The following is an 88,161-nucleotide window of genomic DNA, read 5'->3' on the forward strand; positions in this document are numbered from 1 at the left end:
GCGTCAAAGGGAAAGCCCGCATCGGTCTGATGCCGGAAATCGGTGTAATATTGGGTGTCGGGTATCACCGCGACAGTGAACTGCCCCTCCCCGGCATGCGCACAATATTGCGACGCGCCCACAAAGGCTGACAGCAAGAGCAGGACTTTCTTCATCGACATTGCTTCCATCTCCCTGAAGCGCGCCGTGTCGGATGTGACGCGGAACGCGCGCTCCAATTCCTTGATTGTCGTGTCAGCTTGTACGGAGCCCAGCTCCCCCATCCCGCACAAGGCTTTCAGGACGATTTCCAGCCGGATGGAATCATCCGGCTGGAAACCGCGGTAAATCAAATTGCCAAGGCAGTCGATCCGATATGATCGGATCGAAACTGCTTTAGAATTCGTATCTTACGCCACCGCCGAAGGTCCGAGGCGATCCCACCAGGCGTTGCGCCACGTTGCGATCGATCAGATACACTTCGTCCGTAAGATTGCGGATATAGGCGAACACCGACCATCCCTGATCGGACGACACTTCGCCGCGCAGACCGAAGACCGAGTAGGCGCCGACGCGTGACGTGGGCAGGTTGTTCAGACGCTTGAATTCGCTGCTCTTGTAGCGAGCATCGAGGGTCGTCGTGAATTCCAGCCCGCCGCCGATTTGCAGCTTGTGGATAAGGGAGGCGTTCGCACTCTTGTGCGGCGCCGCCGGAAGGTCGTTGCCTAGGTTGAGAGCAACCTGAGCCGGACTTCCGACGAAGTCCGTGATCTTGCTGTCCAGCAACGTGCCGCCAGCTTCGAGGCGCAGATTCTGCTCGTCATTGTTGATCAGATTGAAGCCGACCGAAATGTCCACGCCGTACAGGCGCGACTTGCCCACGTTGATGCGGACATTCGCAGGCGACGGCGGAACCACCGTGAAGCTCTGCAATTCCGAAAGGTCATAGTAGAAGGCATCGACCGAGGCGTAGAACTGGCTGTCGGTCGAAATCTTCAAGCCTGCTTCATAGGCTTTGACCTTTTCAGGCTTGAGCGGCAACGCCTCGACCTGGCTGAAGATGGAAGACCCGTCGAAACCGCCGGCCTTGTAACCCGTGCCGTAGGATGCGTAGACCTTCACTTCCTGGATCGGCTTGTAGGCAAGCGTCACGCGACCCGAAAGATTGTTGTCGCTCGTGCGATTGTTGAAAAAGACAGGGATGCCGGGGAACGCCAGCGCCGCGCGCGACACGCCATAGGGATTGTCGTCAGTCGTCGATCCCCAGAAATGCGCCTTGTCGTCAGTATAGCGAAGGCCGCCGGTCAGGGTGAACTTGTCGTCGATATGCCAGTCGACCTGTCCGAAAGCCGCGCGGCTCTTCCGCGTCTGCTTGTAATCGGTCAGCAATATGGTTCCCGCGACGTCCGTGACGTCCAGGTCAGTGACGAATTTGACCGTATCGTTGACGGCATAGCCGCCGACCACCCAGTCGACAGGCCCGATATCGCCGGAAAGACGCAGTTCAAGCGACTTCTGGCGCACCTTGTCGCGGAAGTTGAAGTCGAAATAGCGCAGCGGACTGCCGGCGGCACCCTCGACATAGCGCTTGCCATATTGATAGCCCACGATCGCGTTCAACTTGACATGATCGGTAAGCGGCTGATCCAGACCGAGCGAGGTGCCCCACATCCGCACGTCGCGAACCGGATAGCGGTTCGAATAGAAGGTGTAGGGATCGTTGTCCGGTTCAAAGAAGCCCTGGTTCGAAATGCCCTGGACGCTGTCGGTCGTCTGGTTTTCGCCCTGGTCGCGGCTGGCGAAGAATTTCAGCCGAAGCTTGCCGTCCGTCGGCATGTTCCACAGGGCCGTGCCGCGGACCGCCATCATGTCGCGATCGCCCCATCCGTTGCGAGCGCCCGGATTGGGGATGGGCGACGTATTCGGGATCGGCTGCAAACCGGCCAGGACGCCAGCGCCCTTGCCGTTCATATAACCGCCGCCCCAGTCGCCGAGAACGGCGATGCGCACGCCGACATCCTGCGTGATCGGACCGCCGACAGCGGCTTCGACGCGACGCCGGTCATAGCTGCCGATCTCCGCCGTCGCATAACCGTTCAGGGCATTGCCCGGATCGCGCGTGATGACGTTGATCACGCCCGCGGTGCTGTTGCGGCCGTAAAGCGTGCCCTGCGGTCCCTTCAGCACTTCGACGCGTTCCACGTCGAAGAAAGGAAGCGAAAGGAAGACGTTGGACGTCTGATAGACGTCGTCGACATGCAGCGCCGCCGAAGAGCTGCCGTTCGGACGATAATCGTCCGTGCCGCCCAGGCCGCGGATGGAGATGATCTTGGACGCCGCGCCGCCGAAGTCGGACGTGATGCTGACGCCGGGCGTCTGTTCGACCACGCCTTCGAAATCGTTGACGCCGCGCTCCTGGATATAGGTGCCGCTGAAGGCCGAGATCGCGGCCGGGACGTCCGACAGGCGGGATGCGCGCTTCTGCGCCGTCACCACGATGTCCACGGTGCTAACGGGAATCTTTGATGATTCCTGATTCTTGCCCGACTGCGCATAGGCCGGAGCCTGTCCCACCACGGCGATCGCCGCCACAGTACCAAGCATCCGCAGCATGCGGAATTTCACCCTCCTCGGCATCTCCATCTCCTAATATCCGTTGTATTATAGGCTTATCTGTTCAGACTCACCGCAACACGCCGCGGAGGGACGGACAAGTCTTCGCCCCTCCCCCTTTTGCCCGCGACGGCTGCGATCATTCTAATAATCCTCCCAAAATTAGGAGTCAACATAGATTCCAAAATAGCTTGCATCCAAAGGCAGCGGTCGTAAGATCATTTGGAACCCGCGACGAGGATCGCGGGGTCTAGGGGAATGAGGATGAGAGACCTGGCAAGTGACAGTGCATCGCGCGCTTATGGAGGCCGCACGGCCCTGTTCGCCATAGCTTTGCTGACAATGGTGAGCTTCTTCAATTACATGGACCGGATGGTCCTGGCCGTGGTGCTGGAACCGATCAAGCGCGAACTGGGGCTTTCCGATGCCCAGTTGGGCCTGCTGTCGGGCGTGGCCTTCGCCGTGGTCTATGCGTCCATGGGCATTCCGCTCGGCCGCCTGGCCGACCGCACGAGTCGCACGCGCCTTCTCGCGGCGTGCCTGGGCGTGTGGAGCGTCATGACCTTCGCGACCGGCCTGGCGCGCAATTTCAGCCAGCTCTTCCTGGCCCGCGTCGGCGTGGGCATTGGCGAGGCGGGATGCGCACCCGCCGCCCACTCGCTGATCGGCGATTATTTCCCCGCCCATCGCCGCGCGCTCGGCATCAGTTTCTTTCAGGCGGGCGGGATCGCAGGGGTCAGCATCGGCCTGATGGTCGCGGGCCTGATCGCCCACGCCTATGGATGGCGCGCCGCGTTGATGGTGGCGGGCCTTGCCAGCCTGCCGCTGCTGGTCCTGCTGCTGATGTTGCCGGAACCGGTGCGCGGCCTGGCGGGACATGGTCAGGACAATAAGGAAAGCCTCTGGGCCACGCTGGGCATACTCCTGCGCCGCCGCGCCTTCCTGCATCTCAATCTTGGCCTGGGCATCAGTTCTTTCGGCATCTATGGAATCGGCCAATGGCAGATGACGTTCCTTGTCCGCTCCATGGGTCTGGATCTTCGCGTCGCCGGTTTCTGGTCAGGACTGGCCCACGGCACGGGCGGCATCATCGGCGTCATCGGCATCGGCGCGCTGACATCTTATCTCATGCGGCGCGATCCCCGGTGGGAACTTTGGATTCCGACAATCGGGTACAGTGCGTCCGCCCCCGTCTTTGCCGCCGCCTTCCTCTGCACCGACTGGCGGCTCTGCATCGCACTGCTGACCGCGGGCGTCGGGCTTTCGCTGTCGACCAGCGGCGTCGCGCTTTCCGCGCTGCAAAGCTTCGCCGAACCCTGGCGCCGGGGCACGGCGGTCGCCATAGCGCTGTTCACCTCCGCGATGATCGGCCTTGGCCTTGGCCCCTACACCATCGGCATGATCAGCGACTTCCTCCGTCCGACGCAGGGCGATGAGAGCCTGCGCTACGCCCTCTTCATCTCCTGCGCCAGCCTCGCCTGGGCGGGCTGGCATTTCATGCTGGCCACCCGCTCCGCCGCGAAGGACCGCATCTGACGCATCAAAATCCTCCCTACGCGAAGCGTGGGGAGGGGGACCGCGCGAAGCGTGGTGGAGGGGAAATTCGGAGGTCGTGCCATTTCCCCTCCACCAGCCTTAGGCCGGTCCCCCTTGGAAAAAGATGAACTTTTCCCCACAACAACGAAAAGGGGCCGCCCGGCGCATCAGCCGGGCGGCCCCTTTCCTTTCCTGCTTCTCGCCGGTGGTCAGGCGGCGACGGGCGCCCGCTTCCGCCGCACGATGGTCTGGGCGCTGGTATATTCCAGCAGCCCTTCGACCCCGCCCTCGACACCGACGCCCGACTGCTTCATCCCGCCGAACGCAGCGGTCGGCGACAGATATTGGGTCTCGTTGACCCACACCGTCCCGCTCGCGATGCGCTGGGCGATCTCCAACGCCTTGTCCTCGTCGCCACCCCACACGGAACCGCCCAGACCATATTCGCTCGCATTCGCCCGCGCGATCACATCGTCATAATCGTCGAACTTGATCAGCGGCAGGACGGGGCCGAACTGCTCCTCCTGCACGATGCGGCTATCCTCCGGCGGATTGTCGATGATGGTGACCGGCACGAAATAGCCCGGCACATCGGCCTTCTCGCCACCGACCAGGAACTTATAGCCCTTGTCCTTGGCGTCCTGGATCAGTTCCAGCACGCGGCGATACTGTCCTTCATTATTGATCGGGCCGATCTGCGTCCCCTGCTCCGACCCGTCGCCGACCTTCACCGTCTTCGCATAAGCGGCAATCGCCTCCTTCAGCGGCTCATAGACATCCTTGTGGACATACATGCGCTTGGTGGCGATGCAGATCTGGCCGTTGTTGCGGAAGGCGGCCCAGAACAGGTCGCTCGCCACCTTCTCCACATCGACGTCGGGCATGACGATCGCGGCGTCGTTGCCGCCCAGTTCCAGCGTAACGCGCTTCAGGGTCGGCGCGGCCGATTCCATGACGCGGCGGCCGGTCGCCGTCGATCCGGTGAAGCTGATCTTGTCGAAGCCGTCATGGCTGGTCATCCACGGGCCGAGCGCATCGCCGCCGGAGATGATGTTGAGCACGCCGGCGGGAAGGATGTCCTTGACCAGTTCGGCGAATTTCAGCGTCGTAAGCGGCGTGAACGGCGAAGGCTTCAGCACCATCGTGTTGCCCGTCAGCAGCGCCGGGGCGACCTTGAACATCGCCAGGCTCAGCGGGAAATTCCACGGCGCGATGGCGCCCACGACGCCCAGCGGCACGCGGCGCGTTTCGCTATAGCGGTCGGCGCTGTCCTCATTGACCGTCACCGGCAGGTCCAGCGACGCCGCGCCCATCAGCCAATAGGCCGCGCCCATCACCTCTCGCTCCGCCTCGGCATGGGGCTTGCCCTGTTCGGACGTCAGCAGCCGCTTGAACCCGTCGATATTGGCCAGCAGCGCCTGCGCCATGGCGTTGAGCGCGGCCTTGCGCTCCGCAATGGGGGTCGCCGCCCAGCCGGGGAAAGCCGCGCGCGCCGCATCGACGGCGCGGTCCAGATCGCCCTGCGTCGCGTCGGGGACGCTGCCTGCGACCTGCTCGGTCGCGGGGTTGAGCACGTCGAACCGGGCGCTCCCGCTGTCGAGCCTGCCGTCGATCAGCATGGCATAGTCGCGGTCGAAATCCATCATTTCTCTCCTTACGGTATCAATACGACCTTGATGCATTCGCCCCGCGCCTGCGCGGCGACGGCTTCGTTGATCTGGGCGAGCGGGAAGGTCCGAATCAGCCTGTCGAAGGGGAAGCGCCCCTCGGCATGATAGGCGATCAGTTCGGGAATGAAACGCCCCGGATCGCTGTCGCCCTCGATGATCCCGATGATGCGGTGGCCCGGAGTCATCAGCCCGGCGATCCGGACGTTGAGCGCCGCGTCCGGCTTGGCCGGAACGCCGACCAGGCCGATGGCGCCATGGCTGCCCAGCGCGGCCAGCCCCGCCTCTATCACCGGCACGACCCCGCTCGTGTCGAAGGCGAAGTCGACGCCCGCCGGAACGATGGCGCGCAACGCTTCGGTCAGGTTGCCCGCCGTGGCGGGATCGATGACATGGGTCGCGCCCAGTTCCTGCGCGATCTCACGCCGCGCCGCCACCGGTTCGACCAGGATGATCGTCGAACAGCCCCGGATCACCGCGCCCATCACCGCCGCCAGCCCGACCGGGCCGCCGCCGAAGATCGCGATGCTGGACCCGGCGGGACAGGCGAGCGAATTCATCACCCCGCCCGCGCCTGTCTGGAAACCGCAACCCAGCGGGCCGAGCAGTTCCAGCGCGACCTTCGACGTGTCGACCTTCACCACATTGCGGGCGCGCGTCACCGTGAGGGCCGAGAAGGAGGATTGGCCGAAGAAATGCGACGTGACGCGCTCGCCATCCTTGGCATAGGCGGTCGAACCGTCCTCCAGCCGCACGCCCGCATAATTTAGCGGCACGAAATTCTGGCAATAGCTGGGCAGATGCTCGTCGCAGCGCGGGCAGGCGCCGCAGCTTGAAAAGCCGATGACGACCTCGTCCCCGATGGCCAGGCCCTCCACGCCCGCGCCCACCGCCTCGATCACGCCTGCGCCTTCATGGCCCAGCACGCCCGGAAGGGTGAAGGGCGCGAACTGATCGCGGAAGATGAGGTCCGTGTGGCACAGGCCGACGCCCGCGATGCGCACCCGCACTTCACCGGCGCGGGGTGCCTCCACCTCGATCGTCTCCATCGCGAAGTCGCCGCCGGGCTGGCGCACGACCGCTGCCGTCGCCGCGGTCATGCGCTTTCTCCCTTGCGCTGCCCGTTCGCGGCTATGAAGGCGCGGATCGCTTCCCTGCTCCGCGCAGCGGCCTGGGTGTTCGGGAACAGGGTCAGGAACGCATGGAACGCCCGTGGCTCCTCATGCCGGGCCACCGGAACGCCCGCCCGCTCAAGCGCGTCGGCATAGCGCGTCGCCTCGTCGGCGAACAGGTCCTGCCCGCCCGTTACGACCAGCGCGGGCGGCAGGCCGTCCAGCCTGCCCGACAGGGGCGCGAACCGGATGTCGGCGCGGTCGCCGGGACTCGGCACGTACAGGTCATAATAGGCCGCTATCTCCTCCCGTTTCATCACGGGCGGCACGAAGGCGTTCATCGATGCGCTGTCCGCATCCCCCGCCACGGACGGATAGATCAATATCTGCCCGTCGATGGCGGGGCCGCCATGATCGCGGGCCAGTTGCGCGACCACTGCGGACAGATTGCCGCCCGCGCTGTCGCCCAGCAGGAAGAGGGGACCGTCCACCTCGATGGAGCGGACCATGTTCCAGGCATCCTCGACCGCCGCCGGGAAGGGATTTTCCGGGGCCAGCCGATAATCGACGGAAAAGACGCGATATCGGGTGCTTTCGGCCAGCGAGCGCGCGAAATGGTCGTAATCGTCGACGCTGCCCACGGTCCAGCCGCCGCCATGAAACAGGACGATAGCGCCCGGAACCGCATCGAACGGCGTGTAGTCGCGCACGGAAACGCCGCCCATCTCCCGATCCTCGACGCCCTGCATTTCCGGCCCGCCCTTGGGCGAAAGCTGCGAAAGCACGGCCCGTATCAGGCCCACGTCGCCGCTCAGGATGCTGGGTCCGGTTCCGGCGGCCATGGCCGCGGCGATGGCATCCATTTCCGGATCGATTGCAGGCCCCGTCATTGGAAGATACCCGTGATCGCCGCCTGGGGCGCGACGCGCAGATGTCGGATCGTTTCGGCTGTCATCATCCTGCTCACTGACATTCTCTCCAATTTCCGCATGGCTCTTCCCATGTCCATGGTCATTGCGACTGTTCCTTCTCGGAAGCGCGCATCAGATATTTCTGGACCTTGCCGGACGGCGTCATCGGCAGCGCCTCCACGAAGCGCACGACCGACGGCGCCTTGAAATGCGCCAACTGGCCCTTGCAATAGGCCGCCACGTCCGGCACCGCCAGGGTGGAGCCGGGCGCCCGCACGATCCAGGCGCACACCGCTTCGCCGAATGTCGCGTCCGCCACGCCGATGACCGCGACATCGCTGATCTCCGGATGGGTATAGAGATATTCCTCGATCTCGCGGGGGCTGATATTCTCCCCGCCGCGAATGATCATGTCCTTCGCGCGGCCGGTGATCCGGACGAATCCTTCCTCGTCGATCGACGCCAGGTCGCCCGAATGCATGAAGCCGTCGGCGTCTATCGCCGCTTCGGTCGCCTTGGGATCGTTCCAGTAACCGCTCATCACCGAATAGCCGCGGGTGCACAATTCGCCTTCGACGCCCCGCGGCACGACATGCCCGGCTTCGTCGACGATCTTGATCTCCAGATGGGGCATGACCCGGCCCACCGTCTCGATCCGCGCCTCCAGCGGGTCGTCGGGCAGGGTCTGCGTGCTGACCGGACTGGTTTCCGTCATGCCATAGGCGATGGTGGTATCGCCCATATGCATGCGGTCGATCACCCGCCGCATGACCTCCACGGGGCAGGTCGCGCCCGCCATGATCCCGCCGCGCAGAGAGCGAAGGTCATAGGCGTCGAAATCCGGCACGGCGAGCATCGCGATGAACATGGTCGGCACGCCGTAGCAGTGGGTGCACCGCTCGCCCTCGATGGCGCGAAGGCTGGCCACCGGGTCGAAACCCGGCGCCGGATAGACCATCGCCACGCCATGGGTGACGCAGGCCAGATTGCCCATCACCATGCCGAAACAATGGTAGAGCGGCACCGGAATGCACAGCCTGTCGCCTGCGCGCAACCCGGCCCGCACGCCGACCGCCGCGCCATTGTTCAATATGTTGCGATGGGACAGGGTGACGCCCTTGGGCCGCCCGGTCGTGCCGCTGGTGAACTGGATGTTGACGGGATCGCGGGGATTGGGGGCCACATCGTCCAATATGGCGGTGTCGGCGGAAAATATATCCTCGAAACGCAGCCAGCCTTCGGGCGCCGGTTCATCCAGCATGACCCGCCATTCCAGAGCAGGAGCATCGATCTGCGCCAGTTCCTCGGCATAGTCGATATCCTTGAACCCCTTGACGCTGATCAGCGCCCGCGCCTGCGACAGCGCCAGCACATGCGCCAGTTCCTGGCGGCGATAGGCGGTGTTGAAGGTGACGAAGATCAGCCCGGCCCGCGCCGTCGCGAATTGCAGCAACGTCCATGCGGCGCAATTGGGCGCCCAGATCGCCACCCGGTCCCCCTCGCGCAATCCCAGATGGAGCAGGCCCGCCGCCAGCCGGTCGACGCGCGCGTCGAACTCGGCGAACGTCCAGCGCGCGCCCTCCGCGCAGGATATCAGCGCGTCCGCTTCCGGCCATTTCGCCGCGGCCTGCCGCAGCGCTTCCCCGATCGTGATTTCCAGCAGGGCGTCGTCGCGGCTGCCGACGACATGAGCGCTCCGCGTGTCGCCCAGGGGATTCCCGATGCTCGTCGCCATCGCTCTCTCCTCGTCATGAATATTATGCGGGGGATATTGATCGAAAAGGCGGCACATTATCTTGACAGATTGCACCTCTATCATGACAATTCACGCCAAGGGAGACGATCGTGGCCGATGCCGACGCCGATGCTGGAGCCCTGCGCCAGTTTATCAGTTTTGCGCGAACCACCGGGTTGAATCTGGATGCGATTCTGGATGCGGAACTGCGCGCCATCGCCGCCGCCGCCCCGCATGCCGAACGCGTGCCCGCCCACGCCATCGTCGACATGCTGCAAATCTGTTCCGCCGTCGCCAGGCGGCCCGATCTGGGCGTGTCCTTCGCGCAATGGGGGAATATTCGCGGCTATGGCCCGCTCAGCCTGTTGTGGGACCATTGCCCGACCATGGCCGACGCGATCCGCGTGAACGCGCGCTACGGCGATCTGGAAAGCCGGGCGCTCGCCTCCTCGCTGGAGGAGGAGGCTGGGGAGGTCGCGATCCGCCATGTCCTGCTCGTCCCGGCGCGCTATGGCGGCTCGCAGTTCATCGAATCGATCCTGCTGCTCTCGACCCGGCTGGGCCGCCAGATATTGGGCGAGAGCTGGTGCCCGCTCCGCGTGGAATTCCAGCATAGCGCGCCCAGCGACTATCGCATCCATCGGCGGCTGTTCCGCTGCCCCCTCGAATTCGGCGCTGAACGTTCCGCCGTGGTCGTCAGCCGCGAAGACATTCATCGCCCGACGCCCCACGGCAACGCCCATCTGCTCGCCTTTCTGGAACAGCATCTCGAAACGGTGCGCCGGTCGATGCCGGTCGATTTCGTGGGTCAGGTCGATCAGCTCATCGCCGCCAACCTCGCCTCCGGAGAGGCGACGATGACCCATATCGCCATGCTGCTGCGCGTCAGCCGCCGCACGCTGCAAAGGGGCCTGGAACAGAATGGCACGAATTTCAGCGAAAGGCTGGAAGCGGCGCGCCGCCGGGTGGTGGAGGATTATTTCCGGACCGAAAGGCGGCCCAACCTGACCTTGCTCGCCTACCGGCTGGGATATAGCGACGCCAGCGCGGCCTCCCGCTTCCTGCGGCAGCATATGAACGCCGGCGTCCGGCAGTTCGTCCGGCATGAAACGGAAAAGGATGCGGAAGGCGTCCCGCATCCATAGCCGCCATGGCGGCTGCGCCCTTCCGCCATGCCGGACAAGTCCCGCATGACGGAAGGGGCTTTCAGCTATCCATCCACCCGACGATAGCCGAAGCCGAATGGCGAGCCATCCTCAGGCGGCGCAGAATCCGCCGTCGACGATGACCTCCGTGCCGGTGACGTAACGCCCGTCGTCCGAAGCCAGATACAGGCAGGCGGCAGCGATGTCCTCGGCCTTTCCGGGCACGCCCATCGGCACGGCGAAGGCCGCCATCGGCCCCACATCCATTGCCTGGGGGCCGACCGGCGCGCGCCGCTCGTCCGCTTCCGTCGCGTGGAAGATCGGCGTGTCGATGATGCCCGGATGCACCGAGTTGACGCGGATATTGTCCCGCGCCGACGCGCATTCCAGCGCCACCGCCTTGCTGAAGAAGCGCACCCCGCCCTTCGCCGCGCAATAGGCGGAAAGCGCCCGCTGCCCGGTGATCCCCGCCATGGAGGAGATGTTGACGATGGCCCCGCCGCCGCTGCGGCGCATCAGGGGGATGGCCGCCCGCGTGCCCAGGAACACGCTGTCCAGGTCGACCTCTATGCAGCGCCGCCACTGGGCGTATGTCAGGTCGGTGACAAGGCCGAACATCGAAATGCCCGCATTGTTGATCAATATGTCCAGCCGTCCCCAGCTTTCTTCGGCATGGCCGACGACTTCGGCCCAGCGCGCTTCGTTCGCGACATCCTGCAACAGGAACTGCGCGTCCCCGCCGATGTCGCGGGCGACGGCCGCGCCTTCGTCCGAAATGTCGGTCAGGATGACCTTCGCGCCTTCCTGCGCGAAGCGGCGCGCCGTGGCTTCGCCCAGGCCGCTCGCGGCCCCGGTGACGATCGCGGTTTTTCCTTCAAGTCGACCCATGTCACACAATCTCCAGTCCGGCGCGGTCGCCAGCCGCGCGCCAAGCCTTCAGCAGCGCCGAAAAGGCAATCGATCCATCGGCATAAGTGTCGATAAGCAGCCCCTGGTCAATATCCCCGTCGCCGCCATAATAGCCCGGCGTGCAGGTCGCCAGGAACCGGCGCACGCGCTGCGACTTCTCCCGGATGGTGCTCACCCATCCGTCGACCGCCTCGCTGGTCGCCTCTATGCGGGTCTTGCCCTCCGCGCGCGCCGCCGCGATCAGCGCGGTGATATGCTCCGCCTGTTCCGCCAGCATGTCGGTGACGTTCGGCTTGAAGCCGTTCTGGCTCAGCCCCAGCATGAAGAAATTGGGGAAACCGTCCGTGAAGAAGCCGTGGAAGGTGCGCATGCCCTTCGCGAAATGCTCGGTCATGGTCTTGCCGCCGCGTCCGCGCACTTCCATCGCGGCGCGCCGGGCATAGCCGGTGCCGGATTCGAACCCGGTGGCGAAGATGATGCAGTCGACCGGATATTCGACGCCGTCGAACACGATGCCGTTTTCCGTGATCCGGTCCAGCCCGCGCCCCTGCGTGTCGACCAGAGTCACGTTCGGCTGGTTGAAGGCCTGCAAATAAGTGTCGTGGAAGGTCGGCCGCTTGCACATCATGCCGTACCAGGGCTTCAATCCCTCGGCGGCTTCCTTGTTGGTGACGATGGCGTCGACGCGGGCGCGGATATTGTTGCCCTTGCGGAAATCGGCCAGCTCGGTGAGCCGGGCCAGCTCCTCAGGGGGCACCGACGTCGGATCTTCCGGCATCCAGGACGACACCATGTCGCGGAACAGGTCGGTCCAGCCGTCCTGCACCAGATCGACCGGGGCGCGCTGCCCGGACACCAGAATGTTGAAATTGTCCATCCGCTCGCGCTGCCAGCCCGGCTTCAGGCTCTTCGCCCATTCCATGTCGGTCGGGCAATTGCCGCGCACATCGACAGTCGAGGGCGTCCGCTGCACCACATAGAGATGCGCCGCGTCGCGGGCCGTGTAGGGAACGCACTGGATGGCGGTCGCGCCGGTGCCGATGATGGCCACCCGCTTGTCGGCCAGGCCTGTCATCCCGCCCCGGCTGTCGCCGCCGGTATAGGCATAGTCCCACCGGCTGGTGTGGAAAGTATGGCCCTTGAACTGGTCGATGCCGGGAATGCCGGGCAGCTTGGGGCGGTTCAGCGGTCCCGACGCCGACAGCACCCAGCGCGCCTTGATCGTGTCGCCCTGGTCGGTCTTTGCCACCCACTGCGCGGACGCATCGTCCCATTCCACGTCCACCACCTGCGTCTGGAACAGGGCGCGGGAATAGAGACCATATTGCTCCCCGATCCGCCGGGCATGCGCGAACAGTTCAGCCGCATGGGCATATTTCTCGGTCGGGATATAGCCGGTTTCTTCCAGCAGCGGCATGTAGATATAGGATTCGATGTCGCACTGCGCGCCGGGATAGCGGTTCCAATACCAGGTGCCGCCGAAGTCGCCCGCCTTCTCGACGATGCGGATGTCGGTGACGCCGATCTTGTGCAGTTCCGCCGCCGCCAGAAGCCCGCCGAAGCCGCCGCCGATCACCAGCGCCTCGACCGTCTCGTCCACGGCGTCGCGGACCAGTGGACCGTCGACATAGGGATCGTCGATATAGCGGCTGAAGTCGCCCTTCACCTCGATATACTGTTTGTTTCCCTTGGGATTGAGGCGCTTCGCGCGCTCCTCCGTATATTTCCGGCGAAGGAAATCGACGTCGATTTCCTCATGGGACATGTCCTGCGGCAAGGTAGCCATTACCCTCTCCTTCCGTTTCTCGTGTCGGTTTGGCTAGCCGACCTGGGATGGACGTTACGGGGGATAAGAGGTGACATCTTGTCAAATCACGCCATTTAAATGACGGATAACGTCAATGTGAGGCCTATCCATCCGGCCTGCATGACGGTCGTCCCGATCCGCTTCCGGCCGGCGGCATGTTCGCCCCGCCCTCCCGGCCCCGCAGCGGCCGATAAACGGCCTCCGCGACTCCATCGGGAAGCATTATTGACTCCATATCGGCAGGATATCGAGAATATTATTCTTTACATTACAGGCGACCTCCATATTCTGGAAGCGTTAATGACTCCCGAATCAAGGCCGCGCCCGTCGTGGCCGGCCGTTCGAACATTTCGACAGCATTTGCGGCGGAGGGCGCCGCCACGCGATCCGACCGTCATTCAAAACAATCCGGAGAGGAAGAGCCATGAGTGCAACCCAGGAACTGACCGCCCAGCAACGCTTTGTCGAAATGGTCGATAAGGGCGAACTGGCGGATTACGACACGATCAAGCCGCTCTTCCTGGAACTGGAGGGGGCGACGAACGAATTCATGTTCGGGCAATGGCGCGGCGGCAATTTCCGCGGCGAAACCATGGTCAGCAACTTCTACGGAAAGCGCTTCAATACGCCCGAACATTGCGAACCGATGCTGCGCACCGACGATGAAGGCAATGTCTATGCCTGGGGCGACTGGGGCGAGGCGCGTCTGCGCGAAGTGAAATATTGGGACAAGGTCCAGTCGACGGTCATCTATGACGACCAGCCGCTGATGGACTATTTCCGCAAGGTCAATGACGATCTGGTGATCGGCCTTGGCGACTGGAAGGGCAAGGCCAGGGGTTTCTTCTGGCTCATCCGGGACAGGCAGGCCGCCTGAACCGACCACCGGCAAATTGAAGAAATGAGGTGAACTACCGCCTCGCGGACGCGCAAAGGCGCGCCGCGGGGAGAGGGAAGACGTGTGTCGAAAGCCGGGCGGCCGGTGAACGCCGTCCAGCCACTATCAGCAAGGGAGATGGATGATATGAACAGGCTTATCGGGTCACTCGGCGCGGGCATGGCCGCGCTGGCCTTCGCGCAGGCAGGCGCCGCCCATGCGGCGGAAATGGCGGACGCGGCGCAATCCGAAACCAGGGGCGACGCAAGGACAGAGGGCGCTGCCGAAGGTTCGGGCGAGATCATCGTCACCGCCCAGAAAAAATCCGAAAGCATCCGGGAAGTGCCCGCCACCATCCTCGTCAAGGACAGCGACCAACTCATCAACGCCGGCATCCGCTCGCCCACCGACCTGGGCAACGCCTTCCCCGGCCTGGTCTTCACCCGGCTGGCGACATCGGCCCAGCCCGCGATCCGCGGCATCACCAGCACGGCGGTCAGCAGCACCGGCGGCATAGAACAGCCGGTCGCCATCTATATCGACGGCATCTACAGCGCGTCCCAATCGAACAATCTGGCCTTCGACCCGACCATGGTGTCGCGCATCGAAGTGCTGAAGGGGCCGCAGGGCACCGTCTTCGGCCGCAACGCGGTCGGCGGCGCGATCCTGGTCTATTCCCGCGATCCCGACCTCAAGGATTTGAAGGTCGACGGATCGGTGACGCTGAGCCGCTTCGGCGGCGGCACGTCCACTGCCGCGACCAATAACGAGCAGCGCCTGTTCGTCAGCGCGCCTCTGGTCAACGACCGGCTGGGCTTCGCCTTTTCGGGCGTGCGCACCTTCAATGAAGGCTATCTCACCAACATCAGCCCCGGCGCCAACGGCAGCCGCTATGGCCGTTCGCTCACCGAAAATCTCGCGGCGAAACTGTTGTGGGAACCGAACGCCTTCATCCGCGTCTCGCTCAGCGGCCGATACAGCCATATCGACATCGACTCCGTCAGCACGATCCAGAACCGCGCGTCGCGCGCGCTGCAAACCGACGGGAACGGCGCGCTCGTCTATCCCGACACGGTCATCGGCGAAAAGCCCTGGCAGGTCGCGTTCGACGTTCCCGGCCCGAACAAGCTCAAATCCTATGCCTTGACGCTGCGCGCCGATTTCGACAGCGACATCGGCAAATTCACCTCCCTGACCGGTTATCAGCGGATCATGCCCTATGGCCGGGGCGATGCGGAAGGTTCCTGGTCGCCGACCTGCCTTGCGCAGCGCCGTTGCCAGGATCTGCGCTGGTATTATCGCCAGCCGCTGTTCCTGTCGCAGGAGTTCAACTACGCTTCCCGCGACTTCGGTCCCTTCTCCTTCATCGCGGGCGTCTACGGCCTGCATATCGTCAATGAAACGGAGGCCAATCTCTGGGGCGACACCTTCCTCGCCCTCTCCCGCGCCAAGACCGACTCCTTCGCTGTCTATGGCGAGGGCACGTTGAAACTGACCGACAGCCTGTCCGTTCTGGCGGGCATCCGCTATTCGTTCGACCGGCAATCATTGCAGGGCACCAATATTCAGAACGAGCCGTTCACCCAGCCCAATGAGAAAAGCTGGAGCGCCGCGACGAGCCGCCTCGGCATCAAATGGGCGGTCACCGACAGCCTGAACTTCTATTCGACCTTCAGCCAGGGCTATAAGAGCGGCCTGCTGTCCTATTCCTCCTTCAACCAGGTCGTGAACGGCGTGGTCGTGCCGCGCACGCCCGGCGCGCCGGTCGATCCGGAACATCTCGACGCCTATGAAGCGGGGTTCAAATATGCCGACCGGGGGCTGGCGCTCAACCTGTCGGGCTTCTATTATCAATATCGCGACCTTCAGGTCCAAAGCTATTCCAACAATCTGATCGTCACATCCAACGCCGCGAAGGCCAGCATCTACGGGCTGGACTTCGACGGATCGGTCAAGATCGCGCCGGAACTCAGGATTTCGGGCGGCGGATCATGGCTGCCCCGCGCCAGATATGACAGCTATGCGGCGGCGCAGACCTTCCCGCTGATCAATGGTCAGCCGGTTTCGACCAATGCCGACGCCAGCGGGAGAAGGCTGATCCGGTCGCCCAAATGGATATTGTCGGCGGGATTGGACTATTCGCCGGAGATTGCGGGCGGGCAGGCCGATTTCAACATCAGCTATAATTATTCCTCATCCTATCATCATGATGTGATGGGCTATATGCAGCAGGATAAATATGGCGTCTGGAATGCGTCGGCCGGCTTCACCCCGCAGGGCAGCAATGTCCGCGCCACCCTGTTCGTCCGCAACCTGACGAATAGCGCCTATGCGGCGGGCGCGGCGGTCAACGACAATGGCCAGGGCGTCGCCTTCGCCCCGCCCCGCGAAGTCGGCGTGACGCTGGGCTTCAAATATTGAGGCAATGGCTATTAGCCGACATTAAATCCTCCCTACGCGCAGCGTGGGGAGGGGGACCATGCGAAGCATGGTGGAGGGGAAATGGCGTGACCTGCGCATCTTCCCCTCCACCAGCCTTCGGCCGGTCCCCCTCCCCATCTGTCGATGGGGAGGAATAGGACAGGTCCGCTCTCCACCCCAATCCCCCGTCAGGCAAATTTTGAATTTGCACACACACCCTAGAGCGCGCCGCATCACCCCGTCTGAGGCGCGCTTTCCTTTTCCAGCGCGCGCCACCACCGGATGCCGCCCGCATCCACCTCGTCCGACACGAGCCCGCGAGTCCGCAGGCAGGCGAGATGCGCCAGACTCTCCCCCGTGGCGAGTCCCAACAACCGGCGATCGATCTGCCGCTTGAACAGCGCCGGAAAGACGTCGATGGCCCGCGACGGCGTCTCCAGAAATTCCAGCAGCCGAACCAGCGCGACCTCATGCCCGTCGATCAGAGCCTGGATGCGCCCATGCAGGCCATGGAACGGCTTGCCATGGGACGGCAGGACCAGCACATCGTCCGGAACCCTCCGCCGCACCGCGTCCAGCGTTTCCAGCCACTCCGTCAGCGGGTCGGCTTCGGGTTGCAGCGGCTGCACGGACACGTTGGACGAGATTTGCGGCAGCACCTGATCGCCCGATATCAGCAGCTTGGCCTCCGGACAGTGAAGCAGGGCATGTTCCGGCGAATGCCCCTTGCCGATGACGACCACCCATTCGCGGTCGCCGATCATGATCCGCTGCCCGTCGTCCAGCGCGTGGAAGCTGGCGGGCAAGGGATAGAGCATCTTGCCGAAATCCCCGAACCGCGCCCGATAATGGTCCAGCGCATCCTCATCCCAGCCCGCCGTCCGGTAAAAGCGTATCGCCTCCTCCGGCGCCTCCTGCCCGGTATAGGACGCCAGGACGCGCAGCGTCAGATATTCCAGCCGCGTCATCCACAGCCGCGCCGGCTGCTTCTGCGCCAGCCACCCGGCCATGCCGCTATGATCGGGATGCAGGTGGGTGACGATGATCCGCCGCACCGGCCGCCCGCCCAGCGTAGAGGCGAACGCCCGACGCCACGCAGCGGACGTTTCCGTCGTCCGCAGTCCGGTATCGACGATGGTCCAGCCGTCGCCGTCCGCCAGCGCCCACAGGTTGATCGCCCCGATGCTGCCGCCCATCGGCATTCTCAGCCAGAATATGCCCTCTGCGACCTCGGTCGCGGTCCCATCTCCTATTTCCGGCTCTTCCAGAGGCGGATAATTCACCAACTCGTTCATCATATCCGGTCTCAAAAGGCTTCGGCCCAGGGCCGCAAATCGACTTCCTGCGTCCAGGCGGACCGATGCTGCCCATGGACCTGAAACGCCGTCTCGGCAATGGCGTCGGGGTCGAGCAGACCGTCCTGTCCCCGTTCCTCCCGCAAATTGGGCATGGCCGCCAGCAGGCGGGCGCCGTCGATGCCGCCGTCGATGATCAGATGCGCGACATGGACGCCCTTGGGCCCGACTTCCCGCGCCAGGCTTTGGGAAAGGGCGCGGACGCCCGCCTTGGCGCTCGCGAAGGCGGCGAACAGCGCCTTGCCGCGCAGCGATCCACTCGCGCCGGTGAAGATGATCGTGCCGCGCCCACGCGGCACCATCCGCCGCGCCGCCTCCCGCCCGGTCAGAAAGGCCCCAAGCGTATGTTCGCGCCAAAGCTGCTCCAGATTGGCGACCTCCAGATCCAGGAAGGAATCGCGCCGGTTGGTTCCGGCATTATGGACGGCCACGTCGATCGGCCCCCATTTCTCCGCCTCGGTAGCGAAGCGGACAGCATCCTCCTCGACGCTGGCGTCGCCGATGATCGCCTGCGCCTGTCCACCGGCCCGGCAAATATCCTCCGCCGCGGCTTCCACCTTTTCCAGCGTCCGGCCCGCCAGCGTCACGCGATAGCCCGCCTTCGCGAAGCGGCGGCCATAAGCCGCGCCAAGACCCGCAATCGCACCGACGCCGACGATCAGCGCGCTTCGTTCCGTATCGGCCATATAGGGTCTCCCGTTTCAGGATGGTGTCGGCGAATTTCCCGCCGCCTTGAAATCGCTTCGGCGTTGCCCGCGCCAGGGGTGCTGCTCCTTGGCACATGATGCAAAGGGCGACGACTGGCAAGTGGCCGCCGTATCATTTCATGGCAAGGCCAAGACGTTCCTTCAGATTATGCCGCGATGCACTCAGAATGGCCAATGCCCGATCCTTGTCCGACATCACCCTGGCCATCGCCATCGTGCCGATCATCTCGGCCATGACGGAAGAAGCCAGACCCTCCGCATCGCGCACGCCGCTGCTTTCCAGGGCGCGGCGGATGCCGTCCCGGAAAGTGTCCAGCCCGACCTCGAACCGTTGGCGCGCAGCCTTTGGGAGGCGGCTGGCTTCGCCCGAAAGCGTCGGCAGGGGGCAAGCCTGCTCCATCCGCAGCATGGCATGTTCGGAAAGATAGAAGTCGATCAGCGCCGCCAGTCCGTCGGCATCCGGCTTTTCGCCCAGATATTGGCGCAATATCGCCCTGCTGTCGTTGAACATCCGATCAACGGCATGGGCGACCAGATCGTCCCTGGACGCAAAATGCGCGTAGAAGCCGCCATGGGTCAGCCCGGCGCGCTTCATCAGATCAGCGACGCTGATCCCCTCATGCCCCTGGACTCGCATCGCCATGGCAGCCTCTTCCAGGATGCGTTTCCTCGTTTCCTCCTTCTGCGCAGCACTGCGTCGCATATCAAATCTCCCGATATCCTCCACCTAAAGCCCTTATGGCCGCAACCGATGCACGGGCGACGCCCGCCCGCGCCTGTTCCAGCCTGCTGGATGCGTCGAGCACCGCCTGATCCGCATCCAGCACATCCAATAACGCCACCGCGCCATTTTCATATGCATGCCGCGCCTGATCGCGTGCAATCGTCAAGGCGGCCACCTGCTGTTCCAGCTTGTCGATCTGGACCCTGCCCTCGCTCAACTGGACAAGGGCGGTTTCCACATCCTCCGTCGCCCGCAGCACCGACGAACGGTAGCGGGCAAGCGCCTCAGCTTCGCGACCCCTTGCCTGCGCGACATCGGCATCGATCCGCCCGAAATCGAACAGGCGCCAGCGTATTCCCGCGCCGCCGCTCGCCTGCACCGAACCGCCAGTGAACAGATTGCTCGTACCCAGACTGATCACGTCGAACAGGCCGGAAAGCGTCAGATGCGGATAATATTCGGCCATGGCGGCCCCGATCCGCGCATTGGCGGCGACGAGACGACGTTCGGCCGCGACGATGTCCGGGCGCCTGCGCAGCAACTCGGCCGGATTGGCGTCTCCCCTCGGCAACAGGGCGCCGGGGGTGGCGGCGGCGATGGACAGTTCCGCCCGGTCGGTTCCCGCCTGCTGGCCCATGAGGATGTCGAGCCGGTTCATCTGCGCCGCGATGCCGGCGCGCAGGGGCGCTATCGACGCTTCCACGCCGCGCTGTTCGCCCAGCACGCGGTTCAGTTCGCGTTCGGCGGCGATCCCCTGCCCTACGCGCTGCCGGATCAGGTCGACGAGCGAACTCTCGATGCCGACCTGCTTTTCCGCCACGGCAAGTTGCGCCTGAAGGCCACGCATGTTGAGATAGGCGTCCACGACCTCCGCCACCACGCTCAGGCGGACCGCTTCCTGATCGGCCAGATTGCCCGCATATTCGGCCCGCGCCGCGCGGCGCTCGCCCGACAGGCCGCCGAACAGGTCGATTTCCCAGCTTGCCTGCGCGCCGACGTCATATTGTTCGTAGTTGCGGGGCATTCCCAGCCTTTGGGCGACCCTGCCGATGGACGAATGGGTCGATTGCCGGTTCGCGGCGGCGGACGCCCCGCCGTCCAGCGTCGGCAACAGCGCCGCTCCCGCCGCTCCGGCGGCCGCTCTCGCCTGCGCGACGCGGGCGGCTGCGACCGCGAGATCGAGATTCTGGGCGAGGGCTCGATCAACGATCCTGTCGAGCAGGGGATCGTTGAATTCGCGCCACCAATCCGTCTTCGCCTGTTGAAGCGAGGGCTGAGCGGAAAATTGCTCCGTCAACCGGACATCGGGTCGATGATAGGCCGGGCCGGTCGCGCAGCCGCCGACGGAGAGGGAAAGCAATAATATGGACAGGGTACGCATGGACATCTCCATCAATGGGCCGCGGCGGCGTCGGGCGAATGCCCGGCCCTGACCGGCTTGCACAGCGGCACGAGCATCAGCGCGCCAAGGAACATCCAGCACATCAGGCGAAAGGCGTCGTTGAAGGCCAGGGTGACGGCATGCTGGCCGATGAGTCGCGCCAGTTGCGCCTTGGCCAGCGTCGTCGCCACCACGGGGTCGGGAAATTGGGTCGAAAAGCGGGTGGCCAGCGCCGTCACCATATCCTGCGCGCCCTGCTGGCGGTGCCCCATCGCCTCCCCGATCCGGGAGGCCGCGATCCGGCTATTGTCCTGCAACCAGGTGTTCACCACGGCGATGCCTATCGCGCCGCCCAGATTGCGCATGACGTTGAACAGCCCCGACGCGGCGGGAAGTTCGGCGGCCGTGAACGGCGTCAGCGCCATGTTCACGCAGGGAACGACGCACAGCATCATGGCCAGCCCGCGCAACGCCTGCGGCAGAGCCAGTTCCCAAAATCCCCATTGCGGCGTGAAATAGGATGTCTGCCAGAGGCTGGCGGCGAACAGCAGCAGGCCCGCGCTGATCATCCAGCGCAGGTCGACGCGCTGGATCAGGGATGCGGCGATGATCGTGCTGACAAGCTGCGCCGCGCCCACCACCACGACGGTCGTGCCGATCTGGAGCGAATCGTATCCGCGAACCCGCGCCAGATAGAGGGGCACCAGATAGATGGACGAATACATGCCGAATCCGGTCACCAGACTGAACAGGCAGGCGAAGGCGAACATCGGCTTTCGCAGCGGCCGCAGCGAGACGAGCGGATTGTCGGACCGGAAGGCGCGTTGCAGGAACAGGATGAACGCCACGAAGCTGAGCCAGGCGACGATGGCGACGGTCGGATCGCCCAGCCAATCCTTCTTCGGCCCCTCCTCCAGCACATATTCCAGCCCGCCCAGAAAGACCGCCATGGCGATGAAATGGCTCCAGTCGATCTTCCGGATCATCGACAGGTTCCCTTTGTCGACGCGCACGATCAGCATGGACAGGATAGCCACGACGATGCCGGGCAGCACGTTGATGAAGAACAGCCAGCGCCAGTCCAGCTTGTCGGTGATCAGCCCGCCCGCCGTCGGGCCCAGCGTGGGGGCGAGCACCGTCACCATGCCCAGAATCGCGGCGCTGACCGACCGCTGCTTGCCGGTGAAGATGGTAAAGCCGACCGCGAACACCAGCGGCACCATCGCGCCGCCCGTGAAACCCTGAAGCGCACGGAAGACGATCATCGATTCGATGTTCCAGGACAGGCCGCACATCAGGCTGAAGAAGGTGAAGGCCCCGCATGAAAAGACGAACAGCCAGCGCGACGACATGGCGCGCGCGAGATAGGCGGAAAGCGGAATCATGACCAGTTCGGCCATCAGATAGGCGGTCTGCACCCAACTGACCTCATCCGGCCCGGCCGCGAGTCCCGCCTGCACATCGCTGAGCGAGGCCGACACGATCTGGATGTCGAACAGGGCCATGAACTGGCCGAAGGCCATCACCAGGCAGATCAGATATTTGCGGGAATTGGGCATGGCGGACGGATCGTGCGACCAATCCTGCGTCAATCCCCCTAGCCTTCGGGACAACCATTGCATGACGGAGAAACTTCCCCTCTGGACATATGATGATCGTCATCTATATGATGATCGTCATCCAATCAAGCGGTTCAGGGAATATGGTGATGCGGGCGGAAGCCGTTGACGACAGCCTGGTCGAGTTGAAGCGGGCCGAACCATCCTCCCCACGGGAGGATGGCGACTCGCATGGCGAAGCGCCCGCCCGGCGGATGCCGCTGCGCTCGCGATCCTCCTTCGCGTTCGGTGTCGCCGTGGTCGCCGCGCTGGGCGGCATTTACTGGATCACGGCCAAGCCCACATCCGAATCGACCGACGACGCCTATGTCGGCGCGGACGCCACGACGGTCGCGCCGAAGGTGCGCGGACTGGTCGAACAGGTGCTGGTGCGCGACAATCAGGCGGTACGGGCCGGTGCGCCCCTGATCCGCATAGATCCGGAGGAATTCGCGGCGAAGACCGCCTCCGCGCAGGCCGATCTGGCCGACGCCGACGCCGATGTGGCGGCCGCGCGGGCCGCGCTGGTCAGCCTGAGCGCCGAGGAACGTCTGGCGAGCGCCAACATCGCGGCGCGGGGCACGGCGATCCGCTCTTCATTGGCGGAGGCCGAGCGCGCCGACGCCGACCGCCGCCGTTATGAGGCTCTGGTCGCGACCGGCGCCGTGGCGCGGCGCGATGCCGATCTCTATCGCACCACCGCCATCGGGGCGACGCAGACCGCCGCCCGGGCGCAGGCCGAACTCGGCGTCGCGCAGCGCGAAGCCGATGTGACCAGCGCACGCCGGGCCTCGCTTCAGGCCGCGCTTTCCAAGGCGATCGCGCAGCGCCAACGGGCTGTCGCCGCTCTCGACCTGGCGCGGCAGGATCTGGGACACGCGGTGATCCACGCCCCGATCGACGGCGTCGTGGGCAACAGGCAGGCGCGGGTCGGCGATTATGTCCAGCCGGGATCGCGGCTGCTGACGCTGGTGCCGATGAACGCGCTCTACGTGACGGCGAATTTCAAGGAGACCCAGACCCGGCACATGCGCGTCGGCCAGCCGGTCGTCGTCCATGTCGATGCGACCGGCGGCAGCATCAAGGGGCATGTCGACAGTCTGGCGCCCGGATCGGGGTCGACCTTCGCGCTGCTGCCGTTCGAACCGGGCACCGGCAATTTCACCAAGATCGTGCAGCGCGTTCCCGTCAGGGTGCGCCTCGATGCCGGACAGGCCGAAGTCGCGGCCCTGCGTCCCGGCCTCTCCGTGACGGCGAAAGTTCATCTAACCGAGTGAAAAGGACAATATCCATGAGTGCCGAAAGTAAAGGATTGGCCGTCGTCACCGGCGCATCGACCGGCATCGGCGCGGTCTATGCCGACCGTCTCGCCAGGCGCGGCTACGACCTGCTGCTGGTGGCGCGCAGCGCTGACCGTTTGTCCGCCGTCGCCGAGCGGCTGCATGCCGACACCGGGCGTTCGGTCAAGACCTTCGTCGCCGATCTGGCCAATGCGGCGGAGGTCAGGAAACTGGCGGAGCTGATCGAAGCCGACAAGGATTTCGCCCTGCTGGTGAACAATGCGGGCATCGCTCTGGCCGGAACGCTGGCGAGCGCCGAAGTGGAGGAAGTGGAACGCATCATCGCGGTCAACATATCGGCCCCGACGGTCCTTGCCCGCGCCGCCACGCGGGCGCTGCAGAAGCGCGGCTCCGGCGCGATCATCAGCATCGCGTCCGTCCTGGCGCTGGCTCCCGACCGCTTCGAAAGCGTCTATAGCGCCACCAAAGCCTATATCCTCAGCCTGGGCATGGGACTGGCGCAGGATCTGCAGGAAACCGACGTGCGGGTGCAGGTCGTCCTGCCCGGCGCCACCCGGACCGAAATCTGGGAACGCTCCGGCCGCGACGTCAACGCCTTCCCGCCGGATTGGGTCATGGAGGTCGACCATCTCGTCGACGCCGCCTTCGTCGGCTTCGACGCTGGCGAGACCGTCACCATCCCGCCCCTCGCCGAAGAGGATGACTGGAACAGCATGCAGGCCGCGCGACAGGCGATGATACCAAAATTGTCACGACGGGAAGTCGCTTCGCGCTATCGCGTTACGGCCTGAGCAGAGGGCGCGGAACTCACTCCCTCCCCCACAGAGTTCCGCCCCTCGTCCCCTCCGCCGGCACAGCGCCGGCGGAGGGGCTATGGCTTCAGCCTCGCGAGGCGCGCCTTTCCGGGTCGACCAGACGTTCCATGATCTGCGCGCCGCGCTGGCGGCTTTCCGGGCTGTCGCCGAATTCGGTATAGGGATAGGGGATATTGCGCCCCCGCTCGACGGCGGGCCGGGCGGCAACTTCGTCATACCAGCGCCGGATATGCGGGAAATCCGCCAGATCCTGCCCCTGCCAGTCATGATATTCGATCCAGGGAAAGAAGGACACGTCGGCGATGCTGTAGTCCTCCCCCGCAAGATAGCGTTCCCTGCCTAGCTGATCGTCCACCACCTGATAGATGCGGGCCGATTCCTGCACGAACCGGTCGATGGAATAACGCTCCGGCGCGGGGGCCAGCACGCGATACCAATGGGCATTACCCAGATAGGGCGCATGGGTCGCCTGAAACGATGCCCATTTCAGCACCTCATAGCGGGCAGGTCCGCTGGCGGGCAGCAATTTCCCGCTCTTCTCGGCTAGATAGATGAGGATGGCCGCCGACTCCCACAAAAGCAGCGGCTCGCCCCCCGTATCGTGATCGAGTATAGCGGGAAGCCGTCCATTGGGATTGAGCGCCAGGAAATCGGCCTTCTTATGCTCAGCGGCATAGACGTTGATCCAATGCCATTTATAGGGAAGCCCCACCTCTTCCAGCATGATGGACACTTTGCGGGGGCTGGGCGCGCCGGACGTGAAAAGTTCGATCATATGGGGTCCCCTGAATCAATTATCCTGGGCGGCCATGGCGCGGCTTGCGCGGGCGCACAGGGCGAAGGCGACGGCCGCCAGCGTACCCGCCATCGCCGCATTCAGGACGACGCCATAGGTCAACGCCGCAGGGCCGAGCCAGAATCGCGAAAATTCAACGACCGTGATCGGCCCGACGGCATATCCGAACAAGGCGGTGGCGAGGATGAAGAGCGAGGTGAGACGGGCGCGGATCGCACGCGGCCCGAAAAATTGCAGCGCCAGCGGCCCCAGCACCGCCACCGACGCCAGACCCACCATAGCCAGGAAGAAAGCCGTCAGGACCAGCGGCAACCCGCCAAGCCCAAGCCCGCCGACCAGCGCGACGGTGGCCAATATGCTGCTGGCCATCAGGCCCACGATGGTGCCGTCGGTGCGCCCGCGCCGCGCGAAATTCTGGGCCAGCCATGGCCAGAACATGGTTGAGAGGATTCCGGCCGTCAGCCCCGCGCCACCGACCAGATAGCCCGCATTCGCGGCGGTTTCCCCGAAATTGCGGACGATCAGCGTCGGCATCCAACTGATCGTGCCCATCGACACCATCGTGATCAGGCCCAGCCCGGCATAGAAGGGCAGATAGAATGTCCAGTGCCGCCGCAAATAGCCCATCATCTCGGCAAAGCCGGTCGCCGCCATGGGCGAACCCGTCCCGGAAGGGGCATGGCGCGGGTCGCGCACGGTCGTCAGGATCAGGACGGAGAGCAGCAATCCCGGAACGCCCAGCAGGATGAAGGTCAATTGCCATGCTGCCATTCCCGTCGTCGCCTCCAGCCTGCCGGACAGGCCAAGGGCAGCGCCGCCGATGATAAACGCCCCCGTGCTCATGATGCTGCCCATCGATCCATAGACCGCCGTGGGCACGGCCCTCTTGTCCCGTGGGAACAGGTCGCCAATCAGCGAAACCGCCGCCGGGGTCAGCACCGCCTCACCCAGCGCGACCCCGGCCCGCATGATTAGCAGGGTCCAGAAATCGGTGGCGAAGGCCGAACCGATGGTCATGCCGCTCCAGGTCGCGACGCCCAGCACCACGATCCTGACGCGGTCGCCGCGATCGATGCGGTCCGCGATCGGCACGCCGCTCAATGCGTAGACCACCGCGAAACCCGCACCCAGCAGCAGAGCGAGTTGCCCGTCGCTGAGCGACAGGGCGGACGCCACCGGCTGCGCCAGCAGCGCGAGCAGCAGCCTGTCGGTGAAGGACAGCGCGTAGAGGATCGTCAGCAGGATGACGATATACCAGGCCTGCCGCATATTCGCGGCGGACGGCTGCGCTTCGGCCGCGCCGGGCGATGTTGTGGCCATATGCATCGTCAATTCTCGTACACGCCGGCTTCCAGCAGGCGCTTGGATTGCAGGTCGGCCCCGCTCCGCTGGGTGAAATAACCGGCGGTCACCGCGCCGTCGACCGGCAGCACCACCCCGTTCACATAGGGCGCCGCATCGCTCAGCAGCATCAGCACCATGGCCGAAATATCCTCAGCCTGGCCGATGCGCCCGGCGGGGGTGCGGTCCACGATGGAATCCAGAAAATATTGGGGCAGCGCCCGCTCCGCCATCGGCGTGCTGATGATGGACGGCGCGATGCAGTTCACGCGGACATTATGCCGCCCCCATTCCAGCGCCAGCCCCTTGACCACGCCATGCACGGCGAATTTGGACACCGAATAGGCCAGCCGCCCCGCATGCGCGCCCATCCCCGCCAGCGAACCGATGCAGACGATGCTGCCTTGCTTGCGATCGATCATGGCGCGGCCGAACAACTGGCACGCCAGGAACGTGCCCAGCACGTTGACGTCCATGATGCGGTGCCATTCCGATATGGGGAAATCCTCCGCCTTGCCGTTGCCCGCCGTTCCGGCGCAGGTGACAAGGCCGTGGACATCCCCCAGCGCGGCGAAGACGGCGTCGGCGGCTTTCGCCATCGCCACTTCGTCGGAAACGTCCGCCGCCACGCCGAAGGCCCTGACGCCCAGCGCCTTCAACTCCCCGACGAATGGCGCGATATCCTCTTCGCGCAGGTCGATGATGCCGACATGAGCGCCCCGCTCCGCCAGGCCCAGCGCCGTCGCCTTGCCGATTCCGGAAGCGCCGCCCGTGACAACCACAGTCTTTCCGCGCAAGCCATAGTCGTCCATCCGCTCTTCCCTCCCTCGTCCGACCCCTTGCCGGAGGTCCGTATGCCATATCGATGCCGTGGATATTCGCCTGTCCGGCAGGATCGATCATGTCCCGGCATCGGGGACAGGATTCGCGGTCCAGCCGTCCGCCCGGTCAGGGCGGGAACGATCCCTGCGTGACTTCCAGCGTCGTCGGCCATGTTATGCTGCGCGGCCGGGGCTGGCGATGCCGCTCCACCGCCACGGCGATATGCGCCAGCGCCATCAGCAGCTTGAACAGCGTTCGATGCGCGTCGGGCATGTCGTCCAGCCCCGTCTGCTCCAGCGCCTGCAGGATGCGGTCGGCCATCGGCATGATCGCGTCGTAAAATGCCTGAATATCCTCGTAGGAACTTTCATAGCGGGTGATGAAGCGCGCCTGGAAATCGTCCCGCGCCCAGTGCGCGACGAACGGCTCCAGCGCCTCGAAGCCGGGGGGAAGGGCCTGCGCCATCATGCGGCGTCCAGCGCGGCGCGCGCGGTAGGCGCCGCGACCCAGCGGGCGATCTGCCGGGCGGCATGCATGATCAGCGCCTCGCTCTCGGAAAGCTGCATGAAGTCCGTGCCCCGCGAGTTGATGCCCTTCTGTGTCCGCTCCACATTGCTCAGATCCTCCAGTACGACGTCCACCGCATGGGCCACGCGATGCTCGATGGCGAACCGTTCACGCGGCGTCAGCGGCTTGCCGACATAGAATCGCGCCTCGTGCCGCGTTTCGGTGGGGCCGACGGGCCAGAATTGATGGATGAAGAAGCCCAGCGGATTGGCGTCGAGATGCGTGTTCGGGAAGATATAGTTCACATCCATCGACCAGCCCCGCGCCTTTGTCGGGTTCACCGCCGGATGCTGGCCAAACGCCGCGATCTTCTCCGCCTGATCGCCGGACCGGTGCCGGGGATCGAAGGCGAGCCTTTCTATGACCTGATCTTCACGCGGGGCATAATCAGGCCGCCCGTACATGGAATTCACCCCATGCGGACCGACGGCCCTGAACAGCAGCGGCCGCCCGAACGGATTGTCGGCGTCGGCGAAACGCGGCTTCAGGCTGACATTATGGATGGCCGGGATATGATAGGCTTCGGCAAAGGCGTCGGCTACGATCTTCCAGTTGCACTTCAGCCGGGTGCGGATGACGATGGGCGCGTCGGCATGGATATAGTCGATCCCGCCCAGATACTCCTTCATCCCGCCAAGAAACTCGTCCAGGCTGATCTCCGGCTCCGGCGACAGGTTCAGGAACAGCCAGCCTTCCCATATTTCCAGATGGATCGGCGACAGGCCGCATTTTGCCGTGTCGAGGCCGGGAAACGCCCCCTGATCGGGCACGCCGCGCAACGCGCCTTCGGCCGTGAAGGTCCAATTATGGTACCGGCAGACGAGCGCGGGCTGGCGGCCCTGCTCTTCCCACACCACCTGATTGCCGCGATGCGGACAGACATTGTGGAAGGCGCGCACGACGCCGTCTTTGCCCCGGATGACGATCACGGACGCTTCGCGCACCTCGAACTGCTTGACCACGAAGCTGCCGGGTTCGGGCACTTCCTCCACTCGCCCGGCGAGCAGCCAGGCGCGGCCGAACACCCTGTCCCGCTCCGCCTCGAACCAGTCGGGGGAGCGATAGGGTTCCAGCGGGGAACGCCAGTCCTCGGTCGGATCGGCGGAATTAGGACCATCAGTCATAGGGGCGACCTCATGCGGCTGCGCGGCGCGGTTCGATATATTCGTCGATGCGCGTCACCTTGCCGCCTTCCACCTTGGCGACGATGCAGGCGGGGCGCGGCTCGATCCGCCTGCCGTCGGCGAAGGTCACATGGATGACATGCTGCTGGACATAGCCGTCCTCGCTGCGCACCCGGCGGATGTCGGTGTAAAGGACTTCCGACGCCGCCTCGAAAAAGCCGCGCAGGAAATCCAGCGTCTCCGCCCGGTCCTGCTCCACCCGGTCATAGCTGTGCCATACGCGGACGTCGTCGGCATAGAGGGTGCGGATGCTTTCCAGATCCCGGTCCATGATCGCCCGGCTCAGCGCGTCTGCTATTTCAAGAACGTCCATGACTTCGGCTTTCTCTCCAAATCGGCCTTCTGGCCCTGTCCTTAGCATGGCATGACGGTTCGTGCGCGTCGGTCCCGTGCGACAGGCACAAGAGCGGTTAAACGGCGCCGATCCCCGCTATGGCCGGGGCGATCAGCGCGCTTTCCTCCTCCCAGCGGGTAATGGCTTCGTCCTGCGCCAGCGCCGCCGCGATGTCGTCGCGCCCCTCCAGCAGGGCCTGCTTGCGGTCCGGATCGATGTCGAACGTCCATGCGACGCCATTGGCCCGCGTCACCGTCTGCGACGGCAGGTCGATGGAGAGGGTCGCGCTCGTCAGTTCCCGGCTGTCGACGATCAGTTGATCGACCTGCGCCCGGTCCAGAATGATCGGCAATATGCCGTTGTTGAAGCAATTATTGTAGAAGATGTCGGCAAAGCTGGGCGCGACGATGACCCTGATGCCGAAGTCCAGCAGCGCCCAAGGCGCATGTTCCCGGCTGGACCCGCAGCCGAAATTCTCCAGCGCGATCAATATGCCCGCGCCGCGCCACCCGTCCCGGTTCAGGATGAAGCCGGGCCGCTCCGCGCCCTCCGCATCATAGCGCATGGAAGAGAAGAGTTTGCTGCCCAACCCCGCCCGGCTGATCGTCTTCAGATATTGCGCGGCGAGTATCTTGTCCGTGTCGATATTGGCTTCGGGCAGGGCGGCCGCGACGGACGTGATGCTGGTGAAGGGCGTCATGGCTCAGAAGGTCCGTATATCGGTGATGCAGCCCGCGATGGCGGCGGCCGCGGCCATGGCGGGCGACATGAGATGCGTCCTGCCGCCCGGTCCCTGCCGCCCCTCGAAATTGCGGTTGGAGGTGGAGGCGCATCGCTCGCCCGGCCGCAGCCGGTCCGGATTCATCCCCAGACACATGGAGCAGCCCGCCTGCCGCCATTCGAAACCCGCATCCCGGAAGACGGCATCCAGTCCTTCAGCCTCCGCCTCAGCCTTCACCATGCCCGAACCGGGCACGACGAGGGCGCGGACCCCGTCGGCCACGCGGCGTCCCCGGACCATGGCGGCGGCGGCGCGCAGATCCTCTATGCGGCTGTTCGTGCAGCTTCCGATGAAGACGACATCGATGGACAGGCCCGCCACGGGCGTTCCCGGTTCCAGTCCCATATAATCCAGCATCCGCCGCATCTGCTGCTGCTTTTCGGGCGCGGACGCGGCTTCGGCGTCGGGAACGCGGCCATCGATGGTCGTGACGGCTTCCGGACTGGTGCCCCATGTCACCATCGGCGCGACCTGCGCGGCGTCGATGACCACTTCCCGGTCATAGTGCGCGCCCAGATCGGATTGCAGGTCCAGCCATATCCGCTTCGCCCGTTCGAAATCCTCGCCGGAGGGAACCAGCGGCCGCCCTTCCAGATAGCGGAAGGTCGTCTCATCAGGCGCGATCAGGCCCGCTCGCGCGCCCGCCTCTATCGACATGTTGCAGACGGTCATGCGGCCCGCCATGTCGAGCGCCTCTATCGCCGCCCCGGCATATTCGATGACATGCCCGGTCGCGCCGCCCGTCCCGATCCTGCCGATGATCGCTAGGATCAAATCCTTTGCGGTCACGCCCGGCGCCAGCGCGCCCTCCACCCGGACCAGCATGTTGCGCGCCGGGCTTTGCCGCAGCGTCTGGGTCGCCAGCACATGCTCCACCTCCGACGTGCCGATGCCGAAGGCCAACGCGCCGAACGCGCCATGCGTGGAAGTGTGGCTGTCCCCGCACACGATGGTCAGGCCCGGCAGCGTTAGTCCCAGATCCGGCCCGATGACATGAACGATGCCCTGCGCCCGGCTTTGCAGGGGGACATAGGGAATGCCGAATTCCGCGACATTCCGCTCCAGCGTCTCGACCTGAATTCGGCTTTCCTGCTCGGCAATGGGCCGGTCCCGATGCTCGGTCGGCACATTATGGTCGGCGACGGCGATCGTCTTTTCCGGACGGCGCACTGCCCGCCCGGCGGCGCGAAGACCCTCGAACGCCTGCGGACTCGTCACCTCATTCACCAGATGGCGGTCGATATAGAGAAGACTGTTGTCGCCGCCCGCAGAGGCTACGGCATGGGCGTCCCATATCTTCTGGAAGATGGTGCGGGGTCCGGCGTTCATTGGCCTGCGCTCTCCCGCGCCAGACACAGAGCCGCGTCGACGGCCTGACGGACCCGCCCCCCCGGCAGGCCGCCGGGCAGCAGAGCCGCCGCACGGGCCGCCTCCAGCAGCAGGTCCAGATCGATTCCGGTGGAAACGCCCATCGCCTCGAAGGTCCAGATCACATCCTCCGTCGCCACATTGCCGGTGGCGCCGGGCGCGAAGGGACAGCCACCCAGCCCCCCGAATGCCGCATCAATCACCGTGACACCCGCATTCCACGCTGCGAGCGCATTGGCGACCCCCAGCCCATAGGTATCATGACCATGATAGGCCCACCGGCCGGAATCGGGAAAACGCGCCTTCGCCTCTCCGAAAAGCGCGGCAACCCGGTCAGGCGTCACCCGCCCGGTGGTGTCGCACGGGCAAATCTCCGCATCGGGCTTGATCGGCACCAGATCGCCCAGCAGCGCAAGCGTCTCCTGCGGGGGCATCGCCCCGTCAAAGGGACAGTCGAAGGCCGTGGCGACGTTCAGCCGCATCTTCGTCCCGGACGGCATGGCGTCCACGATCCGCGCATATTCCTGCACGGACTCTGCGGGCGAGCGTTTCACATTGTTCCGGTTGTGCTTTTCGGATGCCGACAGCACGAAGGCCAAATGGGTCGCGCCCGCTTTCCAGGCCCGCTCGGCATGTTTGAGGTTGGGGACGAGCACCTGCGCGTCTAGTCCCGGCAAAGCCTGCGCCGCCGCCAGCACCTCCGCCGCGTCGGCAAGCTGCGGCACGGCGGCATCGCTGACGAAGGCGGTCGCCTCGATCCGCCGGGTGCCTGCGGCGTGAAGCTGATGGAGAAATTCGATCTTCCGCTGCGTCGGGATCATCTGCGCGATCGGCTGGAAACCGTCCCGCGTGCCCACTTCGACAAGGGTGAACGCGCCGCTCATCCGACGACTCCTTTTTGGCGAAGCAATGAAATGGCCGCCGCATCGAATCCGGCGGCAGACAATATCTCGTCGCTATGCGCCCCTATGTCAGGGCCGGTCCAGCGGATCGCGCCGGGGGATTCCGGGACATGCGGCACGATGCCCGAATGCAGGATCGGCCCCAGGGCGGGGTCCATGACCTCCCGCACCATCCCCCGCTCCAGATATTGCGGATCGTGCGCCGCGTCCGCCGCCGTATAGGCGCGGGAGGAAGGAATGTCTGCGGCCGTCAACTTTGCCTCCAGTTCGGCGGTGGACATGGTCCCACTCCAGCCTGCAATCAAGGCGTCCAGTTCGGCCGCATGAGCGACACGGGCGACATTTCCCGCAAAGCGCGCATCCTGCACCATGTCGGGCCGCCCGATCAGTTCCGCCAGCCGCGCGAACAACGGCTCCGAATTCGCGGCGATCAGCATGAAGCCTCCGTCCGCCGTCGGATAGGCGTTGGACGGCGCTGCGGTCGCGATGCCGCCGCCGGTCGGCTGCTTGACCTTGCCCAGCCGCCCATATTCGGGAAGCATCGCCTCCATCATGCTGAAGACGCTTTCGGTGAGCGCCACGTCCAGCGTGCGCATCGCCCCGTCCCCCTCGGCGCGGTCGCGCTGCCAGAGCGCGGCCATGATCCCGAAGGCGGCGTAGAGACCGGCGATCGAATCGCCGATGCTTACCCCGACGCGAACCGGGGGCAGATCATAGCTGCCGGGCGGATGGTTGGTCAGGTGCCGCAATCCGCCGATCGCCTCCCCGATCACGCCGAATGCGGCGCGGTCCCGATAAGGGCCGGTCTGCCCATAGCCCGATATGCGGGCGATGATCAGCTTCGGATTGGCTTCCTTCAGCACCGCTTCCGACAATCCCATGCGGTCAAGCTGTCCCGGCCGGAAATTCTCCACCAGAACGTCGCACCCGGTGACGAGGCGAAGCACGATGTCCCTTGCCTCTGCCGCCTTCAGGTCCAGTGCCAGGCTGCGCTTGTTGCGGCCGTGGATCGACCACCAGAGCGAGCGGCCGTCGACCTGCTCGCCCCATTGGCGGACGGGGTCGCCCGCCAGCGGCTCGATCTTGACGACATCCGCGCCCAGATCGCCCAGCAAGCGGGTGCAGAAGGGCGCGGCCACGAAATGGCCGATCTCCAACACCCGCAGCCCTTGCAATGTCGCGTTCAAGATGCCTGGCTCCGTCAATCGATCACATCCTTCAAAATTGCCGGATCGGGCCGTACCGCAGGCCGCCGCATGCGTCCGTCCCGGCGTTCAGGGACAAGCGGCGACATGCAAAGAAAAGGCGATTATGCAGTTTGCAAACCCAAGGAAATTACCTGGTTTTGCGGCGCTTCAGGAATCTCTCTATGCCGAACCCAATCAGTGCGCCAAGCAGGGCTTGGGTCGCTATTTGAATGAAGTTTGTATCGTGGCCATTTGAGGTCGCTTGAAGGGTAGCGGCGATGGGGAAGAATACCGCTCCAATGATTGCCCCCTTTGTTATTCTCACTCAGGTTTCTCCACCGGCTTATGCTTCACGACCTTTGCAAGCCTCTCCTTAAAGTGCTGCGGGTCGTCGTCCGCCTCTAGCTCGCGGGCGGCTTCCTTGAACTTGTCGAGTTGCGACTGCTTTGGTTCTTCGCTCATGCCGGCCCTAGTTTGGCGATTTTCCACCTGCATCGTCTCCATGTGCGGCACCTAACAGAATCTTCAATGCCGCAATTTTCGTTTCGAGCGCCATCAGACCATCGTAGTCAAGAAGCCCTTCCAAGTGAACCTTGTTGCCACGAATGTTCATATTGATGGCGTTTAATTCCGGCTCCGCATTAGCGAACACCGCTGGCATAGCCGCAACGCCTAGGGACATCGGCTTTCCGGCTGACGCGGGTTGAGTTTCCATAATCGGCTCCTGTGTCTTATCCACCGCCGATTCTGCGCCTCCGCTAGCGTCCACGCCATGACTTTCGCTAGCGCGCTGTTCCTCCAGAAAGAGTAATGTCTGGAGATATGCCTTTGCCGCAGGTCGGATCGCGGTAGGATTGAATCCGCGACGGTTGAAGTAGGAGATCACTCCTTCTTCTGGCGGAATCATGTCGGGCCAGCGTTCCTGCATCTCTTTGAAGAGGGGTGGTTCGAGACCTGCCGCACGGAGCTCACGCCGTTTCTCATCATCACTGTCTGGATGAAGGATTGCGCGCGCACGATGCGTTACTCGCATTTCTCCTTTCCCTGCCCGCTCAACAAGGCCATATTGTGCAAGCGCAGCTAGCGCCTTGTTCGCCGGTCCACTTAAGCCGGAGTAGCCAATCATCTTCGCTGCAACCTCGCGATCAACCTTGGAGGCGCGATACTGCCCTTCAATCTTCCCCACAGCAGTAATCGCATCAGCAAGAGACATGACCGGATAGGATGGGCTTCGCACCGTATTATCTGGGTTATTCACAGGCGTGTTCTCCACTTCTCTGTCAGTTGCTCTATCACAGCGGCAAGATGCGATCAACATCGTTACTTTCTTGGCTTGACGAGGATGGAGCGAGGCCATTATGACGGACTCGCGGGGCACGAATCCGCAGGGAGGTGTGGTATGAACAGGAGAGTTGCTCTAGCCGCCGTCACGCTCACGGACGCGGCACGGGCAAAATAGAGAAGCCGCCTGACCTTCGCGGGGTCGGCGGCTTCGAGGTGGGCCAAATTTGATTCGGACCAAACTGGCGGTGGTGCTTATAGCATCGCCGCCTTTCTTTTGGAATCCTAGATTTTCGATGCGGCTTTGTGTGCCAGCGTTGATGACCCTTTCCCCGGCTCTGGTGGGTTCCCTTAGGCGCAGTACTGGTCAGGCCTTGCGTAGGTGAGGCGCTTGCCGACGATGCCCTTCAAACCTTCCGCCGCGCGCTGGCGGTCATTCACGCCATTGGCAACTCGGTTATTATAGCGGAACTCAAATTCAGCCAGATAGCGGTGAAGATGCTGTTCGCCGCAATGCTGATAGACGCCCTTCATGCCCCGCTTGAAGATCGAGAAGTAGCCTTCCACGGTGTTGCTGTGAATGGTGCGGTCAGCCAGATCGACATACTGGCCCTTGCCGTGGCTGGTGGTGCCGTGGCCGATAAAGTGCTCCTTCATCGAACGATAGCCGCTGTGCTCGTCGGTCATGATGCGCGTTTCGCGGGCCACGTTATCCAGAACGATCGGCATCAGGGTTTCGGCCTTCACATCGTCAATGACCATCGTGCGGGCCTTGCCGGTTTCACGATCAACCAGCGCCAGAACCTTCATCTTGTGATGGAAGGCGCGCTTCTTCTCAACGCCCTTCAACTTTCCGATGAAAGTCTCGTCCACCTCAACAATGCCGCCGTTACCGCCGAAAGGGGCAAGGTCGCCCGAACGCATTGCTTCGCGGATGCGGTGGGCAAGGAACCACGCGCTCTTATATTGGACTTCCAGAACGCGGCTAAGCTGGTGGGCGCTGATGCCCTTCTTGCTCGACACGATCAGGTGCACGGCCTGGAGCATCTTGTAGAGCGGCATGCGGGCATGCTCAAACACAGTGCCGACCTTGACGGTGAACTGCTTGCGACACTCACCGCACTTCTTGAGGCCGTGGCGGATTGCGCCTTCCGGGTTCTTCACGCTCTTGGAGCCGCGAACGTCCGACAGGTCATAGACGCGACCGCCGACAACACCGCAATGCGGGCAGGTCACGCCGTCCGCCCAGATCACGCTTTCCAGATACTCAAAAGCCTTGGCTTCGTCGTGGAAATGGGGGGCGGACAGAACGGACATGACGGCTTAACTCCTTGCCATCATTCCTACTGTTTCAGTGTGGGTTTGTAAAGTGCATAATCGCCAAAGAAAAAGGCGCTGAAACGGCGAACCATTTCAGCGCCTCCACCGGTTTTGTCCGCCGGGAGTTTAGTAGCGATAGCTCAGGCGAACGCCGTAGGTGCGCGGCATGCCCGCCAGGCGGCGAACCGTGTCGGTAACCTTGTCGACGTTGAACCAGTAATATTTGTTGCCGACATTCTGGACGAAGGCAGTCAGGCGCCACTTGTCGTCGCTGTCGGCGATGCCTGCGCGCAGGTCGACCAGCGCATAGCCGTCGATCTTCAGCAGCGGGTCTTCCCCGAACCCTGCAAAGGTCTTCGTGCGATAGGTGGCGGCCGCACCGGCAAAGCCCTTGAGGTTGTTGTTGACCGGGAATTCATATTCCGCGTCGCTCACCAACTGCCATTTGGGCGTGAAGGGGAATGATTCGCCGCCGAATTCGGCCAGCGCGCCCAATATGGTGTAGTTCTGGAACGAACCACGCACCTTGGAGTCGAGATAGGTTCCGCCGACAGTGATATTGAGACCTTCGACCGGACGGGCGATGACTTGCAGTTCGGCGCCCGTGACCTTCGATTTGGGAATGTTGACGGTCGCCTGCTGCGGCCCGAAGAACGGGCTGCCCGACGCGATGCGGCCGCGCAACTGCTTGTCGAGATAGTCATAGTAGAAGACGGCGCCGTTGACCTGCAGCGCGCGGTCGATGAAGCTGGCCTTGAAGCCAGCTTCATAGGCGGTCACCTGTTCCTGCGTGATCGCCTTCAGGGCGGAGAGCAGCAGCGGCGAACCGGTCGGCGCGCTGCCGCCCTTGAAGCCCCGGCTGATGTTCGCATAGAGCAGCGTGTCGGCCGAGATCTTGTAATCCAGGCCAAAGCGCCAGGAGACATTGTCCTCGTTCAAGGAGGAGGTGAATGCCCCCGGACGGAAATTGGCGTCCACCGTCACGCATTCATTCTGGAAATCAGCCAATGTCAGCGGCGGGAGGTTGAGAGTTGCGCGGCTGCTGTTGAAATAGTTCATGAAGGCCGGGATAGACGATCCAATGGCGCGCACGCAGGCTGTATAGTCGAGGTCGGACTTGGTGTAGCGCGCTCCGGCATGAAGCGTGACATTCGACGTCAGATCGAAGTCGACATTACCGAACACCGCGTAATTCTTGAACTTCTGCGCGGTGCGCACGCCGGTAAGGCCCTGAACGCCGAACGCGCCGAGCGTATAGGCAGATGTCGCCTGGGTGTTGTCGGTCGTTGCTTCCTCGAACGTCTTGTCCCGCGAATAATTGCCGCCCAGGATGAACTTGGCGGAACCGAAGTCGCCGCTCAGGCGCAGTTCCTGGGAGAAGGAACTGGCGCTGCCGCGATTGCTGATGTTCCAGGTGGAATAGGATAGGCCGTCGGAATCGACATTCTGCCGCTGATGATAGTCTGACCATGCGGTCAGCGACGTCAGGGTGAAGGCGTCCGACAATTCATAGTCGAGGCGGCCGACGATCTGATACATGTGGTTATCGCGGCGATAGTCGACGCCCGGATTCCAGTCGGCGGCGCGGGCATTTTCCGGGGAAAGCGGGTAGACCCCCAGCCATGGCACTTTCGACACCTGCGTGGGCGCCAGCAGGCGGATGGCGGTCAATTGCTGCGCCGCCGTTTCGGAACGGTCCTTGAAGCCGTTGACGTTCAGCGTCGCCGTCAGCTTGTCCGTCGGCTTCCAGTCGAGCAGGATGCGGCCATAGCGGACATTCTGGGCGCCATTGGTGTCATGGCGCGTATAGCTTTTCTGCCAGTCGTCGCTGCGCTGTATGCGGCCGGACACGCGAACACCCAGCGTGTCGGTGATCGGACCCGAGAGATAGCCCTGCAGGTCAACGGTGTTGAAACGGCCATAGCTGGCGTCGAAACCGGCATGAAATTCGTCGGTCGGCTTGGCCGCGACATAGTTGACCGCACCGCCCGTGGCGTTCGATCCGAACAGCGTGCCCTGCGGCCCCTTCAGCACTTCCACGCGCTCGACATCGAGCTGCGCGCCGACCGTCATGACGGTGAAGGGCAGCGGCGCTTCGTCAACATAGACGGAAACCGTCGGCCGCGCGCCGATGCTGGGATCGTTGAAGCCGACACCGCGCAGCGAGAAGACAGTGGTGCCGTTGGGCGTGGGCACGAAGGAGAAACCGGGCACGATCTTCGCAAGATCGGCCGGACCGGTGACGCCCTGCCGGATCAACTGGTCGCCACTGGCCGCCGTGATCGACATCGGCACCGAATTGATGGATTCGGCACGCTTGCTGGCCGTGACGACGATATCGCCGAAACTATTGTCCGCGCTCGCCTGCTCCGTGGCGGGCTGCGTTGCAGTCTGCGCCAGGCCCGCGGCCGGAACCGTCAGCGCCGACAACGCGACGCAGGAAAAAAATATACTTTTAGACATGCGGTCCTCCCCGATTATTCCCTTTGATAATCCCATTTCACCATATTGGATTAAGTCGTTCCGTCCCGCCGGACAGTCCCCACCGATTGGGACATGCCGACAACAAAGCCGAAAACTCGCAATCCATTGAACAGATTGGTTTTTGCCTTCCCCCGATTTCAACCGGCGGTCATGCCCCCATCCACCGGCAGCGCGACGCCCGTGACCCGCGAAGACAGCGGCGAACAGAGCCACAAGGCGCCCTCCGCTATTTCCCTGGGGTCCGCCCAGGATCGCACCGGCGTGCGCTGAAGCGGCATGTCCGGATCGTCCAATCGCTCGACGAAGCGCTTCGCCATGGCCGACATGGTAAGGCCGGGGCAAAGCGCGTTCACGCGAATCCCCTCCCGCGCATAGTCGAGCGCCGCGGCCTTGCTCAGGCCGACCACGGCATGCTTGCTCGCCACATAGGCCGCGCCGTTGGATCGGCCGATCAGGCCCTGCGCCGATGCCGTGTTAACGATGGAACCCCCGCCGCCCTGGGCCAGAAACCGTTCGATCTGATATTTCATCGCCCAGAAGACGCCCGTGACGTTGATCGCCATGCAGTCATGCCATCTGTCGTTCGGAATTTCATGCAGCAGCGCCGTTCCCGCCCCTGCCCCGGCATTGTTGAACGCCCAATCCAGGCGGCCGAAATGCCGGACCGCTTCGGCCACCATCAGGCGGCAATCCTCCTCCCGCGCCACGTCGGCCTTTAGGGCATGGGCGGTCCCGCCTTCTGCGCGGATGGCGCTGGCCACCGCTTCCGCCCCGTCCCCGGAAATGTCGCATAGCAGAACCCGCGCCCCATGACTGGCGAAGAGGCGGGCGGCGGCCTCTCCTATCCCCGAAGCGGCGCCGGAGATGATCCCGGCCTTCTGTTCAAGCATGCTTGCCTCCTCCTGATCCGGCCGGTCTTCGTGCCGGCCGCTTTTTATCGATGTCGCGGACTAGCTTTCCTGGGAAATGGCCGTGGCCTCCGCAAGCAGCTTGAGTTCGCGCTTCAATATTTTCCCATAGCTGCTCTTGGGCAGTGTCGGCAGGAAGACATAGCGCTTGGGCCGCTTGAACCGCGCGATCCGCGAGATGCACAGGCTGTCGAGTTCGGCGGTGGTCGCCTCCGCCCCCGGTTTCAACGCGATGAAGGCGACAATGGATTCGCCCCATTCCTCATCTGGTTCGCCGCAGACGGCCACTTCCTCGACCGCTGGATGCGCGATCAGCACCTCCTCCACCTCGCGGGGATAGATGTTGGTGCCGCCCGAAATGATCACCTCCTTCGAACGGTCGCGCAGCGTCAGGCAGCCGGACCGGTCGAAGCTGCCCATGTCCCCGGTGTAAAGCCATCCACCGCGCAGCGCCTTGCGGGTGGCGGGCGTATCGCGCCAATAGCCGGACATGACGATGTCTCCGCGACAGACGATTTCGCCGACCTCGCCCACCGGCAGTTCGTCGCCCCGCTTGTCCACCACCCGCACCTGCATCCCCGACCGGGGCCATCCGACCGAGGCGAGCGTTTCATCGGACGCGCCCTCATAATCCGCCGCGCACAGGCCGGTGATGGTCATCGGGCTTTCGCCCTGGCCGTAAAGCTGGCGGAACACCGGCCCGAAGAAGGCGAGCGAACTCTTGATCTCGCTCAGATACATGGGGCCGCCGCCATAGACGATCGACCGCAGGCCGAGCGAGCTTCCGCCGCGCCTTTCGCCCGCGAGCCGCAGGCGCTGGACCATGGTCGGCGCCAGAAAGGCCCCGCAGGAAAGATGAAAATCGCAAAGGTCCAGAAATTCGTCCGGGTCGAACCCGTCCGACGCCGGAATGATCTGGGCCGCCGCCCTGGCGACATAGGGCAGGATATACAGGCCGCTGCCATGGGACATGGGCGCGGCGTGGATGATGCTGTCCCGCGGCGACAGCGCCTCGAAATCCGCAAGGTGCGCGATGGTCATGGCCAGCAGGTTGCGGTGGCTGAGCATCGCGCCCTTCGATCGCCCGGTCGTCCCGCTGGTGTAGAAGAGCCAGGCAAGGTCATCCGGTTGGGTCGCCGCCGGCCCTGCGAGCGGCGTATGCGCCAGCATCGCCGCATAGGTTTCGCCACCAATCTCCACGACCGGACTGCCTCCCGGCAGCGCGTCGGACAGCGGCCCCGCCAGATCGGCGCCCGCCAGGATCAGCACCGGTTCAGCATCCTCGATGATCATCGCCATTTCACGCGGATGCAGCTTCGCGTTGAGGGGCGTGACCATCATGCCCGCCGCCCAGGCGCCGAACAGGATCGCGATATATTCCGGGCAGTTTTTCGCGGCCACGACGATGCGGTCGCCCTGCACGCCATGGCTGCTGAAGGCCGCCGCCAGGGCCAGCGCATCCGCCCTCAGCCGGGCATGGCTCGCCACCAGGGCATCGCCGCGAAAAATGGCGGGCCGGTCGGGATGGCGCGTGGCCGCGCCGTCGAGGAGGTGGAAGATATTCATGTCTCGACCAGTTTGCGATCCGCCAGCCAGCCATGGATCAGGTTCGTCGCCGTTTCGAGATGGTCGGGCTGACCGGCATAATAATGAGTAGCGCCCTCGATCAGTTCGAAACTCTTGTCAGGCGATCCGGCGGCTTCGAAGATCAGGCGGGCATGGGGTTGGGGCACGGCGTCGTCCGCGCCATTCTCTATGACCAGCAGCGGCGCGCGCAGGGTTTGGGCGCACCGGATGCCGTCCGCGTTGGTGTCGTCCACCGACCATTGCGAAAGCCAGGCCCGCAAGGTCGAAAAGCGCGCCAGCCCAACCGGCCCGGTATTGGCGGTGAGCGGATTGCCCAGATAGCACCAGCCGACGCGGCGGCCATTGGGATCGATGCTTCCGTCCAGAAAGCGCGGATCGGCCAGCGTGCGATGGGTGACAAAGCCGCGCTCCACCTCCGCCGTGCCGCGCATCTTCAGCATTTCCAGCGTGTCCTTCACCCGTCCGGTGATCTTCCGCATCCGCCCCAGTTGCGCGGCGCGATATTCGGCCAGGAAATCGGCGCTGTAGGGCGGTTGGTTGGAATTTTGCGGATCGTAGATGTCCAGCGCCGGATCCCGGTCGTCCGGATTGCCCTCGTCGCGAACCGAAGGGTCGATGATGTCGAGCAGCAGTTGCGCCCGCGATATGTGCGCGGCCTGGAATATCACGGCGTCGGCGGGGATAAGGCCCGCGCCCGGCAGGTTGACCGGGTCGCCCGCAGGCGTGTGCGTGATCGTCGGATTTTCCGCCTGCGACTGGTAGAAGAGCGCCAGCGACCCACCGCCGGACCAGCCCACCAGCACGACCTTCTCATAGCCCAGCCGGGTCTTGGCATGATGGATGAACGCGCCCAGATCGAGCAGTATCTTCTCCAGCACCGCCGCCGTGTCGTTGCGCGCATAGCGGCTGGCGGCGCACAACACATGCGCGCCCAGCCGCGCCGCCGCGTTCGGGACGGGCAACAGTTGCAGCGTCGATGCCGGATGCATGAACACATGCAGCGTGCGGGACGGGCGGCCCACCGGTCGGATCAATATGCCTTCCACATTGACCGCGCCCTGGTTGCCGGAAAAGCCATATGTTTCCACGAAGCTGCTCGCCTCGTCATAGGCGATGTGCAGCCATTCGAAGGAAAGATCGAAGGTCGGTCGCATGTCTTTCGCGTCCTTCAGCGCCGCTCTGAACGGCGATGCCGGTCCGGGGCGCATTTCAGCAATGGATTCAGGCGTATCGCTCGCGCTGCCGCTTGATCAGTTCAACCAGGGCGGTCTCGACATTCCGGTTCTCCGCCTGCGCCTGCTTCTTGCAGTCGCACCACATTTTCAGGTCGGCATAGCCCTGTTCCGAATGGCGGTTCCAATCGGCGTCCAGCGGCGTGGTGATTTCCAGCCGCATCCCGTTCGGATCGTGGAAATAGATGCTGTAGATCAGCCCCTTGTGATCGGTGGGGCCGACCACGTCGATGCCGTTCGACACCAGCCACTCATACCATTGGTCGACCTCCGCCGCGTTTTTCGCCTGAAGCGCGATATGATCGAATATCTCATAGGCAGGATGAGTGGTTTCGGGACGCGGCGGCAGACCGGGCGCTTCGAAGAAGGCGATGGTCGAACCGTCCTGCATCCGGAAGAAAATGTGGAAATAGGGAAAGGGATCGCCGGTCGACGGCACGCTGTCGTCATAGACCGTGCTGGCCAGTTCCATGCCCATGATGCCGGTGTAGAAATTGGCGGTCGCCTCCACATCATGGGTCACCCATGCGGCATGGTTCAGCATCACCGGCGTCAGTCCAGGTTCCTGCCGCGCTGGCTGCAATTTGGGGGGCTGATCCACGTTGAGTTCCCTATAATTGGCGGTTCCGCCCCAAGCGTCGATGGGGCTATGTCCCGACAGCTTATGCGAAAAAGCGCGGCGTCCCGATGTCCCCGGCGGGCGGGACTGACGCTTTTTCGAGCGCGGCCCGCATCCTCATAAGCCCGGCGTCCCTGTCGCCGGGGACCGCCGGATCGACCGGCCTGCCCTACCGTCCGGCTTCGACACAGGGCGCCCCACTCGCTAGTTTGGGCGCGACAGGGACGATAACCAAGGATTCTGCCTCCAACATGGCGCATGACGACACAGCGGAAGATGCCCGTTTCCGGGCCGAAGTTCGCGACTTCCTGGACGAGGCGCTGCCCGAACGGCTGCGCGCCGCGCCCCGCACCTTATTGATGAAGAATGTGGCCGACCAGCAGGAATGGCACCAGATTCTGGGCCGCAAGGGCTGGTCGGTGCCCGGCTGGCCGGTCGAATATGGCGGCACCGGCTGGACGGTGCGGCAACGCCACATCTTCGACCAGGAATTGAGCCTGGCGCGGGCGCCGATGCTCAGCCCCCAGATGAACATGATCGGCCCGGTCATCTACACCTTTGGCACGCAGGCGCAGAAGAACGCGCATCTGCCCTCCATCGTCTCCGGGGAGCGGCTGTGGTGTCAGGGATATTCCGAACCGGGCGCGGGATCGGACCTCAGCGCGCTGCGCACCCGCGCCGTGCGGGACGGCGACGACTATGTGATCAACGGCCAGAAGATCTGGACGACGTTCGCCCATGTGGCCGAATGGATGTTCTGCCTTGTCCGTACATCGAATGAAGGAAAGCCGCAGGCGGGCATCACCTTCCTGCTGATCGACATGAAGACGCCGGGCATAGAGGTCCGGCCGATCATCTCCATCGACAATCTGCATCATCTGAACGAGGTTTTCTTCACCGACGTGCGCGTGCCGGTCGAAAACCGGATCGGGGAGGAGAATGCGGGCTGGAACTACGCCAAATTCCTGCTGAAGCATGAGCGGGACAATATCGGCGAAATCGGCACGCTGATGATCCACCTCCAGAATCTGCGCAAACATGTGCGCCGCGTGGAGGCCGCCGCCCCGGACCTGGCCCCCTATATGAAGCGCGACCTGCTGGAGCTGGAGGCCGAACTGCTCGCGATCGACGCGCTGAACGCGCGCCGCGTCGCCCTGGCCGAAAACGGGTCGGAAGACCCGACCTTCGCGTCCATGATCAAGCTGCGGTCGAGCGAATTGCAGCAGCGCATCTTCGAACTGGGCATCGATACGCTGGGCCCCTATGTCCAGGCGAGCCAGACCGAAAAGCTGGGCGAGGCCGATCCGGAAAGGCTGGTGGGACCAGTTGGCGGACCGGAAGCCGTCACCAACCATCTCTATGGCCGCGCCCTGACCATCCTCGGCGGCACGAGCGAGGTCCAGCGCAACATCATCTACAAGGCCACGGAGGCGCTCTACCGATGAATTCGTCAGCAGTGACCCGGCCGGAGCACGCATCGTCATGAGCCATATCTTCAACGAGGACCAGAGCGCGTTGCAGGACGCCGTCAGGGCTTTCCTGGCCCATGAATATGGCTGGGAAAAGCGCGGAGAGATCATCGCGTCGGACGCGGGCTGGTCGCCGGACATCTGGCGGCGTTTCGCCGTGGAACTGGGACTGCTCGGCCTGTCCATCGGCGAAGAGGCGGGCGGCATCGGCGGCGATGCCTATGACCGGCTGGCGGTGATGGAGGCGTTGGGCGAAGCGCTGGTGGTCGAACCGTTCGCGGAGACGGCGATTTTCGCGGCGGGCCTGTTGCAGCAATCCTCCTCCCCCCTTGCCGCCGATCTGATCGGCGCGATCCTGTCGGGCGACGCCGTGGTCGCGGTGGCGCTGGATGAGCCGGAAGCGTTCGGCCGCGCCGACGCCATCCGCGCTCATGCGGAGGAAACAGCGGACGGCTATCACCTGCATGGCGACAAAGCCGTGGTTGTCGGCGCGCCATGGAGCAGCCACCTGATCGTCGGCGCCCGCCTGTCCAGCCCCCACCTGTCCGGCCATGGTCTGGCGCTGTTCCTGGTCGACACGGGCGCGGAAAATGTTGCGCGGCGCGACTTCGTCACCATCGACGGGAAACGCGCTTCGGAAATCCGGCTGGATGGCGTTTCCGTCGGCCGGGACGCGCTTCTCCTGCAAGATGCGGACGCGCAAGTCGATCTGGCGACGGACGAGATGACCGCCGCCCTCTGCGGCGAAGCCGTCGGCGTTCTGGGCGCGATGCTGCGGCAGACCGTGCGCTACATGCTGGAACGGCAGCAGTTCGGCCGCCCGCTCAGCGAATTCCAGGCGTTGCAGCATCGCATCGCGGACATGCGGGTGTCGGTCGAAATAGCGACCGCCGTCGCCTTCATGGCGGCGGAGGCTCTCGGCTCCCCGCGTGCGCAGCGTGTCGCCGCGATTTCCGCCGCGAAGGTTACGATCGCCAAGTCATGCCGGATGGTCAGCCAGGCCGCCGTGCAGCTTCATGGCGGCATGGGCATGACCAACGAACTGCCCATCGGCCATCTCTTCAAGCGCGCCATGGTGATCGAACGGCAATTTGGCGGGATCACGCAAAATCTGCTGCGCATGGCTTCCGTGCCCGATCATGGCCTCATCTGACTTTATCGAAGGACCAATCATGACTGTCGATCTTAAAGGCCGCGTGGCCGTCATCACCGGGTCGGGGGCTGGCCTTGGCCGCGAATATGCGCTGCTGCTCAGCAAGCTGGGCGCGAAGATCGTCGTGAACGATCTGGGCGGAACCGTGAACGGACAGGGCGCCAGTACCGCCGCCGCCGACAGCGTCGTCGCGGAAATCGCGGCGGCGGGCGGAGAGGCCGTCGCCAATTATGACAGCGTCACCGATCCGGAGGGCGGCAAGCGGATCGTGGCGACCGCGCTGGACGCCTTCGGCAAGGTCGACATCGTCATCAACAATGCGGGCATCCTGCGCGACCGGTCCTTCATCAAGATGACGCCGCAGGAATTTTGGGACGTCATCAACGTCCACCTGTTCGGCGCGTTCAACGTGACGCACGCCGCCTGGCCGCACCTTATCGCGCAAAATTACGGGCGGGTGGTGATGACCACTTCGGCCGGCGGGCATAACGGCAATTTCGGCCAGTCCAACTACGGCGCGGCGAAGCTGGCCCTGGTCGGCATGTTGAATTGCCTCGCGCTGGAGGGGAAGAAGCATAATGTGCTGGTGAACGCGATCTCCCCCGCCGCCCTGACGCGCATGACGGAAAATATCCCGACCGGCGACATCGCCCAATATCTGAAGCCCGAACTGGTCGCACCCGCCGTGGCGTGGCTCAGCAGCGAGCAGTTCGTCGACAGCGGCGTGATCCTGGCGACGATAGCCGGTTTCTACTCGCGCATCGCCTATTTCGACGGTCCGGGGCGGCAATATGATCCGCTGGAACCCGTCACCGCCGACATGCTGGCGGACTCCGCCGACGCGATCCTTGCGCTGGACGGCGCGAAACCCGTGCAGCCCGGACCGCTGGGCGAAACCGAAGCGCGCCTGCGGGCGATAGGCCGCCTGTAATGGCGATGGAGCAAGCGATGACGCGGACGATAACGACACCCGGCCAATTTCTGGAAATGGTCGGGGAAATACTCGGCCCCAGCGATCCGGTGACGATCACCCAGAAGATGATCGACCAGTTCGCCGAGGCGACCGGCGACCATCAGTGGATTCACGTCGACGTCGACCGCGCCAGCCGCGAGATGCCGGGTGGGAAGACCATTGCCCATGGCTATCTCACCCTCTCGCTGCTGGCGGGACTGCAAAACGCCATCTACCGGGTCGAGGGCGTGGGCCGGGCGATCAATTACGGCGCGAACAAGCTGCGGCTGATCGCGCCCGTCCCCGTCGGATCGCAGGTCCAGTTGACGCAGACGATCAGCGGTGCGGAACGGATCGACGGCGGGGTGAAGGTCAGCATCGACAATCTCTTCACCATCGTGGGCCAGGAACGGCCGGTGCTGGCGGTCGAAACCATCGGCCTGTTCTTCGACGAACCGGCGGCATAAGCTGAAGCAGAAGGTGATCCTGTGACGATCCGGGACAAAGCATATATTGTGGGCGCGTTCGAACATCCCACGCGCAAGGCCGACGGCATTTCGCTCGCCCAATTGCATGCGGAGGTCGCGCTGGGCGCGATGGCCGATGCGGGCATCACGGCGGACATGATCGACGGCTATTTCTATTCGGGCGACGCGCCAGGTTTCGGCGCGTTCACCATCCCCGAATATCTGGGCCTCAACATCCGCCACCTGGACGGCACCGACATTGGCGGATCGTCCTATATCGCGCATGTCTCCCACGCGGCGCAGGCCATCGCGGCGGGCAAATGTTCCGTCGCGCTGATCGCCATGGCAGGTCGCCCTCGCGCCGCGAAGGTGCCGATCGAGGTGGACCTCGCCTTCCTCAACAATCCCAACATCCCTGAGGTGCCGAGCGAATTTCCCTACGATCTGCTGCCGGTGTCGGGCTATGCGATGGTCGCGGCGCGGCACATGCACGAACATGGCACGACCAGCGAGCAACTGGCCTGGATCAAGGTTGCCGCGTCCCACCATGCCCAGCACAACCCCCACGCCATGCTGCGGCAGGTCGTGACGGTGGAGGATGTCGTCAACTCCCCGATGGTGGCCGACCCGCTGCACCGGCTGGACTGCTGCGTCGTGAGTGACGGCGGCGGCGCGGTGATCGTGGCGGCGCCGGAAATCGCGCGCAACCTGAAACGCCCGCTGGTCGCCGTCCGGGGCGGCGGCGAGTCGGTCAAGGGGCTGAACGGCGGCCGGTTCGACATCCTCACCTCCGCCGGTGTGGCATCCGGCAATGCGGCGTTCGAGGAAGCGGGCGTGGCGCGTTCCGACATCAAATATGCGTCGATCTACGACAGCTTCACCATCACCGTGCTGATGCATCTGGAGGATCTGGGCTTTTGCGAGAAGGGCCGCGGCGGCGCCTTCGTGTCGGACGGCAACCTCATCTCCGGCGTGGGACGGCTGCCGATCAACACCGACGGCGGCGGCCTGTGCAACAACCATCCCGCCAATCGCGGCGGAATCACGAAGATCATCGAGGCGGTGCGCCAGTTGCGTGGCGAAGCGCATCCGGCAGTGCAGGTTCCCGGCTGCGACCTGGCCCTGGCGCATGGCACCGGCGGGTCGCTGGGCGTCCGCCACGGCAGCGCAACGCTTATTCTTGAGAGGCAGTGATGAGCGAACTGGTATCGCCCTTTTCCAATCCCGAAAATGCCGAATGGGCGGTCGCGGCGACACGTGGCGAACTGCTAATCAAGCATTGCCGAAGCTGCGGGGAGAATCATTATTATCCCCGCGCCTTCTGCCCCTTCTGCCAATCGGCGGACACGGAATTCCTCGCCACGTCGGGCGAGGGAGAAATCTACAGCTTCGCCATCACCCGCGTGCTGAATCCGGTGATCGTGCACGCCTATGTGACGCTGCAGGAAGGGCCGACGATCATGACCAAGATAGTCGGCGTCGATCCGGATCGGATCGCCATCGGCCAACAGGTCCGCCTCGGCTTCGAACCGAGCAAGATGGGCTTCCCCATGCCGGTCTTCACGCCGGTCGAAACGGCCCAGGCATAAAATAAAAAGCAGGCATGGCGGCCGGAACCGCCATGCCCGCCCAATCAGCGGTCGATCACACCCGTTCCCAGATCGCCGCGATACCCTGGCCGCCGCCGATGCACATCGTCGTCAGGCCCAGGCGGCCGCCGGTGCGGTGCAGTTCATGGACCAGCTTGGTCGTGATGATCGCGCCCGTCCCGCCGACCGGATGGCCCAGCGAAATGCCGCTGCCGTTAGGATTGACCTTCGCCGGGTCCAGTTCCAGTTGCCGCGTCACGGCGCAGGCCTGCGCCGCGAAGGCTTCGTTGGCCTCGATGATGTCCAGATCGCCGACGCTCAGCCCCGCCCGCTCCAGCGCCTGGCGCGTGGCGGGAACCGGGCCGATGCCCATATAAGCGGGATCGACGCCCGCATGGCCATAGGCGACCAGCCGCGCCAGCGGCTTCAGGCCCTGCGCCTTCACCGCCGCCTCGCTGGCCAGCACCACCGCGCCCGCGCCGTCATTGATGCCCGACGCATTGCCCGCCGTCACCGTGCCGTCCTTCTGGAAGACGGGCTTCAGCTTGGCGAAATCCTCCGCCTTCGCTTCCGTACGCACGTCCTCGTCCGTGTCGAAGGGCACGGGCTTGCGCCGGACCAGCACCTCGACCGGCACGATCTGATCCTTGAAATAGCCCTGCGCGATGGCATAGGCCGCCCGCTTCTGGCTTTCGAAGGCGAGCGCGTCCTGATCCTCGCGTGAAATGCCGTAGCGCGCTGCGACATTCTCCCCCGTGACGCCCATATGATAGCTATGGAAGGGATCGGTCAGCGCGCCGACCAGCCCGTCCAGCACGGACCCGTCGCCCATCTTCTGGCCCCAGCGATTGTTCGGCAGGACATAGGGAGCGCGGCTCATAATCTCCACGCCAGCGCCCAGCGCGACTTCGCAATCGCCCAGCATGATCGACTGGGCGGCGGTGATGATCGCCTGCAGGCCGGACCCGCAAAGCCGGTTCACGGTATGCGCGGGGCTTTCCTGCGGCACGCCCGCGCCGATGGCGGCGATGCGTGCCGCATAGGCGTCACGCGGCTCGCAATGGATCACATTGCCCAGCACGACATTGCCGATCCGGCTCGCCTCCACGCCCGCCCGCTCGATCGCGGCCTTCGCGACATGGGCGGCGAGTTCGCCAGGCTTTTGATCCTTCAGCGACCCGCCGAAACTACCGATGGCGGTACGCGCCGCCGATACCAGAAATACGTCCGTCATATGCTGCTCCAGTCCATGGATATCCAGATATTCAGAAGGCGTCGGCGGCCAGCGCCATGATCGTCGCCTCGCCCGCCGCGATGCTGCCCGCCAGTCCCCGGACCTGCGGCAACATCCGCTGGGCGAAAAAGTCGGCGACGGCGCGCTTGGCGTCATGCAGCGGCGTGTCCCCTTCCGCGGCGGCCATGCGCGTCCACATCCAGCCCATGGAGACCAGCGCGAACAGGCGCAGATAATCCGCCGCCGCGGCACCCGCGGCCTCCACGCCTGCGCCGCGCAACGAAGCCGTAACCTCGCGCAGCAGGGCCAGCGCTTCACGGGTGCTTGCCGCGATCCCAATGGTCCCGGCCGCCTCCAGATCGTCCGCGACCAGCGCGAAGAAACCCTCGACCACCGCGCCGCCCGCCATGGGCAGCTTGCGCCCGACCAGGTCCATCGCCTGCACGCCGTTGGTGCCCTCATAGATCTGGGCGATGCGCGCATCGCGGACATATTGTTCCATGCCCCATTCGCGGATGTAGCCATGCCCGCCGAACACCTGCTGCGCCTGCACCGCGCTTTCGAAGCCGTAATCGGTGAAGGCCGCCTTCACCACAGGCGTCAGCAGCGCGACCAGACCGTCGGCCTTGGCCCGCTCCCCGGCGTCTTCATGGTGATGCGCCCGGTCGAGCTGCAACGCCGTCCAGCCGCCAAGCGCGCGCGCGCCTTCCACGAAAGCGCGGATGTTGAGGAGCATGCGCCGCACATCGGCATGTTCGATGATCGCCACCGGCTCCCTCGTTCCGTCCGCGCTGCGTCCCTGGAGCCGTTCCTTGGCATAGCTCGCCGCCTGCTGATATGCCGCGCCCGCGATGCCCAGTCCCTGGATGCCAACCATCAGCCGTTCGGCGTTCATCATCGTGAACATGGCGGCCAGGCCCCGATGCGGTTCGCCCACCAGCCAGCCGGTCGCACCGTCATAGTTCATCACGCAGGTCGGCTGGGCGTGAATGCCCATCTTCTTTTCCAGCGCGCCGACCGACATGGCATTGCGGACCGTGAAGTTGCCGTTCGCGTCGGGCAGATATTTGGGTACCAGGAACAGGCTGATCCCCTTCACGCCCGCAGGGGCGTCGGGCAGGCGCGCCAGCACCAGATGGATGATATTGCCGCCGAAATCATGGTCGCCGGAGGAAATGAAGATCTTCTGCCCCGTCACCGCATAGCCGCCATCGGCGTCCGGCACTGCCTTGGCCTTCAGCGGGGCCAGGTCGGTGCCCGCGCCACTTTCGGTCAGCGCCATGGCGCCGGTCCATTCACCGCTCACCATGCGCGAAAGATAAGTGGCCTTCAGGGAATCGTCGGCATGGGCCGCGATCGCCTCGCACGCGCCCCGCGTCAGGCCGGGGAACAGGCCGAAGGACATGTTGGACGCTGCCAGCATCTCATCCAGCCAGAGCTGAAGGATGAAGGGCAGGCCCTGCCCGCCATATTCCGGGGCCGCCGCCAGCGACGGCCAGCCAGCCGCCACGAAATCGCGCCAGGCGTCCGCAAAACCCTCCGGCGTATGCACTTCGCCGTCGATCAGGCGGCTGCCCTCCTCGTCGCCATGGCGGTTGATCGGGTGCAGCCGTTCCGCGCACATCCGACCCGCTTCCTCCAGCACCGCCGTGGCGAGATCCGCATCGACATCCTTGCCCATCTCCGCCATTGCCCCGTCGAAGCCGAGCACCTGGGTCAGCAGGAAGCGGTAATCATCGATCGGCGGAACATAGCTGAACATCGGAAACTCCCTCAAAGCAGGTCGCAGCGACTATACCAAACATCTGTTACAGTCAATCGCGCCCTCAGCCGACGGGTGGTCCGGCACCGTCATGACAACAGATCATCCATTCATTGAAACTCATCATAACCGATCAGGCCCATGCCCGTCTAAAGCTGACGGCTTTCTTGGAAAAGCGGGAAGGTGGAACATGGATCTGCAACTGTCGGGGAAGCGCGCGATCGTCACTGGCGGCAGCCGGGGCATCGGCAAGGCGATAGCGCGGGCGCTGGCGGAGGAGGGCGTGCGCGTCGTCATCGCCTCCCGCGATCTGGACGCCGGACGCGCCACGGCGAACGAACTGGCGCGGAAGACCGGCGGCGAAATCCATGCCCTGGCCGCCGACACGCGGGACGATGCGCGGGTCGACGCGCTGATCGCCGACGCCGTCGCCCTGCTGGGCGGGCTGGACATCGTCGTCAACAATGCCGCCCGCCCCGGCGCGCCGCCCGCCGTGCCGGGCGTGGCGGGCGTGGAATCGGCCTATCTGCTCGAAGAACTGGACACCAAGCTGGTCGGCTATTTGCGGGTTGCGCGGGCCGCGGCGCCCCATCTGGTCGCGAACGGCTGGGGCAGGATCATCAACATCAGCGGGCTGGCGGCGCGTGGCGCCTTTTCCATCCCAGGGTCCGCCCGCAATGTCGCTGTGGCCGCGCTCACCAAGAATCTGGCGGACGAACTGGGTCCGAAGGGCGTCAACGTCACCGTCGTTCACCCCGGCGCGACCCGCACGGAAAAAACGGCCGAAGCGGTCACGCGCAAGGCGACGGCGGAGGGCATTTCCGAAGCCCAGGCGGAAAAGGCGCTGTTCGGCCATGCGCTGGTCGGACGGATCATAGAGGCGGAGGAAGTGGCGGCGGTCGTGACCTTCCTCGCCTCGCCCCGCAGCGTCGCGATCAACGGCGACGCCATCGCGGCCGGCGGCGGCACGCGGGGCGCGATCCATTATTGAGGGAGGCTCACCCCCCACCCCATTGAAATGACTGGATTCCAGACAGCCGCCCGGCCCGTGAAAATCATGGACCGGGCGACTTCATGCTGCCCATTTCCCATTTAAATCGATCCGGTCGGCGGCGAAATGCGCCGGAACGCTTGCATTCCCGCACGATTGATAATAGCCATAATATTATCATAATAATTTAATTGGGACTGGAATCATGGGATTTGAAGATCATCCGACCGTCCGCGCGCTGCGGGAAAGAGGCGAATCGGAGTCGACGGAAATCGTCTCGGCCGCCCTGCTGAAAGAGATCGCGCTCGAATGCGGGGCGGCCGATGTCGGCTTGATCGAAATCACCCGCCCGGCCATCGCCCCGCAAATCCCCTATATCCAGAAAGTCTACGCCAAGACGAAGACGCTGATGGCGATCGTCTGCCGGATGAACGAACTGCCGGTGCGCTCGCAGACCCGGTCCGTGGCGAATGAGGAATTCCACGCCACCTACGACCATGTGAACGAGGCGTGCCGGGAAATCGTGCGCGAACTCACCAAGCGGGGCATTCCGGCATGCAACGCCATCGCAGCCTTTCCCATGGAACTGGACCAGCCCAAGATCATGATGGTGCAGCACAAGCCCGTCGCGGTGGAGGCGGGGCTGGGCCATATGGGCGTCCACCGCAGCGTCATCCATCCTAAATTCGGCAGCTTCATCCTGCTGGGCACGGTGCTGCTGGGCGTCGAGGCGGACGAATATGACCATCCGGTCGACTATAATCCGTGCCTGGGCTGCAAGCTGTGCGTCGCGGCCTGCCCCGTGGGCGCGATCAAGGCGGACGGCGCGTTCGACTTCATGACCTGCTACACGCATAATTATCACGATTTCACGGGCAACTTCCTGAACTTCGTGGAAAATGTCGTGGAGGCGAAGGACAAGAAGGATTATCGCCAACGCATCCCGCCCAGTGAGACCCAGCTCATCTGGCAGTCCCTCTCGTTCAAGCCCCAATATAAGGCCGCCTATTGCATATCGGTCTGCCCGGCGGGCGAGGAGGTGATTTCTCCCTTCCTCAAGGACCGCAAAACCTATGTCGAGGATATCGTTAAGCCCCTGCTCGACAAGGAGGAGGTGCTGTACATCATCAAGGGCACCGATGCCGACGAAAGCGTTCCGCGCAAATTCCCCCACAAGCAGATCAAGCATGTGCGGGCGGGCCGGATCACGACCAGCATCGGCGGCCATCTCTTCTCCCTACGGCTCAGCTTCCAGCGGGGCGCGGCCCGCGCGCTCGACCTGACCAGCCACTGGACGTTCGAGGACAAGAAGGAACATCATGCCACGGTCCGCGTCGCGGGCAAGCTGCTGGAGATAGACGACCGACGCCATGCCGGGGACGCCGACTTCAAGGTCTGGGTCAAGACGGATCGCTGGTTCGACTATCTCAACCTGCTGTGCGAACTGGACGAACTGTTCGAGGAAGGCTCCATCCGCCTCGACGGCGACCGGGAAAGGCTGGACGCCTATCTCGCCTGCTTCCCCTTCTGACACCGGCTTTGGATACCTCCCCGCGCAAGGCGTGGGGAGGTATCCGATGACGCCTAATCGGCGATGACGGCGTCGCGGCCAATCCATCCGGAGTCATGCACCGCCTGATGCATGAAGGCCGCGACGTCGGCGCGGCTGATGCTGGGAAGTCCCTTCATCTCGATCCGGTCGGCTACGCGATAGGCCCCCTTGGCGCCTCCGTTCGTGAGCGCGACGGGATAGACCAGCGTCCAGTCCAGGCCACTGGCGCGGATGGCCGCATCCGCAACCGCCTTGTCCGCGTAGATCCGGCGAAGCAGCGTGCGGAACAGGAACTTCTGCACAAAACTGGCCGCGCCGAAGCTTTCCCCGACGCCAAAGGACGACATCCACACAAGGCGGGAGACATGCGCCTGCCCGGCCGCGCCGGTCACCGCTGCGGCGGCACGGCTGAACAATCGGTCGGCGGCCAGCGAATTGCCCCGCCCCAGGGTGGAAATGACCGCGTCCTGCCCCTGCATCGCCCTTGCGACATTCTGCATCGACGTGGCGTCGCCCTGGACGATGGCGATGCGGTCGGACAGATGGCCGATCCGCTCCGGATCGCGCACGAGGGCCGTGACGGAATCGCCGTTTCTCAGGCAAAGATCGATCACATGGCGACCGGTCGGACCGGTCCCGCCCAGGACGAGGATTTTCATCTGGCTTCTCCGGCTTCGATCCGGCCCATTGACGCCAGCAGGCTTTCCAGAGACCGGGGCGGCCTGCCGGACAGGCGTTCGACGTCGCCGGTCACGATGTCGTAGTTTCCCGCCGCATAGTCGGACTGGATGCTGATGATCGCGTTCGCCAGTTCTTCGGGAATGCCCGCCTGCGTCAGGCTGGCCCGTAGCTGGTCCTCCGGCACGACCATGAAGTCGATGGGTCGCCCCGTGAACCGCGCGGCCAGCGCCGCCCGTTCCGCCCCGTCGAAGCTTTTCGGCCCGGTCGCCGAATAGATCGCGCCCTCATGCCCCTCCCCCAGCAGCACGCCTGCGACCGCCGCCGCCAGATCGTCGCGGGACAGATAGGCCACGCGATTGTCGCGAAGGCCAACCAGCACCCCCGCGTCGGCGGCCATGCGGGCGTCGTCCGCGAAGGATTCCGCATAATAATTCATGCGCACGATCGTCCAGGCCGGGGCGTTCCTCATGAGATGCTGTTCGCCGATCCAATAGGGGGCGATGATGTGCGGCTCCTCCTGCTTGCGCGTGCCCATGGCCGAAACCAGCACGATATGCCCGACGCCGGCGGCCAACGCCGCGTCGATCGCCGCGAGGAACTGCCTGCTCCTGATGCCGGGCCGCATCTCCGCGCTGGGGATAATGACAAGCCGGTCCAGCCCGGCATAGGCCGACGCCAGCAGCGCCGGATCGTCATAGTCGCCCGCCCTCCGCTCAATGTCTTGGCCGAGGCCGAACGCCACCGCATCCGGCGTGCGCGATATCGCGACGACATCCTCCCCCGCCCCCATCGCCGCGAGTTGCGCAACGATCGCCTGCCCCAGCTTGCCGCTGGCTCCGCTCACGCCGATCTTCATTTCGAACCACCGGCCAGGGCGACGGCGTCCGGCCCGGCGGGAAAGCGAAGCCGCCCACTGTCGTCATGAACGGCTTCCCAGATCGCTTCCGCGACATCGCTTTCGCGGGTGGTCAACGGCGGATTCGCGAAGCCCTGCAGGATGGGCTGGGCAAAGGCGGCATATTCTCCGGGCAGCAGCTGATCGACCGGGACGATGCTGTTCGCGCCGAACCGTGTGGTCGGCGCATAGCCGGGTTCGACCAGTTTCGCGCGCACGCCGAAATAAGCGAGTTCTATCGCCAGCGAGGCCGTGAATCCCTCCACCGCCTGCTTGCTACCGGTATAGGCCGCCGCCAGCGGAAAATCGCCCAGCGTGACGCTGGAGGTGACGTTGACGATGGTCCCAGACCGCCGCTCGCGCATCTGGGGGATGAAAGCCCGCGTCATGGCCATCACGCCTATGCTGTTGGTCTCGACAAGCTGGCGGATCAGCGACATCGGCATCGCTTCGAACGCGCCAACCCCGCCCACGCCCGCATTGTTGACCAGCACGTCGACAGGGCCAGCCGCCTCGACCAGCGCGGCGATGCTGGCTTCGCTGGTGACGTCCAGCGGCAGGACGCGCAGATTTTCCGACGACGGCAGCACGCTCCGGTCGGGGGAGCGCATCGTCGCGATGACATTCCAGCCGCGTTCGAGGAAATGACGCGCCGTCTCCAGGCCATAGCCGGATGAAGCGCCGGTGATCAGGATCGTTTGCATAGGGAAACTCCTTGGTTTGGACACCCTCCTGCTAAGTCATGCCGCCAAGACGATCCATAATCGTTAATCCATATAATATTACCAATCGTCCATAACGCTTTACTCCGGACGCGGGCTGCGGCAGGACAGGCCAGCCATGGACCCATTGAGCGACATCATCGCGCTGCTTCGCCCGACCGCCGCGATATCGAAACCGATCACCGCGCGCGGCGACTGGTGCGTAAGCTATCGCGCCTATGACGCGCCGGGCTTCACCATCGTGCTGGCTGGCGAATGCTGGCTTCAGTTCGCGGACGGCGAACCGCTGCGCCTGTCCCAGGGCGACTTCATCCTGCTGCCGACCACGCCCGCCTTCACGCTCTTCAGCAAGCCCGGCGTACCAAGCATCGCCGTGGAGCCGACCGCCGCCCCGGTCCGTCACGGCGAAGCGGAGGGGGAACCGGACTATGTCGCGCAGGGCGGCAGCTTCCGTTTCGAACGCGTCAACGCCCCCCTGCTGCTGTCGCTGCTGCCCGGCATGATCCATATCCCCGCGTCGAAGGGCCGAAGCACCCGGTTCGGGCGGATCATCACGCTTTTCGCGGAAGAATGCGCCTCCGACTATCCCGGCAAGGACGCCATCCTCCAGCGGCTTATCGAGACATTGCTGATAGAGGCGCTCCGCTGGCGCAGCCTGGAGCGGGACGGAATGTCCGCCGGATTGCTCCACGCCCTGCGCGATCCGGCACTGGCGCGGGCGCTCCATGCGATGCATGCCGACATGGCCGCCAGATGGACCGTCGCCAGGTTGGCGAGCATTGCGGGCATGTCCCGATCCGCCTTCGCGGCCCGGTTCGCCGAAGCGCTTGGCTGCGGCGCCATCGAATATCTGGCCCGCTGGCGCATGGCGTTCGCGATGAACGCGCTGATGCGCGGCGACAAATCGCTGGACCGGATCGCCGACGAGATCGGTTATGAATCCGCCAGCGCGTTCAGCACCGCCTTTCGCAAGCGATCAGGCATGGCGCCCGGACGATTTGCCCGGCTGGGGATGGGCGGAGAGGACCGCATTTCCCCGAATTGATCGGCGGAAATCCGAAAGCCGACGGCCACGAACCCGCCGGATCGCGTCAGGCGAAAACCGCGCCGTCCATCAGCTTGCGCGCCGTCCGAAGCAGGGCGGCCGATCGAATCGCGCCATCCTCGCCCAGTTCCAGGACGCAGCCCAGCGCCCCGGTGGGATGCTCCACCGACAGCAGTTTGCTCGCCCCTTCCGGCACCTCCGCCACGTCGGCGGCGGGCGATCCGGGCAGCAGGCATGCCGTCGCGACGCTGACGGCCCCCAGCACGCCAACCGACGCATGGGCGCGGTGCGGGATGAAGCTGCGAACCGTGATCGCGCCGCCATGGCGCGGCGGCGCGACCAGCATCATCTTGGGCACCGACTTTTCGCGAACGTCACCCAGATTCATCAGGCCGCCGACCGCCAAGCGAAGCGCCTCCACCCTCTGCTTGAGCGCGGCGTCGGCTTCCAGCGTTTCCCGACCCTCATAGCCGGTGATGCCCATGTCCACCGCCTTCACAACGACGCAGGGCATGCCATTGTCGATCAACGTCACCCGCACGCCGTCAATGTCATCGAACGCCTTGCCCGTGGGCAGCAGCGCGCCGCAGGAGGAACCCGCCATATCGCGAAACTCGATGGGCACGGGGGCATGCGATCCGGGCACGCCGTCGATCGCCGCGTCCCCGGCATAGGTCACGCGGCCGCCCGGCGTCTCCACCATGGCCATCGCGACCTGCCCGCTATTTTCCATGAATATGGCGACCGGCGTCCTGCCGTCCCGCGCCGCCACCAGCCCCCGCTCGATGGCGAAGGGACCGACGCCTGCCAATATATTCCCGCAATTCTGGGCGTCGGTGACGATCCCCTGATCCACGAAGACCTGAAGGAAAAGATAGTCGACATCGATGCCGTCGCGTGTCGATGGCGATATCAGCGCGACCTTGCTGGTCAGCGGATCGGCGCCGCCCATGCCGTCGATCTGGCGCGGATCTGGCGAACCCATGATGCGCAGCAGCAGCGCGTCCCGCGCCTGCCTGTCGGCGGGCAGGTCGTCGCGAAGGAAATAGCCACCCTTGGACGTGCCGCCGCGCATCCACATGCAGCGGACGCCCTCAGACATATTTAAGGCCCATTTCCGCGAGTTTCTCGCGCATCCCGTACATGTCCAGTCCCAGTTCACCGGCTGCCAGACGGCGGCGCTTCTCCTCCTCAAGCGCGGCCCGCCGCTGCGCCGCCGCCAGGACGTTCGCCGCATCGGCCCGTTTGACCACGCAAACGCCGTCATCGTCCGCCACGATCACGTCCCCCGGTTCGACGGGCGCCCCGGCGCAGACCACCGGCACGTTCACCGAACCCAGCGACGCCTTGATCGTCCCCTGCGCGAACACCGCCCTGGACCAGACGGGGAAACCCATTTCGGTAAGGTCGCACACGTCGCGAATGCCCGCATCGACGATGAGTCCCTGCGCCCCACGCGCAAGCGCCGACGTCGCCAGCAGGTCACCGAAATATCCGTCTTCGCACGGGCTGGTCGGCGCGAGGACCAGGATATCGCCATCCTGAAGCTGTTCGATAGCGACATGGACCATCCAGTTGTCGCCTGGCGGGGCCGATATCGTCACGGCGGAACCCGCGATGCGCGCACCGGCATAGATGGGCCGCATATGACTGGCCATCAGGCCGGTTCGGCCCTGCGCCTCATGCACGGTGGCGACGCCGCATTCGGCCAGGCCGCGAACCAGTTTGGCGGGCACCCGCTCGATATGTTGAACCACGATTCCCGACATAGACCAGCCACCGCCTTTCCAACCCCCGATGTGCCGACCCTTTCTCCCGCGAACCAGTCCGAAGCTTGCGGATGATATAAGATGAAGCTAATTGCTGTTGCGATGCTCTGGTCGCTCAACCTTCGCCATATTCGCTCCGCCGCCGCCATTGCCCGGCTCGGCAGCATCTCCGCCGCCGCGCAGACGGTCAGCATCACGCAGCCGGCGATCACCCAGGGAATCGCCCGGCTGGAGGAGCAACTGGACACCACCCTGTTCGTTCGCGGCCCCGCAGGCATGACCGCCACGCCCGCCATGCTGCTGCTGGCGCCGCGCATGGAGGCGGCGCTGACCCACATCAATTCCTCCCGCGTGACGATGGCGCAGATGCGGGCCCTGCTCGCCCTGGCCGACGGCGGCGGCTATCCGGGGGCCAGCGCCCGAAGCGGACTGGCCCAGACCACGCTGCACCGCGCGGTGCGCGACCTGTCCCTCGCGCTGCGCCGGGTTCTGGTCGATCGCCGTGGACGCGGCATCGTCCTCACCGAAGCGGGACGGCGCACCGTGCGCAGCTTTCGCCTGGCGCGTGCCGAACTGACGGCCGGCCTCAGCGACCTTGCCGCCCTGAACGGACGAGAGACCGGACGGATCGCGGTGGGGGCGATGCCGCTGTCGCGCGCGCGCCTGCTGCCCGCCGCCATCAACGCTTTTCGCAGGCTGCGGCCCGATGCCCAGCTTTCCGTCGTGGAAGGCTCCTTCACCGAACTGGTCGATCCGCTGCGCGATGGCGATATCGACTGCATGCTGGGCGCGCTGCGCTGGCCGTCGCCCGGCGAAGACCTGATCCAGACACCCCTGTTCGATGACCGGCCGGTCGTCATCGGGCGGCACGGGCATCCGCTGACCGGCAGCACGCCCGATCTGGCGCAGCTTGCCCGATATGACTGGATCGTCCCGCCATCCGACACGCCGCTGCGCACCCTGTGGGACCGGATGTTCCAGACGGCAAACATCGCCCTTCCCCGCGTTCCCGTCGAATGCGGGTCGGTGATGACCATCCGGGAACTGCTGCTGGACAGTGACGCGCTGACCCTGCTGTCCCACGATCAGCTTTCCGTCGAGTTGGAAGCCGGATGGCTGAGCGTCATCGCGCAGGCCCCCCGGCAAGTCACCCGCACCATCGGCCTGACGGTGCGGGCCGACTGGCGGCCGACCGCCATGCAGGCCGATTTTCTGGACGCGATCCGGCAAACAGTGTCGATCCTATAATTAGCCTGTTCTAATATCCCCGACCGGGTTCCGATTGGCGCCGTCCGGCCTTGTCGCCCAAGCCCCGGCAATGGACCCAGCACTTGCCCTGATCGGATTTGGCGAAGCCGGAAGCAGCTTTGCTTCGGAGGGCGCATGGCGTGGCCGCGCCAGCGGCTTCGACCGGGACTTGCGACGGGCGGCGGTCATGCGCGACATGGGCCTTCGCGCCGCCGCAGATTCTGCCGACGCGGTGGCCGGGGCAAATGCGATCCTGTCGCTCGTCACCGCCGACCAGTCGCTCGACGCCGCGCGCGCCACGGCCGCCAACATCCCCAAGGGCGCCTTCTTCTTCGACATGAATTCCGTCGCGCCCGACACCAAGCGCCAAGCCGCCGACCTGATCGAGTCCGCTGGCGCATCCTATGTCGATGTCGCCGTCATGGCGCCGGTGCTGCCGGGCAGGCTGGCCGTCCCGCTGTTGCTGAGCGGCCCGCACGCCAGGGAGGGCGCGGCGCTGCTCGCGGCCTGCGGCTTCCGCAACATCCGGATCGTGGCGGGCGGCATCGGGCAGGCATCCACCATCAAGATGCTGCGATCCGTCTTCTACAAGGGGGTGGAGGCGCTGACCGCCGAATGCCTGCTGGCATGCCACCGCGCCGGAGTGCTGGAGGAGGTGCTGGGCAGCTTCGACGCCGACTGGGCGAAGACGGCGGATTACCGGCTCGACCGGATGCTCGCCCATGGCGCGCGGCGGGCCGCCGAGATGGCGGAATCGGCCAAGACCCTCGACGGCCTGGGGGTCGTCCCGCTGCTGACCCGCGGCACCATCGAATGGCAGGCCGCGCTCGGTTCGCTCAGCCTTGCCCCCATCCCCGCCACCCTCGCCGCCAAGCTGGAGCGCATCGACACGCCATGATCATCGACTGCCACGGCCATTACACCACCGCGCCCGCCGCCCATGACGACTGGCGTCAGGCGCAGAAGGCCGCCTTCGCCGCCGGACGCCCCTTCCCCGCCTATCCGGCCATTTCCGACGACGAAATACGCGACACGCTGGAGGCGAACCAGATCCGCCTGATCAGGGAACGGGGAGCGGACATGACGATCTTCTCTCCCCGCGCATCGGCCATGGCGCCGCATGTCGGGGACGCCAGCGTCGCGACCACCTGGGCACAGGTCAATAACGACCTGATCGCGCGCTGCGTCGCCCTTTATCCGGATATTTTCGCGGGCGTGTGCATGCTCCCCCAATCCCCCGAAGCGGACATGCGGGGATCGATAGAGGAATTGCGCCGCTGCGTCGGCATGGGCTTTGTCGGCTGCAATCTCAATCCCGATCCGGGCGGCGGCCATTTCCGGCACCCGCCGCTGACCGACCGCTTCTGGTATCCGTTCTACGAGGCAATGTGCGACCTCGACGTCCCGGCCATGATCCATGTGTCGGGAAGCTGCAACGCGGCGATGCATGCGACCGGCGCCTATTATATCGCCGCCGACACCATCGCCTTCATGCAGCTTCTGGAAGGCGACCTGTTCGCCGATTTCCCCACGCTGCGCTTCATCATCCCGCATGGCGGCGGCGCTGTGCCCTATCATTGGGGCCGCTATCGGGGGCTGGCCGACATGCTGAAGAAACCCTCGCTCGACACCCATGTCATGAACAATATCTTCTTCGACACATGCGTTTATCACCAGCCCGGCGTCGACCTGCTGGCCGACGTCATCGACAGCAAGAATATCCTGTTCGGCAGCGAGATGGTGGGTGCGGTGCGCGGCATCGACCCGACCACCGGCCATTATTTCGACGACACCAAACGCTATGTCGACGCGCTCGATATCCCTGAAGCTGAAAAGCACGCGATATTCGAGGGCAATGCCCGGCGCGTCTTCCCGCGCCTCGACGCGCAGCTCCGAAAGCGGGGGCTGTGATGGACGCGGACTGGCTGCCCTTCCATCCCGATCCCAAGCGCCCCGATTTCGCGCTGCCCCCCGATGCGATCGATGCGCATTGCCACGTCTTCGGGCCGGGCGACGTCTTTCCCTATGCGCCCGAACGCAAATATACACCGTGCGACGCGGGGAAGGATGCGCTCTTCGCGCTGCGCGACCGTCTGGGCGTCACCCGCAACGTAATCGTCCAGGCGACCTGCCACGGGGCGGACAATCGCGCCATGATTGACGCGCTGCGCCATGCGGGCGGAAGGGCGCGGGGCGTCGCCACCATCCGGCCCGACGTGCCGGACGAAGACCTCCATGCCATGCATGAAGCGGGCGTCCGGGGCGTGCGCTTCAATTTCGTCCGCCGCATCGCCGATCCCAAGCCCGACAGCCATTACCATCGCATCATAGAACGCATCGCCCCGCTCGGCTGGCATATCGTAGTCTATTTCGAGGCGGCCGACCTGGAGGAGCGCCATGAATTCCTCACCTCGCTCCCGACCATCGTGGTGGTCGACCATATGGGCAGGCCCGACGTGACCAAAAGCCCCGACGGCCCGGAATTCAGGCGCTTCCTGAATTTCATGGAACGCGACAATGTATGGACCAAGGTGACCTGTCCCGAACGCCTGTCGAAACAGCCACCGCCCGGCTATGCCGATTTCATCCCCTTCGCTCGAACGGTGGTCGAACGCTTCCCTGACCGCGTGCTCTGGGGCACGGACTGGCCGCATCCCAATCTCAACATGGTCGGCCATATGCCCGACGACGGCGCGTTGGTCGACCTGATCCCGACTTTCGCGACCACGGCGGACCTCCGGCAAAAGCTGCTCGTGGACAATCCCATGCGCCTATATTGGGGAGACGCGGCGTGACCCAATCCATCCAGGACTATCTTGCCCAGTTCGAGGATATTCCCGGCACCCGCGTCTTCACCGCCGCCCGCGCCCGCCGGGGCTATTGGCTCAACCAGTTCGCGATGAGCCTGATGAAGCCGGAAAATCGCGACCGCTGGAAGGCCGACGAACGCGCCTATCTGGAAGACTGGCCGTTGTCGCCGGAACAGAAGGATGCGGTGCTGGCGCGCGATTACAACCGGTGCCTCGATCTGGGCGGCAATATCTATTTCCTCGCCAAGGTCTTTTCGACCGATGGCCTCTCCTTCCTTCAGGCGGTCAGCACTATGACCGGCATGTCGGTGGAGGATTATCAGGCGATGATGCTGGCGGGCGGCCGGTCCCCGGACGGCGTCCGCTCTATCCGGGAGGGCATATGATGGCGCGCATCACGGCCGGCATCGGCTCCAGCCACATCCCCCTGCTGGGCGTCGCGTCGGACTTCGACAAGACCGGCGAGGATTATTGGCGCGACTGCTTCGCGGGCTATGACTGGACGAAGCGCTGGATGGCGCAGCAGCGCCCCGATGTCGTGATCCTGGTCTATAACGACCATGCCTCCGCCTTCGACATGCGCTTCATCCCGACATTCGCGATCGGCTGCGGCGAACGGTTCAGGCCCGCCGACGAAGGCTGGGGACCGCGAGCGGTGCCCGACGTGATCGGCCATCCCGACCTGGCCTGGCACATCGCCCAATGCCTGGTGCTGGACGAATTCGACATGACGATCATCAACGAGATGGACGTCGACCACGGCCTGACCGTGCCGCTTTCGATGATGTTCGGAAAGCCCGATGCATGGCCGTGCCGCATCATCCCGCTGGCGGTCAACGTCGTCACCTATCCGCCGCCGACCGGCAATCGCTGCTGGCTGCTGGGCGAGGCGATAGCGCGAGCGGTGGAGAGTTTCCCGGAGGATATCAATGTCCAGATCTGGGGAACGGGCGGCATGAGCCATCAGTTGCAGGGACCGCGCGCGGGCCTCATCAACAAGGCGTGGGACAATCGCTTCCTGGACGATCTGTCCGCCGACCCGCAACGGCTGCGGCGGATTCCCCACATCGAATATCTGCGCGAGACTGGCAGCGAGGGCATAGAGATGGTCATGTGGCTCATCATGCGCGGCGCGCTCGGTCCCCGCGTGCGCCAACTTCACCGCCATTATCATGTGCCCGCCAGCAATACCGCCGTGGGCCATATCGTTCTGGAGAAACTGACATGAGGATCGCCCTGGCCGGCGCGGGCGCGTTCGGCGAAAAGCATCTCGACGGGCTGAAGCTGATAGAGGGGGTCGAAATCGTCTCCATCGTCAGCGCCAGCCTGGATCAGGCGCAGGCGGCCGCCGCGAAATATGGCGCGCGCCACAGCAGCATCCATCTGGAAGACGCGCTGTCCCGCGACGATGTCGACGCCGTCATCCTGTGCACGCCGACCCCTATGCACGCCGCCCAGGCGATCCAGTGCATGGACGCGGGCAAGCATGTGCAGGTGGAAATCCCCCTGGCCGACAGTTGGGCGGACAGCGAGGCGGTCTTCGACAAGCAGCAGGAGACAGGGCTGGTCTGCATGGTCGGCCACACGCGCCGCTTCAACCCCAGCCACCAATATGTGCGCAACCGGATCGAGTCCGGCGCATTCAACGTCCAGCAGATGGACGTCCAGACATATTTCTTCCGCCGCAAGAACATCAACGCCAAGGGCGAACCGCGAAGCTGGACCGACCATCTACTCTGGCACCACGCCGCCCATACGGTCGACCTCTTCGCCTATCAGGCAGGCCCCATCGTGAAGGCCAATGCGATAGAGGGACCGATCCACCCCGAACTCGGCATCGCCATGGACATGTCGATCCAGTTGAAGAGCGAGAGCGGCGCGATCTGCACGCTCAGCCTGTCGTTCAACAATGACGGGCCGCTGGGCACCTTCTTCCGCTATATCGGCGACAGCGCGACCTATATCGCGCGCTACGACGATCTGGTGGACGGCAGGGAGGAGGCGATAGACGTTTCAGGCATCGATGTTTCGATGAACGGCATCGAATTGCAGGACCGGGAATTCGTGGCCGCGATCCGCGAGGGGCGCGAACCCAATGCAAGCGTGGCCAAGGTGCTGCCCTGCTACAGAGTGCTGCATGAATTGGAGCAGCAGTTGCAGGATTAGGGCCTGTCCTAAACGAATTTGGCCAGTTGCGGACATCAATTCCTCCCTACGCGAAGCGTGGGGAGGGGGACCGTCGGCGCAGCCGATGGTGGAGGGGAAAAGCGCAGGTCGTGCCCCTTCCCCTCCACCACGCTTCGCGCGGTCCCCCTCCCCATCTCCCGATGGGGAGGAAAAGGATAGGTCCGCTTCCCACTCAAATCATCCTGAATTTATCCCGAACTCAGATCGGATAATGGCCCGCCCTCGTCTCTATGGTCATCCAGCGCAGGTCGGTGAACTCGGCGATTCCCGCCTGCCCCCCGAACCGGCCGAAGCCCGACGCCTTCACCCCGCCGAAGGGCATTTGCGCCTCGTCATGCACGGTGGGACCGTTGATATGGCAGATGCCGCTGTCGATCCGGCCCGCCACCGACATGGCCGAGGAAATGTCCCGCGAAAAGACCGAAGCCGACAGGCCATATTCACTGTCGTTCGCGATCCGAACCGCATCGTCCATGCCCTTGGCGCGGATGATCGCGACGATGGGGCCGAAGCTTTCCTCCGAATAGATGCGCATGGCGGCGGTGACATGATCGAGCACCATGGCGTCGATCAGCAGCCCTTCCGGCGCCGCGCCCGCGACGAGGCGCGCGCCCTTGCCGATCGCATCTTCCATCAGCGCGGTCACGGTCGAGACGGTCTCGCGCCCGATGACGCTGCCCAGCGGAGCCGTGCCCGCATTGGGATCGCCCGCGATCAGGCTTGCTGCCTTGGCTGCGAAACGTTCGACAAAGGCGTCCGCGACCGACTCCTCCACGATGATCCGCTCGGTCGACATGCAGATCTGGCCCTGGTTGAAGAAAGCGCCAAAGGCCGCCGCCTTCACCGCTTCGTCAAGATCGGCATCCTTCAGCACCAGCAAAGGCGCCTTGCCGCCCAGTTCGAGCAGGACCGGCTTCAACCGGCGCCCCGCCCGCTCGGCGATCAGCCGTCCCACCCGCGTCGACCCGGTGAAATTGATCCGGCGGACAGCGGGATGATCGATCAGCGCATTGACGATATCCGCCGCATCTTCCGGCGCGTTGGACAAGATGTTGGCGACCCCCGCCGGGAAACCGGCCTCGGTCAGCGCCTCACCGATGAGCGCATGGGTCAGGGGGCATATTTCGGAGCTTTTGAGGATCACCGTATTCCCGCAGGCCAGCGCCGTCGCGATGGCCCGCACGCCCAATATCACCGGCGCATTCCAGGGCGCGATACCCACGCACACCCCGGCGGGCCGCCGTATCGCCATGGCAAGGCAACCCGGCTTGTCGGACGGGATCGTGTCCCCGGTGATCTGCGTGGTCAGGGCCGCCGCCTCGCGCAGCATGTCCGCCGCCAGCCGCACGTTGAACCGCGCCCAGCTTTCGGTCGCTCCCGTCTCGGCCTTCATCGCCTCTACGAACGCATCGGCCTTGGCCGCCAGTCTTTCGCTGGCGGCGAGAAGATAGGTACGGCGGACATTTGGGCCTGTTTCAGCCCATCCCGGAAAGGCAGCGTCCGCGGCCCGGCAGGCGGCATCGACATCCGCGACGGTCGCCGCCACCGCTCTGGTCACGGGCGCGCCGGTCAGGGGATTGCGACGCTCGAACGCCGCTCCCGTGGCGCTGGCGCGGCGGACGTCATCGATCAACAAGGCAACTTCATGCATCTGGATTTCTTTCATTGGGCGGTGCTCAGGCGGAGGATGTGCTTCTGGACCTTGCCCGAAGAGGTGCGCGGGATCGCGTCGACCAGGAATATGCGGGCGGGCACCTTGAATCCCGCCATCCGCGCTCGGCAATGGTCCAGTACGGCCCGCTCGCTCAACTCCACGCCGGGGGCGGGGATGACATAGGCATGGCCCACCTCGCCCCATTTGGGATCGGCCACGCCGATCACGGCGGCCTCGGCGATGGTCTCGATCTCGGCCAGCACGGCTTCGACCTCGGCGGGATAGACATTCTCGCCCCCCGAAATGAACATGTCCTTCTTCCGGTCCACCAGGAAGAAAAAGCCATCGGCATCGCGCAGGGCGATATCCCCGGTCCTGAACCATCCATCGGAAAAGGCGGCGGCGGTGAGCGCGGGCTGGTTCCAGTAACCCGGCGTCACGCTGGGACCGGACAGCCACAACTCTCCCCGCTCGCCGACGCCCACATCCCGGCCATGCTCATCCACGATCCGCGCCCGCAGCGAGAGATAGGGCAGCCCGCACGACCCAGCCTTCGCGATCAGCAGATGCGGGTCCGTCGACGGCATGCCGAAGCTGGAACCCGTCTCCGACATGCCGAAGCCGTCCGACATCCGCACGCCCGCGCGCACGAACCGCTCGATCTGGGCCGCCGGATTGGGCGCGCCGCCCATCGCATAGACGGTAAGGCCGCGCAGCATCGCAGGATCGAAACCCGGCTGCTGCCAGAGCCGCTGCGCCATCTGCGGCACCGAAAAATAATGCGTGACGCCCAGCGCCGGGTCAGCGATCCGGGCAAGCGTCCTTTCCGGATCGAACCCCTGGGAAATCAGCACCGCCGCCCCCGCCTGAAGGGGCACGCGAACCGCCGCGAACAGCCCGGCCGTATGGAACATCGGCATGTCGGCCAGAAAGACGCTGCGAACCGTGACGTCATTGCCCGCGATGAAATTGGCGCAGCCCCAATAGGCATTGGCCTCCGTCACCACGACGCCCTTGGGCCGTCCGCTCGTCCCGGACGTGTAGAGAATGGTGGAGGCTTCATCAGCCCCGCGCCGCGCCGTGGGCGCAGGCCCCTCCCCCAGTTCCAGCCCCACCCGCTCCAACGCAAGCAGGTCCATGCTTCTCACGTCGCCGCCATGCTGCGCAAAGACGCTGTCGTGAAACAGCAAGGCGGGCCGGGCGTCATCGATCAGTTGCGCGATCTCCGCCTGCGCGAGCCGCCAGTTCAGCGGGACATGGATCGCCCCGGCCCGAACGCAGGCGAGGTGCAGGATGAGCAGCCACGCCGAATTCCGCGCAATCGCCGCCACCCGCTCGCCGCTCGCCGGGCCAAGCTCCGCGATCAGCCACCGGGCCACCCTGTCGACATCGCGGTCGAGCGCGGCATAGCTCCACCGCCTGCCGCTCTCCAGGTCATGGACCGCGAGAGCGGCGGGCCGATGCGCCGCATGGGTGGCGATGGCGTCGATGGAGGGGGACATCAGCCGACCGCCCGGTCCTTGTCATAAGCGCCCAGCCCCGGCTTGTAGCTCTTCTCATCAATGAATTGGTGAATACCCTCCTTGCGGCCGTCATTGTCGAAGCTGTTGGCGGCTTCCTGCATCCGGACAAGATAATCCTCGGCATTGTCATAGCTCATCTCGCGCACGCGGCGGACGGCGTCCTTGGTGGCCTTCAGCGCGACGGGGTTCTTGGACAGCAGGACATTGGCAAGCGCCGTGACCCGCTCGGCCAGTTGCGCCAGCGGCACGCTTTCATTGACGAGCCGCCACTCGCTGGCCTTGCGCCCGTCGATCAGTTCGCCGGTCAGCGCATGATACATGGCGTCGCGCATCGGCAGCAGTTCGGCGACCACCTTAGTCGCGCCGCCGCCCGGCAGGATGCCCCAGTTGATTTCCGAAAGCGCGAATTGCGCCTCGTCGGCGGCGATGGCCAGGTCGCAGGCATAGAGCGGGCCGTAACCGCCGCCGAAACACCAGCCGTTGACCATGGCGATGGTCGGCTTGTGGAACCAGCGCAGCCGCCGCCACCAGCCATAGGCTTCCCGCTGCGCCTGCCGCACCGCGCCAAGCCCCTTCGCCTCATTTTCCCGGAAATATTCCTTCAGGTCCATGCCCGCGGACCAGCTATCGCCTTCGCCGGTGAGGACGAGGACGCCGACATCCTCGCGATATTCGATCTCGTCCAGCAATTCGAGCATGCGGCGGTTCAGCGCGGGATTCATGCAATTCTTCTTGGTCGGCCGGTTGAAGCGCAACCAGGCGATGCCGTCCGCGACATCATAGGTGGCAACGGTGAGATCGTCGGTCATGATGGGATACCTTCCATGGAATTGGCTATTGGAGCTGAGATGTCGGAATTGGAGCGGCCCGGCGCGCCCAGGCGCAACGCCAGCAGCGCCGCCAGCAGCAACAGGCCGCCGTTGATCGTGAAGGGGACCATATATCCGCCGCTAAGTTCATAGCTGACGCCGACCAGCGCCGGCCCAAGCGCCGCGCCCAGCAGGAACATCGCGTAGATGCTGCCATAGGCGACGCCATAGGCCTGCCGGTGAAACAGCCGGGCGACGAGGAAGGCCAGCAGATCGGCCTCCGCCCCCACGGACAGGCCAAGCGCGATGGCGCCGGGAAGCGCGAAGGGCAGACCGCCATAGGCGAGCGCGAACAGGCCGAGCGCGGACAGGAGGAAGAAGGCGGAGGTAACGAGGCGCGCCGCGAAACGGTCCAGCAGCAGGCCGCAAATCGCCCGTCCGACGATCATCGATATGCCGATGGCCCCGGCGGTTGCCCCGGCCTGGACCGGGCTTAGCCCGTAATCGCTCAACATGGCGGGAAACTGGACCACGGAACCGAGTATCGCTGCGGACGCCAGCAGGAAGATGGCCGACAGCAGGATGAACGGCCGGGAGGCGGCGATCAGCGCCAGCGGGGGAGCCGACGCGGATTCCACGCGGGGTGCGGGATAGTTGCGGATCAGCAGCGCGACCAGCGGGATGCTCAGCAGGACGATGGCCGACAGCAGAAGATAGCCCGCGCGCCAGCCATGAACGGCGATGAACGGCCCCAGCAGCATCGGCGTCAAAATCGCCCCGATGCCCGTCGCGGCCAGCGTCAGCCCCAGCGCAAGGCCGCGCTGCGCCTCGAAAAAACCCACGATCAGCCGCGTATAGCTGAGCGGCGTGGACCCGACCGTGGCGACGGAAAGCAGCGCGGTGAGCAGGAGAAAGCTCGCCAGCCCCTGCGTCGCCAGTCCCAGCCCCGCCAGCCCAAGGGCAAGCAGCAACAAGGAAACAAGCGCCATGCGCTGGGGGCCGAAGCGATCCGTCAGCCGTCCTGTCGGGATGCTGGCGATGGCCGCCCCCAGCGTGCCGACCAGCGGCCCCAGCGAGGCTTGGCCCCGGCTCCAGCCGAACGCTTCGCCGACAGGCTTCAGGAATATGCCGAACGAATAGAAATAAAGCGAACTGACCCCGGCCGAAATGCCGATGAACGCGCCCAGAAGCAGCGGCCAGCCGCGCCGGAACTCGTTCATGCCTCTTGCTCCAGCATGGCGACGGCGCGAATCCAGCCCGCCCCGGCCCCCGCGATCTTCACGGGAAAGCAGGACACGGTGAATCCGTGCGGCGGCAGGCTCTCCAGATTATGGAGCTTCTCCATCTGATAATAGGGTTGTTCCCGGCCCGCCTTATGCCCTTCCCAGATGATCGCCGGATCGCCGGTCTCCGCATAGCGGCGCGCCGTATAAATGAACGGCGCGTCCCAGGACCATGCGTCCGTCCCCACCACCTGAACGCCCCGTTCGGTAAGGTAGAGCGTCGCCTCCCGGCCCAGACCGCACCCGCTGGCGACATAGTCCGGCCCGCCATAGGCCGCCGCCGCCGACGTATTGACCAGCACGATGTCATAGGGTTGCAGGTCATGGCCGATGCGCGCCAGTTCGGCCTCCACATCGGCCGCGGTCGCGACATAGCCGTCGGGAAAGTGCCGGAAATCCAGCTTGACGCCCGGACGCCAGAACAGGTCGAGCGGCGCTTCGTCAATCGTCGGGGCGCGGCGCGCGCCGTTGTCGGTGGTCGAATGATAATGCCACGGCGCGTCCATATGGCTGCCGCTATGGGTGGTCAGGCTGATGTCCTCGACCGCCCAGCCCTCGCCGTCGGGCAGATCCTCGACAGCGAGGCCGGGGAAGAAGGGCAGCATATGCCCCGCCCCTTCCTTATGCCCGACATAGCTGATCCGGGGCTGCAACGGCGGCGGATCGGTGATGATCTCCGCGCTGATCGGCATGGAGATGTCGATGAAGATGGGACGCTTCGTCATAGCCTGACTCCCTGCGGCACATGGGGTGCATCGATGGTGGTGGTCAGGCGGCCGATGCCGTCCACCTCCAGCGTGATGATATCACCATGTTTCAGGAATCGGCCCAGTTCCAGGCCGCATCCGCCGCCGACCGTGCCGGACCCGAATATCTCGCCGGGATAGAGGGTTTCGGACTGGCTGACATGGGCGATCATCTGCGCGAAGGACCAGTGCATCGTCGCCGACGACCCATCGCTCCACAGATCGTCGTTGACATAGGCCCGCATCCGCAGCGCGGCGGGGTCGATGGCGTCGGCCGTGACCACGACCGGCCCCAGCACGTTGGCGCCGTCGAAATCCTTGCCCTTGGCCGGGCCGAGGGGCCCCTGCATCTCCCTGAACTGCGCGTCGCGGGCGGTCAGGTCGTTCAGGATCGTATAGCCGAATATGTGCTTCGGCGCGTCCTCCACCTTTATGTCGCGGCCGCCGGTGCCGATAATGCAGGCGATTTCCAGCTCATAGTCGATCACGCGGGAATAGGACGGCCACTTCACCTGATCCAGATGCGCGGACATGCCGAAGCGATTGCATTTATAGTAGATCGGCTGTTCGTACCACACGGCCGGAACCGGCGGCGGCTCGCTCGGCGCGGGCGGCGCGCCCCATTGCTCGCGCAGCCGCGCGCCGTTCCATCCCGCCATGCGCATATGTTCTTCGAAGACGATGAAATCGCGCATCTGGGTCGGCTGCGGCAGCGGGGGCAGCCATTGGATGGCGTCGACCGGCAGGGACGGCCCGGATGCGGCGACGACCCCGCGCAGCAGGTCCAGCTTTTCCGGCCCCGCCTCGATCAGCGCCTGCATGGACGAGAAGGCCGGATCGGGGTTCCGCGCCGCGACATCGACGATGCCGCCTTCATGATCGACAGCCCCCAGCCGGGGTCCGTTATCGCTCGCGAACGTCAGGAGATGCATGATTTATTTCCCGGAAAACCTTGAAGTAATCGGCGCTCATCAACCGCGCCGGGGCCAGGGCGCGCCCTGTAGCGACTGTGACAGGGTCAGCAGCGCGCCGAAGATGCACACGTCCTTCAGGAAGAGCACCAGCGCGCCATAGCCAAGCCCGGCGAACGGGTTGTACATCACGCAGGAAACGCTGGCGGTGTAGAGCGCCAGTCCAAGCGCCGCCCAGCGTTCCCTGATGCCCAAGAGAAGCGCCAGGGCGAGCAGCGTGGAGGCGATCATGGCGACGATCAGCGCGACCTCAGGCACGGGTACGCCCCGTGCCTGCATGTCGCCCAGCGTCGCCACCCAGCCATGGGGAGAGACATGGTAACGCGCCGCATCGATGAAGAGAAAGGCCACGCAGAAACGGCCGAAACGTTCCGTCAGCCAACGGACACGCGCATTCCGCAACAGCTTCCCGTCATCCTGTGCGGCAGTGACCGAAATATCCGTCATGACCCTGTCCCCGCTCAGAACTTCTTGCTCAGCGCCACGCCGACGACCCGCGGTTCGTTGAAGAAGGCCACAGGATAGGCGAACTGCACCTGCTCGCTGGCCACGACCCGGCGGTCGAGCAGATTGCGCGCATAGAGAGCGACCGAGAATTGCGCGTCGGTCTGCGTCAGTTCGATGCGCCCGCCCAGTTCGCCATAGGCCTCCCCGCGCAGATTGCGCGACTGGTTGGTCCCGAAGAAATAGACCATGTCGCGCCAGCGCCAGGAAAGCTGCAAATTGGCCCGCCAGGACGACGTCAGGTCCATCCCATAATCCGCCTGCACGAAATATTGCCATTTCGGCGTATTGGGCAGCCGAAAGCCGGTCGCGTCGACAAGTTCGCCGCCGACCGCCTGGGCGTTGCGGAAGCTGGAATAGGTCGCGTCGGTATAGGCGGCGTTGCCGCTCAGGGTCAGGTGATCGATGGGCTTGAACTCGCCCTCTATCTCAAAGCCCTTGATCTTCGCGCTGGCGGCATTCTGGACGATCACGCCACCCGTGGGGACGCCCGCCGTGACTTGCAGATTGTCGTAATTGTTGCTGTAGCCCGATATGGCGACATAGCCGCGCCGGTCGAGGAAATAGGCCTTCAGACCCGCCTCGAACGAATTGAGCTTTTCCGGGTTGAAGGCCGGCGTCGGCCCGACGCCGAAGGCGTTGAAACCGCCGGATTTGAAGCCCTTGCTATAATTGACATAAAGCAGCGTATCGGGCGTCACCTGATAGTTGAGACCGGCGCGGTAGGACACGTCATCCCATTTGGCCCGCGGCGGCGCGCTGCGGATGGGGCCGGTCAGGACCAGCCCCGTATCCAGGTTGGTGACGGTGAAGCTGTTGCTGAACAGCTTGCTTTCCTTCGTATAGCGGATGCCCCCCGTCACGGAGAGTTCGTCGATCAGCTTGAAGGTGCCGTCGGCGAAGATCGCGCCGGAATAATTGACCTGCCGCGCCCGGAAAGCGGCCACCTGATTGATCGCCGTCGTGAATTTGCGGTTGGTGATGTCGAACGCGAACTTGTCGAAGGCGCGGGAACCGAACAGACCCACCAGCCATTTGAAGCGGCCGTTCCCGACGGACTGAAGGCGCAATTCCTGCGTCTGCTGGTTGCCGGTGATATGGCCCTGGTTGAACGCCTGACGAAGCTGTCCATTGGCCGTGTCGTTCAACGATACGCCGTTGGTGTCTACAGTTCCCAGACCATCGGAATCGGCAGTGCCGTCATTGGTCGCCTTGCTGAGACCGGTGAGCGATACGATTTCGACCGATCCCAGATCATAATGAAGTTCAAGCGCCGCGCTTGGTGACTTCTGCTTGTTATGCGAGGTGATGTTGAGGTCGAGCTTGCTGTCGAGATATTGATCCTCCAGCGCGCCCGGCAAAGACACATAGGGCGTCGGCGCGACGACCGCGCGGCCCGTCGTGGTGACGGTCGTCGCCGCCCAGCGCGCGGCGGCCTGCCGGTTGCTCAACTGCTGATAATTCAGGGCCAGCCGCACCGACAGGGGGCTGTCCGGCTCCCACTTCAGGACGGCGCGGAAATTGCTGGCGACCTGCCCGCCGATATGCTGGTTGTTGAAGAGGTTGCGCGCATAGCCGCGCTCATCGAAATGATCAGCGGCCAGACGTATCCCGAACGTGTCGGACACCGGCAGCGACACCGCGCCCTCGACCCGATATTCCAGCGGATCGGCCAGCGAGGCGCGGACGAAACCGGACAGCTCATCGCCGGGATCGACCGTGCGGATCAGGATGGCGCCCGCGGTCGCGTTGCGGCCCTGCAGCGTGCCCTGCGGGCCCCGGACAATCTCGACGCTCTGCACGTCGGTCAGGTCCGACACGCCGAAGCGGCTGTTCGACGCCTGATAGATGCCGTCGACATAGACGGCGACGGGATCGTCCTCAAGGAAAGTGCCCTGCCCCGAAGTGCCCCGGATCACGATGGGCGCGCCGCCATAGGTCGTCTGCTTGGGGAAGGTGACGCCAGGGACGATGCCCTGAAGTTCCTCAAGATTTTTCGACGCGCTGCTGGTGAGCTGGGCGGCTGACACGGCGGTGATCGACATCGGCACCTTGGAAATGCTTTCCGAACGCTTTTGCGCGGTGACGACGATATCGCCGATCTGGCCGCTATTATTTTGAGCGGCTGCCCCCGTGGTCGGCTGGGCCTGCGCCTGCGCGGCGACGATGAGCGCGGATATGGCGGCGGTCGTGAGAAGAATTTTGCGTGGCATGGATGGGGCCCTCCCTTTGGGTTGTCGCCTGGGCAGCGATCTGGATGCCCATCCTGACTAGTCCATCATTCTCCGCCACACAATCGCTAATTTACATTTTTAGCGTTTATTTTTAAATTTGACGTGAAACAGCCATTTCGCTATCCCTGCCTCAGTCCAGAGGAGGGACCAGTGGAAGTCGATGAAACCCAGGCGCGCGTAGCGGCGGACAGGCTGACGGCCGATATCCGGTCGGGCCTGCTGGCGCCCGGATCGAAGCTCAAGGTGACGGAACTCAAGACGCGCTATGGAATCGGCGCGTCCCCGCTGCGGGAAGCGCTGCTGATGGTGACGTCGCTTGGCTATGTGACGGGGGAAAGCCACAGGGGCTATCGAGTCGCCGCGCTATCGGAGGACGATCTGGCCGACATCACCACCGCCCGACAGATCATAGAGACGGGCATGCTTCGCGACTCGATGACCGTCCGCAAGGATGAATGGGCCGTCGGCGTGATCGCCGCGCTTGAACGGCTGCGGCTGGCCGTGTCGCGCTCGACCCTGGAGCGGATCGACAATAATGATCCGGTGGGACTGGCCCACAGGCAATTTCACACGGCGCTGGTGGCGGGCTGCCCGTCGGAGCGCCTGATGACCATGCAGCAACTGCTGTTCGACCAGGCCGGTCGCTATCGCGACGTGATGATCCGCAAGGTCCGCAGCCGGGAGGATTTCATCGCGATCCACGAGGATCTGGCCCGCATCGTGCTGTCAGACGATATCGAGGAAGCGTGCGAAGCCCTGCGCAGCCATCTGCACCTGACCCAGCGCGACGTCGACATCGCCATGCGGGAGGAAAAGGGCGAGAAGAGCAGGAAAAGGGAGCAGGCCGCCCCTGCCCTCAACCCGATCTGATCGCCCCGGTCGGCTGACCGGACCGGCAGCGTCATGATCAGGCGGTGGCGCTCAACGGCGCTTCCTGCCAATCCAGCGGTCCTTTCAACCGGTCGGATAGACCGGACGGCGCGATGATCCGCGTCTGAGCGCTCAGCTTTTCCTGGACGGGGGCCGCATCGGGCAGGCGCGGGACGCCCTGTGCAATGCTCAAATCCGCCGCCCACAGCCGCCGGACGACTGCGAGGGCTGCGGCCGATGCGGAAGGACGATGGGCGTTGACCTCGATCGATCCGGTGAACAGCGATATGATCAACCGGTCGCGAACCTCCTCCGAATGGAAGTCGAACTCGACGCCGATCCGCCTGCCTGCGCGGCGCACAAATCCGCGCACCAGGCCGACATCGGGCACCACCATCTCGACGCGGTCGCCGACCCGCAGGTCCGTCGGCTCGTCCATTTCCAGCCCCAGGCCCGAAATCGATATGTCGCCCCGGTCCGACCGGATCATCTGCCCGTCGCCGCCCAGCAACGTCACGCCCTGCCGCAACGCGAAGCGTTCCTCGCCGCGGACGCGCGGCTTTTCCAGGCACATCATCGCCACCAGCAGCAGCATGAACATGTTCAGCATGGTCCACAGCGCGACCATTGGCATCAGGCCCATCTGCGACACGATGTGGCGGTCGGCGCTCGCATTGATCATCAGTCCCGCGAAGCTGACCCCGATCAGCAAAAGCGCCCCGCATAATATCGTGCTTTCCCAGGGGCTGCCGCCCGCGTCCGATCCCTTGGGCGTGACCTTGAAGACCAGCCCCTTCGGCTTGAAGAGCGTCTGCAAAGCGACCGGCAATATGCGAAAGGTCTGGAACATCGACAATATCTGCGCCGCCAGCGGATAATAGCGGCCCGGCGCGAGCAGGGTAATGCCGCTCATCATCGCGACGATCAGGGGCAGGACATAGTGGATCACGGACTGGAGGTCGATGCCGGTCATCGGCGCCAGATTGAACAGCATGAAGAGAATGGGCGTCAGCACCATGAAGACCGATTGCAGGCCCTGGGTGATCCATGCGCTGGGCAGGAAGAGCAGGCGATGGCGCAGCTTCAGCCCCGGTCCCAGCGGACCCTGCTTCAGATAGAGGATCTGGATCGCGCCCTGCGCCCAGCGCTGGCGCTGGACGAAGAAGGCCGCGGTGCTTTCCGGCGCCAGACCGAAGGCAAGCGGTTCGTTCAGATAGCGCGTTACATAGCCCTGCCGCAGGCTGGCCATGGTCAGCAGCATATCCTCCGTAATCGATCCTTCCGGCAACCCGCCGCCGATCGATTCGAACAGCGTCCTGCGCGTGACGGAATTCGACCCGCAGCAGAAGGCCGCGTCCCACCCGTCGCGGCCGGGCATGATCGCTTCGAAGAAGAAGCGCTGGTCGTCGGGCATCGTCTGTTGCAGGCCCAGATTGGTCTGCATCGGATCATGATTGTAGAAGCTGTGCGGAACCTGGACGATGCCGATCCGCTCCTCGTCGAAAAAGCCCATCGTGCGCAGGAGGAAATCGCGCCGGGGCACGAAATCGGCGTCGAACACCGCGACGAACGGCGCTTGCGTGACCGTCAGCCCGTGATTGATGTTGCCCGCCTTCGCGCCCTTGTTATCGGGGCGGTTGACATAGCCCGCGCCCTTCGCGACGCACAGGTCGCGCACCCATGGCCGACGTCCGTCGTCCAGCACCCACACCCGCGCATCCGGCCATTCAAGGGAGAGGCAACCCAATATGGTCTTTTCCAGCACTTCGCGGGGTTCGTTATAGGTGGCGATGAACACGTCCACCGGCGGCAGGCTGGTGGCGTCCTCGTCCCATGCCCTGCGCAGCCGCGCCTCCCCCCGGTCAGCCTCCGCCGAGCGGTCGCGAGGGCGAGCCAGTATGGCGAGCAGGATGGCGCCGTCGAACAGCGCCGCCACTTCCACGAACAGGCAGATGAGCGGCCAGCATAAGGCGCGCGCACCCGAACCCCAGGGAATCGTCTGGCTGATCCGCCATTGCAGATAGTAGAGGATCGTGCAGCCGATGGTCGCGATCAGGCCGGGACGCGACGGCCATATCTTTCCGAACAGCAGCAGCAGTCCGGCCAGCAGGGCCAGCGGCGCGAAGGGCGTCGTTATGGCGATGCCGGACATTGTCCGTCAGAGCCTGCGGCTGAACCGCACCTCGGCCAGGCGGCCCACATCGCATTTCCGCCCGGCATTGATCTGACGGGGTTCAGGCGCGGGCAGCGCGACATCGACCATGATCTCCCGGTCTTCCGGCAGGGAATAGTTGGATGCGGCCAGCAATTCTTCCTTGCGGCGGCCAGCAGCGCCGGTGATGTTCACCACCCTGCCCTTCAACCACTGGTCCGATCCGATCATGCGGACATCGGCGGGCGTGCCGGGACCGATGACCTCCGCCTTGCGTTCCGGCAGGGCGACCTGGACGAAACGGCGGCGGCAATCGAGCAGGTCCAGCACCGGTTCGCCAGCGCGGATCGCCGCGCCGGGACTGGCGGCCGCGGCCCACACCAATGTTCCGGCGGGGGCGCGATAGCCCGACCGGGCCTGCGCATCCTTCAGGCGCAGGCTGGCCTGGCGGTAGCGTGCCGTCGCGTCGCTCAGCGTCTTTTCGACCATCTGCCTTTGCAGCAGCAGCCGGTCCGCCTGCTGCACCGCATAGGGCGCGTCATTATAGCTGTCACCCACGAAGACGTCAGATTGCGCGGCATTCCGCGTGACCTGAATGGCCTGCAACCGGGCGGCGGCGCTTTCGCAATTGCTGCTCTTCAGCGATGCCGCGGCCTCCGCCTTCTGCACCCCGGCCGGGGAAATGAAGCCCTGCGCCGCCAGGGTCCGGGTGCGCGCCAGATTGGCGGCCTGTTCGGCCCGCTCGGCCCGGCAACCGGCAAGATCGGCCTGCGCGGCATCCCGGTCGGCGGTCAGGCGGGCGCCCATCGCGCCCGAAAAGAGCGCGGCACGCTGCGTCAGCCGTTGCGTCTGGCCGTTCAGTTCCGCCAACTGCCGCTGACTAAGCGACATTTCGGTCTGCGCCAGTTCTGCTTCGGCCTTGAGGTCCGCGACCGCGCCCGTGTCCTGCGACAGGTTCAGCAGGGCAATCGCGGTGGTCCGGTCGAAATAGCGTCCGTCGGCGGGAAGATCGGCCACCGTGCCGTCGGCGGCGGCGGTGAGCCGGATCAGCGGCGCGTTGATCGCCGCCTGGGTGGAAACATCGTTCAATATATAGGGCGCGAAGCCCATGGCCCCGACGCCGATCAGACCGGTCGCCAGCAGGATGCGCGCATGTCTCGCCCGCAGGAGTTGTTGAACAGCGATCATCTTAACCATATCCCTGCGGCGAGCCTATGATTGCCGCGATGCTCCTTCGGCATAGCGGAGCAAGGTTAGGGACATGTTAATGACGTTCGCGCCGACGGCCGGAAATAGCCCGCCGTCGGCGCTGCCATTCAGGACGTCACAGGCGATGGGAGAAGCTGACCCCCGCGAAGCCGTAACGCGATTTGAGCGTGGTTCCCGCGCTGTGGCCGGTTCCGACCACCTTGCCGTTCAGCTCATAGTCCGCGCTGAACGTGATTTCATCCTTCTCGCCCAACCGCTTGGTGAAGCCGAAGGTCAGCGAACGGGATGCCGTGCCCGGAGTATTGACGTTCGCCAAGACGAAATCGCTGCTGAAATGCCGTTTGGCAAGGCTGGTGCCGGCGCGAACCGTCAGGCCCGGCGTCAAATCGTAGGAGGCGCCGATCTTGAAGATATTATGATCGCGCCATCCGAAACCCGCCTGCTCGCTGAAGGCCTTCACGTCGCTCCAGTTGGTCCGGACGAAGTCGAAGCCGAGAGCGAAACGCGCGTTCGGCTTGATCGAAATGCCTGCGCCGATTTGTTCGGGCGTGTCTATGGTCCCTCCCAGGCCCGCCAGCAGATCCTGATCATAGCCCTTCAGGCGGGACATCCGCACCTTCGTCATATAGGTGGCGCCGATGGCCAAGGATGGAGTCGGCTTCCACAGGACGCCGAACCGCCCGCCCACGCCGAATGCATGGCTCCATCCGTGATTGGGCAATTGGGCCGGTCCTTGGGCCGTTGGCACGATGACGCCCCTGGCGCGGAAGAATTCGTTGACCAGGCCGATCCCGACGCCGATGGAAAGATTGTCGCGAAGCTTCAGCGCGACGACGGGCGCGATCCCCGCCTGAATGAAGTTGGCGCGTTCCTTGGAAAAGCCCATGCCCGGCAGGAACGGCTTGTTGTAGCTCTGGCCCAACCCGCCGCCGAAGGAGGTGACGGCGAGCGTCACCCGGTCGTTCAGGTGATAATTCACCCCGAAGTCCGGGATCGGCTGATATTGATGACCCTTCACATCGTTGCCCGGCAGGAACAGGCCCGTGGTGCGGGTGTTCAGGATGAAGAGTTGAGCGCCGATCTCGAATCCGCTCTCCACGAAGGAGGCCCCGGCCGGATTGATCGTCGCCGCTTCCGGCCCCTGAGGCAGCGCGATCCCGACGCCCCCCATGCCGGTGGCCCGCGCATTTGCCCCCGTAAGATAATATCCGTCCGTGGCGTGGGCGGGAAATGCCGTCCCCAGGCCAATCAGACAGATTCCAACTCCTAAAACACTGAATTTACGCATCACTCTCTCCAAAACACACGTCATTTCCGGCTTCAGGGGGGTGAAGCCGGGCTTTTTTCGGCATTAACCGCAGGAAGCGGGCGAAAGACCGCCGAAGCGGTCCGCCATATTTCCTCGCTTCCCAGCGTCATGAGATCGAGCGACCCGAAATTCTTTTAACTTATTGTTTCGCCGAATGATCTTCATTCGATTTCCGTATCATGTCGGACGGATGGTTCGAGGGAATTTAATGAATGGCGGTCATTCGGGTTATGGATGAAGATGCCGAACTCAATCATGTGAAGAGTTCATCGTCCAAAAGCCGCATGTCGTCGCAAATTTCTCGGAAATCGATGACAATATTCGGGTGGTGAATGATAACCATTCACTGATCATCCAATCAGTTTCCGCCGGAAATCATACCGAAATCTCATCCGAAACAATTGTCGAAACCGGAATCAGCCATGACGACATGGGCTGAAATTTTCCGATCAACAATCCGAATGGCTCGCCCAATCCGGAAAATCGGATGCAAGCTGCATCGACTTACGGCTTTTCCCCGGCAGTCGTAGACATAGCCGCGAAGGGCGCCGGATGCGCCGCAACAACAGGCCGGACAAGCGCATCGATCTGCTCATTCAACGCCGCGATGGCATAATCGATGCGATCGCTCTCGCTGATCGCGCGCTCGATCACGGCCCGCCCTTCACCGAAACCCGCCAGGCTGGTGATCATCAGCGCGGCGCGCACCCCGGCTTCGGTGGGCGTCAGGCGGCCGCCCGCGGCACGCTCGACAAGCACCGCCGCAAATTCGATGCCCGGCCCCCAGAGCCTGTCGTAGAGATAGTCGAAGGCGGGACTGCGGTTCGCCATTGCACGCTGGATGAACAGGTTGCGGTTCACCGCGTCGCTGGACGCGAGAAGGAAGCGGGCCAGGGCCGCCATCAACCCTTTGAGCCGCTCTCCGATGACGGCTGCGGGAAGCCCGGCGTCCAGCGCCTCCTGCGCCTGCACCGCCGCCGGATTCAGCGCCTCCGAATATTGACCGGCGATATGCTGGGCGCAGGCCAGATAAAGCCCCTCCTTGCTGCCGAAATAATAGGTGAGCGCGGGCAGGTTCACCCCGGCCCGTTTCGCGATCTGGCGCGTCGTCACCCTTTCGAAGCCGTCCGGCCCGAAACAGTCGAGCGCCGCCTCCAACAGCCGGGCGCGCGTCTGCTCACCCTTGGCATAGCCGCCTTCCGAAGGGCGAAGCGGCGGCTGGGAGGGAGAAGGGTTCATGCGGATTCCCGTCCAATTATTATCGCTTGATAGAAATATATCATATGATACATATCTGCGCCGAACTCGTCCACGTCCAAACTGTCGGCACGGCGGACATGATAGCGAAAAGCCGGAGATTCAAATGGAAATGATCGCACCTGAGGCGGCCCTGGCGCAGAGCGCGAAGGCAGGCGCGCTGCTTCGCCGCAGTTCCCAGGCCCTGGTCGCAACCGTCTGGGCCAGCGGAATCCTGTTCGGCGCCTATATACTGGTCTTTTTCGGCGGATCGGCCCTGGGCGGGTTGGCCGAGCGATGGAACGGGGCGCTGCGCGGCCTTCACGACCCGGCCCTTCCCTCGGCGGTGATCGCGATCGGCCTCCATTTCGCGGCGGGGGGGATATTGCTGCTGCTCGGCCCCATCCAACTCATCGGTCCGATACGCCGCGCAGCCCCTCGTCTCCACCGGTGGCTCGGCCGCCTCTATGTCGGCGCGGCGGCGCTGGCGGGCGTCGGCGGGTCGATCTTCATCCTGGTGAAGGGAACGATCGGCGGACCGGTGATGGACGTCGGCTTCGGCATCTACGGCGCACTCATGATCCTGTGCGCCGAACGGGCCTTCACCCTAGCCCGGCAGCGCCGGTTCGACGCGCATCGCGCCTGGGCCATCCGCCTTTTCGCCCTGACCGTGGGATCGTGGCTCTACCGCATGGAATATGCGCTCTGGTTTCTTGCCATGGGCAATCTGGGGACAAATCATTTCCACGGCTGGTTCGACGCCATCATGGCCTTCTTCTTCTATATCCCCAATCTGCTGGTCGCCGAATTCTTCATCCGGGCAGGAGACGGGGCCGGCGTTCCGAAGAAGGAAACCCCGGCGGCGCTCGCGCTGATCGCGGCCACCATTTTCGTCGCCATTGCGACCTGGTTCTTCACCGTGTCGCTCTGGGGGCCGGGCATGGCGCGGGGCGTGGAAGGATTGGCGGGGTAATAGCCTAGGAGTGCGTGGCGGGCAGGTCGGCGCCTGCTGACGCGGGCGGCGGCATCAATTCCCTGATCACGCCCCAATAGCCCTGCGTGATGTGCGCGCCCGCCACATAGGCGGGGTCGGTCATCAAATGGACGTGCAGCCGGCGCAAATTGGGCCAGGGCACGGACGGGAACAGATGATGTTCCAGATGATAGCTGACGTTGAGCGGCGCGATCAGGAACCGGTCGAGCCATGTCGGGATGATCGTGCGTGTGCCGTTGAGCTCCTGCTCATCGGCGACGCCATTATGTTCCGCTATCGCCCGAATCCGGTTGAAGACATTCGCCCAGATGAATTGCGGGATCAGGAGAAGTGCCAATATCTGCCAGCGCCAGGGCGACCACAGGATCAGGCCATAGAAGAATATGGCCCAGACGACATAGCGGATGCGCAGCCCCAGGCTATAATCATAGTCGAAGCGGCCGGGATTATGGAAATTGGCGAAAGGCGCCCATATCCGGCTGTCCCGCGCCATTCGGTAGAAATTGAGGCCCGTCACGCTGCGGACCAGCAGCCAGACCATGGCAGCCGGGCTTTTCGGGAAATGCTGGTCGGGATCCCGACGCTGGACGCGATAGTCGCGGTCGCGCAGGGTGTTGGTGTAGCGGTGGTGAAATAAATGATTGGCGCGGTACAGATGGATGCTGAAGCCGAGCGGATAGGCGACGAAAATGTCGCCTATCAGATCGTTGACGCGGCGATTGCTGAACAGCATCCCGTGACAGGCGTCATGCATCATCACCGCAAGGCATTGAATGCGCGATCCGATGACGAGGCCCGCCAGCAGGTAAACCGGAACCCGGTCGACCTGGATCGCGACCGCTCCAGCCCCAATCGCAATCGCCCACTGTAGAATGAGCAGCAGCGCGTTGCGGCGGTTGTCGATGACGGAAAGTTCGCGGATGAGCGCCAATGTCCCGCGCCGCGAATATCGATATCCGGGGGGACGCTCCTTGGCGATTTCTTCCATGGGCGTAGTCTCCGAAAACGATATGAACTGGCGCGGGACGGTATGGTTGGCGGATACCGGCGTCAAGCCTGCTCGTAGGAGAGTTGAAGCCCGGACTGATCGTCCAATGCCGCTGCCCGGACAGCAGCCGGGCGGCTGCGGCACCGCTCGATATAGGCATCGATAGCCCCATCCGCCGGGAAGGCAGGGCGCCCGAAGGCAAGAGCGCTGCCGATCAGCAAATCCGCGCCGGTGAACTGGTCGCCCATCACATAGGGCCCTTGGTCGAGTGCGGCCCGCAATCTGGCGACCACGGCCTCATGCGCCCGTTGCTTTTGCGGCGATCCGGCAAGATCGCCGGACAGGCCTGCAAACAGCGCCTGTTCCAGTTCGGTGGCATACCAGCCGATCCAGGTGAGATAGTCGCCACGACGCGGATCGACCGGCGCAGGCGCAAGCCCCGCCTGCGGGAACGTGTCGAGCAGATAGAGCACAATCGCAACGGACTCCGCCAGCAACACGCCGTCATGAACGATGGCGGGCACCCGTTTGTCCGGATGGGGGTTGGCCATGTCCGGCTGGCCTTCGCCGGTCATCGGGCGAAAGATGGAGACGGGACGAATCTCATAGGGAAGGCCTAACTCCTCCAGCAACCAGATGATGCGGGACGAACGCGACTGCGGCGCATGGAACAGGGTGATCATGGAATTCTCCTCGGTGGAAACTCACCCTGCGACCGATGGCGCGGAGTGATTCCCCCTTGTAGGACGACCCTGCTGACAGCATCCTGTCAGCAGGAGGCAGGACGATGCGTCGAGCGGACCGATTATTCCAGATCATCCAGATATTGCGGCGCTCCTCCCATCCGGTGACGGCGGGTGAGATGGCCTGTGAGTTGGAGGTGTCGCAGCGGACCGTCTATCGCGATGTAGCGGACCTGATTGCCCAGCGCGTGCCGATACAGGGCGAGCCGGGTTTTGGTTACATATTGGACGACGCGTTCGACATGCCGCCGCTGATGCTGACGCCGGATGAGATCGAGGCGGCGGTGCTGGGCGCGCAATGGGTGGCGGGCCGGGGCGATCGGGATCTGGCGAACGCGGCCCGCGACCTGATCGCCAAGATCACCAGCGTGGTGCCCGAACGGCTCCGCCCGATCATCGCCTATCCGGCCAGCGGAACGCGGCCAGCCAAAGCATCGGCAGCCGACCGCATCGATCTGGCCCGCGTTCGCGAATGGATTCGCGAGGGACGCAAAATCCAAATCGAATATCTCGACCAGCATGGCGCGCGGACCGACCGGGTGGTCTGGCCCATCATTCTCGGCTTTCTGGACGATACGAGAATGCTGGCCGCTTGGTGCGAGTTGAGACGGGGCTTCCGGCACTTCCGCACCGACCGCATCGTCGCGGCCCGATTCCTCGATGACCGTTATGACAGCCGACCCGCCGCGCTTCGCCAACGCTGGAAACGGGACATGGAGGAAAGGCGCAATTCTGGCCCATCCGCCTGATCCTCCCATAGGATTCCGCCATTGATAGACTTGTTTCTGACCGCCTTCAAAAGAAAATCGGACGGAAGAGGGTGAGCCCATCGACACATATCACCTCTTCAACCGCAGCGATATTCCGCAAAAACGGTCCTGACCCAGGAATATCGCGGCGCGCTTGCAATGATCATCGGGGAGCGAGAGTCGGAGAAGGCCCTGGTTAAAGAAGCCCTGCGGATGAATGATGGGAATGTTTCCTCTGCCGCACGAACTCTGGGGATTACGGGAGCACAACTTTGCAGCCGGCTGTCCAAAGTGAATGAATAAAGTGCTCACAGCGTTGTTCGGTGGAAAGATCGTGTCACTTCTGACCGATCGCATCAAGCCGCGCGAACAATTCGTCATCCAACTTGAAGGCGGCGGCCGCGAGATTTTGCCGCAAATGTTCGATCGAGGAGGTGCCGGGGATCAGCAGGATATTGGGCGAGCGGTGGAGCAACCAGGCGAGAGCCAACTGCATCCGCGTCGCACCGGCCTCTTCCGCGATGATGGTGAGTGCTTCGGACTGGATGGGACTGAACCCGCCCAGCGGGAAAAAGGGCACATAGGCAATATCAGCCGCCGCTAGCGTGTCGATCAGGGCATCATCATGGCGCATTGCGATATTATACTGGTTCTGCACGCACACCACGGGAGCAATCGTCCGTGCCTCTGCGACCTGCGCGGCGGTGACGTTGCTAAGTCCCAGGTGCCGGATCAGCCCACGCTGCCGCAATTCGGCGAGTGGTTCGAACATTTTCCCGATTGACCCTTCGGTTGGAAGACCGATGTCAGCGGCATCCGGCATCATCACACGCAGATTGACGACATCGATGGCATCCAAGCCGAGATTGGCCAAATTATCCTCTATCCCACGACGCAGCTCGTTGGGTGAAAGAGCAGGATTCCAGGATCCATCATCGCCGCGCACTGCGCCGACCTTCGTCACCAGCACAAGGTCGGCGGGATAGGGGTGCAGCGCCTCACGGATGAGGCGGTTGGTGATATGCGGGCCATAGAAATCGCTGGTGTCGATATGATTGATTCCGTTCGCCACTGCCTCCTGCAACACGGCGATGGCGCCTTCATGATCCTTCGGTGGACCAAAGACGCCAGGGCCGGCAAGCTGCATAGCGCCATAACCCATGCGGTTCACGGTACGGCCGGCAAATGGAAAAGTCTTGGAGATCATGGCAAATTTCCTTTCGTCATGACCTTATATGAGCTGAATGATTGCACGATAAGCCGTGCAATACTGGATAGCCTGTGTGATAGATCGTACAATGAATGGACAGCTTGATGATCTGGCCACCTTTGTTTCCGTGGTAGAGGCAGGTGGCTTTCGCGACGCAGCGCGTGTCTCCGGCGCTTCGGCATCGGGGTTCAGCGAGGCGATAAGACGGCTCGAAACCCGTCTTGGCGTCCGCCTGCTCAACCGTACGACCCGCAGTGTCACCCCCACCGCGGCCGGGCGACAACTGTACGAAAGCCTTTGCCCGGCACTAAGCGAGATCGTGCATGCGATCGATACGGTGAACGATTTCCGCGACCGTCCCGCAGGCACGCTGCGGCTCAACGTTCCTGCGAACATCGCGCGCACCGCCCTCGCGCCAGTCATAGTGCCTTTCCTGAAGGAATATCCCGAAATCCGGATCGAAGTCACCGCGGAGGATAGTTTCATCGACATGGTCGGCGGCGGCTATGACGCAGGTATCCGCTATGATGAACGGTTGGAGCAGGACATGATCGCGCTGCCGATCGGCCCACGTACCCAGCGCATTATGATTGTCGGTGCGCCTTCCTATTTCGCTGAACACGGCCGTCCCCAACATCCACGCGACCTGCTCCAGCACCGTTGCCTGTGCGGTCGTTTTGCCGGTGGCCGGCTAACGACATGGGAGCTTGAGAAGGATGGCGAAATCGTCCGCATCAATCCCGATGGGCCGCTGATCAGTCAGCCCGGCAGCGCTTCCGATCTGCTCATTCAGGCGGCGGTCGGCGGACTTGGTCTCACAAGTATTTTCGAGGATTGGATGCGCCCGGAACTAGACAGCGGCGCGCTGGAACCGGTGCTGGAGGATTGGTGTCCGCCATTTGCTGGCCCATTTCTATATTATGCGGGCCGCCGCTACCTTCCGGCCCCGCTGCGAGCCTTTGTCGATTTCGTGAAGCGGCAAGCATAAAACGGCATGATCCGTAGACGACAACATCGCCCCTAAGAGGGGCGTCGCTATGTCATCGACCAATATTATGGCGTTGGTTGCGGGAGTAGGATTTGAACCTACGACCTTCAGGTTATGAGCCTGACGAGCTACCGGGCTGCTCCATCCCGCGACACTG

Annotated in this window: 80 protein-coding genes, 1 tRNA gene and 1 pseudogene; 28 read left to right on the plus strand and 54 right to left on the minus strand. The window is 64.2% G+C overall.

All coding sequences use genetic code 11. The features are described from left to right. Together BV95_RS24865 and BV95_RS10425 are read right to left on the minus strand one after the other, a co-directional pair. Nucleotides 1–332 (minus strand): annotated as a pseudogene (locus BV95_RS24865) (serine/threonine protein phosphatase); the annotation flags it as partial. A 43-nt stretch (nucleotides 333–375) separates the two neighbouring features. After that, nucleotides 376–2,592: a TonB-dependent receptor gene (locus BV95_RS10425; RefSeq protein ID WP_234703145.1), complete on the minus strand. Its 2,217-nt coding sequence runs from the start codon at nucleotides 2,590–2,592 to the stop codon at nucleotides 376–378. 264 nt (nucleotides 2,593–2,856) lie between these two features. Between BV95_RS10425 and BV95_RS10430 the strand changes: the two genes are divergently transcribed. Continuing rightward, a complete protein-coding gene (locus BV95_RS10430; protein ID WP_013849652.1) occupies nucleotides 2,857–4,128 on the plus strand; it encodes a spinster family MFS transporter in 1,272 nt (423 codons plus the stop codon). 209 nt (nucleotides 4,129–4,337) lie between these two features. On the opposite strand, the gene BV95_RS10435 is transcribed toward BV95_RS10430, so the two are convergent. The 4 genes from BV95_RS10435 to BV95_RS10450 form a co-directional block, all read right to left on the minus strand. Beyond that, a complete protein-coding gene (locus tag BV95_RS10435) occupies nucleotides 4,338–5,771 on the minus strand; it encodes an aldehyde dehydrogenase family protein (protein WP_037451103.1) in 1,434 nt (477 codons plus the stop codon). Nucleotides 5,772–5,782: 11 nt separating this feature from the next. After that, the gene (locus tag BV95_RS10440) at nucleotides 5,783–6,895 is read right to left on the minus strand and encodes an NAD(P)-dependent alcohol dehydrogenase (protein ID WP_037451106.1); all 1,113 of its coding nucleotides are present in this window, start codon (nucleotides 6,893–6,895) and stop codon (nucleotides 5,783–5,785) included. Next, nucleotides 6,892–7,797, minus strand: coding sequence for an alpha/beta hydrolase (locus BV95_RS10445; RefSeq protein ID WP_051749704.1), 906 nt, complete (start codon nucleotides 7,795–7,797; stop codon nucleotides 6,892–6,894). The genes BV95_RS10440 and BV95_RS10445 overlap by 4 nt, the downstream gene beginning before the upstream one ends. A gap of 121 nt (nucleotides 7,798–7,918) precedes the next feature. Beyond that, nucleotides 7,919–9,553, minus strand: a complete 1,635-nt coding sequence (locus BV95_RS10450; protein ID WP_051749705.1) for an AMP-binding protein — start codon at nucleotides 9,551–9,553, stop codon at nucleotides 7,919–7,921. A gap of 110 nt (nucleotides 9,554–9,663) precedes the next feature. Here BV95_RS10450 and BV95_RS10455 point away from each other — a divergent pair, with 110 nt between their 5' ends. Further along, on the plus strand, nucleotides 9,664–10,698 hold the full coding sequence (locus tag BV95_RS10455; protein ID WP_051749706.1) for an AraC family transcriptional regulator ligand-binding domain-containing protein: 1,035 nt from the start codon (nucleotides 9,664–9,666) through the stop codon (nucleotides 10,696–10,698). 111 nt (nucleotides 10,699–10,809) lie between these two features. Here the strand turns inward: BV95_RS10455 and BV95_RS10460 are convergent, their stop codons facing one another. Beyond that, a complete protein-coding gene (locus BV95_RS10460; RefSeq protein ID WP_013849659.1) occupies nucleotides 10,810–11,586 on the minus strand; it encodes a glucose 1-dehydrogenase in 777 nt (258 codons plus the stop codon). Between the two features lies 1 nt (nucleotide 11,587). Next, the gene (locus BV95_RS10465; RefSeq protein ID WP_037451109.1) at nucleotides 11,588–13,393 is read right to left on the minus strand and encodes a flavin-containing monooxygenase; all 1,806 of its coding nucleotides are present in this window, start codon (nucleotides 13,391–13,393) and stop codon (nucleotides 11,588–11,590) included. Between the two features lie 445 nt (nucleotides 13,394–13,838). Here BV95_RS10465 and BV95_RS22710 point away from each other — a divergent pair, with 445 nt between their 5' ends. Both BV95_RS22710 and BV95_RS10475 read left to right on the plus strand, forming a co-directional pair. Continuing rightward, on the plus strand, nucleotides 13,839–14,291 hold the full coding sequence (locus BV95_RS22710; protein WP_051749707.1) for a DUF4334 domain-containing protein: 453 nt from the start codon (nucleotides 13,839–13,841) through the stop codon (nucleotides 14,289–14,291). Between the two features lie 147 nt (nucleotides 14,292–14,438). Continuing rightward, entirely contained in the window at nucleotides 14,439–16,712 is a 2,274-nt protein-coding gene (locus BV95_RS10475) for a TonB-dependent receptor (protein WP_037451113.1), read from the plus strand. 233 nt (nucleotides 16,713–16,945) lie between these two features. On the opposite strand, the gene BV95_RS10480 is transcribed toward BV95_RS10475, so the two are convergent. The 5 genes from BV95_RS10480 to BV95_RS10500 all read right to left on the minus strand — a co-directional run bounded on the left by BV95_RS10480 (nucleotide 16,946) and on the right by BV95_RS10500 (nucleotide 22,501). Beyond that, nucleotides 16,946–18,007 (minus strand): MBL fold metallo-hydrolase, encoded by a 1,062-nt coding sequence (locus tag BV95_RS10480; protein WP_234703146.1) that lies wholly within the window; start codon nucleotides 18,005–18,007, stop codon nucleotides 16,946–16,948. A gap of 11 nt (nucleotides 18,008–18,018) precedes the next feature. After that, on the minus strand, nucleotides 18,019–18,753 hold the full coding sequence (locus tag BV95_RS10485) for an SDR family NAD(P)-dependent oxidoreductase (protein WP_037451119.1): 735 nt from the start codon (nucleotides 18,751–18,753) through the stop codon (nucleotides 18,019–18,021). A 133-nt stretch (nucleotides 18,754–18,886) separates the two neighbouring features. After that, nucleotides 18,887–19,477, minus strand: coding sequence for a TetR/AcrR family transcriptional regulator (locus BV95_RS10490; protein ID WP_037451121.1), 591 nt, complete (start codon nucleotides 19,475–19,477; stop codon nucleotides 18,887–18,889). Nucleotide 19,478: 1 nt separating this feature from the next. After that, nucleotides 19,479–20,879 carry an efflux transporter outer membrane subunit gene (locus BV95_RS10495; protein ID WP_037451124.1) on the minus strand — a complete coding sequence of 467 codons (1,401 nt, stop codon included), beginning with the start codon at nucleotides 20,877–20,879 and terminating at the stop codon, nucleotides 19,479–19,481. A gap of 11 nt (nucleotides 20,880–20,890) precedes the next feature. After that, nucleotides 20,891–22,501, minus strand: coding sequence for a DHA2 family efflux MFS transporter permease subunit (locus BV95_RS10500; RefSeq protein ID WP_051749708.1), 1,611 nt, complete (start codon nucleotides 22,499–22,501; stop codon nucleotides 20,891–20,893). Between the two features lie 29 nt (nucleotides 22,502–22,530). Between BV95_RS10500 and BV95_RS10505 the strand changes: the two genes are divergently transcribed. Further along, nucleotides 22,531–23,754, plus strand: a complete 1,224-nt coding sequence (locus BV95_RS10505; RefSeq protein WP_037451259.1) for an HlyD family secretion protein — start codon at nucleotides 22,531–22,533, stop codon at nucleotides 23,752–23,754. A 14-nt stretch (nucleotides 23,755–23,768) separates the two neighbouring features. Further along, nucleotides 23,769–24,569 (plus strand): SDR family NAD(P)-dependent oxidoreductase, encoded by an 801-nt coding sequence (locus tag BV95_RS10510; RefSeq protein WP_037451127.1) that lies wholly within the window; start codon nucleotides 23,769–23,771, stop codon nucleotides 24,567–24,569. Nucleotides 24,570–24,657: 88 nt separating this feature from the next. Here BV95_RS10510 and BV95_RS10515 read toward each other — a convergent pair whose 3' ends face one another. The 10 genes from BV95_RS10515 to BV95_RS10560 form a co-directional block, all read right to left on the minus strand. Further along, the gene (locus BV95_RS10515) at nucleotides 24,658–25,368 is read right to left on the minus strand and encodes a glutathione S-transferase family protein (protein ID WP_037451130.1); all 711 of its coding nucleotides are present in this window, start codon (nucleotides 25,366–25,368) and stop codon (nucleotides 24,658–24,660) included. 15 nt (nucleotides 25,369–25,383) lie between these two features. Next, complete coding sequence (locus tag BV95_RS10520) at nucleotides 25,384–26,709, minus strand: MFS transporter (protein WP_162179740.1); 1,326 nt, start codon at nucleotides 26,707–26,709, stop codon at nucleotides 25,384–25,386. An 8-nt stretch (nucleotides 26,710–26,717) separates the two neighbouring features. After that, nucleotides 26,718–27,542: an SDR family NAD(P)-dependent oxidoreductase gene (locus tag BV95_RS10525; RefSeq protein WP_051749709.1), complete on the minus strand. Its 825-nt coding sequence runs from the start codon at nucleotides 27,540–27,542 to the stop codon at nucleotides 26,718–26,720. Nucleotides 27,543–27,678: 136 nt separating this feature from the next. Beyond that, on the minus strand, nucleotides 27,679–28,020 hold the full coding sequence (locus tag BV95_RS10530; RefSeq protein ID WP_037451134.1) for a hypothetical protein: 342 nt from the start codon (nucleotides 28,018–28,020) through the stop codon (nucleotides 27,679–27,681). Continuing rightward, complete coding sequence (locus tag BV95_RS10535; RefSeq protein WP_081873344.1) at nucleotides 28,017–29,243, minus strand: aromatic ring-hydroxylating oxygenase subunit alpha; 1,227 nt, start codon at nucleotides 29,241–29,243, stop codon at nucleotides 28,017–28,019. Before BV95_RS10535 ends, BV95_RS10530 begins: the two co-directional genes overlap by 4 nt. A 10-nt stretch (nucleotides 29,244–29,253) precedes the next feature. After that, nucleotides 29,254–29,616, minus strand: coding sequence for a nuclear transport factor 2 family protein (locus BV95_RS10540; protein WP_037451136.1), 363 nt, complete (start codon nucleotides 29,614–29,616; stop codon nucleotides 29,254–29,256). A gap of 97 nt (nucleotides 29,617–29,713) precedes the next feature. Further along, a complete protein-coding gene (gene leuD, locus BV95_RS10545; RefSeq protein ID WP_037451137.1) occupies nucleotides 29,714–30,337 on the minus strand; it encodes a 3-isopropylmalate dehydratase small subunit in 624 nt (207 codons plus the stop codon). A 3-nt stretch (nucleotides 30,338–30,340) separates the two neighbouring features. Beyond that, a complete protein-coding gene (gene leuC, locus BV95_RS10550; RefSeq protein ID WP_037451139.1) occupies nucleotides 30,341–31,747 on the minus strand; it encodes a 3-isopropylmalate dehydratase large subunit in 1,407 nt (468 codons plus the stop codon). Next, nucleotides 31,744–32,670 (minus strand): hydroxymethylglutaryl-CoA lyase, encoded by a 927-nt coding sequence (locus tag BV95_RS10555; protein WP_037451141.1) that lies wholly within the window; start codon nucleotides 32,668–32,670, stop codon nucleotides 31,744–31,746. The genes leuC and BV95_RS10555 overlap by 4 nt, the downstream gene beginning before the upstream one ends. After that, a complete protein-coding gene (locus BV95_RS10560) occupies nucleotides 32,667–33,875 on the minus strand; it encodes a CaiB/BaiF CoA transferase family protein (RefSeq protein WP_234703147.1) in 1,209 nt (402 codons plus the stop codon). Before BV95_RS10560 ends, BV95_RS10555 begins: the two co-directional genes overlap by 4 nt. A gap of 1 nt (nucleotide 33,876) precedes the next feature. Here BV95_RS10560 and BV95_RS23540 point away from each other — a divergent pair, with 1 nt between their 5' ends. Further along, the gene (locus tag BV95_RS23540; RefSeq protein WP_156028633.1) at nucleotides 33,877–34,131 is read left to right on the plus strand and encodes a hypothetical protein; all 255 of its coding nucleotides are present in this window, start codon (nucleotides 33,877–33,879) and stop codon (nucleotides 34,129–34,131) included. Between the two features lie 65 nt (nucleotides 34,132–34,196). On the opposite strand, the gene BV95_RS24290 is transcribed toward BV95_RS23540, so the two are convergent. The 8 genes from BV95_RS24290 to BV95_RS10595 form a co-directional block, all read right to left on the minus strand. Then, entirely contained in the window at nucleotides 34,197–34,337 is a 141-nt protein-coding gene (locus tag BV95_RS24290; protein ID WP_169804680.1) for a hypothetical protein, read from the minus strand. A 7-nt stretch (nucleotides 34,338–34,344) separates the two neighbouring features. Next, nucleotides 34,345–35,193, minus strand: a complete 849-nt coding sequence (locus tag BV95_RS10565) for a hypothetical protein (protein WP_156028634.1) — start codon at nucleotides 35,191–35,193, stop codon at nucleotides 34,345–34,347. A gap of 314 nt (nucleotides 35,194–35,507) precedes the next feature. Next, nucleotides 35,508–36,473, minus strand: a complete 966-nt coding sequence (locus BV95_RS10570) for an IS1595 family transposase (protein WP_037451146.1) — start codon at nucleotides 36,471–36,473, stop codon at nucleotides 35,508–35,510. A gap of 129 nt (nucleotides 36,474–36,602) precedes the next feature. Next, complete coding sequence (locus BV95_RS10575) at nucleotides 36,603–38,939, minus strand: TonB-dependent receptor (protein ID WP_037451148.1); 2,337 nt, start codon at nucleotides 38,937–38,939, stop codon at nucleotides 36,603–36,605. A gap of 158 nt (nucleotides 38,940–39,097) precedes the next feature. After that, nucleotides 39,098–39,850 (minus strand): SDR family NAD(P)-dependent oxidoreductase, encoded by a 753-nt coding sequence (locus BV95_RS10580; RefSeq protein ID WP_037451150.1) that lies wholly within the window; start codon nucleotides 39,848–39,850, stop codon nucleotides 39,098–39,100. A 60-nt stretch (nucleotides 39,851–39,910) separates the two neighbouring features. Next, nucleotides 39,911–41,434, minus strand: a complete 1,524-nt coding sequence (locus BV95_RS10585) for an AMP-binding protein (RefSeq protein WP_037451151.1) — start codon at nucleotides 41,432–41,434, stop codon at nucleotides 39,911–39,913. Further along, nucleotides 41,431–42,609 carry an alpha/beta hydrolase gene (locus tag BV95_RS10590; protein ID WP_037451268.1) on the minus strand — a complete coding sequence of 393 codons (1,179 nt, stop codon included), beginning with the start codon at nucleotides 42,607–42,609 and terminating at the stop codon, nucleotides 41,431–41,433. Before BV95_RS10590 ends, BV95_RS10585 begins: the two co-directional genes overlap by 4 nt. Nucleotides 42,610–42,676: 67 nt before the next feature. Further along, entirely contained in the window at nucleotides 42,677–43,288 is a 612-nt protein-coding gene (locus BV95_RS10595; RefSeq protein ID WP_013849684.1) for a VOC family protein, read from the minus strand. 269 nt (nucleotides 43,289–43,557) lie between these two features. Between BV95_RS10595 and BV95_RS10600 the strand changes: the two genes are divergently transcribed. Genes BV95_RS10600 through BV95_RS10625 form a run of 6 tightly spaced genes read left to right on the plus strand, consistent with a single transcriptional unit; the run spans nucleotide 43,558 to nucleotide 48,936 of the window. Next, the gene (locus BV95_RS10600) at nucleotides 43,558–44,751 is read left to right on the plus strand and encodes an acyl-CoA dehydrogenase family protein (protein ID WP_037451153.1); all 1,194 of its coding nucleotides are present in this window, start codon (nucleotides 43,558–43,560) and stop codon (nucleotides 44,749–44,751) included. Nucleotides 44,752–44,788: 37 nt separating this feature from the next. Beyond that, nucleotides 44,789–45,928, plus strand: a complete 1,140-nt coding sequence (locus BV95_RS10605; RefSeq protein ID WP_037451154.1) for an acyl-CoA dehydrogenase family protein — start codon at nucleotides 44,789–44,791, stop codon at nucleotides 45,926–45,928. 19 nt (nucleotides 45,929–45,947) lie between these two features. Continuing rightward, a complete protein-coding gene (locus BV95_RS10610; RefSeq protein WP_037451157.1) occupies nucleotides 45,948–46,859 on the plus strand; it encodes an SDR family NAD(P)-dependent oxidoreductase in 912 nt (303 codons plus the stop codon). 17 nt (nucleotides 46,860–46,876) lie between these two features. Then, entirely contained in the window at nucleotides 46,877–47,347 is a 471-nt protein-coding gene (locus BV95_RS10615; RefSeq protein ID WP_037451273.1) for a MaoC family dehydratase, read from the plus strand. Nucleotides 47,348–47,368: 21 nt separating this feature from the next. Then, the gene (locus BV95_RS10620; protein WP_037451160.1) at nucleotides 47,369–48,541 is read left to right on the plus strand and encodes a thiolase domain-containing protein; all 1,173 of its coding nucleotides are present in this window, start codon (nucleotides 47,369–47,371) and stop codon (nucleotides 48,539–48,541) included. Beyond that, on the plus strand, nucleotides 48,541–48,936 hold the full coding sequence (locus tag BV95_RS10625) for a Zn-ribbon domain-containing OB-fold protein (protein ID WP_013849690.1): 396 nt from the start codon (nucleotides 48,541–48,543) through the stop codon (nucleotides 48,934–48,936). The genes BV95_RS10620 and BV95_RS10625 overlap by 1 nt, the downstream gene beginning before the upstream one ends. Nucleotides 48,937–48,991: 55 nt before the next feature. Here BV95_RS10625 and BV95_RS10630 read toward each other — a convergent pair whose 3' ends face one another. Further along, nucleotides 48,992–50,170 carry an acetyl-CoA C-acyltransferase family protein gene (locus BV95_RS10630; protein WP_013849691.1) on the minus strand — a complete coding sequence of 393 codons (1,179 nt, stop codon included), beginning with the start codon at nucleotides 50,168–50,170 and terminating at the stop codon, nucleotides 48,992–48,994. A 31-nt stretch (nucleotides 50,171–50,201) separates the two neighbouring features. After that, complete coding sequence (locus tag BV95_RS10635) at nucleotides 50,202–51,932, minus strand: acyl-CoA dehydrogenase family protein (RefSeq protein WP_037451163.1); 1,731 nt, start codon at nucleotides 51,930–51,932, stop codon at nucleotides 50,202–50,204. A gap of 190 nt (nucleotides 51,933–52,122) precedes the next feature. Here BV95_RS10635 and BV95_RS10640 point away from each other — a divergent pair, with 190 nt between their 5' ends. After that, the gene (locus BV95_RS10640) at nucleotides 52,123–52,923 is read left to right on the plus strand and encodes an SDR family NAD(P)-dependent oxidoreductase (protein ID WP_037451167.1); all 801 of its coding nucleotides are present in this window, start codon (nucleotides 52,123–52,125) and stop codon (nucleotides 52,921–52,923) included. Nucleotides 52,924–53,128: 205 nt separating this feature from the next. Further along, complete coding sequence (locus tag BV95_RS10645) at nucleotides 53,129–54,454, plus strand: alkyl sulfatase C-terminal domain-containing protein (protein ID WP_037451170.1); 1,326 nt, start codon at nucleotides 53,129–53,131, stop codon at nucleotides 54,452–54,454. Between the two features lie 53 nt (nucleotides 54,455–54,507). Here BV95_RS10645 and BV95_RS10650 read toward each other — a convergent pair whose 3' ends face one another. Genes BV95_RS10650 through BV95_RS10660 form a run of 3 tightly spaced genes read right to left on the minus strand, consistent with a single transcriptional unit; the run spans nucleotide 54,508 to nucleotide 56,755 of the window. Continuing rightward, nucleotides 54,508–55,134, minus strand: coding sequence for an NAD(P)-dependent oxidoreductase (locus tag BV95_RS10650; protein ID WP_037451173.1), 627 nt, complete (start codon nucleotides 55,132–55,134; stop codon nucleotides 54,508–54,510). After that, nucleotides 55,131–56,000, minus strand: coding sequence for an NAD(P)H-binding protein (locus BV95_RS10655; RefSeq protein WP_202901557.1), 870 nt, complete (start codon nucleotides 55,998–56,000; stop codon nucleotides 55,131–55,133). The genes BV95_RS10650 and BV95_RS10655 overlap by 4 nt, the downstream gene beginning before the upstream one ends. 8 nt (nucleotides 56,001–56,008) lie before the next feature. Next, nucleotides 56,009–56,755, minus strand: coding sequence for an SDR family oxidoreductase (locus tag BV95_RS10660; RefSeq protein ID WP_037451177.1), 747 nt, complete (start codon nucleotides 56,753–56,755; stop codon nucleotides 56,009–56,011). 136 nt (nucleotides 56,756–56,891) lie between these two features. Here BV95_RS10660 and BV95_RS10665 point away from each other — a divergent pair, with 136 nt between their 5' ends. Further along, nucleotides 56,892–57,818 carry an AraC family transcriptional regulator gene (locus tag BV95_RS10665; RefSeq protein WP_037451179.1) on the plus strand — a complete coding sequence of 309 codons (927 nt, stop codon included), beginning with the start codon at nucleotides 56,892–56,894 and terminating at the stop codon, nucleotides 57,816–57,818. Nucleotides 57,819–57,864: 46 nt separating this feature from the next. On the opposite strand, the gene BV95_RS10670 is transcribed toward BV95_RS10665, so the two are convergent. Beyond that, nucleotides 57,865–58,920: a 4-oxalomesaconate tautomerase gene (locus BV95_RS10670; RefSeq protein WP_037451181.1), complete on the minus strand. Its 1,056-nt coding sequence runs from the start codon at nucleotides 58,918–58,920 to the stop codon at nucleotides 57,865–57,867. Next, nucleotides 58,913–59,587 carry a 4-carboxy-4-hydroxy-2-oxoadipate aldolase/oxaloacetate decarboxylase gene (locus BV95_RS10675; RefSeq protein WP_037451183.1) on the minus strand — a complete coding sequence of 225 codons (675 nt, stop codon included), beginning with the start codon at nucleotides 59,585–59,587 and terminating at the stop codon, nucleotides 58,913–58,915. Before BV95_RS10675 ends, BV95_RS10670 begins: the two co-directional genes overlap by 8 nt. 81 nt (nucleotides 59,588–59,668) lie before the next feature. Here BV95_RS10675 and BV95_RS10680 point away from each other — a divergent pair, with 81 nt between their 5' ends. The 7 genes from BV95_RS10680 to BV95_RS10710 all read left to right on the plus strand — a co-directional run bounded on the left by BV95_RS10680 (nucleotide 59,669) and on the right by BV95_RS10710 (nucleotide 65,811). Then, nucleotides 59,669–60,835 (plus strand): LysR substrate-binding domain-containing protein, encoded by a 1,167-nt coding sequence (locus BV95_RS10680; protein ID WP_234703148.1) that lies wholly within the window; start codon nucleotides 59,669–59,671, stop codon nucleotides 60,833–60,835. 70 nt (nucleotides 60,836–60,905) lie between these two features. Beyond that, on the plus strand, nucleotides 60,906–61,733 hold the full coding sequence (locus BV95_RS10685) for an NAD(P)-dependent oxidoreductase (RefSeq protein WP_037451189.1): 828 nt from the start codon (nucleotides 60,906–60,908) through the stop codon (nucleotides 61,731–61,733). Further along, nucleotides 61,730–62,746 carry an amidohydrolase family protein gene (locus BV95_RS10690; RefSeq protein ID WP_037451192.1) on the plus strand — a complete coding sequence of 339 codons (1,017 nt, stop codon included), beginning with the start codon at nucleotides 61,730–61,732 and terminating at the stop codon, nucleotides 62,744–62,746. The genes BV95_RS10685 and BV95_RS10690 overlap by 4 nt, the downstream gene beginning before the upstream one ends. Continuing rightward, the gene (locus BV95_RS10695) at nucleotides 62,746–63,630 is read left to right on the plus strand and encodes an amidohydrolase family protein (protein ID WP_037451195.1); all 885 of its coding nucleotides are present in this window, start codon (nucleotides 62,746–62,748) and stop codon (nucleotides 63,628–63,630) included. Before BV95_RS10690 ends, BV95_RS10695 begins: the two co-directional genes overlap by 1 nt. Next, nucleotides 63,627–64,031 (plus strand): protocatechuate 4,5-dioxygenase subunit alpha, encoded by a 405-nt coding sequence (ligA, locus tag BV95_RS10700; protein ID WP_037451197.1) that lies wholly within the window; start codon nucleotides 63,627–63,629, stop codon nucleotides 64,029–64,031. Before BV95_RS10695 ends, ligA begins: the two co-directional genes overlap by 4 nt. Then, the gene (locus tag BV95_RS10705) at nucleotides 64,031–64,873 is read left to right on the plus strand and encodes a class III extradiol dioxygenase subunit beta (RefSeq protein ID WP_037451199.1); all 843 of its coding nucleotides are present in this window, start codon (nucleotides 64,031–64,033) and stop codon (nucleotides 64,871–64,873) included. The genes ligA and BV95_RS10705 overlap by 1 nt, the downstream gene beginning before the upstream one ends. Next, complete coding sequence (locus tag BV95_RS10710; protein ID WP_037451202.1) at nucleotides 64,870–65,811, plus strand: Gfo/Idh/MocA family oxidoreductase; 942 nt, start codon at nucleotides 64,870–64,872, stop codon at nucleotides 65,809–65,811. The genes BV95_RS10705 and BV95_RS10710 overlap by 4 nt, the downstream gene beginning before the upstream one ends. 220 nt (nucleotides 65,812–66,031) lie before the next feature. On the opposite strand, the gene BV95_RS10715 is transcribed toward BV95_RS10710, so the two are convergent. From BV95_RS10715 to BV95_RS10750, 8 genes are read right to left on the minus strand one after another with little or no spacing between them, the layout of a single operon-like run. Next, nucleotides 66,032–67,483: an aldehyde dehydrogenase gene (locus BV95_RS10715; protein ID WP_037451276.1), complete on the minus strand. Its 1,452-nt coding sequence runs from the start codon at nucleotides 67,481–67,483 to the stop codon at nucleotides 66,032–66,034. An 11-nt stretch (nucleotides 67,484–67,494) separates the two neighbouring features. Further along, nucleotides 67,495–68,988 carry an AMP-binding protein gene (locus BV95_RS10720; protein WP_037451205.1) on the minus strand — a complete coding sequence of 498 codons (1,494 nt, stop codon included), beginning with the start codon at nucleotides 68,986–68,988 and terminating at the stop codon, nucleotides 67,495–67,497. Further along, nucleotides 68,988–69,818, minus strand: coding sequence for a p-hydroxycinnamoyl CoA hydratase/lyase (locus BV95_RS10725; RefSeq protein WP_037451206.1), 831 nt, complete (start codon nucleotides 69,816–69,818; stop codon nucleotides 68,988–68,990). The genes BV95_RS10720 and BV95_RS10725 overlap by 1 nt, the downstream gene beginning before the upstream one ends. Then, entirely contained in the window at nucleotides 69,815–71,038 is a 1,224-nt protein-coding gene (locus BV95_RS10730; RefSeq protein WP_037451209.1) for an MFS transporter, read from the minus strand. The genes BV95_RS10725 and BV95_RS10730 overlap by 4 nt, the downstream gene beginning before the upstream one ends. After that, the gene (locus BV95_RS10735) at nucleotides 71,035–71,826 is read right to left on the minus strand and encodes a cyclase family protein (RefSeq protein ID WP_037451212.1); all 792 of its coding nucleotides are present in this window, start codon (nucleotides 71,824–71,826) and stop codon (nucleotides 71,035–71,037) included. Before BV95_RS10735 ends, BV95_RS10730 begins: the two co-directional genes overlap by 4 nt. Next, nucleotides 71,823–72,779, minus strand: coding sequence for a fumarylacetoacetate hydrolase family protein (locus BV95_RS10740; RefSeq protein WP_037451215.1), 957 nt, complete (start codon nucleotides 72,777–72,779; stop codon nucleotides 71,823–71,825). Before BV95_RS10740 ends, BV95_RS10735 begins: the two co-directional genes overlap by 4 nt. Nucleotides 72,780–72,818: 39 nt before the next feature. Continuing rightward, nucleotides 72,819–73,265: a DoxX family membrane protein gene (locus tag BV95_RS22715; RefSeq protein ID WP_051749712.1), complete on the minus strand. Its 447-nt coding sequence runs from the start codon at nucleotides 73,263–73,265 to the stop codon at nucleotides 72,819–72,821. A gap of 14 nt (nucleotides 73,266–73,279) precedes the next feature. Continuing rightward, nucleotides 73,280–75,535 carry a TonB-dependent receptor gene (locus BV95_RS10750; RefSeq protein WP_037451218.1) on the minus strand — a complete coding sequence of 752 codons (2,256 nt, stop codon included), beginning with the start codon at nucleotides 75,533–75,535 and terminating at the stop codon, nucleotides 73,280–73,282. Nucleotides 75,536–75,706: 171 nt separating this feature from the next. On the opposite strand from BV95_RS10750, the gene BV95_RS10755 reads away from it, so the two are divergent. After that, a complete protein-coding gene (locus tag BV95_RS10755) occupies nucleotides 75,707–76,426 on the plus strand; it encodes an FCD domain-containing protein (protein WP_051749713.1) in 720 nt (239 codons plus the stop codon). Between the two features lie 37 nt (nucleotides 76,427–76,463). Here BV95_RS10755 and BV95_RS10760 read toward each other — a convergent pair whose 3' ends face one another. The 4 genes from BV95_RS10760 to BV95_RS10775 form a co-directional block, all read right to left on the minus strand. After that, nucleotides 76,464–78,578: a glycosyltransferase gene (locus BV95_RS10760; protein WP_051749714.1), complete on the minus strand. Its 2,115-nt coding sequence runs from the start codon at nucleotides 78,576–78,578 to the stop codon at nucleotides 76,464–76,466. A 6-nt stretch (nucleotides 78,579–78,584) separates the two neighbouring features. Next, nucleotides 78,585–79,766 carry an HlyD family secretion protein gene (locus tag BV95_RS10765; RefSeq protein WP_037451221.1) on the minus strand — a complete coding sequence of 394 codons (1,182 nt, stop codon included), beginning with the start codon at nucleotides 79,764–79,766 and terminating at the stop codon, nucleotides 78,585–78,587. Nucleotides 79,767–79,902: 136 nt separating this feature from the next. After that, on the minus strand, nucleotides 79,903–81,075 hold the full coding sequence (locus BV95_RS10770; RefSeq protein ID WP_037451224.1) for an OmpP1/FadL family transporter: 1,173 nt from the start codon (nucleotides 81,073–81,075) through the stop codon (nucleotides 79,903–79,905). A gap of 525 nt (nucleotides 81,076–81,600) precedes the next feature. After that, nucleotides 81,601–82,335 carry a TetR family transcriptional regulator gene (locus BV95_RS10775; protein ID WP_234703150.1) on the minus strand — a complete coding sequence of 245 codons (735 nt, stop codon included), beginning with the start codon at nucleotides 82,333–82,335 and terminating at the stop codon, nucleotides 81,601–81,603. Between the two features lie 124 nt (nucleotides 82,336–82,459). On the opposite strand from BV95_RS10775, the gene BV95_RS10780 reads away from it, so the two are divergent. After that, nucleotides 82,460–83,305 (plus strand): DUF2306 domain-containing protein, encoded by an 846-nt coding sequence (locus tag BV95_RS10780; RefSeq protein WP_037451226.1) that lies wholly within the window; start codon nucleotides 82,460–82,462, stop codon nucleotides 83,303–83,305. Nucleotides 83,306–83,309: 4 nt separating this feature from the next. Here the strand turns inward: BV95_RS10780 and BV95_RS10785 are convergent, their stop codons facing one another. Beyond that, nucleotides 83,310–84,314: a fatty acid desaturase family protein gene (locus tag BV95_RS10785; protein ID WP_037451229.1), complete on the minus strand. Its 1,005-nt coding sequence runs from the start codon at nucleotides 84,312–84,314 to the stop codon at nucleotides 83,310–83,312. A gap of 62 nt (nucleotides 84,315–84,376) precedes the next feature. Further along, on the minus strand, nucleotides 84,377–84,997 hold the full coding sequence (locus tag BV95_RS10790) for a glutathione S-transferase family protein (protein ID WP_037451232.1): 621 nt from the start codon (nucleotides 84,995–84,997) through the stop codon (nucleotides 84,377–84,379). 104 nt (nucleotides 84,998–85,101) lie between these two features. Here BV95_RS10790 and BV95_RS10795 point away from each other — a divergent pair, with 104 nt between their 5' ends. Then, nucleotides 85,102–85,806, plus strand: a complete 705-nt coding sequence (locus BV95_RS10795; RefSeq protein ID WP_037451234.1) for a helix-turn-helix transcriptional regulator — start codon at nucleotides 85,102–85,104, stop codon at nucleotides 85,804–85,806. A 159-nt stretch (nucleotides 85,807–85,965) separates the two neighbouring features. Then, complete coding sequence (locus BV95_RS24925; protein WP_081873348.1) at nucleotides 85,966–86,109, plus strand: helix-turn-helix domain-containing protein; 144 nt, start codon at nucleotides 85,966–85,968, stop codon at nucleotides 86,107–86,109. Nucleotides 86,110–86,143: 34 nt separating this feature from the next. Here BV95_RS24925 and BV95_RS10800 read toward each other — a convergent pair whose 3' ends face one another. Beyond that, on the minus strand, nucleotides 86,144–87,013 hold the full coding sequence (locus BV95_RS10800) for an aldo/keto reductase family oxidoreductase (protein ID WP_037451235.1): 870 nt from the start codon (nucleotides 87,011–87,013) through the stop codon (nucleotides 86,144–86,146). Nucleotides 87,014–87,068: 55 nt separating this feature from the next. Here BV95_RS10800 and BV95_RS10805 point away from each other — a divergent pair, with 55 nt between their 5' ends. Then, the gene (locus tag BV95_RS10805; protein ID WP_338057865.1) at nucleotides 87,069–88,004 is read left to right on the plus strand and encodes a LysR family transcriptional regulator; all 936 of its coding nucleotides are present in this window, start codon (nucleotides 87,069–87,071) and stop codon (nucleotides 88,002–88,004) included. Nucleotides 88,005–88,078: 74 nt separating this feature from the next. Here BV95_RS10805 and BV95_RS10810 read toward each other — a convergent pair. Next, nucleotides 88,079–88,155 (minus strand) — tRNA-Met (locus tag BV95_RS10810). Nucleotides 88,156–88,161 lie beyond the last annotated feature (6 nt).

Source organism: Sphingobium chlorophenolicum (genome assembly GCF_000722875.1).
Taxonomy (GTDB): domain Bacteria; phylum Pseudomonadota; class Alphaproteobacteria; order Sphingomonadales; family Sphingomonadaceae; genus Sphingobium; species Sphingobium chlorophenolicum.

Coding starts and splice junctions, on each gene's coding strand:
- BV95_RS10425 (WP_234703145.1), bottom strand. CDS start 2,592: ATGCTGCGGATGCTTGGTACTGTGGCGGCGATCGCCGTGGTGGGACAG.
- BV95_RS10430 (WP_013849652.1), top strand. CDS start 2,857: ATGAGAGACCTGGCAAGTGACAGTGCATCGCGCGCTTATGGAGGCCGC.
- BV95_RS10435 (WP_037451103.1), bottom strand. CDS start 5,771: ATGGATTTCGACCGCGACTATGCCATGCTGATCGACGGCAGGCTCGAC.
- BV95_RS10440 (WP_037451106.1), bottom strand. CDS start 6,895: ATGACCGCGGCGACGGCAGCGGTCGTGCGCCAGCCCGGCGGCGACTTC.
- BV95_RS10445 (WP_051749704.1), bottom strand. CDS start 7,797: ATGACGGGGCCTGCAATCGATCCGGAAATGGATGCCATCGCCGCGGCC.
- BV95_RS10450 (WP_051749705.1), bottom strand. CDS start 9,553: ATGGCGACGAGCATCGGGAATCCCCTGGGCGACACGCGGAGCGCTCAT.
- BV95_RS10460 (WP_013849659.1), bottom strand. CDS start 11,586: ATGGGTCGACTTGAAGGAAAAACCGCGATCGTCACCGGGGCCGCGAGC.
- BV95_RS10465 (WP_037451109.1), bottom strand. CDS start 13,393: ATGGCTACCTTGCCGCAGGACATGTCCCATGAGGAAATCGACGTCGAT.
- BV95_RS22710 (WP_051749707.1), top strand. CDS start 13,839: ATGAGTGCAACCCAGGAACTGACCGCCCAGCAACGCTTTGTCGAAATG.
- BV95_RS10475 (WP_037451113.1), top strand. CDS start 14,439: ATGAACAGGCTTATCGGGTCACTCGGCGCGGGCATGGCCGCGCTGGCC.
- BV95_RS10480 (WP_234703146.1), bottom strand. CDS start 18,007: ATGAACGAGTTGGTGAATTATCCGCCTCTGGAAGAGCCGGAAATAGGA.
- BV95_RS10485 (WP_037451119.1), bottom strand. CDS start 18,753: ATGGCCGATACGGAACGAAGCGCGCTGATCGTCGGCGTCGGTGCGATT.
- BV95_RS10490 (WP_037451121.1), bottom strand. CDS start 19,477: ATGCGACGCAGTGCTGCGCAGAAGGAGGAAACGAGGAAACGCATCCTG.
- BV95_RS10495 (WP_037451124.1), bottom strand. CDS start 20,879: ATGCGTACCCTGTCCATATTATTGCTTTCCCTCTCCGTCGGCGGCTGC.
- BV95_RS10500 (WP_051749708.1), bottom strand. CDS start 22,501: ATGCAATGGTTGTCCCGAAGGCTAGGGGGATTGACGCAGGATTGGTCG.
- BV95_RS10505 (WP_037451259.1), top strand. CDS start 22,531: ATGATCGTCATCTATATGATGATCGTCATCCAATCAAGCGGTTCAGGG.
- BV95_RS10510 (WP_037451127.1), top strand. CDS start 23,769: ATGAGTGCCGAAAGTAAAGGATTGGCCGTCGTCACCGGCGCATCGACC.
- BV95_RS10515 (WP_037451130.1), bottom strand. CDS start 25,368: ATGATCGAACTTTTCACGTCCGGCGCGCCCAGCCCCCGCAAAGTGTCC.
- BV95_RS10520 (WP_162179740.1), bottom strand. CDS start 26,709: ATGGCCACAACATCGCCCGGCGCGGCCGAAGCGCAGCCGTCCGCCGCG.
- BV95_RS10525 (WP_051749709.1), bottom strand. CDS start 27,542: ATGGACGACTATGGCTTGCGCGGAAAGACTGTGGTTGTCACGGGCGGC.
- BV95_RS10530 (WP_037451134.1), bottom strand. CDS start 28,020: ATGATGGCGCAGGCCCTTCCCCCCGGCTTCGAGGCGCTGGAGCCGTTC.
- BV95_RS10535 (WP_081873344.1), bottom strand. CDS start 29,243: ATGACTGATGGTCCTAATTCCGCCGATCCGACCGAGGACTGGCGTTCC.
- BV95_RS10540 (WP_037451136.1), bottom strand. CDS start 29,616: ATGGACGTTCTTGAAATAGCAGACGCGCTGAGCCGGGCGATCATGGAC.
- leuD (WP_037451137.1), bottom strand. CDS start 30,337: ATGACGCCCTTCACCAGCATCACGTCCGTCGCGGCCGCCCTGCCCGAA.
- leuC (WP_037451139.1), bottom strand. CDS start 31,747: ATGAACGCCGGACCCCGCACCATCTTCCAGAAGATATGGGACGCCCAT.
- BV95_RS10555 (WP_037451141.1), bottom strand. CDS start 32,670: ATGAGCGGCGCGTTCACCCTTGTCGAAGTGGGCACGCGGGACGGTTTC.
- BV95_RS23540 (WP_156028633.1), top strand. CDS start 33,877: ATGCCTGGCTCCGTCAATCGATCACATCCTTCAAAATTGCCGGATCGG.
- BV95_RS24290 (WP_169804680.1), bottom strand. CDS start 34,337: ATGAGCGAAGAACCAAAGCAGTCGCAACTCGACAAGTTCAAGGAAGCC.
- BV95_RS10565 (WP_156028634.1), bottom strand. CDS start 35,193: ATGTTGATCGCATCTTGCCGCTGTGATAGAGCAACTGACAGAGAAGTG.
- BV95_RS10570 (WP_037451146.1), bottom strand. CDS start 36,473: ATGTCCGTTCTGTCCGCCCCCCATTTCCACGACGAAGCCAAGGCTTTT.
- BV95_RS10575 (WP_037451148.1), bottom strand. CDS start 38,939: ATGTCTAAAAGTATATTTTTTTCCTGCGTCGCGTTGTCGGCGCTGACG.
- BV95_RS10580 (WP_037451150.1), bottom strand. CDS start 39,850: ATGCTTGAACAGAAGGCCGGGATCATCTCCGGCGCCGCTTCGGGGATA.
- BV95_RS10585 (WP_037451151.1), bottom strand. CDS start 41,434: ATGAATATCTTCCACCTCCTCGACGGCGCGGCCACGCGCCATCCCGAC.
- BV95_RS10590 (WP_037451268.1), bottom strand. CDS start 42,609: ATGCGACCGACCTTCGATCTTTCCTTCGAATGGCTGCACATCGCCTAT.
- BV95_RS10600 (WP_037451153.1), top strand. CDS start 43,558: ATGGCGCATGACGACACAGCGGAAGATGCCCGTTTCCGGGCCGAAGTT.
- BV95_RS10605 (WP_037451154.1), top strand. CDS start 44,789: ATGAGCCATATCTTCAACGAGGACCAGAGCGCGTTGCAGGACGCCGTC.
- BV95_RS10610 (WP_037451157.1), top strand. CDS start 45,948: ATGACTGTCGATCTTAAAGGCCGCGTGGCCGTCATCACCGGGTCGGGG.
- BV95_RS10615 (WP_037451273.1), top strand. CDS start 46,877: ATGACGCGGACGATAACGACACCCGGCCAATTTCTGGAAATGGTCGGG.
- BV95_RS10625 (WP_013849690.1), top strand. CDS start 48,541: ATGAGCGAACTGGTATCGCCCTTTTCCAATCCCGAAAATGCCGAATGG.
- BV95_RS10630 (WP_013849691.1), bottom strand. CDS start 50,170: ATGACGGACGTATTTCTGGTATCGGCGGCGCGTACCGCCATCGGTAGT.
- BV95_RS10635 (WP_037451163.1), bottom strand. CDS start 51,932: ATGTTCAGCTATGTTCCGCCGATCGATGATTACCGCTTCCTGCTGACC.
- BV95_RS10640 (WP_037451167.1), top strand. CDS start 52,123: ATGGATCTGCAACTGTCGGGGAAGCGCGCGATCGTCACTGGCGGCAGC.
- BV95_RS10645 (WP_037451170.1), top strand. CDS start 53,129: ATGGGATTTGAAGATCATCCGACCGTCCGCGCGCTGCGGGAAAGAGGC.
- BV95_RS10650 (WP_037451173.1), bottom strand. CDS start 55,134: ATGAAAATCCTCGTCCTGGGCGGGACCGGTCCGACCGGTCGCCATGTG.
- BV95_RS10660 (WP_037451177.1), bottom strand. CDS start 56,755: ATGCAAACGATCCTGATCACCGGCGCTTCATCCGGCTATGGCCTGGAG.
- BV95_RS10665 (WP_037451179.1), top strand. CDS start 56,892: ATGGACCCATTGAGCGACATCATCGCGCTGCTTCGCCCGACCGCCGCG.
- BV95_RS10670 (WP_037451181.1), bottom strand. CDS start 58,920: ATGTCTGAGGGCGTCCGCTGCATGTGGATGCGCGGCGGCACGTCCAAG.
- BV95_RS10675 (WP_037451183.1), bottom strand. CDS start 59,587: ATGTCGGGAATCGTGGTTCAACATATCGAGCGGGTGCCCGCCAAACTG.
- BV95_RS10680 (WP_234703148.1), top strand. CDS start 59,669: ATGAAGCTAATTGCTGTTGCGATGCTCTGGTCGCTCAACCTTCGCCAT.
- BV95_RS10685 (WP_037451189.1), top strand. CDS start 60,906: ATGGACCCAGCACTTGCCCTGATCGGATTTGGCGAAGCCGGAAGCAGC.
- BV95_RS10690 (WP_037451192.1), top strand. CDS start 61,730: ATGATCATCGACTGCCACGGCCATTACACCACCGCGCCCGCCGCCCAT.
- BV95_RS10695 (WP_037451195.1), top strand. CDS start 62,746: ATGGACGCGGACTGGCTGCCCTTCCATCCCGATCCCAAGCGCCCCGAT.
- BV95_RS10705 (WP_037451199.1), top strand. CDS start 64,031: ATGGCGCGCATCACGGCCGGCATCGGCTCCAGCCACATCCCCCTGCTG.
- BV95_RS10710 (WP_037451202.1), top strand. CDS start 64,870: ATGAGGATCGCCCTGGCCGGCGCGGGCGCGTTCGGCGAAAAGCATCTC.
- BV95_RS10715 (WP_037451276.1), bottom strand. CDS start 67,483: ATGCATGAAGTTGCCTTGTTGATCGATGACGTCCGCCGCGCCAGCGCC.
- BV95_RS10720 (WP_037451205.1), bottom strand. CDS start 68,988: ATGTCCCCCTCCATCGACGCCATCGCCACCCATGCGGCGCATCGGCCC.
- BV95_RS10725 (WP_037451206.1), bottom strand. CDS start 69,818: ATGACCGACGATCTCACCGTTGCCACCTATGATGTCGCGGACGGCATC.
- BV95_RS10730 (WP_037451209.1), bottom strand. CDS start 71,038: ATGAACGAGTTCCGGCGCGGCTGGCCGCTGCTTCTGGGCGCGTTCATC.
- BV95_RS10735 (WP_037451212.1), bottom strand. CDS start 71,826: ATGACGAAGCGTCCCATCTTCATCGACATCTCCATGCCGATCAGCGCG.
- BV95_RS10740 (WP_037451215.1), bottom strand. CDS start 72,779: ATGCATCTCCTGACGTTCGCGAGCGATAACGGACCCCGGCTGGGGGCT.
- BV95_RS22715 (WP_051749712.1), bottom strand. CDS start 73,265: ATGACGGATATTTCGGTCACTGCCGCACAGGATGACGGGAAGCTGTTG.
- BV95_RS10750 (WP_037451218.1), bottom strand. CDS start 75,535: ATGCCACGCAAAATTCTTCTCACGACCGCCGCCATATCCGCGCTCATC.
- BV95_RS10760 (WP_051749714.1), bottom strand. CDS start 78,578: ATGTCCGGCATCGCCATAACGACGCCCTTCGCGCCGCTGGCCCTGCTG.
- BV95_RS10765 (WP_037451221.1), bottom strand. CDS start 79,766: ATGATCGCTGTTCAACAACTCCTGCGGGCGAGACATGCGCGCATCCTG.
- BV95_RS10770 (WP_037451224.1), bottom strand. CDS start 81,075: ATGCGTAAATTCAGTGTTTTAGGAGTTGGAATCTGTCTGATTGGCCTG.
- BV95_RS10775 (WP_234703150.1), bottom strand. CDS start 82,335: ATGAACCCTTCTCCCTCCCAGCCGCCGCTTCGCCCTTCGGAAGGCGGC.
- BV95_RS10780 (WP_037451226.1), top strand. CDS start 82,460: ATGGAAATGATCGCACCTGAGGCGGCCCTGGCGCAGAGCGCGAAGGCA.
- BV95_RS10785 (WP_037451229.1), bottom strand. CDS start 84,314: ATGGAAGAAATCGCCAAGGAGCGTCCCCCCGGATATCGATATTCGCGG.
- BV95_RS10790 (WP_037451232.1), bottom strand. CDS start 84,997: ATGATCACCCTGTTCCATGCGCCGCAGTCGCGTTCGTCCCGCATCATC.
- BV95_RS10795 (WP_037451234.1), top strand. CDS start 85,102: ATGCGTCGAGCGGACCGATTATTCCAGATCATCCAGATATTGCGGCGC.
- BV95_RS24925 (WP_081873348.1), top strand. CDS start 85,966: ATGATCATCGGGGAGCGAGAGTCGGAGAAGGCCCTGGTTAAAGAAGCC.
- BV95_RS10800 (WP_037451235.1), bottom strand. CDS start 87,013: ATGATCTCCAAGACTTTTCCATTTGCCGGCCGTACCGTGAACCGCATG.